Below are 97,598 nucleotides of genomic sequence, written 5' to 3'. Positions count from 1 at the left end.
TGGCCGGCGCGGGCGGCGCAAAAGCTGCCGCCCGCGCAAACCCTCAAGGGGCTGGGCCTGGCGCCTGCGTCGGGCGCCGGCCGCTGGCTGAGTATTTTCCTGATCGCGGCCGGCGCCCTGCTGGCGATGCTGCCGCCGGTGTTCGGCATTCCGCTGGCGGCTTATGTCTCGGTGGCGCTGCTGCTGGTCGGCGGCATCACCGCGCTGCCCTGGCTGATCACGCTGCTCTATGACCGGCTCAGCCCGTTGACCCGACACCGCCTGCTGCCGATGCTGGCGGTCGAGCGCGCGCGCCGGGTGCGCGAAAGCGCGGCCGTGGCCGTCAGCGGCGTGGTCGCGTCGCTCAGCCTGGCCGTAGCGCTGACGGTGATGGTGGCGAGTTTTCGCGGTTCGGTCACGAACTGGCTGGACACGCTGCTGCCAGCCGACCTGTACGTGCGCTCCACCCTGAGCGCCTCGGCCAGCGACACCGCCTATTTTTCTCCCGGGTTTGTCAATGCGCTCGGCAGCCTGCCCGGCGTGGCACGGGTCAGCACGCTGCGCACCGTGCCGCTACTGCTCGATGCTGCCAAGCCAGCGGTCACGCTGATTTCCCGGCCCATCGACAACCCTGCCACCGACCTGCCGCTGGTCGGCGCGGCGCTCGGGGTGCCTCCCGGTCAGATCGGCATTTACGTGAGCGAAGCGATGGTCGATCTTTACGGCGCCGCGCCCGGCACGGTGTTTACGCCACTTTCACAGGCTTTTAGTGCTTTTGCGCAATCAGGGCGTGCGCAACCAGCTATTAATTCCATAGCAAACCAGAAATTCTTCGTGGCTGGCGTGTGGCGCGACTATGCGCGCCAGTTTGGCGCCATCACCATAGCCCAGCGCGATTTCGAGCGCCTGAGCAGCGACGCGCGGGTCAACGACCTGGCGCTGTGGATCGACGGCAGCGTGCCTGACGCCGAGGTGCAGCAGTCGATTCGCAGCCTGGCCGACCGCCAGTCAGGCGGCAGCGGCGCCTTGCTGGAAATGGCCTCGGTCAGCCAGATCCGCGCCATTTCCCTGAAGATTTTCGACCGCAGCTTTGCCGTGACCTACTGGCTGCAGGGCGTGGCGATTGCCATTGGCCTGTTTGGCGTGGCGGCCAGCTTCAGCGCGCAGGTGCTGGCGCGGCGCAAGGAGTTCGGCCTGCTCGCGCACCTAGGGCTGACACGCCGGCAGATTTTGACCGTCGTGGCCGGTGAAGGCGCGGCCTGGACGGTGATTGGCGCGCTGGCCGGGCTGGCGCTCGGGCTGGCGGTGTCCACCGTGCTGGTGTTTGTCGTCAACCCGCAAAGCTTTCACTGGACCATGGACCTGCAGGTGCCGTGGGGACGCTTGGCGCTGCTGTGCGCCAGCGTGGTGCTGGCCGGCACGCTGACCGCCTGGCTGGCCGGACGCGCGGCCGCTGGCAGGGATGCGGTGCTGGCGGTGAAGGAAGACTGGTAGGCGGGTTGGCCAGCCCGGCGTGTGGGGAGCCGGGCCGCCAATTCTGAACGGTTGCAGGCGATCTGCCTGCCGCGCAAGCAGGCCGAAGGCTTAGATTCCCAGAAGTTTCTTGGCGTCGCCCAATGCCTTTTCAGACTCCGCATGCTTGCCCGCCTTGTGAAAGGCTTCACCGTCGGCGCGCAGCTTTTTGACTTTCTCCATATCAGCGGCCGCAACCGCTGGGCTGCTGGACAGCTTGGCGTCGATTTCCTTCATGTGGGTGGGGCAACTGTTGGCAAAGGCCAGTGACGAGGCGGCCATGGCCATGACGGCAATGATTTTTTTCATGAAAATCTCCGATAAATGTCAAAAAATATTGACAGGAAATACTACCAAATTGCGGCTGGGCGAGCGTGCTGCTGGCTGTTTTAACCCTCACAGCCCAGGCCATGCTTTTCGCCCTTCGGGCGTTGCGCAAGACGGCGAGGGCAGCTCATGCATTTTTCAGCCAGCCGGTTTCTGGATGCTGGAGTGCCGGCGGAACGCCAGCCATGAATATACGGCGATGTTGATGCCAGCCACGATGGCGGCCAGAATCCACTGGATTTCGCGCGTCAGGCTTGTCGGATAGATCAGGTCGAGCAGATAGTGTTCGACAAAGCTCCCGGCATAACCCGACTGGCCGGCGCCGAGGCGGAAGCTGTTTTCGACTGCCGTCAGCGGGCAGAGGCTTCCCGCCAGCTCCACATAAACAGCCCAGGCCACGGCAGGCAGATGAAGCAGCGGCAGCCAGCGCCACCTGAGGGCAAGCAACCCACCGAAGACGGCAAACACGATGAAGGCCAGATGAAGCAGCAGGACGGCGTCGGCGGCCAGGCGAAAGTGCATCGCGGTTCACCGACCAATTGGCGCCTGCTGTCAGGAAAAATCCGCCAGAAACCCGTGCTCAGAGCTTGGGAAAGCGGATGCGGCTGACCATCAGCGAGCCCGACAGCGCGAACAGCAGCACCAGCGGATGCAGCGTGAAGCCGCCAAACTTGACCTGGCCAAACCACAGTGCGTCCTGCAGCGCGCCTTGCCAAGCGGCCACCAGCATCACCATGACCAGCACCAGCGAGGTTGGAATGGGCGTTCCCTCGAAATACTTCACCTTGCCGCCGTCGCCGGTCAGCGACTCGGCGGTGACGTTGTAGCGTGCCAGCCGGGACACGCCGCAGGCGACGAAACCGGCCAGGATGATGCGGTCGTAGAGCCCCTGCATGCCGCAGCCGTAGGCGATCACCGCCGGGGCAACGCCGAAGGAAATGATGTCGGCCAGCGAGTCGAGTTCGCGCCCCATGGCCGAGGTTTTCTGCCGCCAGCGCGCAATCCGCCCGTCGAGCACATCGAAAATCAGCGCGGCCACGACCAGCCAGCAGGCAAAGTAAACATGCCGGACATCGTTCACCTGGAGGTAGGTCATCATGGAAAACAGGGCCCCGATGCCGCAGATGGCATTGGCCAGCGTGAACCAGTCGGCCAGGTGGAATTCCCGGATCATGGCGAAAGGCTTGTTTATTTTTGGCAGGTTCATGGAAGAAAGCGTACCTGAGTTTTCAAAAAATGAAATCGTCCATCAGGACGGATGCACTGATGAACAGGGTGTTTTCAGCGTCGCCGCCCTGCCCGGCGGACTGGCTCAATCAAAAATCAGCAGGCTGGCCCAGTAGGCAATCGCGGCCACGCAGGCCGATGCCGGAATGGTCAACACCCAGGCCCAGACGATGCTGCCGGCCACGCCCCAGCGCACGGCCGAGGCGCGGCGCGTCGAGCCGACGCCGACGATGGCGCCGGTGATGGTATGGGTCGTCGAGACCGGAATGCCCAGCACGGTGGCCAGGAACAGCGTGATGGCGCCGCCGGTTTCCGCGCAAAAGCCGCCCACCGGCTTGAGCTTGGTGATCTTCTGGCCCATGGTCTTGACGATGCGCCAGCCGCCGAACATGGTGCCGGCGGCAATCGCCGTGTAGCAGACCACAATCGTCCAGGTCGGCGGCATCGCGTCGGCGGCCGAGGTGTAGCCGGTGGCAATCAACAGCATCCAGATGATGCCGATGGTCTTTTGCGCATCGTTGCCGCCGTGGCCCAGGCTGTAGGCACCGGCCGACACCAGTTGCAGGCGGCGAAACCACCGGTCCACCTTGGACGGCGCGGAGCGCAGGAAGATCCAGGACACGGCCACCATCATCAGCGAGCCGAGCAGAAAGCCCAGCAGCGGCGAGATGAAGATGAACGCCACCGTCTTGACCAGGCCGCCCGAAATCAGCGCACCCGTACCGGCTTTGGCAATCACCGCGCCCACGATGCCGCCAATCAAGGCATGCGACGAACTGCTGGGAATGCCGTAATACCAGGTCACCAGGTTCCAGGTGATGGCGCCCATCAGCGCCCCGAAGACGACGTGGGTGTCCACAACGTCGATCTCCACAATTCCCTTTCCGACCGTGGCGGCCACGCTCAGATGGAAAACGAACAGCGCCAGCAGGTTGAAGAATGCGGCAAACACGACGGCATGGCCGGGCTTGAGAACGCCGGTGGACACCACCGTGGCGATGGAATTGGCGGCGTCGTGAAAGCCGTTCATGAAGTCAAAGGCGATGGCCATGAAGACAAGCAGGGCCACGACCCAGAGAGCGGTCTGTGCAGTTTGCATGAGAAGGTCGGTTTCAGTCGCCGGGAATCAGGAGTTTTCGAGGACGATGCCCTCGATCAGGTTGGCCGCGTCCTCGCACCGGTCGGTGATGGTTTCCAGCAGTTCGTACACCGCCTTGAGCTTGATGAGTTCGCGCACATCGGGCTCCTCGCGAAACAGCCGGCTCATGGCCGAGCGCATCACATGGTCGGCGTCGGATTCGAGCTTGTCGATCTCGGCGCAGGTCTTGAGCGCGGCTTCGGCCGTGGCGGCATCGCGCACCTTGCCGATCAGGCCAACGGCGTCCTTCAGGCGTTCGCAGCATTTGACGCTCAGGTCGGTCAGGCGCACGATGTCGTCCGTCATGTGGTGCACGTCGTACAGCGCCATGGTCTCGGCCGAATCCTGGATCAGGTCGGCCACGTCGTCGAGCGTGTTGATCAGCTGGTGGATCTGGTCCCGGTCGATCGGCGTGATGAAGGTCTTGTGCAGCACGCGGCTGACTTCATGGGTGATGCGGTCGGCGGCGCGCTCGGCTTCATCGACTTCGCGGTGGTGCAGGTTGCGTTTTTCCACATCGCTGTAATTGGCCACCATCTTGGAAAATGCATGGGCGGCTTCGACAATCCGGTTGGCATGCTGGTCGAACATCTCGAAAAAATTGCCTTCTCGCGGCAAAAACTTGCTGAACAGCATGGGAATCCTCAAAAAAATTTAGTCCGAAATATGACGGATTTGTGACTGCCGGGAGTTTAACCGCGATGACTTTGCCGTCCGTTTGACTGCCAGGCAAACATTTTTGTGATGGATAACCCTGAGGAATGAGCGCTCCCGAAGGACGCAAAAAACAGTCAGCGGCGGCCGTGGGGGCGCACCTCCTCAAGCAGGGGCCGCGGAATTGGCTTCGCCAGGCCGCAGGCGCAGCGGCCCCCTCGGGGGGCAGGAAGCCACACGCAGTGGGCGACCGTGGGGGCCTATCCTCTGAAGATGAAGTAAACCGCCCCCATCATGCACAGCGCCGCCCACAGGTAGTCGAGCTTGAGCGGCTCGTTCAGGTAGAACACGGCGAACGGCACGAACACGGCCAGCGTGATCACCTCCTGCATGATCTTGAGCTGGCCGACGCTGAACTGCGTGAAACCGATGCGGTTGCCCGGCACCTGCAGCAAATACTCGAACAGCGCAATGCCCCAGCTGATCAGCGCGGCGATGTACCAGGGCGACGCGGCCAGGTTCTTCAGGTGCCCGTACCAGGCAAAGGTCATGAACACGTTCGACAGCAGCAGCAGGCCGACCGTCTGGGCCAACACGGGAAGGGATTGCTGGAATTGAATCATCCGGCAAGCTGAAGCCGGTTCAGGCGGCTGGCCCGCTGGTGGCGCAGTCGGCGCAGACGCCGCGCACCGCGAAATCCATGCTCAGGCCCTGGTAGCCCAGCGCCTTCAGCGCGGCCAGCGCCGACTGGGCGGCGCGCTCCAGGTCGTCGGCGTTGCCCATCAGCGCGCCGTCCAGCGGGCTGTCGCGGTGGCAGCTCTGGCATTCGAAGTGCGGCATCGCATGCACGCTGGCCGGCATCGCCTGGTAGCGGCGCACCCGGCTGGCATCGACCCGGCACAGCAGCAGCCCGACCTGCGTCAGCCGGTCGATCAGCCGGTACAGCGTGACGCGGTCCAGTGCCGACGGACCTTCGCCGCTGAGCGCCATCTGCAGCTGCGCATGGGTAAAGCTGGTGTCGGGATGCGCCAGCAGCCAGCCCAGCACCAGGCGCGCCGCCGCCGTGCGCCGCAGGCCGTGGGCCGACAGCAGCGCGTCGATGGGGTCGAGCCTGGCGGATTCGGGAGACTGGAAAGAGGCCATGGATTGACGTTCACTCGCTTGTAATTCGCTTTTAATGCAATTCAGTTGCGTTACAATCTACCGCAATCTAGTTGCATTATTACCGCAACCTGCGGCTCGCCCGCCTTCATTTCTGGAAAGCCATGACTTCGCAAACAGTTTCCGCGCACCGCTCCACCCCTTCCCGCGCCGCCAGCGTGCTGGCCTGGCCGGCCTGGCTGCGGGTGCTGGCCGTGCTGCCCGCCGTGGCGCTGCTGTGGCTGGCGGTGGCTTGGGCGCAAGTGGAAGTCGCCCCGTGGTAGCGGCCGGCCCGGTGGTGTCGCTGCGCGACCTCACGGTCAGCTACCGCCGGCATCCGGCGCTGCACCACATCAGCGGCAGCTTCGCGCCGGGCTCGCTGACCGCCGTGGTCGGGCCCAATGGCTCGGGCAAAAGCACGCTGCTCAAAAGCATCGTCGGCCTGCTGCCGATTGAAGGCGGGCGCTCCGGCGGCGCGCTGACGGTGGCGCCCGCGCGCGAACGCATCGCCTACCTGCCGCAGGTGGCCGACATCGACCGCAGCTTTCCCATCGACGTTTACGACTGCGCGCTGCTGGGCTGCTGGGGTAGCGCCGGCGCGTGGGGCGCCGTCACCCGGCGCATGCTGGAGCGCGTCGATGCCGCGCTTCACGCCGTCGGGCTGGAGGGCTTCGAGCGCCGCTCCATCGGCAGCTTGTCCAGCGGGCAATTGCAGCGGGTCATGTTTGCCCGCATGCTGGTGCAGGACGCCGAGCTGATCCTGCTCGACGAGCCCTTCAACGCGATCGACGCCAAGACCACCGCCGCCCTGCTGGCGCTGGTGCGGCAGTGGCACCAGCAGCGGCGCACGGTGATTGCCGTGCTGCACGACGACCACCTGGTGCGCGAGTATTTCCCCAGCACGCTGCTGCTGGCGCGCGAACTGGTCGGCTGGGGCGCCACCGCCGACGTGCTGACCGAGCCGAACCTGCGACGCGCCCGCGCCATGGCCGAAGCCTGGGACGAAAACGCCGAGCTGTGCGGCACCGGCACGCTGGCCCTGCAGAAAGCCGTTGCATGATGGCCTTCGCCGCCTGGCTGTGGGACACGGCGTTTTCCCCGTTCGCCGAATTTGCCTTCATGCGCCGGGCGCTGGTCGCCACGCTGGCGCTGTCGCTCAGCGCCGCGCCGCTGGGCGTGTTTTTAACGCTGCGGCGCATGAGCCTGCTGGGCGACGCGCTCAGCCACGCGGTGCTGCCGGGCGTGGCGATCGGCTTCATGCTGGGCGGCCTCTCGCTGACCGCCATGGCCATGGGCGGCGTGGCGGCGGGCATGGCGGTGGCGGCTGTCGCCGGGCTGGTCACGCGCTTCACGGTGCTCAAGGAAGACGCCAGCCTGGCCGCGATTTACCTGGTGGCGCTGGCGCTGGGCGTGACACTGATCTCGGGCCACGGCACCCAGCTCGACCTGCTGCACATCCTGTTTGGCAGCGCACTGGGCGTGAACCGCGAGGGCCTCTTGATGGTGGCCGGCGTTTCCTCGGTCAGCGTGCTGCTGCTGGCCGCGATGTACCGGGGACTGGTGCTGGAAAGTTTTGATCCGGTGTTCCTGGGTGCGGCCGGGCGGCGCGGCTGGCTGTGGCAGCAGGGCTTTTTGATGCTAGTCGTCATCAACCTGGTCGCCGGTTTCCAGACGCTGGGCACCTTGATGGCCGTCGGGCTGATGATGCTGCCGGCCGTGTCGAGCCGGCTGTGGCACGACACGCTACCCGCGCAGCTGCTCAACGCCAGCGCGCAGGCGATGCTCGCCAGCGTGGCCGGGCTGCTGCTGTCTTACCACCTGGACACGCCGTCGGGCCCGACCATCATCGGCTGCGCCGGGGCGCTGTACTTTGCTTCACTGCTGGTCGCGCCGGGCGGCTGGCTGCCGCGCGTCTGGGCTACCCGCCACCGGGTGGCTTGAGAGCCTTCCTCTTTTCGTTTTATCCACTCCTCCTGAAGGTCAGCCATGCATCGTGTCATTCGCAAACTCCTGGCGGCCTGCATTGCCGGCGCCGCCCTGCTGCCCTGCGCCAGCTTCGCGGCCGAGCCCGTGCCGGTAGTGGCCAGCTTCAGCATCCTGGGCGACCTGGTGCGCGTGGTCGGCGGCGAGCGCGTCAGCGTCACCACGCTGGTCGGCCCCGACGAAGACGCCCATGTGTTCGAGCCCAAACCCACCGATGCCAAAGCCCTGGTGCAAAGCCGGCTGCTGGTCGTCAACGGGCTGGGCTTTGAGCCGTGGGCGCAAAAGCTGGCCAAATCGGCCAGCTACAAGGGCGAGACCGTGGTGGCCTCCATGGGCGTGAAGCCGCTCGTCATGGCAGAAGAAAAAGGCCACGAAGGCAAAGGCCATCAGCACGACGAGGCCGACCCCCACGCCTGGCAAAACCCCCTCAATGTCGTGCTGTACACGCGCAACATCGCCGCCGCGCTCGCCAAGGCCGATCCCGCAGGCGCTACCGCCTACCAGGCCAACGCCAGCGCCTACGTGAAGGAGTTGCAGACGCTCGATACCTGGGCCAAGGCGCAGTTCGCGGCCATTCCGGCGGACAAGCGCAAGGTCATCACCTCGCACGATGCGTTTAGCTACCTGGCCGCGCAGTACCAGATCAGGTTTCTGGCGCCCCAGGGCGTGTCCACCGACGCCGAACCGAGCGCCAAGGAAGTGGCCCAGCTGATACGCCAGATCCAGCGCGAAAAGATCCGGGCCGTGTTCGTCGAGAACATGAGCAACCCCAGGCTGCTGGCCCAGCTCGGCAAGGACGCGGGCGTGACCGTCGGGCCGGCGCTGTATGTCGATGCGCTGTCAGCCGCAGGCGGACCGGCGGACAGCTACCTCAGGCTGATGCGCCACAACGTCACGCAACTCGCAGCGGGCATGCGGGGCAACTGATACAAGCGACATGGACAGGCAGGCATCCGCCTTTTGTTTGCGCCACCTCAAGTCAGGCCGCGCCAGCCTGCCTAAAGTGGTGGCGTGCAGACAGCCGGAATTTCAGCCCGTCAAAACTTCCAGACGCCGCCAGGGTCCAAGCCCGGTGTCTGATCGAAAGGAGCGTTCACATGCCTACCCGCCTGAGAGACTTTGCGACGGCCATGGTGGCCGTCGCCGAAACCGAAACCACCGCGCTGGCAACGGCCCAGCTGATGCGCAAGCACCATGTGGGCGCGCTGGTCGTGGTCGATGCGCTGGAAAAAGCCAGGCCGGTGGGCATCGTCACCGACCGGGATCTGGTGCTGGCGCTGATGGCCGAAGGGCTGGACCCCGAGATCTTCACCGCCGGCGACATCATGTCGGTCGAACTGGTCACGGCCAGCCCCGAGATGGATGCCATGGACGCGGTGCAGCTGATGCGCAGCAACCGCCTGCGCCGCCTAGTCATCGTGGACGATGCCGGCCGGCTGACAGGCATCGTCACCATGGAAGACCTGCTCGAACTGCTGACACGCGAGCTGGCGGCACTGGCCGCCGGCGTGCTGGGCGCCAGGGACCGGGAATTCGAGCAGCGCGCCTGATTCAGACGCTTGCCTGTTTTTGAGTTTTTCCCAGGTTTTCGGCCAAGCTGCTTTTCTCATAAAACACTAGGCCCACCCGCTGGATATGTTCGGTTAAATCCGGGTTGTCAATTTGACTGAACAGGGAAATGTCAAAGGAATAAGGCAGCATCAAGTCATCGAGTTGCGACTCGATCTGCCCCAGATGCGCGTGGCTTAATGTGTCGCCAAACAGGCTCAGGTCAATATCCGAGCCTGGCCGGTGATTGCCCTTGGCGCGAGAACCATACAGCACCGCCTTTTCCAGCGCCGGGCACCGCGCCAGCACCGTGATGATCTTTTCCAGCGTGGCGGGGCTCAGGCCGCTCTGCGCGCTGAGCGAATCAAGCGCCATGTCGCAGGCTCTGCAGTTTTTTCTCCAGCGCCACGAACAGGGCATGAAACCGCTGGGTGATGTTTCCAACGATGGCCTTGGCGGTTTGAGGGTTGTAGGTATGGCTGGTCTTGTTGCGGTCCTGGATCATCACCATCCAGCCTTCGCCGTCTTCGAGCAAGCCGAGCTTGAAGGCTTCGCGCGTGGCGTCTTTCGAGCCAAAAATCCCGGTGTTTCCGCTGTTCTCCAAAAAATCCTTGAGGGTTTTCCACGCCAGTTCGTGGGTGTATTCAAAACACTGAATCAGACCCTGCTCTTCCAGTTCATTGAGGTCCGTGCGGGCGGCGAACCTGTTCAGTTGCGCCAGGGCTTTTTGGTAATTGGAAAAGCGCTGCTGCCAGCGGATGTCGAGTGGCGACTCTCCGGGAATCGGGTTCATGCCATTTCTCCTTCATTTCTTCTTCGTCAGCCACTTCAATTTTAATAGCAGCTTGCGCATATGCAGCTTGCGCAAAAGGCCTTTTTTGTTTGAAAAACCGGCTCAATCCCTGACCCGCGACGCAAACGTCTTGCGGAACTTCTCGACCTTCGGCCCGACGACAAAAGCGCAGTAGCCCTGGTTCGGGTTGTTCTCAAAATAGTCCTGGTGGTAGCTTTCCGCCGGCCAGTAATTCGCCAGCGGCAGCACTTCGGTGACGATGGGCTTGCCAAAGGTCTTGTCCTGGCTAGCTTCGCGGATGAAGTCGTCGGCCACCGTTTTCTGCTCGGGCGTCTCAAAATAGATGCCGCTGCGGTATTGCGTGCCGGCGTCGTTGCCCTGGCGGTTCAGGCTGGTCGGGTCGTGGATGACGAAGAAGATTTCAAGGATTTCGCGCAGCGTGATCTGCGCCGGGTCGTACGTCAGCTTCACGACCTCGTTGCAGCCGGTGCGGCCGGTGCAGACTTCCTCATAGCTGGGCCGGGCCGCCTGGCCGTTGCTGTAGCCTGATTCGACGTCAAGCACGCCGCGCACCTTGACGTAAACCGCCTCGGTACACCAGAAGCAGCCGCCGCCCAGGGTGATGGTTTGTGATTCGCTCATAAGAATGGTTTCCTTTTGCTGAACGGCCACTTTAGCCGCTTGGCTGCGCGCTTGCATCGCGCACGGCTTTCACGAAGGACGCCAGCGCGGGATTGTCGCGGGCGGTTTTCCACAGGCAATGCGTGTCGTAGGGCGTGGTGGTGCGGTCCAGCGGCACGAAAACCGTTCCCGCCATGGCCGAGCGGCTCAATGCCGCCGGCACCAAGGCAACGCCCATGCCCTGCGACACCAGCGACACCACGCTCAGCCAGTGGCGCAGTTCAAAACGAATCTCGGGGTGAAAGCCAGCATCAGTACAAATGCCGAGGATGCGCTCATGGTAGTCAGGCGACACCGCGCGCGACACCACGGCAAAGGGCTCGCCCTGCAGCGCCCTGAGCGACAGCGTGGCCTGCTGCGCCAGCCGGTGGCCCGCCGGGAGGCAGCCGACCAGCGCCTGGCTGAACACCAGGATCTGCGACAGCTCGGGCGGCACGCGGGTGGTGTGGACAAAGCCGATGTCGAGCCGGTCATGCGCCAGTTCGACCAGTTGCTCGCTCGAACTGAGTTCCTTCAGCATCAGCCGCAGCAGCGGATGCTGCGCCTGGAAACGCTCCAGGATGCCGGGCAGGCCGCTGTAGAGCATGGTGCCGGCAAAGCCGATCGCCAGGCTGCCGGCCATGCCCTGCCCCACGTCCCGCGCATGGCGGGCCGCCTGCGCCGCCTGGTCGAGCAGCGCCCGCGCGGCCGGCACAAAGGCCAGGCCGGCGGCGGTCAGCGCGACAGATTTGCTGCTGCGCGTGAACAGGCGCGCGCCGACCGACGCTTCGAGCTGCTGGATGTTGAGCGACAGCGGCGGCTGCGAAATGGACAGCCGGCGCGCAGCCCGGCCAAAGTGCAGTTCTTCGGCGAGAACCAGAAAGTAGCGCAGGTGTCGGAATTCCATGAATACAAATAATATATCGTTGCATTGCTAATTGATATTGGACAAGTATTCATGATGGCCTAACAATGCAGGCGCGTGACAGGCACGAACTCATTCCCTACACTTTGCCCACGCCCCATTCAAATCACTACTCACCCGCCCCACCGACCTTCAAGGACCGCACCATGAAAACCAAATTCAACTGGGAAGACCCGTTTTTTCTGTCCGAGCAGCTCACCGACGACGAGCGCGCGGTGCAGGAGGCGGCCAATGCCTTCTGCCAGGAAAAGCTCCAGCCGCGCGTGCTGATGGCCGCGCGCCATGAAAAATTCGACCGCGAGATCATGAACGAGGCGGGCGAAATGGGCTTTCTGGGCTCGACCATTGAAGGCTACGGCTGCGCCGGCCTGAACTACGTCAGCTACGGCCTGGTGGCGCGCGAAGTCGAGCGCGTGGACAGCGGCTACCGCAGCGCCATCAGCGTGCAGTCGTCCTTGGTCATGCACCCGATCAACGCCTATGGCAATGAAGCGCAAAAGCAGAAGTACCTGCCCAAGCTGGCGACCGGCGAATGGGTCGGCTGCTTCGGCCTGACCGAGCCGAACCACGGCTCCGACCCGGCCAGCATGCTGACGCGCGCCAAGCCGGTCGATGGCGGCTTCATCCTGAACGGCGCCAAGATGTGGATCACCAACAGCCCGATCGCCGACGTGTTCGTGGTCTGGGCCAAGCTTGAAGACGAAGACGGCAAGGTCGGCGGCCAGGAGGCAATCCATGGCTTCGTGCTCGAAAAAGGCATGAAGGGCCTGAGCGCGCCCAAGATCGAAGGCAAGATGAGCCTGCGCGCCAGCATCACCGGCGAGATCGTGATGGACGGTGTGTTCGTCCCGGCGGAAAACCTGCTGCCCAACGTGTCCGGCCTGAAAGGCCCGTTCGGCTGCCTGAACAAGGCGCGCTTCGGCATTGCCTGGGGCGCCCTGGGCGCGGCCGAAGACTGCTGGTTCCGCGCCCGCAACTACACGCTGGACCGCATCCAGTTCGGCCGTCCGCTGGCACAAACCCAGCTGATCCAGAAAAAGCTGGCCGACATGCAGACCGAAATCACGCTGGGCCTGCAAGCCTGCCTGCGTGTCGGCCGGCTGATGGACGAAGACCGTGCCGTGCCCGAGATGATCTCGCTGATCAAGCGCAATTCCTGCGGCAAGTCGCTCGACATTGCCCGCATGGCGCGCGACATGCACGGCGGCAACGGCATCCATGACGAATACCATGTGATCCGCCACATGATCAACCTGGAAACCGTCAACACCTATGAAGGCACGCACGACGTGCATGCCTTGATCCTGGGCCGTGCGCAGACCGGCCTGCAGGCTTTTTATTGATCATTTATGCCTTTTGCGCAGGTTCCGCCTGCATAAGTAGCTATTACTTTCATAGCTATCGATGGAACTGGGCTTTCTCAAGCCGCTGCTGACCAGCCTGGCGATGCCGCCGCTGGCGCCGCTGCTGCTGGCGCTGCTCGGCGTGCTGCTGGCCTGGCGCAGACAACGCGGCGGCCTGGCGCTGGCCGCGCTGTCGCTGGCAGCGCTGTGGCTGCTCAGCTGCCACGGCACGGCGGTGTGGCTGGCGCGCCATGCGCTGCCGCAGTTTGAGGCGGCCACGGCCGCGCAGCTCAAGACCGGCCAGATTCAGGCCATCGTCATTCTTGGCGGCAGCGTGCTGCCGGACGCACCCGAATACGGCGGCGCGCCCCAGCCTTCCGCTGTCACTGCGGCCCGGCTGCGCTACGGCATCTGGCTGGCGCGCCGCTCAAGCCTCCCAGTGGCCTTCAGCGGCGGCATCGGCTGGGCCGCCGACGGCCTGCAGGCGGTGTCGGAGGCCGAAGTGGCCGCGCGCGTGGCGCAGCAGGACTTTGGCTTTGCGCTGCGCTGGAGCGAAGCCGTATCGCGCGACACCTCAAGCAATGCGCGCCTGGTCGCGCCGGTGCTGATGCGCGAAGGCGTGCAGCGCATTGCGCTGGTCACCGATGCCTGGCACATGCCGCGCTCGGTGGCCGCTTTTGAGCGCGCCGGCTTTGTCGTGACGCCCGCGCCGATGGGCTTCACGCGGCCCGTCGAAAGCCGGCTGCTGCAATGGCTGCCTTCGGCGCAAGGGCTGCTGGCTTCGCGGCAGGTGCTGCGCGAATGCCTGGGGCTGGCGGTCGGGCAGTTCACGCCCATGTAAGGACGGGCTGCCGGTATCATCGACGCTGGCCATTCCGGCGCCGCTCCTCTTACTCCCCCTTCCCCATGAAAAAGCCACAGGGCTTCACGGTCCACGATGTTGCCCGGCTGGCCGGCGTGTCGGCCATGACCGTCTCGCGCACCCTGAACCAACCCGAAAAAGTTTCCCCGGACGTGCTGGCCCGGGTGCGCGAAGTCGTGGCCCGCACCGGCTACGTGCCCAACGCCATGGCGCGCGGCCTGCGTTCGTCCAAGGCCAAACTGGTGGCGACCGTGCTGCCCACGCTGGTCGGGCCGGTGTTCCAGGAAACCATCCGCGCGCTCAGCGAGGCGCTGGACGCGCAGGGCTACCAGTTGATGATCGGCCAGAGCGGCTACGACGCATCGCGCGAGGACGCGCTGCTGGACGCCATCATCCGCCGCCGGCCCGATGGCATCGTGCTGACCGGCATCATGCATTCGCCCGAAGGCCGGCGCCAGTTGCTGGCGTCCGGCATTCCGGTGGTCGAGACCTGGGACCTGACGCCCACGCCAATCGACATGCTGGTCGGCTTTTCGCATGAGCAGATCGGCCAGTCGGTCTGCCACTATCTGCACAGCCGGGGCTACCGGCACCCCGCCTTGATCAGCGCCGGCGACGAGCGGGCGCTGCGGCGCATCGAAGGCTTCCAGCGCATGGGCCGCACGCTTAGCCTGGACGAGGCGCCCACGCACTTCGTGCCCGCGCCGACCACCCTGGGATCGGGCCGCGCCGGGCTGGCGGCCATTCTGGAAGCGCATCCGCAGACCGACGCGGTGTTCTGCAGCTCCGACATGCTGGCCCTGGGCGTGCTGATCGAGGCACAAACCCGGGCTCTGGCCGTGCCAGGGCAACTGGGTGTGGTGGGCTTTGGCGACCTGGAACTGGCCGCCAGTCTGCAACCGGCCCTGACCACCGTGCGCATCGACGGCACGCGCATGGGCCGCACCGCCGCGCAGTACATCGTGGACCGGGCCGAGGGGCGAAGCGTCAGCCAGCCGATTGTCGATATCGGCTTCGAGATCATCGAGCGCGCCAGCGCCTGAGCGGTACCGGCTCAAGCGCTTGAGCCGTATCCGAAGCGGTCCAGCGACGCCCCTCACCTTTCTAAAATGTTATCGATACAGAGATTTTCCGCTTCGACTTGAACGCGGGAGATTGACAGCTAACTGCGCATCTTGGCGAAATTTCTCTTCAGTTTCTTAGATTACGCTGCAATTTCAGCTTTTAAATTACTGAAATTCCGGGTTTACCCCAGCTTGTCCTTATTTTTCAAGTGCTATTCTCTGCAGAAATGTTATCGATAACATTAACCTGAAAAAGCTGACAAGCGCTTCAGGATGCATCCGGGAAGCTGGCCTTTTTTAAACACAATCGACAGGAGACATACGTGAAAACTACCGTGCAAAAACAATTCCACGCCAGGCCGACCGCGCTGGCGGCCAGCGCGCTCATCGGTGCGCTGATGCTCACGGCATGCGGCGGTGGCGACGGGGATGGCGTTGCCATTGACACCGGCATCGACAACACCCTGGCCCAGCCGGTGATCAGCGCGCAGGTCAAGAGCGTTCTCACGGTCGAAGGCAAGCAGTTCAAGGACTCGAACGGCAATGGTCAGCTGGACAAGTACGAAGACTGGCGCCGCACCACTGACCAGCGTGTTGACGACCTGGTGGGCAAGATGACGCTTGAGGAAAAAGTCGGCCTGATGCTGATCAACACGCTGAACTCGGATGCGGGCGGCGCGGTTTCGCAAACGGCGTTCGACTACATCAATACTCAAAAAATGAGCCGCTTTGTGTTTCGCAACGTGGTGACGGCCACACCGACGGCAGGACAGGTCACGCCCGAGCAGGCGGCAAAGTTCACGAACGCCGTCCAGGCCATGACCGAGGGCACGCGCCTGGGCATTCCGGCGGTGTTCAAGTCCAACGCCCGCAACCATTATGAAAAAGACCCGCGCTTCGGCATCAGCGAGGCAGCCGGCGCGTTCACCGAGTTCCCGAAGGAAGCCGGACTGGCCTCGGCTTCGCTGGGCGCGGGCGACATGTCGCTGGTCAAGAACTTCGCCACGGTCATGGGCGACGAGTGGAAGTCGATTGGCCTGCGCGGCATGTACGGCTACATGGCCGACCTCTCGACCGAGCCGCGCTGGTATCGGGTGCATGAAACCTTCACCGAAGATGCCGACCTGAACGCCAGCATCATGAAGACGCTGGTGCAGACCCTGCAGGGCCCCACGGTCAGGGATGGCACTTCGGTGAACCCGAATTCTGCCGTCGCGCTGACCTTGAAGCACTTCCCTGGCGGCGGCCCGCAGGAAGGCGGCTTCGATCCGCACTACGCCCATGGCAAGAACCAGGTGTATCCGGGCGGCAATTTCGCCTACCACCTCAAGCCCTTCATGTCTGCGCTGGACGCCGGCGTGTCGGCGATCATGCCGTACTACGGCGTGCCGATCAACGTGACCTACGAAGGCGTCACCTACGACCAGACCGGCATGGCCTTCTCCAAGCAGGTGGTCACCGACCTGCTGCGCGGCAAGCTCGGCTTCAAGGGCTATGTGAATTCCGACACCGGCATCATCAACGACCGTGCCTGGGGTCTGGAAAAGAAAACCGTGGCGGAACGCGTCGCCGCAGCCCTCAATGGCGGCACGGAAACGCTGTCGGGCTTCAGCACCAACAAGACCATCATGGACCTGGTCACGGCCGGCCTGGTCACCGAAGCCCGGGTCACCGAAGCGGCAAAACGCCTGCTGAAAGAGCAATTCCAGCTCGGCCTGTTTGAAAACCCCTACGTCGATGCCAGCAAGGCCGGCGGCGTTATCGGCAGCGCGGCCAATCTTGCAGTCGGCATGGACATTCAGCGCAAGTCGATTGCCCTGCTGCAAAACCAGGACCAGGCGACTGGCGGCAAGACCCTGCCGCTCAAGGCCGGCGCCAAGGTCTACACCATGGGCCTGGCCAAGGCCGATGTGCAGAAATACGGCTATACCGTGACCGACGGCGAGGCCAACAAGAATGCCAGCGGCGCCACCGTGACGGACGTCAATGGCGACGTCGTGGGACGCCCGAGCGCCGCCGGCAGCGACTACGCCGTGATCCGGGTGGAAGTGTCCAACAACAAGCTGGTGCCGGGCACCACCACCAAGTACACCAGCACCTATAAAAGCGATGACCCGGCGACCGGCGGCCGCATCAACCCCGCCACCGGCAAGTCCTGGGGTTCAACCGACCGCTGCGTCGCCAAGGCGGACTACTCGGTCGAGGATTCCACCAAGGCCTGCCTGGACAACGGGCTGGGATTCGGTGGCTCCTTCCCGTGGGAGAACGGCATGCTGTCGTTCACCGAGATGGCGGCCGCGCAGTCGTGGCAGATTTCGCCATCGCTGGCCGACATCAAGAAGGTCATGCAGGAAGTGGGCGACCCGAAAAAAGTCGTGCTCAGCATCTATTTCCGCCAGCCCTATGTGCTTGACGATGCCAGCGGCCTGAAGAGCGCGGGCGCCATCGTGGCCGGCTTCGGCGTGAGCAACACCGCGCTGCTCGATGTGCTGAGCGGCAAGATCCTGGCAACGGGCGCAGCCTTCAAGCCGCAGGGCAAGCTGCCGTTCGCCCTGGCCAACAACTCGAAAGCCATCGTGGACAACCAGCCCGACGTGCCCGGCTATCCCGAAAAGGACACGCTGTACAAGTTCGGCTTCGGCCTGACGTATTGAGCAGATACTCCGTCTGTTAAGCCGAAACGGAAATAATCAGCCTTGATTGAACGTTAGCCGACCTGCCGCCCACTGGGTGGCAGGTCGGCTGCGGCGCTTTCCTGATGGCGCCTTTCCCAACCTTTGAAACACCCCCCCATGTCAACCCACTCCACCCCCTTGATCACCGAACTGCAGGTGATCCCTGTCGCCGGTCGCGACTCGATGCTGCTCAACCTGAGCGGCGCGCACGGGCCGTATTTCACGCGCAACATCCTGATCCTCACCGACAACGCCGGGCGCACCGGCGTGGGCGAGGTGCCGGGCGGCGAAAAGATCCGCCAGACGCTGGAAGACGCGCGCGCCCTGGTCGTCGGCCAGCCCATCGGCAGCTACCTGAGCCTGCTGCAGCAGATGCACCGGCAGTTTGCCGACCGTGACAGCGGCGGGCGCGGGCTGCAGACCTTTGATCTGCGCACCACGATTCACGCCGTGACGGCGGTGGAGTCGGCGCTGCTCGACCTGCTGGGCCAGCACCTGGGCGTGCCGGTGGCGGCCCTGCTCGGCGAAGGCCAGCAGCGCGAAGCGGTCGAGATGCTGGGCTACCTGTTCTTTGTCGGCGACCGCACAAAAACCGTTCTAGCCTACAACAGCGAACCCGATGCCGACAACACCTGGTCGCGCGTTCGCCACGAAACAGCCTTGACGCCCGAGGCCATCGTGCGCCAGGCCGAGGCCGCGCACGAGCGCTACGGCTTCAACGACTTCAAGCTCAAGGGCGGCGTGCTGCGCGGCGAGGAAGAAATCGAAGCGGTCACTGCGCTGCACGAGCGCTTTCCGAAGGCGCGCGTCACGCTCGACCCCAACGGCGGCTGGCTGCTGAAAGACGCGATTCGGCTGATGCGCGACATGAAGAATGTGGTGGCGTATGCCGAAGACCCGTGCGGCGCCGAAGACGGTTTCTCGGGCCGCGAGGTGATGGCCGAGTTCCGCCGCGCCACCGGGCTGCCCACGGCGACCAACATGATCGCCACCGACTGGCGCCAGCTGACGCATGCGCTGAGCCTGCAGTCGGTGGACATTCCGCTGGCCGACCCGCATTTCTGGACCATGGCCGGCTCGGTGCGCGTGGCGCAGACCTGCCGCGACTGGGGGCTGACCTGGGGGTCGCACTCGAACAACCATTTCGACGTGTCGCTGGCGATGTTCACCCACGTCGCCGCCGCCGCGCCGGGCCGCGTGACGGCAATTGACACGCACTGGATATGGCAGGACGGCCAGCGCCTGACCAAGGAACCGCTGCAGATCGTCGGCGGGCTCGTCGAAGTGCCCAAAAAGCCTGGCCTGGGCGTTGCGCTGGACATGGCCGAGGTGGAAAAAGCGCACCAGCTTTACAAGCAGCACGGCCTGGGTTCGCGCGACGATGCGGCTGCGATGCAGAGCCTGATTCCGAACTGGGCCTTCAACCCCAAACGGCCGGCCTTCGACCGATAGCCACGCACCTCCAGTGTGAAATAACGCCTGCCCTTCCGTCGCGGCGCGCAAAGCAGTTGACAGCTTTTTGCTACTGAATAAATAGCTGCTCGCGCATGTGGGATCTGCGGAAAATAGCTATTTAGGGGTAAGGAATTTTTAAAAGTACCGGTTTTAAATGGCTGTCATTGCGGGCTTGACCCGCAATCCATGGCCCCGAATTCATGGATGCCGGGTCAAGCCCGGCATGACATGGGTACATTGGAAATCTCCGCCTCCCTTAGGCTTAAAACGTAACTACTGACGCTGCCGGTTTGATCGCTGCGGTTTCTTTGTTCTTGGGCTTTGGGTTTGCTTCTTCTGTGGATTAAGGGGTGAGCGCCCAAAAACCCAAGTGAAGCAAGCAATAGAGAACGCAGTCCCGAACTTAGCCAAGCAAGGACAACACCAGGGACCTCGAAAGCCGTTGACCTGCAGCCAGGGAAGCAGGCACAAAAACGCCAGCCGGCACAAGACGAACGTGCGCCAAGCCAAACCGGCGCCTTTGTGGTTGACGGGGCAAAGGCTAAAAGCTATATTACTAACCAGTCAGTCAGTAATAAACCAAGCCTCTTTTGCCCACCGACACCCCACCCACCCCAAGCGCCAAACGCGAGCGCCGCAAGGAAGCCCGGCCCGGCGAGTTGCTTGATGCCGCGCTGGACCTGTTCGTTGAAAAAGGCTTTGCCGCCACCCGCGTGGAGGAAGTCGCCGCCCGCGCCGGCGTTTCCAAGGGCACGCTGTTTCTCTACTTTCCCAGCAAGGACGAACTGTTCAAGGCAGTGGTGCGCGAAAGCATTTCAGGGCGGCTGGTCGAATGGAACAGCGACTTTGAAGCGTTCCAGGGCAACAGCTGCGACATGCTCGGCTACTGCATGAACAGCTGGTGGGACCGGGTAGGCGCGACCAAGGCCTCGGGCCTGACCAAGCTGATGATGAGCGAGGCCGCCAACTTCCCGGACATTGCCGCCTTTTACCAGCAGGAAGTCGTCCAGCCTGGCCATTCGCTGATCCGCCGCATCCTGCAGCGCGGCATCGACCGTGGCGAATTCCGCCCCATGGACCTGGACTGTGCGGTCTACAGCGTGGTCGCGCCGATGGTCTTTATGATCCTGTCGCAGCATTCAATGGGCGTGTGCATGCCCAACCATCTCACGCTCGATCCCCGGAAATACATCGCGTCGCAACTGGGAATCCTTCTGGACGGCATGCGCCCCGCGCAGGCCCCGGCGCGCCATCCGCGTCAGGATGGCGCAGCGCGCGCCGTCTAAAATCAGCGCCTGCGCTGCATGCCCTGCACTTTTCAATACCACCGCTCCCACAACAGGTCCGCCATGAACTACGAACAAGCCCGCTTCAACATGATCGAGCAGCAAATCCGCCCCTGGGAAGTGCTCGACAGCCAGATCCTTTCCCTGCTCGCACTGGTCCGCCGGGAGGACTTCGTGCCGCCGGCCTGCAAGGCGCTGGCCTTCGTGGACATGGAAATCCCGCTGCCGCCGCAGCACAACCCCGGCCAGTGCATGCTGGAGCCCAAGGTCGAAGCCCGGCTGCTGCAGGACCTGGCCGTGCAAAAGCATGAAAAGGTGCTGGAAATCGGCACCGGCTCCGGTTACATGGCCGCGCTGCTCGCGCACCGCGCGCAGCAGGTCATCACCCTGGAGATCGAACCGGCGCTGGTGGACATGGCGCGCCGCAACCTGCAAAAAGCCGGCATCTACAACGCCGAAGTGCGCCTGGCCGACGGCGCGGCCAACCTGGCCGAAGCCGTGTCCGAGAACGGCGCGCTGCGCGGCCCGTTCGACGTGATCTTGCTGAGCGGTTCGGTGGCCGAAGTGCCGCCCGCGCTGCTTGAGCTGCTCAAGGTCGGCGGCCGTCTCAGCGCCATCGTCGGCTACGAGCCGATAATGCGCGCCACGCTCATCACCCGCGTCGGCAAGGAATCGTTTCGCACCATGCAGGCCTGGGACACGGTCGCGCCCCGGCTGCTCAACTTCCCCGAGCCGTCGAAATTCACGTTCTGACTGCCTGAACCCACCGCAAGGCCAGCCGAATGATTTCTCAACTCAATCCCTCCGACTTTGCCGCCTGGCGCGACCGTGTCGCAGCCGGCTTGGCGCCAACCGTCCTGCCAGTGGTACTCGATGTGCGCGAACCCTGGGAAGTGCAAACCGCATCGGTCCGGGAAGACGGCTTCAGCCTGCTGGCCCTGCCCATGCGCGAGGTGCCAAGCCGCCTGGCCGAACTGAAGGACATGCTCGGCACCGACCATCCGATTGCCTGCCTGTGCCACCACGGCATGCGCAGCCTGCAGGTGGCCAACTACCTGGCGCAAGGCGGTTTTGCCGAAGTCGTCAACCTGCAGGGCGGCATCGACGCCTGGACGCAACAGGTCGATCCGTCGGTTCCCCGCTATTAAGCGGCCGTGGTCCGCAGCGGTACACCCGCCCGGACTGCCTCGCGTGCGTTGGCCAGGCGCAGGCCGGTTTATTTTTGATTCATTCAACTTCAAGCAAGACTTTTATGAACCTGCTCCACAAACTGTCGGCCCCCCGCCTGTCGATGCTGCCCGCTTCGGTCGCATTCGCGCTGGCCAGCCTGGCGCCACTGGCGCAGGCGCAGACCCTGGTCGAGTTGTATGAATCAGCGCGCGCCTTCGACGCCACCTACCAGTCGGCCAAGCTGCAATACGACGCCAACCTGGCGCGCGCCGACCAGGCCCGGGCCGGCATATTGCCGACCGCCGGCCTGTCGGCGGGCGCCTCGCGCGTCAACGTGGACAGCACCACGTCCCCGGCGGGCGGCGGCACCAGCTTCAACACCCAGAACGCCACGCTGAGCGCCAGCCAGCCCCTGTACCGGCCGGGCAACTGGGCCAATTACGAGCAGGGTTTCCGGCAGGTCGATCTGGCCCGCGCCCAGCTGGAATCGGCATCGCAGGACCTGATCGTTCGCACCAGCCAGGCTTATTTTGACGTGCTGGCCGCGCAGGACACGCTGGCCTTCGTGCGGGCGCAAAAGGAAGCGGTGAACGAGCAACTCGCCTTTGCCAAGCGCAATTTCGAGGTCGGCACCTCGACCATCACCGACACCCGCGAAGCCCAGGCGCGCTTTGACCTGGTGGGCGCCCAGGAAATCGCCGCCGAAAACGACCTGCGCGTGCGCAAGATAGCGCTCGACCAGCTGGTCGGCATCACCGAATCGCAGCCCCGGCCGCTGGCGCTTCCCGTGAACCTTCCCGACGTGGTGCCGGCTGAAGTCAACACCTGGGTCAGCCAGTCCGAACAGGTCAACCCCGCGATTCGCCAGGCCCGCAGCAATGCCGAGATCGCCGACCTGGAAGTCAAAAAAGCCGAAGCCGGCCACAAGCCCACGCTGGACGCGACCGCCAGCTACAACGTCACCAAAAACCCGTCGAACACCGCGCAAGCCGGCATTTCCTCACGCGCCAACACCGGCAGCGTCGGCCTGCTGCTCAACGTGCCGCTGTTCGCCGGTTTCTCGACGCAAAACCGCATCCGCGAAACGCTGGCGCTGCGCGACAAGGCGCTGAGCGACCTGGAAGGCGCGCGCCGCAGCGTGTCGCAAAACGTGCGCACCGCATTCTTCGGCGTGCAGTCGGGCCAGGGCCAGGTGCGCGCGCTGGAGGCCGCCGAGCTGTCCAGCCAGAGCGCGCTGGACGCCAACCGCCTGGGCTACCAGGTCGGCGTGCGCATCAACATCGATGTGCTCAATGCGCAAAGCCAGCTGTTCCAGACCAAGCGCGACCTGGCGCAGGCGCGCTACAACGTGCTGCTTGGCGGGCTGCGGCTGCGCCAGGCCAGCGGAACGCTGACGCCCGAGGATTTGCAGCAGGTCAACGGGCTGCTGGCGCGCTGATTTGGTGACGGGCAGAGGTCCGCTCTGTACGCGTTTTCACACGGCTACTTGAGTTGAGACTTGAAGTAGTTGTAGGAATGGGCAACGGCGTCGCGGATTTTTTCCATCTCGGCGACCATGGCGTCCCATTTCTCTTCCCCGGAAGCCTTGAGTTCTTCTAACTTGCCTTTGGCCAGCCTGGATTGCTGGCGCAACTTGGCAATTTCTTCCTTGTACTTTGCGCGCGCGTCTTCCTTAGCTTCTTTCGCCTTGGCTTCCAGCTGGTCCATCTTGGCGTCAAGCTCGTCGAGCTGAAGTTTCATTTTTGCGATGTATTCTTCTCTTTTTGTCATGGTAATGTTCCTTGCCGGTTTTAAAAATGGCTCGTGGGCGGCTTGGACAATGGCCACCTTAGCCAGCGCAAGCGCAATGCCCTTGATGCTTGTCAAGACAGATGTAAATCGCGAGATTCCGGCAGGCGCCGGTTCGGCCACGCGCTCTGGGACGACGCCTGTGCGCCTGGCCATGCCGGACCACTGGGCAGGCTACAGATAGCTGCGCAACGCCTGCACGGTCCGCGCCGTCGCCCCCCGGTTGCGCGCCGCAAATGCCAGTCCGGCCGCCGCCGCTTGCGCCCGCGCGGCCGAATCTTGCAGCAGCGCCAGCCCGGCCTGCACCGCCTCGGCCATGTCCGCCACGCGCAGCGCCGCGCCCTCGGCCTCGGCCAGCGCCGCCGCTTCGGTGAAATTGAAGGTGTGCGGCCCCATCACCACCGGGCAGCCGCAGGCGGCGGCTTCGATCAGGTTTTGTCCGCCCAGCGGCGCAAAGCTGCCGCCCAGCAGCGCCGCGTCGCCCAGGCCGTAGTACAGCGCCATCTCGCCCAGCGAATCGCCGAGCCAGACATCTGCGTTCATCGCCTCCATGTTGTCGGCGGGGCTGCCGGTCCAGTGCGAGCGGCGAGACACGCGCAGGCCGTGCTGCGCGGCGAGCACGGCCACTTCGTCGAAACGCTGCGGGTGGCGCGGAACGATCAGGGCCTTGAAACCGGCGGCCGGCTTGATTGCTACTGAATTCATAGCTGCTTGCGCAGGCGAGGCGTGCGGAAAAGCCTTTATTTGCTTAAGAAACTGGTCTTCCTCGCCTTCCCGCGAGCTGGCGAACACCAGCACCGGCTGCGCCAGCGACTGGCGCCAGGCCTGCCCTTTTGCCAGCTGGGCGGCGTCCGGCGTCGCGTCGAACTTCAGGTTGCCGAACACGCCGGCGACCGGCGCGCCCAACTGGCGAAAGCGCCCGGCGTCGCGTTCGGTTTGCGCGTACACGGCCGACAGCGCGCCATAGGCCGGCAGCGACAAGGGCGCCAGGCCTTGCGCCTGCTTGAGCGACTTTTCCGACAGCCGGCCATTGACCAGTACCAGCGGCATGCGGCGCGCCTTGGCCTGGGCAACGAGATTGGGCCAGATTTCGGTTTCCATCAGCAGGCCCAGGCGCGGCTTGAAGTGGCTGAAGAAGCGCTTCACCGCTAGCGGGCTGTCCCACGGCTGCCAGACCTGAATGTCGCCGGGCCGGCCGATGGACTTGAGCAGCGCCCGCCCCTCTTCGCGGCCGGTGGCGGTGCCGTGCGTGAGCAGCAGCCGCAGCGCCGGATACTGCGCGCGCAGCGCCTTGAGCAGCATGGCGGCGGTGCGGGTTTCGCCCAGCGACACGGCATGCACCCAGACCAGTTCCGCTTGCGTTTCAGGCGGCTGGCTGTAGTGGCCGAAGCGTTCGCCCACGGCTTCGAGGTAGCCCGGTTCGTGCCGCCCGCGCCGCGCCAGCTTGCGCCGCAGCAGCGGCTGTCCGAGCGTCATGAGCGACGAATACAGCGCGCGCGCCCAGCCGCTCATTCGCCGTCAGCCCCGGACGCCGACCATTCCAGGGCGTCCGAAGTCTGCTCCGGTGCCTGCTGCACGGTTTCCAGGCAACCGAGCCAGGCGCACCAGACATCATCCACGCCGGGCGCGGGCGCGCCGTACACGCTGACCTGCCGACCGCTGGCCGCGTCGGGGCCGGTGCGCCAGGCGGTGTCGAAGTTGTAGAGCTGCACATGCGGCAGGTCGAGCGCCACGGCGATGTGGCTGACGCCGCTGTCCACGCCGATGACACCGGCGCACTGGGCCAGCTCGTGCGTCAGCGCATCGAGCGGCAGCAGCGGCCAGACGACGGCATGGCCGGGCGCGCTTTCATTCAGCGCGCTGGCAATCGACTGGCTTTTGCGCTTCTCGTTTTCATTGCCATGGGGCAGCACGACCTGGTAGCCGGCGGCATTCAGGCGATGGCCCAGTGCGGTCCAGTGCGCCAGCGGCCATTCCTTGTCGGCGCGCGACGTGCCATGCACGAAAGCCACCCTGTTTGCTATTTTTTCAGGAGCTGTTGGCGCCCGTGCTGTGTGCGCAAAATGCCTTTTCAGCCCAAAGTCCGGGCTTGGCGCGAGGGAATAGCCCAGCGCCCGGGCCGCCAGTTCGCGCGAGCGCTGCACGGCGTGGATGTGCGGATTGACGCGTATCGCTACGTCGGCCACCCAGCGCGTGGGCGCTTCGTAGCCCGAGCCGTCGGTCTGGTTGGCCAGCGCGTAACGCTTGCCGCCGGGCGCCAGCCGCGCCAGCCGCGCCACCACGGCCGATTTGGTCAGACCCTGCAGGTCGATGACCGCGTCGTAGTCGGTCTGGCGCAGGTCGGCCTTGAAGGCGTTCCACTGCTGGCGCGTGACGGCGGACAGCGGCGACTTGCGCCAGCGCCGGATTTCGCAGGGAATGACGCGCTGCAGCCCGGTGCTCAGCGCCAGGATGGGCGCAAACGATTTTTCGACCACCCAGTCAATCTGCGCGCCAGGCAAGGCCGCGAGGATGTCCTGCACCACCGGCAGGGCATGCACCACATCGCCTAGCGAGGACAACTTGACAAGGAGGATTTTCACGCGGGATGATTTACTGGCGCGGTACAGCCCATCACTGTCATTCCCGCGAAGGCGGGAATCCAGTGCGGCGCATGGGGATGGATTCCCGCCTTTGCGGGAATGACGGAAAGTGGCTCAATGCGCAGGCGCGGCAAACACCGCATCGGGTTTCACGCTGCGAAGCAGCACCAGCATGTCGGCCTGGATGCGGTCCAGCGCCGCCTGCGTCTGGCCTTCAAAGCGCAGCACCAGCACCGGCGTGGTGTTGGACGCGCGAATCAGGCCAAAGCCGTCGGGCCAGTCCACGCGCACGCCGTCGATGGTCGAGATTTTGGCCGGCGCGTCGAACAGAGCCCCTACGCTCCCCGCTTCGCGTGGTTCGCTGCCCCCCGAGGGGGCTGTGCTTGCTTGGGGCGGCCCGGCGCTGCGCACGGCCTCATTGGCCATGCCCACCATTTTTGCCACCAAGGTGTGCTGCTCGCCTTCGGCGCAGGGCACGTTGATCTCGGGCGTGCTGAAGCTGGTCGGCAGGCTGTTGAGCAGCACGCCGGCGTCTGGCGCCTTGCTGACGATTTCGAGCAGCCGGCAGCCGGCGTAGGTGCCGTCGTCGAAGCCGAACCAGCGCTCCTTGAAGAAGATGTGGCCGCTCATCTCGCCGCCCAGCGGGGAATCGACTTCCTTCATCTTGGCCTTGATCAGCGAATGGCCGGTCTTGTACATCAGCGGCACGCCGCCGGCGGCCTCGATGTCGGGCGCCAGGCGCTGCGAGCATTTCACGTCATAGACGACGGTGCCGCCGGGCACGCGGCTCAGCACGTCACGCGCGAACAGCATCATCTGGCGGTCGGGGTAGATGTTCTGACCGTCCTTGGTGACAATGCCCAGGCGGTCGCCGTCGCCGTCGAAGGCCAGGCCGAGCTCGGCGTCGCCGGACTGCAGCGCCTTGATCAGGTCCTGCAGGTTCTCGGGCTTGCTCGGGTCGGGATGGTGGTTGGGAAAGTTGCCGTCGACCTCGCTGAACAGTTCGGTCACCTCGCAGCCGATGGCGCGGAAGATATCGGGCGCCGTCGCGCCGGCAATGCCGTTGCCGCAATCGACGACGACCTTCATCGGCCGCGCCAGCTTGATGTCGGAGACGATGCGCGCCTGGTAGGCGTCGGTGACATCGACAGGGCGCACGCTGCCGCCGTCTTTCAGCGCCCAGGTTTCGCCTTCCATCATGGCGCGGATCGCCTGGATGTCGTCGCCGTAGATGGCGCGCCCGGCCATGACCATCTTGAAGCCGTTGTAGTCCTTGGGGTTGTGGCTGCCGGTGACCTGGATGCCGCTGTTGCACAGCGTGTTGGCGGCAAAGTACAGCATCGGCGTGGTGACCATGCCGACATCGATCACCTCGATGCCGACGGCGGTCAAGCCGCGCACCAGTGCCGCGCTGAGCGACGGGCCGCTGAGCCGGCCGTCGCGCCCGACCGCCACCGCCGTCTCGCCCTGCGCCAGCGCCAGGGTGCCAAAGGCCTTGCCGATGGCCTCGGCAACCGCTTCGGTCACCGTGCTGGGGACGACGCCCCGGATGTCATAGGCCTTGAAGATCGAAGCGGCTACTTGCATGGTGGGGCTCTTTTTAAAGTGGATGATGGCGCTACAGGCCGGAGTGCAGGAAAGAAAAAAACAATGCGTGGAAATTTTATACAGCGCCTCAAGCTGGCGCACTGGCGCCCTGGTACAGCGCCATGTACTGCGCGGCGGCCGCGTCCCATGAGAAATTTTGCGCCATGCCGCGCAGCATCATCTGGCGCCAGAGCGCCGGCTGTGCGTAGGCGCTGACCGCCTGAAGCAGCGCCTGCGCCAGGGCGGCGGGCGTGGCCGGGCCGAAACTGAAACCGGTGGCCGAGTCGTTCAGCACCGTGGCCCGCGTGGCGCCGACCACCGTGTCGGCCAGGCCGCCAACCTGCCGCACCACCGGCACCGTGCCATAGCGCAGCGCATACAGCTGGGTCAGGCCGCAGGGCTCGAAGCGCGACGGCACGAGCATGGCGTCGGCGCCGGCCATCATGCGGTGCGCCAGCGCCTCGTCATAGACCAGCCGCACCGCGACACGGCCCGGATGCATGGCCGCCGCCTGGGCAAAGGCGGCTTCGAGCGCCGGGTCGCCATTGCCCTGAACGGCCAGCTGGGGGCCGCCCGCCGCCGGAAAATCGAGCAGCGCGGGCAAGGCGCCCAGCAACAGGTGCAGGCCCTTTTGCGACGTCAGCCGGCTGACGACGGCGAACAGCGGCGCGCCGGCATCGACGTTCAAGCCGAGTTCGCGCTGCAGCGCCGCCTTGCACAGCGCCTTGCCGTCCAGCCGGCCGGCCGAATACGGCGCGGCGGTCAAGGTGTCGGTGGCCGGGTTCCAGACCTTGCCATCGACCCCGTTCAGGATGCCGGACACGTCCGCGCCCCGGGCGCGAATCACGCCGTCCAGGCCGCAGCCAAAGGCGTCGGTGGCGATTTCGTGCGCATAGGTCGGGCTGACCGTGGTGATGCGCCGGGCATATTTCAGGCCGGCTTTCATGAAGGACAGCTGGCCATGGAATTCGAGTCCGACCGGCACCATCAGGCGCGACGGCAGGCCGAGCAGGTGAAAGTCGCCTTCGTCGAACAGGCCCTGATAGGCCAGGTTGTGAATCGTGAAGACCGTGGCCGCGCGGGTGGCCGGATGGCAGGCGGCATAGGCGCACGCCATAGCGGCATGCCAGTCGTGGGCATGCAGCACATCGGGCGTCCAGCCGGGGTCAAGTTCGCCGGCGGCCAGGTGCGCGGCCACCCAGCCCAGCAGGCCAAAGCGCTGCAGGTTGTCCGGCCACTCGCTGCCGTCGGGCGCCAGGTAGGGGTTGCCCGGCCGCTGGTAAAGATAAGGCGCGTCGATGACATAGGCGGCGACGCCGTTGTGTGCCAGCCGGCCCAGGCGCAGGGTGACGCGGCCGGCGCCAAACATGGCGCCCAGTTCGCAGACCGGCTGCTGGCCGGACACGCCCGCCAGAATGGCCGGCAGGCCGGGCAGCACCAGCCGGACATCGGCGCCCTGTGCCATCAGGGCCTCGGGCAGTGCGCCGACCACATCGGCCAGGCCGCCGGTCTTGATGAGCGGAAACACCTCGGCGGCGGCATGCAGGACTTTCATGCGGCAATCTTCTCCAGCATGCTCCGGGTCACCAGCGTGATGCCGTTCGGGCTGCGATGAAAGCGCTGGCTGTCGAGTTCGGCGTCCTCGCCGATCACCATGCCGTCAGGGATGCTGCAGCCCCGGTCCACCACCACGCGGTTCAGGCTGGCGCCGCGCCCGACCTGAACGCCGGGCAGCAGCACGGCCCAGTTGACCTTGGCATGCGAATGCACGCGCACGCTGGAAAACAGCACCGAGCGGAACACATAGCCCGACACGATGCAGCCGCCCGATACGGTGGACTCGATCGCCATGCCGCGCCGGTCTTCCTGGTTGTGCACGAACTTGGCCGGCGGCAGCTGCGCCTGGTAGGTCCAGATCGGCCAGTGCTGGTCGTACAGGTTGAGTTCGGGGTCGGTCGCGGTCAGGTCGATGTTCGCCTCCCAGTAGGCGTCGATGGTTCCGACATCGCGCCAGTAGGGCTCGGCCACGTCGCTGGACGGCACACAACTGAGCGCGAACGGGTGCGCCGCGACTTCGCCGTTTTTCACCGCGCGCGGAATGATGTCCTTGCCGAAGTCGTGGCTCGAATCGGGGTCGTTAATGTCGCGCGCCAGTTCCTTGTAAAGGTATTCGGCGTTGAAGATGTAAATGCCCATGCTGGCCAGCGCCATGTCGGGGCGGCCCGGCATGGGCGGCGGGTCGGCGGGTTTTTCGAGGAATTCGGTCACCATGCTTTGCGCATCGACCGCCATCACGCCGAAGGCGGTGGCTTCCATGCGCGGCACGGCGATGCAGCCGACGGTGCAGTCGCGGCCCTTGGCCACGTGGTCGGCCAGCATCAGCGCGTAGTTCATCTTGTAGATGTGGTCGCCGGCCAGCACCACGATGTAGTCGGCGCCGTAGCTTTCCAGGATGTCGTAGTTCTGGTGTACCGCGTCGGCCGTTCCCCGGTACCAGCTTTCGTCGCCGCTGCGCTGCTGCGCGGGCAGCAGATCGACGAACTCGTTCATCTCGGTTTTCAGGAAGGCCCAGCCGCGCTGCAGGTGGCGCAGCAGGCTGTGCGACTTGTACTGTGTGATGACGCCGATGCGCCGTATGCCCGAATTGAGGCAGTTCGACAGCGCAAAGTCAACGATGCGGAACTTGCCGCCGAAATACACCGCCGGCTTGGCCCGGCTGTCGGTCAGGTTCATCAGGCGGCTGCCGCGTCCGCCGGCCAGTACCAGGGCAATCGCCCGTTTCGGCAAATCAAGGCTTTGCGCAAGTTCGTTCGGTTTCATTGTTTCCTGCCATGAGGGTGATGAAGGGCGCCACCATCTTAATACCGCAAACGGCGCCTTTGAGCAGATGCCACCGGTGGCGTTACCGCCGGTCGGTTCAAGGGCTGCCTGCGTCTTTTTTCGCATGCGAGAATCAGCAAAATATGGCAGATGGCCCGCTCCTTGCTGGTAGCCCTGACTGTCTGCTGCACCTCTAAGGATACCGCCGTGAACTCAAGCCCCCCCATCGCCAGGCATGCCCTGGCGGCGCAAATCGAAGCGCATTTGCTGTGTACCGTCGGCGTGGCCTCCGAGGACGCCACGCCCACCGACCTGATGCAGGCCGTCGCCCAGGTGGCGCGCGAGCAGCTGTCGCAGCGCTGGGTTGAAACCCAGGCGCTGCAACGCGCGGCCAAGGCGCGCCGGGTGGTCTACCTGTCGATGGAATTCCTGATGGGCCGCACGCTGTCGAACGCGCTGGCCGCGCTTAACCTGACCAGCGGCGCGGCGCAGGGCTTGATCCTGCATGCCCAGACCCTGGAAGACGTGGCTGACCGCGAGGCCGACGCCGCCCTGGGCAACGGCGGCCTGGGCCGGCTGGCGGCATGCTTTCTCGACTCGATGGCGACGCTCGGCCTGCCCTCGTTCGGCTACGGCATCCGCTATGAATACGGCATGTTCGCGCAGGAAATCCAGGATGGCTCGCAGGTCGAATACCCCGACCCGTGGCTGCAGGACGGCACGCCGTGGGAATTTCCGCGCGCCGGCATCAGCTACCCGGTGCGTTTTGGCGGCTGGGTCGAGCACCTGAACGGTACGCCCGTCTGGCGCCACGCAGGCGAAGTCGCCGCCAAGGCCTACGACATGGTGGTGCCCGGCCATGGCACGCCGCTGGTCAGCACGCTGCGCCTGTGGAAAGCCGTGGCGCCCGCGCACATCGACCTGAGCGCCTTCAACACCGGCGACTATGCCCGGGCGGCGACGGCCAAGAACGAGTTCGAGAACATCTCCTGGGTGCTCTACCCCAACGACAGCACGCCGGCCGGACGCGAGTTGCGACTGAAACAAGAGTATTTTTTTGTTGCCGCGTCGATACAGGATTTGGTGAAACGCCACCTGGACGAGCACCCGACCCTTGGCAACCTGGCCGAACAGGTCGCGATTCACCTGAACGACACCCATCCGGCCATCGGCGTGGCCGAGCTGATGCGTCTGCTGTGCGACGAACACCAGATGCCGTGGGCTGACGCCTGGGCGCTGTGCGGCAAGACCTTCTCGTACACCAACCACACCCTGATGCCCGAGGCGCTGGAAACCTGGCCGGTCGCCTTGATACAGCATGTGCTGCCGCGCCACCTGGAAATCATTTTCCGCATCAACAAGGAATTCCTGGAAATGGCCGCGCGCCACCGGCCGGGCGACAACGCATTTTTGGCGCGGCTGTCGCTGATCGACGAACACGGCGAGCGCCGCGTGCGCATGGCCCATCTGTCGGTGGTCGGCAGCCACAAGGTCAACGGCGTGTCGGCGCTGCATTCGGATTTGCTGGTGCAGACCATCTTTGCCGACTTCGCCGACCTGTGGCCCGAGCGCTTCACCAACATGACCAACGGCGTCACGCCCCGGCGCTGGCTGGCGCAGGCCAACCCGCAACTGGCCGGTCTGCTCGACGACACGCTGGGCCGGCGCTGGCGGCTGGACCTGGACCAGCTCAAGCGGCTGGACGAATACCGGGGCGACGCCGAGTTCCAGGGCCAGTTCATGGCGATCAAGCGCGCCAACAAGGCGCGGCTGGCGGCTTATATCGAAAAGACGACGGGCGTCACGGTCAGCCCCGACAGTCTGTTCGACGTGCAGGTCAAGCGCATCCATGAGTACAAGCGCCAATTGCTCAACCTGCTGCATGTGGTGACGCGCTACCAGGCGATATTGGCGAACCCCGGCGCCGACTGGGTGCCGCGCACCGTCATCTTTGCCGGCAAGGCGGCATCGAGCTACCACACGGCCAAGTCCATCATCCGGCTGATCCACGATGTCGGCAGCGTCATCAACCAGGACAAGCGCATCGGCGGCAAGCTCAAGCTGGTGTTCGTTCCCAACTACGGCGTGTCGGTGGCCGAGGTCATCATGCCGGGCGCCGACCTGTCCGAGCAGATTTCCACCGCCGGCACCGAAGCCTCGGGCACCGGCAACATGAAGCTGGCGCTCAACGGCGCGCTGACCATCGGCACCGACGACGGCGCCAACATCGAGATCCGGCAGAACGTGGGCGACGAGAACATCTTCATCTTCGGCCTGAAAACGCCCGAGGTGCATGCGCTGCGGCAAAGCGGCTACCAGCCGATGCGCTACTACGAGAGCCTGCCGGCACTCAAAAGCGTGCTGGACGCGATTGCCGGCGGCCAGTTCAGCCCGAAGGAGCCGGGGCTCTACCGCGCGCTGGTCGATTCGCTGCTGTGGGGCGGCGACCATTACCTGCTGCTGGCCGATTACGAGGCGTATGTGGCCACACAGTTGCGGGTCGATGCGTTGTACCGCCAGCCGGCGCAGTGGTGCGAGCGGGCCATTGCCAACGTGGCGGGCATGGGCGTGTTCTCGTCCGACCGGACGATAAGGGAATACGCCCGCCAGATCTGGAACATCGAACCCGCCGCGCACTGAGCGCGCTTTTCCCTGCGCGCATCCCTGCGTCATTCCCGCGAAGGCGGGAATGACGGTTTAACCACCCCAAGGACTATTCCATGCTGAACCCGCAAGAGATAGAACTGATTTGCAGCGCCCGCCACGGCGACCCGTTCTCGGTGCTGGGGCCGCATGCGGATGATGGCGGCGTGGCGATCCGCGCTTTTTTGCCGGGCGCCCGGCGGGTGGAGGTGCTCGACGCCGATTCGGGCCACCCCATCGGCACGCTGGAACCGCTGCATCCCGACGGATTTTTCGAAGGCCTGCTGGCGCAGCCGGCCCTGGGGGCCTACTGCCTGCAGGTGCAGTGGGACAACTACCAGACCGCCGTGCTTGAAGACCCCTACCGCTTCGGACCGGTGCTGGGCGACATGGATATCTGGCTGCTCGGCGAAGGCACGCATTTGCGGCCCTATGAAATCCTGGGCGCCAACCAGCGCAGCCTGGACGGCGTGGATGGCACCAGTTTTGCCGTATGGGCGCCCAATGCGGCCCGCGTCAGCGTGGTGGGCGATTTTAATTTCTGGGACGGCCGGCGCCACCCGATGCGCCTGCGGCGCGAGTGCGGCGTCTGGGAAATCTTTTTGCCCGGCGTGGAAATGGGCGCCCGGTACAAGTTTGAAATCCTGGCGGCCGACGGCCAGGTGCTGCCGGCCCGCGCCGACCCGTATGCGCGCCAAGCCGAACTGCGCCCCGCCACGGCCAGCATCGTGGCCGGCATGCCGGCGCGCCAGCCCGCGTCCAGCGCGCGCCAGCAGGCCAACGCGCTGGATGCGCCCCTGAGCATCTACGAAGTCCACCTCGGTTCCTGGCGGCGCATCGACGACCCGGCCAGCGGCCTGCAGCGCTGGCTGACCTGGGACGAGCTGGCCGCGCAGCTGGTGCCTTACGCCCTGGACATGGGCTTTACCCACCTGGAGCTGCTGCCGGTCAGCGAGCATCCGTTCGACGGCTCCTGGGGTTACCAGCCGGTTGGCCTGTACGCGCCGACCTCGCGTTTCGGCGATGCCGAGGGCTTGACGCGCTTTGTTGCAAGCTGCCATGCGGCGGGCCTCGGCGTGCTGCTCGACTGGGTGCCGGCGCACTTTCCGACCGATGCCCACGGGCTGGGCAATTTCGACGGCACGCCGCTGTACGAATACGCCGACCCGCGCGAAGGCTTCCACAACGACTGGAACACGCTGATCTACAACCTGGGCCGCACCGAGGTGCGCAACTTCCTGATCGGCAATGCGCTGTACTGGCTGGAGCGCTTCGGCGTCGACGGCCTGCGCGTCGATGCCGTGGCGTCGATGCTCTACCGCGACTACAGCCGCAAGCCCGGCGAATGGATTCCCAACCAGCACGGCGGACGCGAAAACCTGGAAACCATCGCCTTCCTGAAGCGCATGAACGAGGTGATCGGCATCGAGCGGCCGCAAGCCGTCACCATGGCAGAAGAGTCCACCTCGTTTCCGGCCGTGTCGCGCCCGACTTTTTCCGGTGGCCTGGGCTTTCACTACAAATGGAACATGGGCTGGATGCACGACACCCTGCAGTACATGGCGCGCGACCCGGTGCATCGCCAGCATCACCAGAACGAGATGACCTTTGGCATGGCCTATGCCTTCAGCGAGAACTTCGTGCTGCCGATCTCGCATGACGAAGTGGTGCATGGCAAGGGCTCGCTGCTGGGCAAGATGCCCGGCAACCCCTGGCAGCAGTTCGCCAACGTGCGCGCCTACCTGGGCTTCATGTTCGGCCACCCCGGCAAGAAGCTGCTGTTCATGGGCTGCGAGTTTGCGCAGATGCGTGAATGGAACCATGACCGCAGCCTGGACTGGCACCTGCTGGACGATGAACGGCATGTGGGCGTGCAGCAACTGGTACGCGACCTGAACCAGTTGTACCGGGCCACGCCGGCGCTCTATCAGCTCGACTTCGTTCCCGCCGGTTTTGAATGGATGGACCATCAGGATGCGGCGCATTCGGTGCTCGGCTTCGTGCGGCGCGGCCTGGATGCGCGGCGCTTCCTGCTGGTGGTCTGCAACTTCACCCCCACGGCGCAGACGGCCTACCGCATCGGCGTGCCGCAGCCCGGCGAATACCGCGAGCGGCTCAACACCGACTCGGCGCATTACGGCGGCAGCAACCTGGGAACGCCGCTGGGCGCCGCGACGGCAGAGCCGCTGCCCTGGCACGGCCAGCCGCACTCCATCGTGCTGACGTTGCCGCCGCTGGCGACGGTTTTTCTGGAATGGACAGCATGAACACGATTGACCAACTTTTGCCCGGCAAGCCCTGGCCGCTGGGCGCCCACTGGGACGGCCAGGGCGTGAATTTCGCTGTCTTTTCAGCCCATGCCTCGGCCATCGAGCTGTGCCTGTTCGACGAGGCCGGTACGCTGCAAACGCGCTGCGAACCCCTGCCCGGCCACACCGACGACATCTGGCACGGCTACCTGCCGAATGCCGCGCCGGGCCTGATCTACGGCCTGCGGGCGCAGGGCGACTGGCAACCCGAACACGGCCACTATTTCAATCCGAACAAGCTGCTGCTCGACCCCTATGCCCGCGAAGTGGTGGGCACTTTCGAATGGCGCGATAAAAACTTTCCCTATGTCCACCCCAGCGCGCCGGATACACCGCCCGAGCAGCCGCCCGCCATGGACAGCCGCGACAACGCGCAATGGGCGCTGAAAGCGCGGGTGGTGCAAGAGGACAGCTTCGACTGGTCAGGCGACCAGCCGCCCGGCGTGTCGTTGCCCGACACGGTGCTGTACGAGGCCCACGTCAAGGGCTTTTCCAGGCGCAACCCGGCGGTACCCGAAGCGCTGCGCGGCAGTTATGCCGGCCTGGCCGATCCGGCGTCGCTGGCGCACCTCAAGCGCCTGGGCATCACCAGCATCAGCCTGTTGCCGGTGCATTACGCGCTGGACGAAGAGCGGCTGGCCGGCATGGGCTTGAGCAATTACTGGGGCTACAACTCGCTGGCCTTCTTTGCGCCCAGCGTCCGGCTGGCGTCGCAGCAGGGCGGCGTCAACCCGCACGACGAATTTCGCAGCATGGTCAAGGCGCTGCATGCCGAGGGCCTGGAAGTCATTCTCGACGTGGTGTACAACCACACGGCCGAGGCCGACGGCGGCGGCCCGTCCATCAGCTTTCGCGGCCTGGACAACGCCAGCTACTACCGCCATCCGCCCGAGTCGCCCGCCGCCTTCGAGAACCACAGCGGCTGCGGCAACACGCTGGACATCCGCCAGCCCCGGGTGCTGCAACTGGTGATGGACAGCCTGCGCTACTGGGTCCAAAGCATGCATGTCGATGGTTTCCGCTTCGACCTGGCACCGGTGCTGGGCCGGGGCAGCGAAGGCTTCGAGCGCGATGGCGCGTTTTTCACCGCCGTGGCGCAGGATCCGGTGCTGTCGCGGGTCAAGATGATTGCCGAGCCGTGGGACATCGGCCCCGGCGGCTACCAGGTTGGCGGTTTTGCCAAAGGCTGGCTGGAGTGGAACGACCATTTCCGCGACGGCATGCGCAGCTTCTGGCTGCAGCCGGGCGAGCAGGCCACCTCGCTCGGCGACTTCGCCCGGCGCCTGTGCGGCTCGGCTGATCTGTACCAGGGCAGCGGTCGGGCACCAAGCACCTCGGTGAACTACCTGGTGTCGCACGACGGCTTCACCCTCCTTGATCTGGTCAGCCACAACGAGCGCCACAACGAGGCCAACGGCGAGGACAACCGCGACGGCCACGGCAACAACCTGAGCAACAACTGCGGCGCCGAAGGCCCGACCGACGACGAAAACATCAACGAACTGCGTGGCCGCATGCAGCGCGCCCTGCTGGCCACCACGCTGCTGGCCCAGGGCACGCCGATGCTGTGCGCCGGCGACGAACTCGGCCACAGCCAGCAAGGCAACAACAACCCCTATTGCCAGGACAACGAGATCACCTGGATCGACTGGGCGCAGGCCGACGACGACCTGATCGACTTCACCGCCTGGGTGCTGTCGCTGCGCCGCCAGCTGCTGCCGTTTGGCAACCACTGGTACAGCGGGCTGAGCGACACGCTTGGCCTGCACGACCTGCACTGGCGGCAGGCCAGCGGCGAACCGCTGGAGGACGACGACTGGGGCAATCCGGACCAGCGGCTGCTCGGCTGCCTGATCGGCCAGCCGGGCCGGGCCAAGGCGCCGCTGCTGCTGCTGGTGAACCCGGAGGTTGAAGCCCATGACGTGCTGCTGCCCGCCGGCGTCTGGCAGGCGGTGCTGGACACCAGCCATCCGCGCGGCCTGACGCGCTGGCAGGGACAGGGCGAGGCGCCCTTTGCGCTGGCCGCGCACAGCCTGGTGCTGCTGGTCGCCGCCGGCACCGAGCTGCGTTGCTAGAAAAAATCCCTTTGGACTTCCATCACAGCCTTCAGTGAATCCGCAGACTGACGATTGAATTTGCTACTGAATTCATAGCTGCTTGCGCAGACCCGACGTGCGCAAGCGACCTGTTTGATGCTTGAAAACCGCTTGCTGGCCACGGCGAGCGACGAATGTGCCGCCAGCATTTTTTAAGGGACCACCCCCATGACCTTTCCCCGCGCCAGCGGCGTGCTGCTGCACCCGACTTCCCTGCCCGGCCCGCACGGCTGCGGCGACCTCGGACCGGCCGCCTATCACTTCGTGGACTGGCTGGCCACGGCGAAACAACGGCTCTGGCAGATCCTGCCACTGGGCGGCATCGGCCCCGGCAACTCGCCCTACATGAGCAGTTCGGCGTTTGCCGGCAACCTGCTGCTGATCGACCTGGCCGAGTTGCAGCAGCGCGGCTGGCTGATTGATGCCGACCTGCTGCCGGACGCCGGCTTCAGCGATGCCCGCGTGTACTTCGGCGCCGTCGTGCCCTGGCGCATGGCGCGGCTGCAACAGGCCGCCGCCCGCTTTGCCCGCAGCATCAGCGCCGCCGACCAGGTGGACTACGCGGACTTCTGCCTGCACCACGCCGGCTGGCTGGAGGACTACGCGCTGTTCATGACGCTGGCTGAAATCCACGCTGGGCGCGACTGGTGCGACTGGCCCGCGCCGCTGGCCCGGCGCGACGCACAGGCCTTGCAGCAGGCGGGCAGCGCGCATGCCGAACGCATCGCCTTCTGGAAATTCGGCCAGTGGTGCTTTTACCGGCAATGGAAAAATCTGCGCGCTTACGCCAACGAGCGAGGCGTCAAGATCGTCGGCGACGCACCCATCTTCATCGCCTACCAGAGCGCCGAGGTTTGGGCGCGCCCCGAACTGTTCGAACTCGATGCCGATGGCCGGGCGACGGTCATCGCCGGCGTGCCGCCCGATTTCTTCAGCGCCACCGGCCAGCGATGGGGCAATCCGCTGTACCGCTGGAGCGCCCATGCGGCCGAAGGCCATGCCTGGTGGATCGAGCGCGTGCGGCGCATCTTCGAGCTGGTGGACATTGTTCGCATCGACCATTTCCGGGGCTTTGCCGGCTACTGGGAAATCCCGGCCAGCGAACCCAACGCCATCCGGGGGCGCTGGCTGCCCGGCCCCGGCGCGGCGCTGTTCCAGGCCATCGAAGCGGCGCTCGGCGAGCTGCCCATCATTGCCGAAGACCTGGGCGTCATCACGCCCGACGTGGACGCATTGCGCCATGAATTCAGCCTGCCCGGCATGCGCATCCTGCAGTTCGCCTTTGGTGAGGATGGCGACAACACCAACGCCTACCTGCCGCACAACTACGACAGCAACACCGTCGTCTACACCGGCACCCATGACAACAACACCACGCAAGGCTGGTGGGCCGAGGCCACGCCCGCGCTGCGCCAGCGGGTGCTCGACTACCTGGGCAGCAGCGACGGCCACGACATCCACTGGCAGCTGATCCGCGCCGCCTGCGCCAGCGTCGCCGACACGGCCATCCACCCGCTGCAGGACGTGCTCGGCCTGGGCGCCGAGCACCGCATGAACCTGCCCGGCCAGGGCGAAGGCCACTGGGAATGGCGCTTTGGCTGGGACCAGGTGCAGCCCGCGCATGCCGAACAGCTGGCGCGGTTTGGCGCGCTGTACCGGCGCGAATAACGCGGGTGCGACGCGGAACGGGCCGCGTTTGACAGGTCCGGAAACGGCCAGTAGCCATCCCGTGCGCGCCGTATCATTGGCGCATGACAACGAAAACCGCCCTGCTGGCCGACGACGACTGCTACCTCGCGCTGAAGGCGAAGGACGCGCGCTTTGACGGCCGTTTCTTCACCGGCGTGACGTCCACCGGCATCTATTGCCGGCCGGTGTGCAGCGTCAGGACGCCGCTGCGCAAGAACTGCCGTTTCTTCGGCCATGCGGCGCAGGCCGAAAGCGCCGGTTTCCGCCCCTGCCTGCGCTGCCGGCCCGAGATGGCGCCGCATTCGGTGGCCTGGTCGATCCAGGATGCCTCGTACATCCTGGCGCACCAGGCGGCACGGTTGCTCGATGAGCCCGACAGCTGGACTGATTGCGCACCCTCGGTTGAAAGGCTGGCTGCGCGACTCGGCATCAGCGACCGCCATGTGCGGCGCATTTTCGAGGCGCAGTTCGGCGTCACGCCGCTGCAATACCTGCAGACGCGCCGGCTGCTCATGGCCAAGCAATTGCTGACCGACACCGATATGCCGGTCACGCTAGTCGCCTTGACGAGCGGCTTTGCCAGCGTGCGCCGCTTCAATGCCGCGTTCGCCCAGCACTACCACCTGAACCCGACGCAACTGCGCCGCCAGGGCGCGCGGCCCGCAGGCGACGGCATCACGCTGCGGCTCGGCTACCGGCCGCCTTATGACGTGGCGGCGATGCTGGCGTTCATCGGCAAGCGAAGCATAAACGCTATCGAATTTGTAGCTTCTGATGCAGGCCAGTCGTGCGCAGGAAGGACATTTGGCATCGAATCCGGCGGTAAAACGCATGCCGGCTGGCTGCTGGCCCGGTTTGACGAGGCGCGCTGCCAGCTGGTGCTGCAGGTCAGCGACTCGCTGCTGGGCGTGCTGCCGCTGGTGATCCGCCGGGTACGCGCGATGTTCGACCTGGACGCTGACCCGGCGGCGATCAACAGCGTGCTGCACGCCAGCTTTCCGGGCGGCGATGGCTTGCGGGTGCCCGGCGGGCTCGATGGCTATGAGCTGGCCGTGCGGGCGGTGCTGGGCCAGCAGATAACGGTGGCAGCGGCGCGAACGCTGGCGCAGCGCATGGTGGACCGCTTCGGCGCGCCGATCCAAACCCCGTGGCCGCAACTGACCCGGCTATTTCCGGCGCCCGCCGTGCTGGCCGCCGCCAGTGGCGACGCGCTGGGCCAGCTTGGCATCGTGAAGCAGCGCCAGGCCGCCATTGTCGGCATCGCCCGGGCCGTCGCCGACAAGCGCCTGAAGTTGCACGCTAGCGCCGATGTCAACGCAACGATTGCCCAGCTGAAGGAACTGCCCGGCATCGGCGACTGGACAGCGCAGTACATCGCCATGCGCGCGCTGCGCTGGCCCGACGCATTTCCGTCGGGCGACGTGGCCTTGCAAAAGGCGCTGGGCGTGCAGGCGCTGAAAAATCCGGCCCGGCAGGCCGAACTGGCATCCACTGGCTGGAAACCCTGGCGCAGTTATGCCGTCATACGCGCCTGGAGCGGCCTGCTGGACACCGCGCCGGTCACGCCGCAACCCCTGGAAATGGCGAAATTGCTATTTAAATAATAGCTGCCTGCGCATGACCCGTATGCGCAAACCCCTTAAAACGCTTGAAAAAATCGACCATACCCCCGGATCACAGAGACTTCGACAATCCGGCGACACTTCAGGAGACCACCATGAAATTCACCACCTCCATCGTTCAAACCACCGTTCCCAGCCCGCTCGGCCCCATCGCCATCGCGGCCACCGACAAGGGGCTGGCCGGGCTATGGTTTACTGACAACCAGCGCTATCTGCCAAAAGAACTCACCGGTCCGGCAGCCTGGCCCGAAGACGCCGATCACCCGATACTGAAACAGGCCACCCAGCAACTCGGCGAGTATTTCGCCGGCCGGCGCAGCCGGTTCGAGCTGCCGCTGGACCTGAGTTGCGGCACGGCTTTCCAGCAATCGGTGTGGCAGGCGCTGCTGGCCATTCCCCAGGGCGAAGTCACCAGCTACGGCGAAGTCAGCCGGCGCATCGGCAAGCCGTCGGCGGTGCGCGCCGTGGGCGGCGCCATCGGGCGCAACCCCGTCAGCATCATCGTGCCCTGCCACCGGGTGACGGGCTCAAGCGGCGCGCTGACCGGCTACGCAGGCGGACTGGACCGCAAGACCGCCCTGCTCCGGCTCGAAGGCGCATTGGCCGAGAGCCTGCTTTGAGTGCCCGGCCTTCCGCGCTGGGCGCGCCCGCCGCCGCAGGTGTTGCAACGGCCAGTTCCAAAAGCTGGGTCACCGACTTCCTGCTGCTGGCCGCCATCTGGGGCTCGTCCTTCCTGTTCATGCGCATGGGCGCGGTCGAATTCGGCGCGCTGCCGACCGCCGCCGTTCGCGTGGCTATTGCGGCGCTGTTCCTGCTGCCGCTGGTGTGGCTTCGCGGCCTGCTGCCGGAACTGCGCAAGCACTGGCGGCGCACCTTCCTCGTCGGCCTGCTCAACTCGGGCATTCCGTTTGCCTTCATTGCCTTTGCGCTGCTGTCCATCAGCACCGGGCTGGCGTCGATCCTGAACGCCACGGTGCCGATGTTCGGCGCGCTGATCGCCTGGCTCTGGCTCAAGGACCGGCTGACCGCCTGGCGCATCGCGGGGCTGGCCATCGGCTTTGCCGGCGTCGCGCTGCTGGCTTGGGACCAGGCCAGCTTCAAGCCCACCGCCTCGGGCATGGCGCCGGGCTGGGCGGTGCTGGCCTGCCTGCTGGCCTGCATCTGCTATGGCATTTCGGCCAGCTACACCAAGCGCTACCTTTCCGGCCTGCCGCCGCTGGTCACGGCCGCCGGCAGCCAGCTTGGCGCCACGCTGGGCCTGGCCCTGCCCGCGCTGTGGCTGTGGCCGGCGCGCATGCCGGGCGCATCGGCCTGGCTGGCGCTGCTGGCCGTCGGTGTGGTCTGCACCGGCATCGCCTACATCGTGTTTTTCAGGCTGATTGAAAACGCCGGCCCGCAGCGCGCGCTGTCGGTGACCTTCGTGGTGCCGGTGTTCGCGGTGCTCTACGGCGTGCTATTTCTGGGCGAGTCGGTCACGCCGTGGATGGTCGGCTGCGCAGCGGTCATCGTCTGCGGAACCGCGCTGGCCACCGGCCTGCTCCAGCCCGGGCGCCAGCGCTAACGCCGCCCGGCGCTACTGCAGGGCGCCGGCCACCACGTTGATGCTGAGCGCCAGCACCAGCATGTTGAAGCCGAACGACAGCACGCTGTGGACCAGCGTGAGCCGGCGCATCTCGCGCGAGGTGACCTGCACATCGGACACCTGCGAGGTCATGCCGACCACATGGGCGTAGTACAAAAAATCGAAATAATCCGGGTCCAGCCCGCCTGGAAACTGCAGGCCCGGACCGCCGGGCTCGTTGCGCCGGGCTTCCTGGTAATAGCGGTGGGCATAGCGAAACGCAAAGATGGTCTGGATGAACAGCCAGGAGGCGATCAGCGCCACCACCGACAGGGCAATATGCATCGAGCGTTCGGTGCCCGAATAGTCCTTGCCCTGCTGCATCACGACGACGATGGCGGCCACGCAAGCCATGCTGGCCAGCAGCATGAGAAAAAACAGCACCACGCTGGGTTCGTCCTGCGCCTGCGCGCGCTCGCGGGTTCGCTGGGCATCGAAGCGCTCGCACAGCCACCAGGCCAGCGCCAGGTACACCGCCACGCCGACGCTCCAGCCCAGCAATCCGCGAAACTGCCAGACCAGCGGCAGCGGCAGCGCGGCGCTCGCCAGGCCGGCCAGCAGTCCATATATCAGCCGCTGCGGGCCGGAGGTTTCAGAAAGATGGTGACGCATGGCGCCATTGTGCGGCCCAGCCGGCGCGGTCAATAATCGGTATTCCCATTCGCCAGACCCAGGCCGCCCATGTCGTTCAAGAAATACCCCAGAAAAGTCCATATCGCCCGCCAGGGCGTTATTTATTCGCTGGTCTTGTGCGGTGTGATCCTGCTGCTGGGCGGCTTTGGCTTCTGGATGCTGGACCCGGGCGTACACACGATGGCCGAAGGCCTGTGGCTGGCGTTCACCACGGCGGCTACGGTGGGTTATGGCGACGTGGTGCCCAGCACGCATGCGTCGCGCGCGTTTGCCGTCATCGTGGTGCTGCTGGGCCTGGCTGTGCTGTCGCTGGCCACGGCGTCGCTGGCGGCGATTTTTGTCGAGAAAGATGTCGAGGAAGGCGAGGAGCGCCAGATGGAGCACGAACTGATGCGCGAAATCCGCCAGCTGCGCCAGGAGGTGCAGTCGCTGCGCCATGACATCCTGCGCGAAAAATCGAATCAAGCCTGACGCGCAAACCGACAAAACAACCCTTTTCCCCTGCCAGGCAGCCGCGCCTTGGCTGGCGCAAATGAATCGATTGAAAAATGGAAATTGCCACCGTCTCCGGTCACCTCGCGCCGCAATTGACGCCCAGGGGCCACCTGCTGGCCACACCGCAGGACGATGCGCCGCCACTGGCGCCGCACGTCAGCCAGGAACTGCACTCTGCTTTTGCGCTGGGCAGCGGACATGGCCTGCTGCTGCTGGGAACCAGGCACATTGGCCAGGCCCTGCCGCCGGCCTGGGCCTGGTGGCGCGCCGTGGCAACGCGCTATGCGACCGCCCTGTGTACCGTGCCCGAGAACGGCGAGATCGCGCTGGCCACGCCCGATGCCGCAGATTTCGAAACCCTGGTCGCCGACCTGCCGCCCATGACCGGCGCCGAGTACGTGACCCCCGAAAGGCTGGTCGCGTTGTGGAACGAGATGGATGGCGCGCTGCACCAGGAACTGGCAGCGGCTGGGGTTTCGCTGCAGGCCTTCCTCAAATCGCGCCACCCGGCCTGGAACCTGGTCGGCCGCGTGCATTTCAACCTGGCGGAAAACCGCAAGGACGAGGAAGCGCCATTCGCCTTCCTGGCGACCTACACCGCGCGCCTGTCGGCCCACGGCACCGCGCAGCACCAGCCGCTGTCGCAAGCGCTGGCGGAATTTTCGGATGGCCGGAGCCGGGCGCAGCTGCTGTCGCTGCTGCTGCCGGTGCAGCGCGCGGCGGAACACTGCGGCTGGCTGCAGGGCATGGTGGACGCCGGCGACATCTACCACCCGCTGCGCTGGACCCCGCCGCAGGCCTTGCGCTTCCTGTCCGACCTGCCGCAACTGGAGGCCGCCGGCATCATCGTGCGAACGCCGAAGGTCTGGAAAACGGGCAAGCCGCTGCGCCCGGTGGTCAAGGCCAGTGTCGGCACGCGCCCGCCGTCGCTGCTGGGCCAGGATGCGCTGCTGGACTTCAGCATGCAGGTCTGCCTGGACGGCGAGGACCTGAGCGACGCCGAAATCGAGGCACTGCTCCAGCGCGGCGATGGCCTGCAGTTCATTCGAGGGCGCTGGGTCGAGGTGGATCAAAAAGCCATCGGCCGCCTGCTGGAGCGCTTCAAGGCGATTGAGGCATTCGCCGAAAACGGCCTGCCCTTTGCCGAGGCCATGCGGCTGCTGGCCGGCGCTTCGCTCGACGAAGGCGGCGAGCCGCTGGACGCCGACTGGTCGGAACTGGCCGCCGGCCCATGGCTGGCCGAGACACTGGCCGGGCTGCGCAAGCCCGAGGGCCTGGCGCAAATCGATCCGGGGCCGGAACTCAAGGCCACCCTGCGGCCCTACCAGCAGGCCGGCGTGCGCTGGCTCTACCTGCTGACCCGGCTCGGTCTCGGCGCCTGCCTGGCCGACGACATGGGCCTGGGCAAGACGATCCAGGTGCTGTCGCTGCTGCTGGTGCTCAAGCGCGAAAGCCAGGCCGTCGCCCCTCAGTCCAGCCTGCTGGTGGCGCCGGCTTCGCTGCTGGCGAACTGGGCCGCCGAGGCCGAGCGCTTTGCGCCCGGACTGCGCCTGCTGATCGCCCATCCGTCGGCCATGCCAGCCGCCGAATTCCGCTCACTCGATGCGGCGCGGCTGGCCGGCGTCGATCTGGTCATCACCAGCTACGGCTCGCTGCTGCGCCAGCCGGTGCTGGCCGATTTTGACTGGCGACTGGCCGTCATCGACGAAGCGCAGGCCATCAAGAACCCCGGCGCCAAGCAGACCCGGCAGGTCAAGAAGCTGCACGCGCAGTCGCGCATCGCGCTGACCGGAACGCCGGTGGAAAACCGCCTGTCCGATTTGTGGTCGATCTTCGATTTCACCCACCCCGGCCTGCTGGGCTCGGACAAGGTGTTTGGAAAGTTCACGAAGCGGCTGGCCAAGGCCGGGCATTTCGGCCCGCTGCGCGCGCTGGTGCAGCCCTACATCCTGCGCCGCCTGAAGACCGACAAGCGGGTCATCAGCGACCTGCCCGACAAGACCGAGCTCAAGGCCTGGTGCCACCTGAGCCCCACCCAGGCGGCGCTCTACCAGCGCGCAGTGCAAGAGCTGGCCGATGCGCTGGAAGACGCCGAAGGCATTGGCCGCAAGGGCGTGGTGCTCTCCTTTTTGATGCGCTTCAAGCAGATCTGCAACCACCCGTCGCAATGGCTGGGCGACGGCGCCTGGAAAGCGCCCGACAGCGGCAAGTTCGCCCGCCTGCGCGAACTGGTCGAGGTGATCGCCGCCAAGCAGGAAAAGGTGCTGGTGTTCACCCAGTTCCGCGAAACCACCGAGCCGCTGGCGGCTTTCCTGGGCAGCATCTTCGGCCGCGAAGGCCTGGTGCTGCATGGCGGCACGCCGGTGGCCAAACGCCGCGAGCTGGTCAGGCGCTTCCAGGAGGATGAGCAGACGCCGTTTTTCGTGCTGTCGCTCAAGGCGGGCGGCGCCGGCCTGAACCTGACGGCGGCCTCGCATGTGATCCACTTTGACCGCTGGTGGAATCCGGCAGTGGAAAACCAGGCCACCGACCGCGCCTTTCGCATCGGCCAGCAGCGCAACGTGCTGGTGCACAAATTCATCTGCCGGGGAACGGTCGAAGACCGCATCGACCAGCTGATTGAATCGAAGCAGCAACTGGTCCAGGATGTGCTGGAGGGCGGCGCCGAACTGCTGCTGACCGAGATGAGCGACCGCGAACTGCTTGATCTGGTCAGGCTCGACATTCATGCCGCGCAGGAAAATTGACCATAAAAAGGAGTTCCACCATGGGTTATTTTGGAGGATGGCCACCTTATGTATCCGCCGCAGAGCGGCGCGAAAAAGCCGAAGAGGCTGCCGCCAAGGCCAAGAAATCCGGCGCCACCCTGACGTCCATCGCGCCTTTTCGCGGCGCCATCGCCAAGACTTTCTGGGGCAAGGCCTGGTGCGACAACCTGGAGCGCTACAGCGACTATGCCAGCCGGCTGCCGCGCGGCCGCACCTATGTGCGCAACGGTTCGGTGATTGATTTGCAGATCACGCCGGGCGAGGTGCGGGCGCAGGTGATGGGCTCCAGCCTGTACACCGTGACCGCCAGCGTGACGCAAGTGCCGGAAAAGCAATGGAAAACCATCTGCGCCGATTGCTCGGGGTCGATTGCTTCGCTGGTCGAGTTGCTGCAGGGCAAGCTGTCCAACGCCGTGATGGAACGCATCTGCAAACCGGGCAGCGGGCTTTTCCCGTCGCCGAAAGAAATTTCATTCGAGTGCAGCTGCCCGGACTGGGCCGGCATGTGCAAGCATGTCGCCGCCGTGCTCTACGGCATAGGCGCGCGGCTCGACCAGCAGCCGGACATTATTTTCAGCTTGCGCCGGGTCGATGCCAAGGATCTGGTCCAGCAGGCGCAGGCGGGCCTGCAGCCCTCCAGCAAGCGCGTGGCGCCCGCAAAGGTGCTCGACGACGCGCTGCTGGCCGATGTGTTCGGCCTTGAGATGGCTGACGTTCCCAAGCCAGTCACGAAAGCAAACGCAGCGCCCCAAAAAGCGCCCTTGGCGGCAAAAACAGCGGTTGCGAAAAAAGCGGCAACCCGAAAAGTCGCGGCAACTGAAACCAGGGTGAAGAAGCCTTCACCGGCAATGTCAAAAACCGCGTCAGTCGCGGTAAAGCGTCCCCGTGGGCGGCCGGCGAAGGAGAAAAAGCCGGTTTGATCCCTGCGCATCAGCCCATGAAAAAGCCGTTGCAGACAATCGTTTGCAACGGCTTTTTATGACTGGCGGAGCGGACGGGACTCGAACCCGCGACCCCCGGCGTGACAGGCCGGTATTCTAACCAACTGAACTACCACTCCTGGTAGCCTGGCGTTTGCTCTTGCGAGCCAAGTGCCTGACAGACTTGTGCTTTGTCCCTTCACCTTGCGGTGAGGAAATTTGGCGACCCTACGGGGATTCGAACCCCGGTACCTACCGTGAAAGGGTAGTGTCCTAGGCCTCTAGACGATGGGGTCTTAACCTGGTGACTTCCGGCGCAGGCTTTTAACGGCTTGCAACAAAACTTCAAAAAACTTTTTAAACCGCAAAGCGATCTAAGAGGAAAGCCCTTGTAACTCAATGAATTGCAAGGGCTTCAATCTGGCGGAGCGGACGGGACTCGAACCCGCGACCCCCGGCGTGACAGGCCGGTATTCTAACCAACTGAACTACCACTCCTGGTAGCCTGGCGTTTGCTCTTGCGAGCCAAGTGCCTGACAGACTTGTGCTTTGTCCCTTCACCTTGCGGTGAGGAAATTTGGCGACCCTACGGGGATTCGAACCCCGGTACCTACCGTGAAAGGGTAGTGTCCTAGGCCTCTAGACGATGGGGTCTTAACCTGGTGACTTCCGGCGCAGGCTTTTAACGGCTTGCAACAAAACTTCAAAAAACTTTTTAAACCGCAAAGCGATCTAAGAGGAAAGCCCTTGTAACTCAATGAATTGCAAGGGCTTCAATCTGGCGGAGCGGACGGGACTCGAACCCGCGACCCCCGGCGTGACAGGCCGGTATTCTAACCAACTGAACTACCACTCCTGGTAGAAAAGCGTTTGCTCTTGCGAGCCAAGTGCTTGACAAACTTGTGCTTGGTTTCTTCGCCTTGCAGCGAAGAAATTTGGCGACCCTACGGGGATTCGAACCCCGGTACCTACCGTGAAAGGGTAGTGTCCTAGGCCTCTAGACGATGGGGTCTTAACCTGGTGACTTCCGGCGCAAGCTTTTAAGGGCTTGCCACAAAACTTCAAAAACTTTTCCGACAGTTGGTGGAGGTAAACGGGATCGAACCGATGACCTCTTGCATGCCATGCAAGCGCTCTCCCAGCTGAGCTATACCCCCCAATTCCGCTAACGTCACCAATTTCTCAGTAACCTGTCGAGCCTCAAATTATATCGACAAAATTCAAGCTTTTAGAAACTTTCAAACTAAATTCAATTTGGCGATGACTTTTTCTCGCGCCATGAGTTCCACCACGGCATCGAGCGAAGGCGTCTGCGGCGTTCCCAGGAGCAGCACGCGCACGGGCATGGCCAGATGTGGCATCTTGAGGCCGCACTCGAGCAGCACCTGCTTGATCGCAGCGGCAATCGCCGGCCGGCTCCATTCGCAGCTTGACAGCGCCTGCGACAGCCTGGCCAGTGCAGGCCGAACCGCCTCGGTGACATGGGTGCTGATGTCCGCCGGGCTGGCTTCGCCGCCGTTGACCAGCAGCTTGAGCCAGCCGGCCAGTTCCACCAGCGTGCTGCAGCGGTCCTTGAACAGCGCGCAGCCGCGTGCCAGCCAGGCGGGATCGACATCGTTCACGCCCTGCTGCGCCAGGAAAGGCTGGACCAGCGCCGCCAGTTGGTCGTCGGCCATGGCCTTGAGGTGCTGGGCATTGACCCAGCGCAGCTTGGTCTCGTCGAACTGCGCGGCGCTCTTGCCGAGGTGATCGAGGTTGAACCACTGCAAGAACTGCTCGCGGCTGAAAATCTCGTCGTCGCCATGGCTCCAGCCCAGGCGCGCCAGGTAGTTCACCATCGCGTCCGGCAAATACCCTTCGGCAGCGTATTGCGTGACCGGCTTGGCGCCGTTGCGCTTGCTCATCTTCTCGCCCTGCTCGTTGAGCACCGTGGGCAGATGGGCATAGACCGGCACTTCGCGGCCCAGCGCGCGGAAGATGTTGATCTGGCGCGGCGTGTTGTTCACATGGTCGTCGCCGCGAATCACATGGGTGATCGCCATGTCCATGTCATCGACCACGACGCAGAAGTTGTAGGTCGGCGTGCCGTCCGGCCGGGCAATGACCAGGTCGTCAAGTTCGTCGTTGCTGATCTCGATGCGACCCTTGACCTTGTCGTCCCAGACCACCGCGCCACCCTGCGGATTTTTGAAGCGCAGCACCGGCTTGATGCCTTCGGGAATCGCAGGCAGCGCCTTGCCGGGCTCGGGCCGCCAGGTGCCGTCGTAGCGCGGCTTTTCCTTGGCGGCCATTTGCGCCTCGCGCAACGCATCGAGTTCGGCCACGCTCATGTAGCAGGGGTAAACATGGCCGGCGGCCACCATGTCGGCGAGCACGGCCTTGTAGCGGTCCATGCGCTGCATCTGGAAGAACGGGCCTTCGTCATGGTCCAGGCCCAGCCAGCGCATGCCTTCGATGATCACATCGACCGCCGCCTGGCTGGAGCGCTCCACATCCGTGTCCTCGATGCGCAGGATGAAATCGCCGCCAGTGGCGCGCGCAAAGGCCCATGGGTACAGCGCCGAGCGGATGTTGCCCAGGTGGATGAAGCCGGTGGGAGACGGCGCGAATCGGGTTCTTGTTTTTTGTGTCATGTCAGGCTGTCCAGACCGCGTGCGAGGTCGGCTTTCAAATCGTCGATGTATTCCAGGCCGGCCGCGAAGCGGATCAGGCCCTGGCTGATGCCCGCTGCCTGGCGCTGGGCCTCGGTGAGCCGGCCGTGGGAAGTGGTTCCGGGATGCGTGATGATGGACTTGGTGTCGCCCAGGTTGGTCGCAATGCTGACCACCTGCGTGCTGTTGATGACATGAAAGGCGTTGGCGCGCGCCGTTTCCGGGTCGCCGCCGCGCACGTCGAAGGACACCACGGCGCCACCCAGGCCGCCCTGCTGGCGCATCGCCAGCGCATGCTGCGGGTGCGACGGCAGGCCGGGGTAATACACACGGCTGACGGCCGGATGCGCCTCCAGCCACTGCGCCAGGCTCAGCGCCGTGGCGCTTTGCGCCTGCATGCGGATGCGCAGCGTTTCCATGCCCTTGAGCACGACCCAGGCGTTGAACGGCGCCAGCACCATGCCGGCGGTGCGAACGATGGGGCCGAACACATCGACGATCAGCTTCGACGGCCCGCAAATCGCGCCCGCCATGACGCGGCCCTGCCCGTCGAGGTATTTGGTGCCTGAATGGATGATCAGGTCGGCGCCCAGCGCGCTAGGGCGCTGCAGGGCGGGCGAGCAGAAACAGTTGTCAACGGCCAGCAGCGCGCCGCCCGCATGCGCCACGTCAGCCAGCGCCCGGATGTCGCAGACTTCGGTCAGCGGATTGGTCGGGGTTTCGGCGAACAGCAGGCGGGTAGTGGGCCGCATGGCCGCCTGCCACTGCCCGATGTCGGTTTGCGAGACAAAGCTGGTTTCGACGCCGAACTTGGCGAACTCCTTGCCGAACAGGTTCAGCGTCGAGCCGAACACCGACTGTGAACACACCACATGGTCGCCGGCCCGAAGCAGGCCCATGCCCATCATCAGGATGGCGCCCATGCCGCTGGACGCTGCAATGGCGGCTTCAGTGCCTTCGAGTGCGGCCAGACGCTGCTCGAAGGCGGCCACCGTCGGGTTCGACGTTCGGGCGTAGGTGAAACCTTCCTCGGTGCCGGCAAAGCGGCGCGCCGAGGTTTCGGCATCGGGCTGCACAAAACCGCTGGTCAGGTACAGCGCCTCGGAGTTCTCGCCAAACTGGCTGCGTTCAATGCCGGCGCGCACGGCCAGCGTGTCGGGGTGCAGGTTTGCGGGCAATGCCTGTCGGGTCATGTGTCAAGCCTCCTGCGGATTGGGCAGCGCCAGGCGCGAGACATCGACATCGCTGTCTTCGCCGATTTTCTCGGCGGTGTCGCCGCGCGACGAATTCATCGCGGCAATGGTGTCAAGCGTCACGTCGCCGGTGACATACACGCCGTCGAAGCAGGACGCGTCAAAGCCATCGAGTTCGGGGTTCAGCGAACGGATGGCGCGCTTCATGCCCTCGACATCCTGGTAGATCAGCGCATCGCAACCGATCACCTTGCGGATTTCCTCAATGCTGCGGTCATGCGCGACCAGCTCGTCCGGCGTCGGCATGTCGATGCCATACACGTTCGGAAAGCGTACCGGCGGCGCGGCGCTGGCCAGGTAGACCTTGCGCGCGCCGGCATCGCGCGCCATCTGCACGATTTCCCGGGAGGTGGTGCCGCGCACGATGGAATCATCGACCAGCAGCACGTTGCGGCCCTTGAACTCGCTGGCGATCACGTTGAGCTTCTGGCGCACCGACTTCTTGCGCACGCCCTGCCCCGGCATGATGAAGGTGCGGCCGACATAGCGGTTTTTCACAAAGCCTTCGCGGTAGGGAATGCCCAGCAGGTGCGCCAGTTGGGTAGCGCTGGGGCGGCTCGATTCGGGAATTGGGATGATCACGTCGATCTCGCTGGGCGGCACGGTGGAAACTACGCGCTTGGCCAGCGTTTCGCCCAGGTTCAGGCGCGCCTGGTAGACCGAAATGCCGTCCATGACCGAATCAGGACGCGCCAGATAGACAAACTCAAAAATGCAGGGCATGAGCTGCGGGTTGGCGGCGCACTGCTGGGCATGCACCTTGCCGTCCAGGTCCACATACACGGCTTCGCCGGGCGCGATGTCGCGCTCGAACTGAAAGCCCGTGCCTTCGAGCGCCACCGACTCGCTGGCGACCATCACGCTCGCGCCGCCTTCGTTCTGGCCATGGCCGATGCACAGCGGACGAATGCCGAACGGGTCGCGAAACGCCAGCAAGCCATGGCCGGCGATCAAGGCCACCACGGCATACGAGCCCTTGACGCGCTTGTGGACGCCGCGCACGGCGGCAAACACGTCGGCAGGCGTCAGCGGCAGGCCGCGCGTGGTTTTTTCCAGCTCGTGCGCCAGCACGTTGAGCAGCACTTCGGAGTCGCTGTCAGTGTTGATGTGGCGGTGGTCGGTGTTGAACAGCTCGGCCTTGAGTTCGGCCGCATTGGTCAGGTTGCCGTTGTGTGACAGCACCAGGCCAAACGGCGCATTGACATAGAAGGGCTGCGCTTCGTCCTCGCTGAAGGCATTGCCCGCCGTCGGGTAGCGCACCTGGCCGAGTCCTACATTGCCCGGCAGCGCACGCATGTTGCGCGTGCGGAACACGTCGCGCACCATGCCCTTGGCCTTGTGCATGTAGAACTTGCGCCCCTGCTGGGTGACGATGCCGGCGGCATCCTGGCCACGGTGCTGCAGCAGCAGCAGCCCGTCGTAAATCAGCTGGTTGACCGGGGCCTTGCTGACGATTCCAACTATTCCGCACATGGTGTGTTACTCATGGTGTGTTGATTTCTCAACGTAAAGACAAAACAACAAAAACAATCAACCCAGATACCTTGCAAAGGGCTCTGGCAGCATCGGCTTCAGGCTGGCAAGCGCAGACGTCAGCGTTTGCGCCCCGATGGACTCCTGCCACCAGTCGCTCGACTTGAGCGCCGTCATGTCCACGACCACCGTGGCGGCCAGCAGCAGGATCAGGCCGCGCAGCACGCCAAACGCCGCGCCCAGCGTGCGGTCCACAGGCCGCAAGCCGATGGCGTCCACCAGCCGTTTCAGCAAGGCGGCCAGCAAGCCGGCCGCGAACAGCGCGGCAATGAAAACCAGCACGAAAGCCGCCGCATAACGCACCGGCTCGGTGGCGGACTGCCAGGGAAGCAGCAGCGCCACCTGCGGCGCGAACCATTGCGCCGCATAAAACGAAGCCGCCCAGCCCAGCACCGACAACACTTCGTAGACCAGCCCGCGCCAGGCGCCCAGCAGCAGGGAAAAAAACAAGACCCCCGCCAAAATCCAGTCAAGCGGCATCACAACGCAGCCAGCAAGCTTAGAAACTCAGGATGGCAACCGGCAAATCAAGCGACCTGATCTTGTTCACCGCCCTTTCAGCCTCCGCCTTGTTGGCAAAGGGCCCGACGCGAACCCGGACGCGCTTGCCGTCCTTTGTGTCAGCCACCTGGGTGTAAGTGGTCAGGCCGGCTTTTTCCAGCTTGCGGCGTGTTTCCTCGGCCTTGGCGGCATCGGCAAAAGCCCCGACCTGCACCACCATGCGGCCTTTGGTTTCAGCAGCAGCGGCCTTGGTTTCTTCGGTGGCCGCAGGTTTGGCCGGCGCCGCCACCTTGGGTGCAGGCGTGGCGTTGAGCAGCGCAATCGCCCGTGCGCCGTCGTCGCTTGAAGGGGCCGGCTTGGCGGGAACTGGTTTGGGCTCGGGCTTGACAACCGGCCGGGCTTCGACTTTTTCGACGGGCCGGGGTTCAGTTTTAGCCTCGGGCTTGGGTTCGGGGCGTGGCTTGACCTCTGGCTTGACTTCGACCTTTGCCTCCTGCCGGGGTTCTGGCTTTACTTCTTTTTTAATAGCTGGAGAAGCAGGCTCGGCAAGCGGTGGCGCTGGTTTTGATGGATAAATCTCTTCGGTGGGCGACAAGCTGGCGGCCGCAGTCACCGTCTGCGCTGCAGGAGCCGGCGTTTTGGCCGGCGCTGGCGCAGTGGCCACCGCAGGCGCAGGCGCGGGAAGCACCAGCGGCCTGACGGCATTTTTCCCGGGAATTTCAATCGGAATATCGACGGCCACGGGGCGTGGCTGGGTTTCAAACAGGATAGGAAAGCCGACGACGCCGAGCAACACCAGCACCGAAGCGCCGATCAGGCGGTGCTTGGCGCGCTTGCGCAGCACTTCCACGCTTTGCGCCTGGGTGGCTGAACCGGCAGGAGGGGTTGGACTGGCGTCGCCCCGGCGGAACTTGAAAAACGGCATGGTGTGGTTGGAATCCGTTAAAGGCCAAATGGGGGTTGCAGACCGCTTGCCGTTCTGGCGCAGGCGATTGTCCGGTTAATTCGGCCTCAGGCCGAAAGGTGCGGCGCAAAAAGTCGCGGCACGCCGTTCTTGAGGATTCCGCCCACGGTGTAGAACGAGCCAAAAACAACGATTCTATCAGTGGGGTTTGCCGCCTTGACAACCGCTTGCAGTGCTGACTCGGGGCTTTTGTAAGCGCTGGCCGTGGCGTCAAGCCGGGTGTTGCCGGCCTGCCAGGCGTCGCGCAGCGCTTCGCCAGTGGCCGCCCGGGGCGTGGGCAGGTCGGTGAAATACCACTTGTCGATCAGCGGGCCGATGCGCGCCAGCATGGGGCCGACGTCCTTGTCGGCCATGGCGCCAAACACCGCATGCGTACACGGATAAAAACCCATGGCGTCGAGGTTTTCAGTCAGCGCGGCGACCGAATGCGGGTTGTGCGCCACGTCGAGCACCAGCGTCGGCTGGCCGGGAATGATCTGGAAGCGCCCGGGCAGCTCGACCAGCGACAGGCCGTTGCGCACCGACTGTGCGGTGACCGGCAGCCGGTCGCGCAGCGCCGTCAGCGCCGCCAGCACGCCCGAGGCATTGACCAGCTGGTTGGCGCCGCGCAATGCCGGATACGCCATGCCCGCATAACGGCGGCCGCGCCCGGCCCAGCTCCACTGCAGCTTGTCGCCGGAAAAATTGAAGTCAATGCCAAAGCGCCACAGGTCGGCACCCAGGACGCTGGCGTGGTCCAGCACGCTTTGCGGCGGCACCGGATCGCTGACGACGACCGGCCGGCCGGCGCGCATGATGCCGGCTTTCTCGAAGCCGATGGCTTCCCGGGTCTGCCCGAGCAACTCCATGTGGTCCAGGTCGATGCTGGTGATGACGGCGCAGTCAGCGTCAAGGATGTTGACCGCGTCGAGCCGGCCGCCCAGGCCGACTTCCAGAATCACGACGTCGAGCTTTGCATCGGCCAGCAGCTGCAGGATCGCCAGCGTCGAGAATTCAAAGTAGGTCAGCGATATTTCATCACCGTTTTGGCACCTTGCGCTTTCCACGCGGGCAAAGTTTGCTACCAGATCCGTAGCACTGACGATGTCGCCGCGCACCCGGCAGCGCTCCTCGAAATGCACCAGGTGCGGCGAGGTGTAAACGCCGGTCCGGTAGCCCGATTCCATCAAAATCGCTTCAAGCATGGCGCAGGTCGAGCCCTTGCCGTTGGTGCCGGCCACGGTGATGACCGGGCACGCAAACTTCAGGCCCATGCGTTCGGCGACGGCCCGGACGCGGTCCAGTCCCATGTCGATGCTTTTCGGGTGCAGGCGCTCGCAATGCGCCAGCCAGTCGTCCAAAGTGGTGAGATGTTCCATAGAGTCGTGCATTGTCGCGCAAGGCGGAAAACCCTGAACACCAGCGCTCATGGCGTTCAAGCGGGCAAAACGGCGCCATGGGCGGGTACAGCGCAGGCTCGGCAACAATGGTGCAAGCGGCCGAAGGAGCCAAGCCTTGTTCCAGCACTCGAAATGGCGGCTTGATGCTACAAAATCAATAGCTGACTACGCCCGTGCCTATTGCGTAAAAGCTATTTTTTCCTATAAATATTTCCAAGAATCAAGACATGATCAAACTCTACGGCATTCCCAATTGCGACACCGTCAGGAAAGCCCGGGCCTGGCTCACGGAACACGGGCAGGCCTACACCTTTCATGACTTCAAAAAGCAAGGCGTTTCGCCTGAACTGCTGGCGTCGTGGATGCAGGCGGCCGGCTGGGAAGCGCTGCTGAACCGCAAGGGCACGACCTGGCGCAAGCTGGAAGCTGGCGATCGAGCCGCCGTGGTGGACGCTGCCAGCGCCTGCGCGCTGATGCTGGCCAACGCGAGCGTCATCAAGCGCCCGGTCGTGGACTGGTGCGGGGACATCACGGTCGGCTTCGATGCCGCCGGCTGGGCCGGGCGGATTTGAGCCAGAACTCCCGCCCTTGCCGATCACCAGCTTTACAGAGCGCCGACCGAACTTTGTCTCTCCAAACCGGTCTGATTCACTAAAATCGGCAGCTGAGAAAAGGGGTTCGGACATGACACACACATTCGTTAAAACCATCGTGGCTTCGGCTGTCGCCGCAGCGGCGGCCATGGCGTCAGTGCCGGCATCGGCCATGGACATCCTGGCCCGGGTCATCTCCAGCACGCCGGTGGTGCAGCAGGTCGCCGTGCCGCGCCAGGTGTGCAGCCAGGAAGCCGTGATGACGCAGGCGCCGCCTTCGGGCGCGGGTGCGCTGATGGGCGCCATCGCCGGCGGCGCGGCCGGCAATGCCATTGGCAACGGCGGCGGCCGGGCTGTGGCGACCATGATCGGCCTGGTCGGCGGTGCCATGGTGGGCGACCGCATCGAAGGCCCCCGCAACCAGCTGCAAAACGTCCAGCAGTGCAGCACGCAGACGTTTTACGAAAACCGCGCCAGCCACTTCAACGTGGTGTATGAATACCAGGGCGCCCAGTACAGCGCGCAAATGCCCAGCGATCCGGGCCTGCATGTGCGCCTGCGGGTGACGCCGGTCGGTGCCATCGAACCCGCGCCGCAAGCGTTTGTGCCCCAGCCGCAAAGCTACTACCCGCCGGCACAGGTTCAGCCGCAGCCGGTTTACGTGCAGCCGGTGGCGGCGCCGGTTTACTACCCGGCCTACGCTCCAAGCCCCTACTACGCCCCGTATTACCCGCCCATCGGCCTGTCGCTCAACTTCGGCTACAGCCGGGGTTTTGGCGGCGGGCATCGCGGCCACTGGCGCTGAGTTTTCGTTGAAATAAAAAAAGGGACGTTTTTCAACGTCCCTTTTTTCTGTACCGACACGGCACTGCGCGGCGGCCGGGCTGCGGTTATTCAGGCGTCCGGATCAACGCACCTTTGAACAGGATCGGACCAGTGGCCGCCGTTCCGGGCGGCACGCCGCCCTTGGGCTCCAGGGTGATCGCCAGCGCGGGCGACTGGCGGATGTCGCTGCCGGCGGCGGTCAGCTGCACCACCGCGTCACCGCTCATCACGCCCAGCGACTTGGCCGGCGCGCCCGGCGGCAGCGCCCACAGTTCGAGCGACTTGTCGGGCTGCTCGCGGAAATCGCCCACGCGCTTGAGCATCAGCTTTTGCGTGTTCGGGTCGAAGGTCACCAGGATCGAGGCATTGGCCTTGTCATCGGCCAGCACGGCGACATACTCGATGGCAGGGGTGGCTGAAAGCCGGGCGCTGAGTTCCTGCACCTGGCCGTTCAGCTGATTCGTGTAATTCAAGCTGACCACTACGGCCAGCACGGTGGCGAGCGCGCCGGCTGCGGTGGCGCCGCGCCACAGGCCCAGGCTGGCCCACCAGCCGCCGCTGGCAGGCGCTGGCGCCGCCTGGCTGCGCGCGGACTGCATCGCCTGCGCCTGCTTTTCCGCATGGACGAGGTTTTCAATCCGCTTCCAGACCGCCGGGCTGGGTGCCACTTCGGGCTGCAACTCGGCCACCGACGCCAGCCGGCCTTGCCAGATCAGCGCGGCCGCACGCAAGGTCGCGTTGTCCCGGGCCAAGGCTTCAAAGCGGCGCCGCGCACCGCCGCGCAAGGTGCCCAGCGCATAGCTGGCGGCCAGCTGGTCCATCAGCGCAGGGTTTTTATAAATATTCATAATGAGGTTTCAAACGACGCAGCAAGCAAAGCGGCAAGACGAACGGTGCCAACCATTCCCCGTTCATGCCAGTTCCGGCCGCGGAACCGGCTTTGCCGGGCCGCAGGCGGGGCGACCCCCTCGGGGGGCAGCGCAGTGCGCGAAGCGACAAGCGTGGGGGCCACATTCATGCGAACCTCGCCATGCAGCCGCGCAGCTGCTCCAGCCCCCGGCGAATCCAGGTTTTCACCGTTCCCAGCGGCAGCCGGAGCTGCTCGGCCAGTTCGCTATGGCTCAGGTCGCGCAAGTAAGCCAGGCTGACCACTTCGCGCTGCTTGTTCTCCAGCTGGCTCAGGCACTGGTGCAGCGCCCAGGCCTGCTCGCTGGCTTGCGTGGTGTCCATCGGGTTGGGCGAGTCGCCAGCCACCGTGTCCGAGATCACCTCGTCGAGTTCCTGCATCCGGTCGGCCCGGTCGGACGCCCGGCGGCGCAAAAAGTCCAGGCCCCGGCTGCGCACCAGCAGCCCCATCCAGGCCATGGGCGGCGACAGCGTGGACTGGTACGTCCCGGCCACCTTCCAGATATTCAAATACGCCTCCTGCAGCACATCCTCGGCCCACTCGCGGTTGGTCACCACGCGCACCGCCACGCCGTAGAGCTTGGAAGAGGTCAGTTCGTAGAGCGTTTTGAGCGCCGATTCGTCGGCCAGCGCCACACGGTCAAGGAGTGCAATCAATTGGCTATCCGGGCTTTCTGGTTTCATGAACGTCATTGTCCACACTATTCATACGCCGCGAACAGCGCATTGGATTCATGCGGCGCCCGGCCAGGGTGCAGGCTGACCTAAAATCCGGGCCTGATCCGCCCGCCTGCCCTGCGCAGCGTTTACACCCGTACAAAACCCTCATGACCACCGAAAAAATCGACAACGTCAACATCACCACCCAAGCCAATGTGTACTTCGACGGCAAATGCGTGAGCCACGGCTTCACGCTGGCCGACGGCACCCAGAAATCGGTCGGCGTGGTTCTGCCGTCCACCCTCACTTTTGGCACGGCCGCGCCCGAAACCATGGAATGCGTGGGCGGCGCCTGCGAATACAAGCTGGCCGGCAGCGACGAGTGGGTGAAATCCTCCATGGGCGAATCCTTCAGCGTGCCCGGCAACTCCAAGTTCGACATCCGCGTCGAGCAGGCCTACCACTACATCTGCCACTACGCCTGAACCTAGACACCACGCAGCAACCAGGAACACCCCATGGCCACCATTCTCCAAAACCTCCCCATCGGCCAGAAAGTCGGCATCGCCTTTTCCGGCGGCTTAGATACCAGCGCCGCGCTGCACTGGATGAAGCTCAAGGGCGCGATTCCCTATGCCTACACCGCCAACCTGGGCCAGCCCGACGAGCCCGACTATGAAGACATCCCGCGCAAGGCGATGCAGTACGGCGCCGAGCAGGCCCGGCTGATCGACTGCCGCAGCCAGCTGGCCGCCGAAGGCCTGGCCGCGCTGCAGGCCGGCGCCTTTCACATCACGACCGCCGGCGTAACCTACTTCAACACCACGCCGCTGGGCCGCGCGGTGACCGGCACCATGCTGGTGGCGGCGATGAAGGAAGACGATGTCAACATCTGGGGCGACGGCTCGACCTACAAGGGCAACGACATCGAGCGCTTCTACCGCTACGGCCTGCTGACCAATCCGTCGCTCAAGATCTACAAGCCGTGGCTGGACCAGTTGTTCATCGACGAGCTGGGCGGCCGCGCCGAAATGTCGGCGTTCATGACCGAAGCGGGCTTTGGCTACAAGATGTCGGCCGAAAAAGCCTATTCGACCGATTCCAACATGCTGGGCGCGACGCACGAGGCCAAGGACCTGGAGCACCTCTCCAGCGGCATGAAGATCGTCAACCCCATCATGGGCGTGGCGTTCTGGAAGGACGAAGTCGAAGTCAAGCGCGAGGAAGTCAGCGTGCGCTTCGAGGAAGGCCGTCCGGTTGCCATCAACGGCGTCGAATATGCCGACCTGGTCGAACTGATTTTGGAAGCCAACCGCATCGGCGGGCGCCACGGCCTGGGCATGAGCGACCAGATCGAAAACCGCATCATCGAGGCCAAGAGCCGGGGCATCTACGAGGCGCCCGGCCTGGCTCTGCTGTTCATCGCCTACGAGCGGCTGGTGACCGGCATCCACAACGAGGACACGATCGAGCAGTACCGCGACAGCGGCCGCCGCCTGGGGCGCCTCTTGTACCAGGGCCGCTGGTTCGACTCGCAAGCCATCATGCTGCGCGAAACCGCCCAGCGCTGGGTGGCCAGCGCCATCACCGGCGAAGTCACCATCGAGCTTCGCCGGGGCAACGATTACTCGATCCTGAACACCGAGTCGGCCAACCTGACCTACCAGCCCGAGCGTCTGAGCATGGAAAAGGTCGAAGGCGCGTTCACGCCGCTGGACCGCATCGGCCAGCTGACGATGCGCAACCTGGACATCGTGGACACCCGCGCCAAGCTGGGCATTTATGCCAAGAGCGGCGTGCTGTCGCTGGGAACGGGTGGGGATTTGCTGAACCTGACGGGCAGCTAGGCAACGTAGCCACGCCTGGAGGGCGGCGACAGCGTTGTCCTTGAAAAGGCTTTTTCATTTCTCCGAATTTTCGCAATCCACGGTCACCGAGGGTTTGTCCGGTGTGGTGCATGTAATTTGCGCGACAGGAACGCTAGCAAGCGCAGATGTACTCTTCCGGCAGAAAAAAAAATGCCGCGATCGTGGCTACAACCGGAGACATCAATGAAACAGCATTTCGGGATTTTTCGACCTGCCCTGGCGGCCATTGGCCTGGCTTCGCTGGCAGCCTGCGGAGGCGGCGACAGCGGGCCCACGGCTGTCGCCGTGCCAGAAGAAACCAGGCTCCAGGACGCGCGCGTTTTCACACCCGTGGCAGAGTCGACGTTTGCCGCGCTGGGCGGCAGCACGGTTGACACCGACCGCTGGACCGGTGTGCTGGGCGGGGCCGCCTACCGCGTGGAAGTGCCCAAAACAGGCTGGAACGGCAAACTCGTCATGTGGGCGCACGGCTACCGCGGCACCGGCCCCAACCTGACGGTCGACACCCCCATCATGCGGCGCTACCTGCTCGACAACGGCTACGCCTGGGCCGCATCGAGCTATTCGAAAAACTACTACGACGTCCGGGTGGGTGTGGAAGACACCAACGCGCTGGCACTGAACTTTGTGCAGATCGCGGCCGCCAAAGGGCGCACGCTAGCCACACCGTCAAAGATTTTTATCACCGGTATTTCCATGGGCGGACACATCACGGCAGCCGCGATTGAGGCAGAAGCCCAGGTCAACGCCATCAACAAGGTCAAATACGCCGGCGCCGTGCCGATGTGCGGCGTGCTGGGCGACACCGAGCTGTTCAACTACTTTGGCGGCTACCAGGTGGCGGCGCAGCAACTGGCAGGGTTCCCGATTACCAGTTTCCCAACCACCGACTTCGATGCATTGACACCAGCCATCCAGTCGGCACTGTGGAGCACCTTCCCGACCCAAACCAACGCGCAGGGAGACAAGCTGAAAAATGCGGTCATGAACCTGAGCGGTGGCGACCGGCCCTTCTACAAAGAAGGCTGGGCCAACGCGGGCAACCAGGGCAACATCTTCGCCTCGCTGGGCGGTGATGGCACCATCAGGGGCATCCTGAAGGAGAACGTGCTGGACACCACCCAGCTCTTCTACAAGGTGGACGCCACGGCCACCACGAACACGGCGCTGGACACGTCTTTCAACGCCAGTGCCTTCAAGATTCGGCCTACCGCCGACGCCAACCGGCTGCGCCGTGATGGCCTGCGCTGGATACCCACCTCCCCCGGCAACATCAGCATCCCGGTGGTGTCCATCCACACGCTGGGCGATTTGTTTGTGCCGTTCAAGATGGAGCAGGTCTACTTTGACCGCACCAAGGCCAAGGGCACAGACCGCTTCCTGGTGCAGCGCGCTATCCGCGATGTGGGCCACTGCGCCTTCACTGCGGCTGAAGCCAGCACCGCGTTTGACGACATGGTCAAGTGGGAAGCGGGTGGCCCCAAACCTGCTGGCGACGACGTGAAAACCGCCGCCGCGCTGGCATCCCCCATCTATGGCTGCACCTTCACCAAAAACACACCAAGCGCAGACGACTACACACCCCCCGCCGTCCGCGCCGCTTTCCAGGCCAACTACCCGGCTTGCCCGGTGAACTGAGCAACTGGGAGCCGACCACAATCACAATTTTTGCGTTTCAGCCCCAGGAACTGTGCAGGCCCGGATCTTCCGGGCCTTTTTTTGCCCGATTGGGCGGCGTAAGAACGTATCTATGTTTTCAAACCACTACCGGCTCCGGCTCCAGCCGCAAGCCAAAGCGCTCATAGACACTCGTCTGAATCGCCTTGGCCAGCGTCATCACCTCGCCGCCGGTCACCGGGTTGGCGGCGCCGCCCCGGTTCACCAGCACCAGCGCCTGCTTGTCGTACACGCCGGCATTGCCAATCGACTTGCCCTTCCAGCCGCAGGCATCGATCAGCCAGCCGGCGGCGAGCTTGACCGAGCCGTCGGCCAGCTGGTAATGAACGATTTTCGGGTCGCGCTGGATGATGTCCTCGCACTGCTCGGGCGAGACGGTCGGGTTCTTGAAGAAGCTGCCAGCATTGCCGATGACCTTCGGGTCGGGCAGCTTGGCGCGGCGAATCTCGCAGATCCACTCATAAATCTGTAGCGCACTTGGCACATCCACATTGCGGGAAAGCCTCTTTTTCTCTATATCCGCATACCCCAGCACCGGTTTCCAGGCCTTGGGCAGAAAGAAGCGCACCCGGGTAATCAGCGCCCTGTCCTTCAGGCCCAAGGCTTGCGCGCCCGAGGCTTCGCCAGGCGTGCTGGCATGCTTGAACACCGAGTCGCGGTAGCCGAAGGCGCATTGTGCGGCATTGAGCGTGAAGGACTGGCCGGTCGTCAGGTCCACGGCGTCGAGCGAGTCGAAGCGGTCCTGCAATTCAACACCGTAGGCGCCGATGTTCTGCACCGGCGAGGCGCCGACCATGCCGGGAATCAGCGCCAGGTTTTCCAGGCCGGGAAAGCCGTTCTCCAGCGTCCAGGCGACCAGTTCGTGCCAGTTTTCGCCGGCGCCGGCCTCGACGATCCAGGCCTTGGCGGTTTCGCCCACCAGGCGCTTGCCCATGATCTCGACCTTGAGCACCAGCGGCTTGACGTCGCCGGTCAGCACGATGTTGCTGCCGCCGCCCAGGACGAATTTAGGTTGAGCCTGCAAAGCCGGGTCTTGCAGCAGCGCGGCAATATCGGCTTCGCTGCGGATGCGCGCCAGGGAAAGCGCCTTGGCATTGATGCCGAAGGTGTTGGAAGACTGGAGGGGGACGTTTTTCTCGACTAACATTCCCGGGATTGTCGCACCCCTGCGGCGCACCTTTTTTCAGGAAACCACCACCATGCCTTCATTCGACACTGTTCTGGAAACCGACCTGGTCAAGGTCAAAAACGCGGTGGAAAACACCGCCAAGGAAATCGGCACCCGGTTTGACTTCAAGGGCACGGCGGCCTCGGTCGAGCTGAAGGAAAAAGACAAGGAGATCATCCTGATCGGCGACGGCGATTTCCAGATCGAGCAGATCCACGACATTTTGCGCAACAAGCTGACCAAGTCGGGCGTCGATGTGCGCTTCCTGGACATCGGCAAGGTCGAGAAAATCGGCGGCGACAAGGTCAAGCAGGTCACCAAGGTGCGCGACGGCATCGAGACCGAAGAGGCCAAGAAAATCCAGCAGCTCATCAAGGGCAACAAGATGAAGGTGCAGGCCGCGATTCAGGAAGGCAAGGTTCGCTTGACCGGCGCCAAGCGCGACGACCTGCAGGCGGCCATGGCCTTGATTCGCGCCGAGATCAAGGATTTGCCGCTGAGTTTTGACAACTTCAGGGATTGAGCCCCCACGCTTGTCGCTTCGCGTACTGCGCTGCCCCCCGAGGGGGCCGCTGCGCCTGCGGCCCGGCGAAGCCGGTTCCGCGGCCCCGGCTGGTTGGAACTGCCCCCACGTTTCTCCCCTATTGAATTGCTTGCAGTGAACTTCTTTAGCCTTTTCACAACCCTGTTGCTGGTGATGCTGGCGTGGCTTCCGGCTGGCGCTCAGGCTGAAAGTGTCGCGCTGGCCGGCATGCTGGGCAGCAAGGCGCTGCTGGTGGTCAATGGATCGGCGCCAAAAACCGTTGCCGCCGGCGAGACGCATCAAGGCGTCAAGGTGATTTCCACTTCGGGCGACCAGGCGGTCATTGAGCAGTCGGGCAAGCGCCAGACACTGCGCGTCGGCGAAGCGCCTGTGAGCATGGGCGGCGCTAGCGGGCGCGCCAGCCGCATCGTGCTGACCGAAAGCAGCGGCGGCCACTTCATGACGCCCGGCCAGATCAATGGCCGCGCCGTGCAGTTCATGGTCGATACCGGCGCGACCGGCATCGCCATGAGCATGCACGATGCCGAACGGGCCGGCATCCACTACAAAAATGGGCAAGCCGTGCAGATCAGCACCGCCAACGGAACTATCCAGGGCTTTCGCCTCAAGCTCGACTCCGTGCGTGTTGGCGATGTCGAGGTGTACGCGGTTGATGCCGTGGTGACGCCGCAGCCCATGCCCTTCGTGCTGCTGGGCAACAGTTTTTTGTCGCGCTTTCAGATGAAGCGCGACAACAATTTGATGACGCTGGACAAGCGTTACTGACGCGGTTTTTTTCCGCCCTGCTTCGAAGCGCCGAGTTTGGACTCGGTCCCTTTGAGCAGCTTGCCGATGTTCTCGCGGTGGCGGTAGACCAGCAGCGCGGCAATCGCCACCAGCGCCAGCACGATGGTGTTGTCAACATTCCAGGCGGCGCGGTCGCCCAGCAGGTAGAAAAAGGGCGCGAACACGGCGGCGGCCATCGATGCCAGCGACACATAGCGCGAGAAAAACACCACGATGCCGAAGGTTGCCAGCGTGGCCAGGCCCAGCACCCCATTGATGCCCAGCAGCACGCCGGCCGCCGTGGCCACGCCCTTGCCACCCTTGAACTGGAAGAACACAGGGTACAAATGGCCGACGAAAGCCGCCAGCGCCACCGCCGCCACGGCACCGTCGCCCAGGCCGTAGTCGCGGCCGAACCAGCGCACCAGCACCACCGGCAGCCAGCCTTTCAAACCGTCGAGCAGCAGCGTGGCGATGGCCGCTGACTTGTTGCCCGAACGCAGCACGTTGGTCGCGCCAGGATTCTTGCTGCCGTAGCTGCGCGGGTCACTCAGGCCGGACAAGCGGCTGACGATGACCGCAAACGACAGCGAGCCGAGCAGATAGGCCAGCAGCGTGGCGCCGAGAAAGTAGGCGTAGTTCAAATTCCGGTCTCCTTGTTGTTATTCATTCGACCAATGCGCACTGCACCGGTTTGGCGCCGAGCAGCATGACGCACACCTGCGGGTCAAGGCGCACCAGGTAGCCACGCCGCCCGCCATTGATGGCGATTTCGGACAAGTCCAGGATGCGTTCCTCGATGTACACCGGCATGGTTTTGCGCGTGCCAAACGGCGAGGTGCCGCCGACCAGGTAGCCGCTGTGGCGGTTGGCGACCTCGGGCTTGCAGGGCTCGACCGACTTGGCACCGATCTGGCGCGCCAGGTTTTTCGTCGAGACCTTGCGGTTGCCGTGCATCAGCACCAGCAGCGGCCTGGCGTCCTGGTCCTGCATCACCAGCGTCTTGACGACGGTGAACGGATCAAAGCCCAGTACCTGCGCGCTGTGCTGCGCGCCGCCGTGCTCCAGGTACTCGTAGGAATGCCCGGTGAAAGCGATCTGGCGGACCTTGAGCAGTTGCGTGGCTGGCGTCTCGGACACGTGGTCTTTTTTAGCCATGGCAGCGTCCGGAAAAATTTGGCCCTACAGCGCCGGGTCCCGGCTTTCCCAGCGAATCTTGTCGATTTCTTCGAGCACTCCGGCGCTCAGCGTGGTGCCGTACGCGTCCAGGTCTTCGTCCAGCTGCGCCACCGAGGTCACGCCGATGATGGTGCTGGCGACCTGCCACTTGGTGTAGCAAAAAGCCAGCGCCAGCTGCGTGGGTGTCAAGCCGTGGCCCTGCGCCAGCTGGTTGTAGCGGCGGGCCGCCGCCAGCGCTTCAGGACGGCCCCAGCGCTGCTTGCGGACCGACTCGTACCGGGCGATGCGGCCGTCCTGCGGCGCGCCGGCGCCTTCAAGGCCGGACGCGTCGTACTTGCCGGTCAGCAGGCCGAAACCCAGCGGCGAATACGCCAGCAGCGACACGCCCAGGCGGTGCATGGTTTCGTCCAGGCCGTTTTCGACGGTGCGGTTGATCAGGCAATACGGGTTTTGCACCGTGGCCACGCGCGGCAGGCCGTGCTGCTCGGCCAGGCGGACGAACTCGTGTACGCCGTAGGGCGATTCATTCGACAGACCGATGTGGCGCACCTTGCCCTGGCTGACCAGCCGGCCCAGCGCTTCGAGCTGCTCGTGGATGGAGGTTGTGGTGCGTTCCTGCGACGGGTTGTAATACAGCGCGCCAAAGGCAGGCACATGGCGCTCGGGCCAGTGGATCTGGTAGAGGTCGATCACGTCGGTCTGCAGGCGCTTGAGGCTGGCGTTGCAGGACGCGGTGATGTCGTCGGCCGTCATGCCCGTGCCTTCGCGAATCCAGGGCATGCCGCGCGACGGTCCGGCTACCTTGGTCGCCAGCACCAGTTGCTGGCGCGCGCCCTTGTTTTTAGCCAGCCAGTTGCCGATGATGGTCTCGGTGGCGCCAAAGGTTTCGGCGCGCGCCGGCACTGAATACATTTCGGCCGTATCGAGGAAATTGATGCCGCGCGCCAGCGAGCGGTCCAGAATGGCGTGCGACGCGGCTTCATCGACCTGTTCGCCAAACGTCATGGTGCCCAGGCAGACCGGGGTCACGTGCAGGTCGCTTGCGCCGAGTTGAACTTTATTCATGGTGTGGAAGGGTTTGGAGTGAAGGGGTTGGCAAAAGTAAGCAGCCTTGCCGGCAATGACCGAAAGGCGCTAGTTTAAAGGCAGTAAAAATGGCCTCATCGCACTCCGATTTGGGCGTTTGTCTGACACTTTCATACAATTGCAACGTTTAGTATTCACTTACTGGCGCTCTAATGCGTCGTTCGAATTGAGCAATATTATTATTTTGAGGAGTCTCCCATGAGAAAAGCATTCACCACCACCGCCACCTGCGCAGCACTGGCACTGGCCGTTTTGTCGGGTTGCGCGAATATGAGCGAAACCCAGCGCGGCACGGCTCAGGGCGCGGGCATTGGCGCTGGCCTGGGCGCACTGCTGGGTGCAGCCACTGGCGGCTCCAAGGGCGCGGCGCAGGGCGCGGTGCTGGGCGGCGCGGTCGGCGCGGGCGGCGGCTACATCTGGTCCAAGAAAATGCAGGACCAGAAAGTTGCCATGGAACGCGCCACGGCCGGCACCGGCATTGGCGTCAGCCAGACCCAGGACAACCGCCTGAAGCTCGACATCCCGAGCGATGTGTCGTTCGACGTGGGCCGCTCGGCCATCAAGTCGAACTTTGCGCCGGTGCTGACGAATTTCGCGACCAGCCTGAACCAGAACCCGATCACCACCGTGTCCATCATCGGCCACACCGACAGCACCGGCTCCGACGCCATCAACAACCCGCTGTCGGTAGACCGCGCCAACGCCGCCCGCGACTACCTGGTCGGCCGTGGCGTGGCCGCGCAGCGCGTTGCCACTGACGGCCGTGGTTCGCGCGAACCGATTGCCGACAACGGCAGCGACCAGGGCCGCGCCAAGAACCGCCGCGTCGAAATCTACGTCGCCGAACCGGCTCCGCGTTAATTCCCGCCTGGCGGGTTGACCCAAAAAAGCGCCTTCGGGCGCTTTTTTCATGCTTTTTTGATCAAATTCGGCTTTTACGCTTTACAGGCCGGCTTTAGCAGCTATTAAATCAGGAGCATATAACAACAGGCCTCGGCACTGTTGCAGTCCTTGTCCACCTGCACGCAGAAGCTGAAGTGCAGTTCGGCATGGCGCTTGGCCCTGTCGCTGCCTTGACTGCGTTTGAACATCCGTCTCCTTATGATGTGCGTCCAATGTACAAAGAAACCCGACTTTTTCGCAGCGAGTTTGTCCCCATGCGCGGACTCGACCACCATGTGCTGACCTGGACCAGCGGGCAAGGTGCCGCATTGCCGCCGTTGGTTTTATTGCACGGCTGGATGGACGTGGCGGCGTCCTACCAGTTCATGGTCGATGCCTTCACCGACGCCTTTGCCGCCGGCCGCACCATCATCGCGCCCGACTGGCGCGGCTTCGGGCAGACCGGCTTGCTGCCTTCGGGCTGGCAGGCCGACAGCTACTGGTTTGCCGACTACCTGGCTGACCTGGACCATTTGCTCGACCATTACGCGCCCGGCCAGGCGGTGGACCTGGTGGGCCACAGCATGGGCGGCAACGTGGCCATGCTGTACGCTGGCGTGCGGCCGGCGCGTATTTGCCGGCTGGTCAACCTGGAAGGATTCGGCCTGCCGGCCAGCCGGCCCAGCCAGGCGGCCGGACGGCTGGCGCAATGGATGGACGGACTCAAAAGCGTGCAGCGCGGCGAGATGGCGCTGAAAAGCTATGACGATGTCGGCGGCGTCGCGCAGCGCCTGATCAAGACCAATCCCCGGCTGACGCCGGACAAGGCGCTCTGGCTGGCCAGCCACTGGGCGCGGCCCGATGCATCGGGCCAGTGGCGGATTCTGGGCAACCCGGCACACAAGGTCCCGAGCGCGCAGCTCTACCGGGTCGATGAAGTGCTGGAAATCTACCAGCGCATCATCGCGCCGGTGCTGGCGGTCGAAGCCTCCGGTGATTCGATGGCGCAGTGGTGGAAAGGCAAGTATTCGCTCGATGAATACCATGAGCGGCTCGGCCAGGTGCCCGATGCGCGGGTGGCCGTGGTCGAGGATGCCGGCCACATGCTGCACCACGACCAGCCCGAGGCGCTGGCCCGGCTGATCGAAGCTTTCCTGGCCTGAAGCACCCGCGCCGCCAGGCCCGGGCGCCGGGCTTTTTAGGGCAAACTTGACGCTTTTTGTACCCCGAAGCGCAAAGCCCCCTTTCATGAACGATTCGCAACCCGTCACCCAGGACAGCTTTCGCCGCATCCTGTCGCGCAACATCAGCTTTCCGCTGGGGCTGGGCGCCCTGAGCGCCGTTCTGTTCCTGGTGCTGATCGCCTACCTGCTGTCCATCCTGAACTGGGTGGAACACTCCGAGCGGGTCATTGGCAACGCCAACCAGGTGGCCCGGCTGAACTCGGAAATGGAATCAAGCATGCGCGGCTACCTGGTGACCGGCGAGGAACCCTTCCTGGAACCCTACGAGGTGGCCTTGTCCCGCTTTGACAGCGAAGTCGCGACCCTGTCCGCCATGGTCAGCGACAACCCGGTGCAGGTGGCCCGGCTCCAGCGGATCACCGGCCTGCAGCAGCAATGGAACGAGTTTGCCAAAGAGGCGATTACCCTGCGCCGCAACAATCTGGACTATGTTGCCCTGGCGCGCACAAGCCGTGGCAAGCGTCTGAAAGACGAGATCCGGCAGGAACTGGACAGTTTCATCGCCATGGAGCAGCGGCTGCTGCTGCAGCGCAATGAAGAGGCGCGCAGCACCACGTTCTGGAGCGTGCTGGCTTATCTGCTGTTCACGCTGGGGGTCAGCGGCCTGCTGGCGTTTCGGGGGCGGCGCGAACTGCTGGGCCTGTCGGTCAGCTACGACGAGGTGCTCAAGCAGCAGGCCGACCATGCCGCCCAGCTGCAGCAGCAGGCCTGGCTGCGCAGCGGCCAGACGCGGCTGGCCGAACAGATGCTTGGCCAACCGGACATGGCACGGCTGGGGCACAGCGCGCTGGAATTCCTGGCGCATTACCTGGAGGCCCCGGTGGCGGCGCTTTACAGCCGCGACAGCGATGGCCGGCTCAAACGCGTGGCAGCCCATGGCTTCACCCCGGGGAGCGAACAGGTCGAGCAGACCTTCTACGGCACCCAGGGGCTGGTGGGCCAGGCGGCGCTGGAAAACCGCATCGTCCGGCTCGACGACGTGCCGCCCGACTACCTGAAGGTAGCGTCGGGACTCGGGCAGGCCGCGCCGCGCCATGTGCTGGTGGTGCCGCTGCACCACGATGCGCAGGTGACGGGCGTGGTCGAAATGGCCTTTTTCCGGGGGCTGCAGCCGCGCGACATGGAGCTGACCGGGCTGGTGGCGCACACCATCGGCACCGCGCTGCATGGTGCGGTGTACCGCCAGCGCCTTCAGGATGCGCTGGGCGAAACGCAGCAGCTCAATGAAGAGCTGCAGGTCCAGCAGGAAGAACTGCGCACGGCCAACGAAGAACTGCAGGAGCAGTCAAACGTCTTGTCGCAGTCGCAGGCGACGCTGGAAAACCAGCAGGCCGAGCTGGAGCAGACCAACGAGCAGCTGGCCGAGCAGGCGATGTCGCTGGACCACAACAATGCAGCGCTGCGCCAGGCGCAGGCCGACCTGGAAGCTCGCGCCGAGGAACTGGCGCGCGCCAGCCGCTACAAGTCCGAGTTCCTGGCCAACATGTCGCACGAGTTGCGCACGCCGCTGAACAGTTCGCTGATCCTGGCCCGGCTGCTGTCCGAGAACCCGAAAGGCAACCTGACCGACGAGCAGGTGCGCTTTGCCCGGGCTATCCATTCGTCGGGCAACGACCTGCTGAACCTGATCAATGACATCCTGGACATTTCCAAGGTCGAAGCCGGCAAGCTCGAACTGGTGCCGGAACAGGTCACGCTGGCCGCCCTGGTCGATTCGCTCAAGACCAGCTTCGAGCCGCTCGCCCGGCAGAAAAATCTGGTTTTTGAAATACACATTGCGCCCGGCACGCCGGCGGCCCTGCTGACCGACCGCCAGCGGGTCGAGCAGATCTTGAAAAACCTGCTGTCGAATGCGCTCAAGTTCACCGAAACCGGCGCTGTCCGCCTGCAGGTGGTGCCCGAAGCCGCCGGCGGCATTGCGCTGGCAGTGCAGGACTCGGGCATTGGCATTGGCCAGGAGCAGCAGGACATCATTTTCGAGGCCTTCCGCCAGGCCGACGGCACCACCAGCCGGCGCTACGGCGGCACCGGGCTGGGGCTGTCGATCTCACGCGACCTGAGCATTTTGCTGGGCGGCTCGATTTCCGTGCACAGCATTCCCGGCCAGGGCAGCACCTTTACCCTGCACCTGCCTGCCGCCCTGCCCGCTCCGCTGGACAAGCCGGCAACCGCCGCCCTGCAGCACGCCGTTCAGCCTGCCCCGCAGGCGACGACTGCGCCAGTCCCGCCGGTTTCATCGCAGTCTGCGCTGCCCGCTTTTGCCGACGACCGCTTCATGAAGGGCAAGGGCCGGGTGGTGCTGGTGATCGAGGACGACGCTGTCTTCGCCCGCATCCTGTACGACCTGGCGCGGGAGCTTGGCTTCAACTGCCTGGTGGCGCACAGCGGCGAAGACGGTTTCCTGCTGGCCGGGCAGTTCAAGCCCGATGCGGTGCTGCTCGACATGGGGCTGCCTGACCGCTCGGGCCTGTCGGTGCTGCAGCGACTGAAGGAAACGCCCGCGACACGCCATATTCCGGTGCATGTGGTGTCCGGCCAGGACCACCGGGAAGCCGCCTTGCTGCTGGGCGCTGTGGGCTATGCCATCAAGCCGTCGAGCCGTGAACAGCTCAAGGAGGTGTTCACCACCCTGGAGCACAAGCTGACGCAAAAGCTCAAGCGCGTGCTGCTGGTGGAAGACGATGAACTGCAGCGTGAAAGCGTGATGCGGCTGATTGCCGACGACGAGGTGGACATCACCGCGGTGCAGACCGGCGCCGAAGCGCTGGCCCTGCTGGCCAGCACGATCTTCGACTGCATGATCGTGGACTTGAAGCTGCCCGACATGCAGGGCAATGAACTGCTCAGGCGCATGTCGGCGGGCGACATCTGCTCGTTTCCGCCGGTGATCGTGTACACCGGCCGCAGCCTGAGCCGCGCCGAAGAGGCCGACCTGCTGAAATACTCGCGCTCCATCATCATCAAGGGCGCGCATTCGCCCGAGCGCCTGCTCGATGAAGTCACGCTGTTCCTGCACAAGGTCGAGTCCAGCCTGTCGGCCGAACAGCAGCAACTCTTGAAAACCGCCCGCAGCCGCGACGAGGTGTTCGAGGGCCGAAAAATCCTGCTGGTCGATGACGATGTGCGCAACATTTTTTCGCTGACCAGCGCGCTGGAGCAAAAGGGCTTCGTGGTCGAAATCGGCCGCAACGGCTTCGAGGCGCTGGAGCGGCTGGGCGAGGTGCCAGACATCGAGCTGGTGCTCATGGACATCATGATGCCGGGCATGGACGGGCTTGAAGCAACGCGCCGCATCCGCCAGAATCCACGCTTGCAAAAACTCCCCATCATCGCGGTGACCGCCAAAGCCATGAAGGACGACCAGGAGCAATGCCTCGCGGCCGGCGCGAACGACTACCTGGCCAAGCCGATCGACCTGGACCGGTTGTTTTCCCTGCTCAGGGTGTGGATGCCCGTGGCCGGGCGGGCTTAAGCCATGCCCCAAAAAACCAGTCCCACAGGCCCGCCGGCGGCCGAACCCGGCAACGGCCTGCAGGCCAGCACGACCGACGCCGAACTGCAGCGCCTGATGGAGGCGATCTACCTCAAGTACAGCTACGATTTCCGGGACTATTCCGGCGCCTCGCAAAAACGCCGGGTGCTGTATGCGCTGACGCAACTCGCCTGCCCGAGCATTCCCGAGCTGCAGACCAGGTTGCTGCACGACCCCAGGGTGTTCCAGCAGGTGCTCCAGTACCTGACGATTCCGGTCAGCGAAATGTTTCGCGACCCGGCTTTTTTTCTGGCCCTGCGCCAGCAGGTGGTGCCGTACCTGCGGACCTATGCGTCCCTCAAGGTGTGGATTGCCGGCTGCAGCACCGGCGAAGAGGTGTATTCGCTGGCCATCCTGCTGCGCGAGGAAGGCTTGCTGGAGCGTTCGCTGATCTATGCCACCGACATCAATCCGGCTTCGCTGGACAAGGCACGGCAAGGCATCTTTGCGCTCAGCAGCATCCGCGGCTTTACCGCCAACTACCAGCAGTCCGGCGGCCAGCGGGCCTTTGCCGACTACTACACCGCCGCCTACGATGCGGCCATCTTCGACAAGTCGCTGCGGGACAACATCGTCTTTGCCGACCACAGCCTGGCCACGGACAGCGTGTTTTCGGAAACCCAGATGGTGCTGTGCCGCAACGTGCTGATCTATTTCACCAAGAAACTCCAGGACCGCGCCTTCGGGCTGTTTCACGAATCGCTGGGGCACCGCGGCTTCCTGTGCCTGGGCAGCAAGGAAAGCATAGACTTTTCCAGCTACGCCACCCGTTTCGAGCCGCTGGTGCGCGCCGAGCGGATCTTTCGCAAGCGGCCGGGGCTGGCGTGATGGACAAGCTGACCCAGGCGAAATTGCAGCGCGTCAAGGCGGTGGTGATCGGCGCTTCGGCCGGCGGCGTGGATGCGCTGATGGAACTCCTGACCGGACTGCCTGCCAGCTTTGGCCTGCCGCTGGTGGTGCTGCTGCACCTGTCTGAAAGCCACCACAGCCAGCTGGCGGAAATATTCCGGCGGCGCACGGCCATGCAGGTGCGGGAGGCGGCGGACAAGGAAACCTTGACGCCGGGAACGCTCTACTTTGCACCGCCGGGCTACCATTTGTTGGTCGAGACGGACCATTCGCTGTCCCTGAGCTGCGAGGCGCAGGTGCATTTTTCGCGTCCCTCGATTGATGTGCTGATGGAGTCGGCCGCCGACGCCTACGGCCTGAACCTTGCCGGAATCCTGCTGACCGGCGCCAACGCGGACGGCGCCCGGGGGCTGGATAAAATCGGCCGGCAAGGCGGCCTGACCGTGGTGCAGGACCCGGCCGAAGCCTGCATGGCCGTGATGCCTGAAGCGGCCATCCGCCTGCGCCAGCCCGACCTGATCCTTGATTTGAAAAGCATCCACAGCCTGCTGCTGGAACTGGGAAAGAATTCATGCTGAAAGACAACAACGTCAACGTCCTGATCGTTGACGACCTGCCCGACAACCTGCTGGCGCTCGAAGCCGTCATCCGCCTGGAAGGCCGGACGGTTTTTCAGGCGTCCAGCGGCGAGGAAGCGCTGGCCCTGCTGCTGACCCATGAATTCGCGCTGGCCATCCTGGATGTGCAGATGCCCGGCATGAACGGTTTCGAGCTGGCCGAGCTGATGCGCGGCACGGAAAAGACGCGCCACATCCCGATCGTCTTCGTGACGGCGGCCGGCAAGGAGTCGAACTTCGCGTTCAAGGGCTATGAAAGTGGCGCGGTGGACTTTTTGTACAAGCCGCTCGATGTGCAGGCGGTCCAGTCCAAGGTCAATGTGTTTGCCCTGCTGTACCGGCAGCGCCTGGAAACCCGGCGCCAGGTACTGGCGCTTGAACACAGCAGGAAGAAACAGGAAGCCCTGCTGGCGAACCTGCAGACCACGCAGATGGAACTGCAAAAGGCGCTGAAGCTGCGCGACGAGTTCATGTCGGTGGTGGCGCATGAACTGCGAACGCCGCTGAACACCCTCTTCATGGATGTGCAGATGCGAAAAATGCTGCTGGAGCGCGGCAAGGTGGCTGTTTTCGACGTTGCCTACCTGGAAAAAATGGTCGCGCGCGACCAGCGCCAGGTCCAGAGCATGGTGCGGCTGATCGACGACATGCTCGATGTCACGCGCATCCGCAGCAACCGGCTGTCGATCCGCCCCGGCCCGGTGGACCTGCCGGCCTTGCTGGCCCGCGTGGTGGGACACCTGAGCCACCAGGCGCAGGCCGCAGGCAGCACCATCACGCTGCATGCCGACCAGCCGTTGACCGGCTGCTGGGACGAATTCAGGATCGAGCAGGTGGTGACCAACCTGCTGACCAATGCGCTGCGCTACGGCAACGGCAGGCCGGTCGAGGTCAGCCTGGTCCTGCTGGCCGACAGCGTGGCCATCCACGTCCGCGACCAGGGCAAGGGAATACAAGCCCGGGACCAGCAGCGTATCTTCGACCCCTTCGAGCGGGCCGTGGGCCAGGGCGACAGCACGACCGGCCTGGGGCTGGGTCTGTACATCACCCGGCAGCTGGTCGAAGCGCACGGCGGAACCATCAGCGTGCAGAGCCGGGAAGCCGAAGGCGCACAGTTCAGCGTCACGCTGCCGCTGGCCGTGCCTGCCACGGCGTCACTCTGATCTGCCTGCAAGGCGGTGCCCGGCGGCCCTGCTGCGAGCATGAGAAAATGGCCGATTGAATTTCAGACAACGACAGGACTTTCCCCATGGACGCAGAACACATCAACATCATTTCCAACCAGATCGAGGACCTGAGCAACCGGGTCAATGAACTCAGGGGGTATCTTTGACTATCCTGCCAAAGCCCGAAAACTGAACGAAGTCAACGCCGCGCTCGAAGACCCGAAGGTCTGGGACAACCCCAAGCGCGCGCAGGAACTCGGCCGCGAGAAAAAATCGCTCGAAGACGTGGTGCTGATCCTGGACCGGCTGGAGCAGGAACTGGCAGACAACACCGAGTTGTTCGAGATGTCCAAGGACGACAACGACGAAGCCGGCATGCGCGCCATCGAGGGTGAAGCGGCCAAGGTTGTCACTGAAGTCGAAAAGATGGAATTTCGCCGGATGTTCAACAACCCGGCCGACCCGCTCAACGCTTTTCTGGACATCCAGGCCGGCGCCGGCGGCACCGAAGCCTGCGACTGGGCCAGCATGCTGCTGCGCCAGTACCTCAAGTATGCCGAGCGCAAGGGGTTCAAGACCACGATCGAGGACGAGTCCGCCGGCGACACCGCCGGCATCAAGGGCGCAACCATCAAGATCGAGGGCGAATACGCCTTTGGCCTGCTGCGCACCGAAACCGGCGTGCATCGGCTGGTGCGCAAGTCGCCGTTCGACTCGTCGGGCGGGCGCCACACCTCGTTTGCCTCGGTGTTCGTCTACCCCGAGATCGACGACTCGATTGAAATCGACATCAACCCGTCCGACGTGCGCACCGACACCTACCGCGCCAGCGGCGCCGGCGGCCAGCACATCAACAAGACCGATTCGGCGGTTCGCCTGACGCACATCCCGACCGGCATAGTCGTGCAGTGCCAGGAAGGCCGCTCGCAGCACGGCAACCGCGATGTCGCCTGGAAACGCCTGCGCTCGCGGCTGTACGACTTCGAGTTGCGCAAGCAGCAGGAAGCGCAGCAAAAGCTGGAGGACACCAAGACCGACGTGGGCTGGGGCCACCAGATCCGCAGCTATGTGCTGGACAACAGCCGCATCAAGGACTTGCGCACCAACTACGAAACCTCGGCCACGCAAAAAGTGCTGGACGGCGACCTGGATCCGTTTATTGAAGCGTCCCTGAAACAGGGCGTCTGATGGCGGCTTCGGCCGCCTGTTTTGAATTTCTGGATTTTTGAGGAACCCCCCATGCTGCCAATGCTTGACGGAACAGGACCCGGCGCCGCCGTGGTCATCAACCGCGCCGACTACACCGCCCCGGCCTACTGGATCGACACCGTTGATCTGTGCTTTGACCTGGACCCGGCGAAAACGCGCGTGCTCAACAAGATGACGCTGCGCCGCAACCCGGACGTGCCGGCGCAGCCGCTCCGGCTCGACGGCGAGGAACTCAACCTGGCGCGCGTGCAGGTCAACGGGCAGGGCACGTCGTTCAAGATGGAAGGCGGCCAGCTGGTGCTGTGCGACCTGCCCGATGCGTTCGAGCTGGAAATCTTCACCACCACCTGCCCGTCCAGGAACACCAAGCTGATGGGCCTGTACGTCAGCAACGACTCGTTCTTCACCCAGTGCGAAGCCGAAGGCTTCCGGCGCATCACCTATTTCCTCGACCGCCCGGACGTGATGGCCAGCTACACCGTCACGCTGCGCGCCGACAAGGCGAAATACCCGGTGCTGCTGTCCAACGGAAACCTGGTGGCGCACGGCCCGCTCGACGATGGTCCGAACGGCGCGCGGCATTTCGCCAAATGGGTCGATCCGCACCGCAAGCCGAGCTACCTGTTTGCGCTGGTGGCCGGCCAGCTGGTGGCGCGGGAGCAGCGCATCACCACGCGCGCCGGCAAGGAGCACCTGCTGCAGGTCTATGTACGGCCCGGCGACCTCGACAAGACCGAGCACGCCATGGTCTCGCTGATGCATTCGGTCGCCTGGGACGAGGCGCGCTTCGGCTTGCCGCTGGATCTTGAACGCTTCATGATTGTCGCCACCAGCGACTTCAACATGGGCGCGATGGAAAACAAGGGCCTGAACATCTTCAACACCAAGTACGTGCTGGCCAACCAGGCGACGGCCACCGACATTGATTTTTCGAACATCGAAAGCGTCGTCGGCCACGAGTATTTTCACAACTGGACCGGCAACCGCATCACCTGCCGCGACTGGTTCCAGCTCAGCCTGAAGGAAGGCCTGACGGTGTTTCGCGACCAGGAATTCAGCCAGGACCTGTGCGACCAGCCTTCAGCTAGAGCCGTCAAGCGCATCGAGGACGTTCGCGTGCTGCGCACCGCCCAGTTCCCCGAGGACGCCGGCCCGATGGCGCATCCGGTGCGGCCAGACAGCTACATCGAGATCAGCAATTTCTACACCGTCACGATCTACGAAAAAGGCGCCGAAGTCGTCCGCATGATGCAGACGCTGGTGGGCCGCCAGGGTTTTGCCAAGGGCATGACGCTCTACTTCGAACGCCACGACGGCCAGGCCGTGACCTGCGACGATTTTGCGCAGGCCATTGCCGATGCCAATCCGGCGTCGGATCTGGCGCGCCTGCTGCCGCAGTTCAAGCGCTGGTACAGCCAGGCCGGCACACCGCGACTGGAAGCGCAGGGCCTGTACGACGCGGCCGCCCGCAGCTACACCCTGACGCTGTCGCAAACCTGCTGGCCCACGCCGGGACAGCCGGTCAAGGAGCCGTTCGTGATTCCGGTCGGCCTTGGCCTGCTCGGCGTGGACGGCCAGGATGTGCCGCTGCAACTGGACGGCGAAACCGCTGCTGCCGCAGGAACGCGCACCGTCGTGCTGGCGCAGGCAAGCGAAAGCTTCACCTTTGTCAACCTCGACGCCGAACCGGTGCCGTCCATTCTTCGCGGCTTCACCGCGCCCGTCGTGCTGGAGTTCGACTACCGGGATTCCCAACTGCTGCATCTGCTGGCGCACGACAGCGACCCCTTCAACCGCTGGGAAGCCGGCCAGCGCCTGGCGGTCAACAGCGCTATTATCGCTATTAAAAAAATAGCTAGTGATGCAGTCGCAGCATGCGCAAACGTGCTAAATGATGCTTATTTAGACGCCATGCGCGAGATCCTGCGCCACCCGACGCTCGATTCCGCCTTCAAGGACCTGGTGCTGACGCTGCCATCCGAAACCTATCTGGCCGAGCAGCTCGACGTGGTCGATCCGCAGCACATCCACGCCGTGCGCGAAGCCATGCGCCAGCAGCTCGCCAGCGCGCTCCAGGCCGACTGGGAAGCGGTATACGAAGCGAATCACGACACCGGCGCCTACACGCCCGACCCGGTGTCCAGCGGCCGCCGCGCGCTGGCCGGCATGGCGCTGACACACCTCTGCCTGGCCGCGCGGGAAACTGGCGACACCGTGTGGCCGGGCAAGACGCTGCAGCGTTTCAAGGACGCCGGCAACATGACCGACCGCTTCAACGCCCTGGCCGCCCTGGTGTCCAGCAGCCATCCGCTGGCCGCGCAGGCGCTGGCCATGTTCCACGCCATGTTCAAGGACGAGGCGTTGGTCATCGACAAGTGGTTCAGCCTGCAGACCGGCGCGCCCGATCGCGGCGGCAACATCCTGCCGGCGACCAGGCAGCTCATGAAGCATGCCGACTTCAGCCTGAAAAACCCGAACCGCGCGCGCAGCGTCGTCAGCACCTTCTGCCAGGGCAACCCGGCGGGCTTTCACCGGCTTGACGGCGCCGGCTACGCCTTCTGGTGCGAACGCGTGGTCGAACTCGACGCCCTCAATCCGCAAGTCGCCGCCCGGCTGGCGCGCGCGCTGGACCGCTGGAGCAAGCTGGCCGAGCCCTACCGCAGCCAGGCGTACCAGGCGATTGCCCGCGTTGCCGCCCGCACCGACCTGAGCAAAGACACGCACGAAGTGGTCACGCGCGCCCTGGGCCATTGAGCCCGGCAGGCCCCCTATTCATTTACCGACTGGAGTTTTTCCTGATGTCCAAAAAGATTTCCCTCACTCGCTACCTGGTCGAGCAGCAGCGCCTTGAAGGCCACATTCCGCCCGAGCTGCGCCTGCTGATCGAAGTGGTGGCCAGAGCCTGTAAAGGCATCAGCCAGGCCGTCAACAAAGGCGCGCTGGGCGACGTGATGGGCACGGCCGGCAGCGAGAACGTGCAGGGTGAAATCCAGAAAAAGCTCGACATCATCGCCAATGAAGTGCTGATCGAGGCCAACGAATGGGGCGGCCACCTGGCGGCCATGGCGTCCGAGGAGATGGACAGCATTTACGTGGTGCCCAACCGTTATCCGCAAGGCGAGTACCTGCTGATGTTCGACCCCCTCGACGGCTCCAGCAACATTGATGTGAACGTCAGCATCGGCACCATCTTCAGCGTGCTGAAAAAAGCCGAAGGCAACCACGGCGTCGAGGAAAGCGATTTCCTGCAGGCCGGCAACCAGCAGGTGGCGGCCGGTTACTGCGTCTACGGTCCGCAGACCACCCTGGTGCTGACCGTGGGCGACGGCGTGGCCATGTTCACGCTCGACCGCGAACAGGGCTCGTTCCTGCTGACCGAGGAAAACGTGAAGATTCCGGACAACACGCAGGAATTTGCCATCAACATGAGCAACATGCGGCACTGGGACGAACCGGTCAAGCGCTACATCGACGAATGCCTGGAAGGCAAGGAAGGGCCGCGCGGCAAGGACTTCAACATGCGCTGGATTGCCTCCATGGTGGCGGACGTACACCGCATCCTGTGCCGGGGCGGCGTGTTTTTGTACCCGTGGGACAAGCGCGAGCCCGAAAAGGCCGGCAAGCTGCGCCTGATGTATGAAGCCAACCCGATGAGCTGGCTCATCGAACAAGCCGGCGGCGCCGCCACCAACGGCAAGCAGCGCATTCTCGACATTCAGCCGACCAAACTGCACGAGCGTGTCAGCGTGATGCTGGGCTCTAAAAATGAAGTCGAGCGGGTCACCGCCTATCACTCCGGGCTATAATCGAGAGCTTAAGCCGGTGTAGCTCAGTCGGTAGAGCAGCTCATTCGTAATGAGAAGGTCGGGTGTTCGATTCATCTCTCCGGCACCAAAACAGATAAAGGTTCATTGCTATGAAAATAGTAGTGAACCTTTTTTTTGTGGCCCAATATTCAAATATCAGCAAGTGCTCGATTAAGGGCATGTGATTACTGATCTACGAGACGGCATGAAGCTGAAAAATTCGAGCCACAAAAAAGCCCGCCAAGTGCGGGCTTTTGAGATGTGTAGCCCGCGCAATGTACGCTGGGGCTCTAAATGGGGACGGTAAAAGTGGGTTAACCGCCGAGGCCAGTAGCGCCAGTAGCAATGACAAACGTGATAGTGCCAAAAGGCGTTCCGCTCACCGTTACGACGCCAGATTCACTGATCGTCACGGTCACACCCAGACTAATGCTGGAAGCATTGCCCAATATCCACTTCACAAATGAATTGGATGAGCCAGTGGTCAAACCAGCAGTGGCCAGTTTCAGATCACAAGGTTTAACTTCGGTCGTTGCACCAACTTGCAGCTTTGTGAAAGTTGCTGGAAAGTTAGATTGAGTGATTTTAAAAATACACGAACCATAGGTCATCCCACCTTTTGCACCGAATCCTCCCGAACTGAGGCTGAAATCGGGGTTTGCACTGGAGCCGGAGAGTGCAATCGTTGTGGCTGATGTCGTTCCTAAAGCGGAAACGCCAGAGTCAAAGCTAAAGCTTTTATTCACCATCGCTTGCGCAGTGGAGGCGGTAACTGCTGCTGTGGTGTCAGCTGATGCAACAGTTTTAGAGGGTGTACTGTCGCCACCACATGCAGCCAGCAAAACGCCGCAGCCAAATAGCGATGCTGCCAAAGAGATTTTATTGAAATGCATACGTTACCTTTTGTTAAAAATACATAAATTTTGTACTAATCTGTTTAATACTTCTGGCGAATACTAACTTAATCTTGCAAATTTTTTTAGCTTTTACCAATTGATGAATGATGTTTTCATTCGATTTGGTCACGGGCGTAGAGAAAAAACGACTCTCGCATACGTTGAACCTGCTCCTTGATGTACTCCGGCGTGACGCGGCCCGCGTTTAGCAATTCCACTTCAGACTTGTAATTCAGGTTGACTGGGCGCACCGCATCGGGACGTACATAGTTACCCGGGTTGGCCGCATTGGTGATGAGTGTCCGAAGCGACTGCGCATAGCGTGGCGTTCCAGTCAGTTGCACCGGGCCGGACCCCATGCCCTGGCGCGGCGTCAAAGGCAGGCTAAGTTCCATGCCCACAAAGGTGCTGTTGCCCCCCTTGCGGGCAAACACTTGCACAGCCACATCGCCAAACCAGCGGGTCACGGTCACGCTTGGCCCCGTGGAACGGTCGGTGTACTGTTGGTAACTGCCCTCTACCCAGGTCTGGGTGTCGAATTTCCAGCGGTAGGACGCCGCATAAGCCTCTTCACGGCTGGGCAACGTATTGTCCTTGTTGCGCTGGTAGCTGCCTTTGAGGTGCAGGGTGTCCTCGTTCCATGGCAGAAACAGGATGGATTCGCCCTCTGTGCCGTAGGCTTGGTAGTTGTATTTACCCACGCCCACACTGGTAAAAAGGCGTGGACCCAGCCAGAACGACTGCTGCACTGCCAGCGTTTTTAGGCCGTTTCGGTGCAGTGAACTGGCAAACAAGCGACCGGGCTCCATGTCGCTGCTGTTGTTCAGGCGCTTCACCAAGTCGGCATAGACTTCTCCGCCGGGCCATATGGTGGCTGTACCGCGAACATTGGCAGCGAGCGAGTAATCAAAAGCGCCATATTCGGTGGCAAACGCATAATTGAGCAGCGGCTTGAGTTCCACGCGCAACAATGAGCGATGTTGCGCTGCCCCTGCATCGCCTGCGGCCCATTGCACGTTGGCGGCATCGTAACCTGCGAGTCGGCCAAAACCCATGGTGTCTTTGATGCGGCCAGCATCGCCGTCGCGCAGGAAATTGCGAAATGCAGCCACCTCGACCGAGGTTTCAAAGACCACCAAACCGGCCTTGCGCGAAATCACATTAACCCGGGCAATACCGGTAGGTGCATGCTCTGCTGCCAAGCCGAGAACGATGCCAAGCGCATCGGCCTCGTTGTGCAGGTAACGGTAATTTTCATACTCGACCACCCATTCATTGCCCAAGGTTCCGATTCGTACGCGGTCCAGACCGCTGGCGCGCAAGCTGCGCGACAAGCTATCCATTCGATCTTCGGCTGTGGCAGTCATGCCGTCGCCGGCCATCACTGAAATGGGCTTTAACGGCCTGTGCACAGCATCTGCCTTGGCCTTGCGAGTGCTGTCATCCGTGTCCAGTGGCAAGACCAGCGATACATTGAAACTTGTCGCATCGGCTTTGCGTCCGGCCATGTTGCTGACGCCAAACGAGCGCTGAAGGGTGGTGACGACCTGCCCGTCGCCCAGCCAGGGCAGCATTTCAGAGTAGTAACGCAAGCCGGCGTGGCGCTGCGTTCCGTCAGTTTCGGCCAATGCGGTAGCGCGGGTGCTGCCGAGTTTGAATTCGACGCCGCCAAATGCGCCGTCCAGTACCTTGGAGCCATTTTTGCGGGCCTTCGCTCTGGCATAGCCCAGTGACCAGCGCAAGGGACCATATTCATCGCTGGCCACCGCATACTTGGAACTGAAATTCACAGCACCACCGCTGACGTCAGTCGCACCTACAGCCAGTTTGGGCAGACCGGCCATGTCCAGGGGCAGCTGCCATTTGACATTGGCCGAAATATCGCGCGGTCCGTTAATGTCAGGCAGTCCTGGCAATGTCGCCTTTGGATTTTGGTAGTCGGCGAAACGCCCGAATACCTCAACCCGTGGGATCAATCCAAAGCCCAGACTGTAATTACGCCGGTAACTGAAATTGCCAATTAACGCAGGCTGGTAGTTACCCACGCTCAATGCCATGTCGCCTGAATCCAGCACGTAGGCTGATGGAATGTTCAGTCCTCCTGTGGCACCCAAGCTTGCCACGCCCAGGCCTTGGGCCTGCAGACCCGTGCTCTGGCATAAGGCTACCAGTCCCATGAAGGTAGCAAACACGGGAAATGGCAGGTTTCGGACCAACGGAGTTGATGTCATGAAATAATTTTTTTCAAAAATGGCAATTTAAAACAATAAATATGTTTCAAATTATATGCAGCGCGTAATACTTTTCTGAAATGAATCCCAGGCTGAAAGTTGTCTCGGGCAAATACTTGACAGCTAAAACAACAGGTTTTTCCAGGCGTGTCCCTGGTTCACGGCTGTTGTGTGCCGCGCGCAACACAGTGGCCACAGTCAAAATTGAAGGCTCAAATGCTGGTTTCTTCGTCAAAGGTTGACGCCACACCCGCTCGGTTGATTGAGAAAATTTTCAGCTTTCACAACGGGGGCGTCAAAACCTGACGGACAGACTTCATTCCGGGGGCGGCCAAACTGGGCGGCATGATAAAAGGCAGAGGCCTTGACCGTTCATTTGTGGTGCTGCTCTGCTATCGCGCTTAAACAGCTAAAGTCAGGCCTAGCCAAGTCAAAAAACTGGGCACGAATCCTGCGTTGTAGACATTTTTTATTCAGTTCCCGGCGATGCGGTTGCCCGTGTTGCACTCACCACCCTCCGAAAGGCACCCTCCAATGGCCATCCGTGTTGCGCTGCACCACAAAACCAGCTACCACTACGATCGCCTGGTCGCGCTGTCACCACATGAAGTTCGCCTACGTCCGGCGCCCCATGCGCGTACGCCGATTCTTTCGTATTCGCTGACCGTCACGCCAGTCAACCATTTCATCAACTGGCAGCAGGACCCGTACGGCAATTACATCGGCCGCTACGTGTTCCCTGAAAAATCGGACAAGCTTGAATTCACGGTTGACCTGGTGGCCGACATGACCGTCATCAACCCGTTTGATTTTTTCGTTGAAAAGTATGCCGAATTTTTCCCGTTCAGCTACCCGGTGCAACTCGCCGCCGAACTGAGCCCCTACCTGAAGACTGACAAGCCCGGGGAACTGCTCGTTGCCTGGGTGGCGGCGGCGCGGCGCGATTTGCTGAAGAAAAACCTGGCGACCAACGACTTTCTGGTGGCCGTCAATCAACGCCTGCAGGGCGACATTGCCTACCTGCTGCGGATGGAACCCGGCGTGCAGACACCTGAGGAAACGCTGCAGAAACGTTCGGGTTCCTGCCGGGACAGCGGCTGGCTGCTGGTACAAATCATGCGCGAGATGGGCCTGGCCGCGCGTTTCGTGTCGGGTTACCTGATCCAGCTGCGCGCCGACCAGGCTTCGCTTGATGGCCCGAGCGGCACCGAAGTCGACTTCACCGACCTGCATGCCTGGACCGAGGTGTATGTTCCCGGCGCCGGCTGGATCGGGCTGGACCCCACATCGGGCATGCTGGCCAGCGAAGGCCATATTCCGCTGGCCTGCACGGCCATGCCGTCGTCGGCGGCGCCAGTCACCGGTTTTACCGACAAGGCCGAAGTCACGTTCTTCCATGAAATGACGATCACGCGCATTCATGAAGACCCGCGCGTCACCAAGCCGTACAAGGAAGAGGACTGGCAGAAAATCAACCTGCTTGGCCAGCAGGTTGACGCCGACCTGAAGCGCCAGGACGTGCGCCTGACCCAGGGCGGCGAGCCGACCTTTGTGTCCATCGACGACATGGACGGGCCAGAATGGAACACCCTGGCGCACGGCGACAAGAAGCGTGAACTGGCCGGCCAGCTCATGCATCGCCTGAAAAATCACTTCGCGCCAGGCGGCATGCTGCATTACGGCCAGGGAAAATGGTATCCCGGCGAGCCCCTGCCGCGCTGGGCCCTGAACATTTTCTGGCGCATCGACGGCCAGCCGATGTGGCTCGATCCCACGCTGTTCTCGGACGAGGCCAAACCCGACGGCTATGGCAGCGAAGAGGCCGAGCGCTTCAGCGCCGAACTGGTCAAGGCGCTGGGCCTGCCGGCCTACAGCCAGATTCCGGCCTATGAAGATGTCCTGCAGCAAGCCCGGCTGGAGCAAGGCCTGCCGGTGAACCTGGACCCGCTGCAGGTTGACCTGAAAGCATCGGAGCAGCGGCGGCGCCTGGCGCGCCTGCTCGAAAGCGGACTGGGCCAGGTCGTCGGCTATGTCCTGCCGCTCAAGCCCCGGGACCTGGACCCGAGCATCGCCCTGGGAACCGCCTGGCGCACTTCCCCCTGGCCGCTCAAGCGCGAGCACCTTTACCTGACCGAGGGCGACTCGCCCATGGGGCTGCGCCTGCCGCTCAATGCGCTGCCCTGGGTGCTGCCAGAAGAAAAAGAGCCTGAATTCGACGTTGATCCTTTCGCACCGCAGGCGCCACTCGATGCCGGCCGAAAGGAAAAACGCGGCACGGCCAAGGTGAAAAAGCCTGTTCCTGCCGACGAGCAGCCCGAGCCACGCGAAGTCATCCACACTGCGCTGTGTGTGCAGGTGCGGGGTGGCCGGCTGCATGTCTTCATGCCTCCGGTCAAACGCATCGAAGACTATCTGGCGCTGGTCACGTCGGTCGAGAACACGGCGGCCAAGCTCAAGCTCAAGCTGTGGATCGAAGGCTATCCGCCGCCGCGCGACCCGCGCATCAAGCTGCTCAGCGTCACGCCCGATCCGGGCGTCATCGAGGTGAACATCCACCCGGCGGCCAGCTGGAACGAGCTGGTCTACAACATGACCACGCTGTACGAAGAGGCCCGCCTGACGCGCCTTGGCACTGAAAAGTTCATGGTGGACGGCCGCCATACCGGCACCGGCGGCGGCAACCACGCAACCCTCGGCGGCGCGACCGCCGAAGACAGCCCGATGCTGCGCCGGCCCGACCTGCTCAAAAGCCTGATCACCTACTGGCAGAACCATCCGGCGCTGTCTTACCTGTTTTCAGGCACGTTCATTGGCCCCACCAGCCAGGCGCCGCGCGTTGATGAAGCGCGGGACGACAATCTGTACGAGCTGGCGATTGCCTTCCAGCAGATGGACAAGGTGCTGCCCACGATGCAGCCGGGCGACAAGCCCTGGATGGTGGACCGCCTGCTGCGCAACCTGCTGGTCGATCTGACCGGAAACACCCACCGCTCGGAATTTTCCATCGACAAGCTCTATTCCCCCGACGGCCCGACCGGCCGCCTGGGTCTGGTTGAATTCCGCGCCTTCGAGATGCCGCCGCACGAGCGCATGAGCCTGCTGCAGATGCTGCTGCTGCGCGCGCTGGTGGCGCGCTTCTGGCGCCAGCCCTACCAGTCGAAACTGGTCCACTGGGGCACCGCACTGCATGACCGCTGGATGCTGCCGCATTTCGTGGCGCAGGACATCCGCGACGTGGTCAAGGACTTGCGCGCCTCGGGCTATGCCTTCGAAGAACACTGGTTCGACCCGTTCATCGAGTTCCGCTTTCCCCGTTTCGGCACCGTCGTCTATGAAGGCGTGGAGATGGAACTGCGCCAGGCCATCGAGCCGTGGAATGTGCTGGGCGAGGAAATGAGCGCCGGCGGCACGGCGCGCTATGTCGATTCGTCGGTCGAACGCATGCAGTTGCGGGTACGCGGGCTGACCGACGGGCGCCACGTGATTGCCTGCAACGGGCGCATGCTGCCGCTGCATCCGACCGGCGTTCCGGGCGAGTATGTGGCCGGCGTGCGTTTTCGCGCCTGGAGCCCGTGGTCTGCCCTGCACCCGACCATCGGGGTGCAGGCGCCGCTGACCTTCGATCTGGTGGACACCTGGAGCGGCCGCGCCATTGGCGGCTGCACCTACCATGTCGTGCATCCGGGCGGTCGCAGCGAAGAGCATTCACCGATCAATGCCAACGCGGCCGAGGCTCGCCGCTTTGCCCGCTTCTGGGCGCATGGGCATACCCCGGGACCGATGAACGTGTACAAGGAAGATTTGAATCCAGGCTTTCCCATGACGCTCGATTTGCGTTGGCAGCCTTATTGACGGTATCCTTGTAAGGTCCCCCAACGCGGATGCCTCGTTCTGAGTCATCCGCGTTTTTGCTGGAGCCAAACCACCCTGAACTTACATCACCAGAGCGCCAGGCGCATGGCAGCTTTTTGCTACTGAATTTATAGCTTCTTGCGCATACCAGACGTGCGCAAAAGGCTTATTTGATACCAAAAAATTTGCTGGCTGGTTAAAACGAATGCGCTTTAGAGAAATACCCGATCCGATGCTGAATCAACTACTTGCCGGTTACCCTGCTTCGCCCGACAGTTTTGATGAAATGCTGGATGGCTCGAACCAGCCGCGCGCGCATTGGCGCACCTTCCTGGACAGCATGGCGCACGAAGCGCCTGATGTCATGCGCAAGCGCACCGAATCGGTGCAGCGCCAGGTGCGCGAAAACGGCGTGACCTACAACGTCTACACCGACGACAAAGGCATGCAGCGCCCGTGGGACCTGAATGTCCTGCCCATGATCCTGCCGCACGACGAGTGGGCGGGCATCGAGGCAGCGGTGATCCAGCGCGCGACGCTGATGAACCGGCTCCTGATCGATGTCTACGGCGAGCAAAAAATGCTGGCCGAAAGGCTGTTGCCGCCCGCGCTGATTCATGGCCATGCCGGCTTCCTGCGTCCATGCCATGGCATGCGGCACAAGGACGGCGTCGCCCTGCACTTTTACGCCATTGACCTGGCACGGGCGCCCAACGGCCGCTGGTGGGCCGTGGCCGACCGGACGCAGGCGCCCTCGGGCGCCGGGTACGCGCTGGAAAACCGCTCGGTCATCTCGCGGACCTTTCCCGATCTGCTGCGCGACCTGAACGTCCAGCACCTGGCGGGCTTCTTCGACACCCTGCGCGACAGCCTGGCCACCTGGGGACGCCAGTGCGCGGCCAGCGGCAAGGGTGCCGTGCCGCTGCGCGAGAGTGAAGCGCCGCTGATTGTTCTGCTGACGCCCGGGCCGTACAACGAAACCTATTACGAGCAGGCCTACCTGGCGCGCTACCTGGGACTGCCGCTGGTCGAAGGCAGCGACCTGACGGTGCGCGACGGCATCGTCTGGCACAAGACCCTGTCCGGCATGCAGCGGGTGCATGTGATCATGCGGCGGGTCGATGATGACTACTGCGACCCGCTTGAATTGCGCACCGACTCGGCGCTGGGCGTGGCCGGCCTGACCGAGGCCGCCCGGCGCGGCAATGTGCTGATTGCCAACAGCCTGGGATCGAGCCTGCTGGAGTCGGGCGCGCTGCTGGGCTTCCTGCCGTCGCTGTGCAAGCGCCTTCTGGGCGAGGCGCTGCAGATGCCGTCCGTGGCCACCTGGTGGTGCGGCGAGGCGGCTGCGCTGGAAGTGGCGATTAACCGGCTCGACCAGCTCATCATCAAGCCAAGCTTTCCCCAGCTCCGGGAATTTCCCGTTTTTGGCAAGGACCTGACAGGCGAGGCGCGCACCGCCTTCATCAACAAGATGCGCGCCAATCCCAAGAACTACGTGGCGCAGGAACTGGTCCGGCTGTCCCAGGCGCCGGTGTTGAGTCCTGATGCTGGCGGCCTGAGCGCCCGCGCCATCGGCCTTCGGGTCTATGCGTGCGCCACGCCAAAAGGCTACGTCGTGATGCCGGGCGGACTGACCCGCGTGGCGACAGGCAGGGATTCGCGCATCATCACCATGCAGCGCGGCGGCGGCAGCAAGGACACCTGGATACAGTCCAGCAACCAGGTCGAGGTACACAGCCTGCTCAAACGCACCATCACCAGCCAGGACCTGATCCGCGACGACACCCATCTTTCCAGCCGCGTGGCCGAAAACCTTTTCTGGTTCGGCCGCAATGCCGAGCGTTGCGACAATACCGCCCGCCTGCTTCGGGTGACGCTGAATTTTCTGTTCAACGTCGGCCCCGCCAATCGCGGCGACGAATGGCCAACCGTGGTGGCGCTGTGCGACTGGTTTGGCCTGGTCGAACTCAAGGAAAGCACGAAAAGCCACAGCCAGACACAGGCCGGCAAGGCGGCGGCACTCCTGAGCGACGCGAAGATCGAGGCAGAACTGCTGCTGGCAGTGACTTCGCCCGACGTGCCGGGGCTGGCCAGGCAGCAGCAGCAGCTCTACCAGAGCGCCGGCCAGCTGCGCGAACGCTTTTCGGTTGACAACTGGCGCGCCTTCAACCAGATGGTGGAAAGCGTATCCGGCACCGATGCCCGGCTGTCCCAGTCGGAAGCGATGAGCATTCTTGACGACGCCACCACCGCCCTGATGACCATGTCCGGCTTTGCCCTCGACGGCATGACCCGCGACCTGGGCTGGCGTTTTCTGTCCCTGGGCCGGCGCCTGGAACGCCTGCAGTTCCAGGCGGTGACGCTGCAGCATGCGCTCGGCATGCAAGCCAGCGGCAGCCTGGACTGGCTGCTAGAGTTGTCCGACTGCATCATCACCTACCGCGCCCGCTATCGCGCGCAGCCCGAATGGCTGCCGGTGCTGGACCTGCTGCTGCTGGACGACAGCAATACGCGCTCGATCCGGTTCCAGCTGGAAGGCGTGTTGAAAAGCCTGGCAAAGATATCCCTGACCTACGGCCCGTGTGGCGAAGAGGAACTCGAACTGTTGAAGCAGGAACTGTTGTTGCTCAAGCCCGATACGGATCTGTATTGCGGCAATGCGCAGCTGATCGACCTGCTGTACCGCATCCAGGTCGCAAGTGCGCAGATGTCCGAACAGGTCAGCGTTCAATTCTTCAGCTACACCGGCACGCGCCAGACCAAGATACAGACAGCATGACCCATTTGCCCCTGAGCGCTGCCGTGCGCGCCCGCTACCACGTGGTTCACGAAACCGAAGTGACCTACCGCAGCCCGGTCACGCTGTCGCAGCAATACCTGCACATGACGCCCAGGTCCTTCGCCTGCCAGCAGATCGAGTCGCATGAGACATGGGTGACCCCGCTGGAAAACGATGGCGTTGACGGGACTGATTATTTTGGCAACAAGACCCGGCAGATCACGATCACCGCACCGCACCAGAGCCTGCTGGTGCATGCCGAATCGACGGTCGCGCTGATGCAGCGGCCCGATCTGGACGGCATCAAGGGAACGTCTTCATGGGAAAGCCTGCGCGACCGGCTGCAGCAAGGCATGGACGCCGCCATGTTTGACGCCTACCGCTACCTGTATGCCTCGCCGCATGTGAGCTGTGGCCTTGAACTCGAAGCATTTGCGCGCACCAGCTACACGCCGGGCCGGCCGCAGCTCGATGCCGCACTCGACCTGACCCAGCGGATTTTTGACGAGTTCGATTTCGACGACACCGCCACCGACATTTCCACGCCGCTCGAAGAGGTCCTGCGCGGCCGCCGGGGCGTGTGCCAGGATTTTGCCCAGCTGATGATCGGCTGCCTGCGCAGCCTGGGCCTGCCCGCACGCTATATGAGCGGCTACATCCTGACGCACCCGCCCGCCGGCCAGCAGCGCCTGATCGGCGCCGATGCGTCGCATGCCTGGGTGTCGGTTTTTTGCCCGGGCCTGGGCTGGGTGGATTTTGACCCGACCAACCGCTGCCTGGTGCAGCACGACCACATCACTCTGGGCTGGGGCCGCGACTTCAGCGATGTCACGCCCATGCGCGGCGTGGTGCTGGGCGGCGGCGAGCAGGACCTTGAGGTGCGCGTGACCGTCACGCCGCTGCCGCTCGATGGCGCAGCCCGGCCAAGCAGCACGGTACCTGCAGGTTGTCAGGGCTGAACCTTCAGGCAACGGCTTGCCGGCAGGCCCGTATTTTTCACTGCGGTTTTTTTCATTTCACACATCGAGTCCCACCATGAAGCAACTTTCAAACAGCGGCCAGCAGGCCGTCAACGACATCGCCCAGCGCCACGGATTCAGCCCCGGGGCGGTCACGAGCATGCTCGAATCCGTCATCAACGGCAACGGCAGCATGGCGCAGTTCAACCACCCCGAATTCAGCGGCTCCGGCCAGTGGATGAGCGGCGGCATGACCATGGTGTCCGACATGTTCAACGGCCAGCTCAAGGGCCGCGTCGATGCCCTGTGCTCCGAACTCTCAAGGCTGGTGGCCAATCAGCCCGGCCTGCTTCAACTAGGTGGCTTCCAGTCGCAAAACCAGGGCGGCCAGCAGCAGACCAGCCATTCTGGCGGCGGCTCGAACCAGGAAGCCCATGCACCCATCAATCCTTCGGCAAGCCTGTTTGTCGCGCCCGCCCCGGGCATCTCGTCCGACTGGTGGCCGTCCGACCTGCGCTGGCCCAACAGCACCGGCGCCCAGAATGGCGTGCGCTATGCGTACTTTGCGCAGGTGCGCCGCCTGGCCATCGAGTTGAATGGCAGCGTCACCGTCTACGACACGCAGGACCACCAGATCGGCGGCGTTTCGCAGCAGCAGTCCTACGGCGGCTCCGTCACCTTTACCAGCCAGTACGGCCTGGTGGATGTGAACCGGCTGCCGGTCATGTCGGTCAATGGCGTGCAGCAAAACAACAACGGCTTTGCCCCAACGCAGGCCGTCATTCCTGAATTCCTGCCCGAGCACCTGCCAGCCGTGTCCGTGCCGCAAACTCCCTTCCCGCTCCAGACTGAATCGCAGTCCCGCCCTGGCAAGCCCACAGCAGGCGATGCCGACATTTTCCTGATGATCGAAAAGCTCGCCGACCTGCGAAGCCGGGCCATCATCAGCGATGAGGACTTCAACGCCAAAAAAACCGAATTGCTGGCGCGCCTGTAGGCCGGGTAGGACGCATCCGACAGCCTTGGCTGTTCACCACTGATTGCACAGTCGAGTCAAAAAGAGGACGCTCTGCACTCATCAACAGCCGAGCCTTGACGTGTCCGCCATCTTCGACATCACCCACACCACCCATTACCGGTATGCCCAGCAGGTCATGCTGGGCGAGCACTGGGTGCAGTTCCGCCCACGCGACAGCCATGACCTGCGGGTACTGGCCACTGACCTGCGGGTCACGCCCACACCGGTGGACATCCGCATGTTCCAGGATGCCTATTCCAATTCCATCGCGAAGATCCAGCCGCAAAGCCCGGCGAATGAACTGGAGGTGGTGTGCATGTCGTCGGTCGAGCACACCGGCACCCGCGCGGTCAACTTTCCCATGAGTTCGCGTGCCCGGCAGTTTCCGCTGGCGTATGGAGACGAAGAACGGCTGGTGTTGCATCACTACCTGACGCCCTACTACGACGACCCCGGCGGCATTCTGCAGGACTGGGCCAACCAGTTCATCCGGCCCGACGAAATTACCGGCACCCGCGAACTGCTGGTGGAAATGACGCAATTCATCCGCAACGCCATGACCTACCATGTGCGCCTGAACCCCGGCGTGCAGACGCCATATGACACGCTGCGGCTGAAAAGTGGCGCCTGCCGGGACTTTGCGACCCTGATGATCGAGGCGGTGCGCCGGCTCGGCTATGCGGCACGTTTCGTTTCGGGCTACCTATACACGCCGTGGCTGGACACCGAAGACCAGCAGAGCCACGGCAACGGCTCCACGCATGCCTGGGTGCAGATTTACCTGCCCGACGCAGGCTGGATTCCGTTCGATCCGACCAACAACCTGATCGGCGGCACGGACCTCATCCCCGTCGGCGTGGCCCGCCATGCCAGCCTGGCCAAGCCGCTCAGCGGGTCCTGGGACGGCTCGCCGGGCGACTTCCTGGGCATGGATGTCACCGTCCAGGTGCGCAAGCGAAGTTGAATTAGATTCAACAGCCCGCAACGGCGGGCTTCGTCCTACACCACCACTTCCGGCCTGCCGATGCGTCGGCCCTGCCGGGGCTGGTTTAATTCATAAGCTTTCGAATCCGCTTGAGCCATGCCTCAAGACCTCCTATTGCCCCGCAGGAACTCCGATGAACGATACCTTGATGAACGACCCCAGCGTTGCCTTGTTGTTTCAAGACAACCTGGCCCCCGCCGCCACCGTGGCGCAGCCATTCAACACCAACCGGCTGCAAATTAATTCGACGCTGGACTATGTCGTCGATGGCCCGTCCGAGTTTGTATTTCTGATCCATGTCGCCAACGGCATGGGCCAGACGCTGGTACAGGAAAGCCTTCAGATCGAGCCGCCGACGCCTTTCAGAACCTATTGCGACGGACAGTCCGGCAACCGCTTCCTGCGCTTTCAGGCCCAGCAGGGCCCGCTGAAGGTGGTCTATCGGGCCCTGGTTGACCGCATGATCGAGCCCGCCGATGTCAATGCCCCTGAAGTGCCGGTGCACGAGTTACCGGACGATGTGCTGCATTACCTGACGCCGACCCGCTACTGCGAATCCGACTTGCTGGGGCCCAATGCCGCCGAACTGTTTGGCCAGTTGCCCCGGGGCTACTCGCGCGTGCAGGCGATTTGCGAATGGGTGCGCGGCAACATTGAATACCGTATCGGCTCGACCAACGCCACCACGACAGCGCGCGAAGTCTTCACGCAGCGGGCCGGTGTCTGCCGGGACTTTGCGCACCTGTCGTTGACCTTTTGCAGGGCGCTCAACATCCCGGCTCGGCTGGTCAGCGGTTACGCCACGTTTGATGAGCCGCCGCCGGACTTTCATGCCGTTTTTGAGGCCTACCTGGGCGGGCGCTGGGTGCTGTTTGATCCGACCGCGATGTCGCCGCTGGACCAGATCGTGCGTTTGGCGCATGGGCGCGACGCGAAGGATGTGGCCTTCGCCACCATTTTTGGCCCCGCGCACATGGTCTCGATGAGCCCCGATGTGGTGCTGGTGAACCGCAACGCGGCCCTTGCGGGATAAGCGATCACCTGCGGCTGCCGCTGCGCAAGGTTTCCAAAAAACTTATTTCGCTACGTATTTCATAGCTATAAACGCACGCCAGTCCTGCGCTAAAGGCATATTTAACCTTATATATAGCCTTCCGGATTGCCGCTTTGCCAGCGCCAGGAATCCAGGCACATGTCGGCCAGGTCGCGGCTGGCGCTCCAGCCCAGTAACTGGCGCGCCAGCGCGGGGTCGGCATAGCACTGCGCCACGTCGCCCGGCCGGCGCGGGGCAATCTGGTATTGCACTGGACGACCGCTGGCCTTTTCAAACGCCTTGACCACTTCGAGCACGCTGTTGCCCCGGCCGGTTCCCAGGTTGACGGTAAAGCTTTTTTTCGTTTCCAGCAGCGACTGGAGCGCGGCCACATGGCCTTCGGCCAGGTCCTGCACATGGATGTAGTCGCGCACGCCGGTGCCGTCCGGCGTCGGGTAGTCGTTGCCGTAGACGTTCAGGAAAGGCCGCTTGCCAATCGCCACCTGCGTCACGAAAGGCATCAGGTTGTTCGGAATGCCGCTCGGGTCTTCGCCGATCAGGCCGCTCGGGTGCGCGCCGACCGGGTTGAAATAGCGCAGCACGCCCAGCTGCCAGGACGGGTCGGACACCTGCACGGCAGACAGGATGTCCTCGATCACGAGCTTGGTATGGCCGTAGGGGTTGGTGTGGCTGCGCGGAAAACCTTCGGTGATGGGCACCGACGCCGGGTCGCCATACACCGTGGCGCTGCTCGAAAACACCAGCGTGCGGCAGCTTGAGGACTGCATCGCCTCCAGCAGGCTGACCGCGCCGCCAATGTTGTTGCGGTAGTACTTGAGCGGCTGGGCCACGCTTTCGCCGACCGCCTTGTCGCCGGCAAAATGCAGCACGGCGGCAATCTGGTGGCGCGCCAGCACGCTGCCCACCCACGGCGTGTCAAGCACGTCGCCTTTTTCACACGCCACGTTCTGGCCGGTGATCTGGCGCAGTCGCTCCAGCACGGCCGGATGGCTGTTGGAAAAATTGTCCAGGATCACCGGGGTGAAGCCCGCCTCGATCAGCGCGACGCAGGTATGGCTGCCGATATAGCCGGCACCGCCGGTCAGGAGTATGTTCATGGAGGGGTGGCCCATTGGATTGAAGGTGTCTGAAAGGTCTGAATCGCCGGGCTCGGCCCATCATGGCGGGCCGGAGTTCGTTCACACGGTTGAGTTTCGTGTGATTATGATCAAATCGCCCCTTTGCGCAATACCCATCTGCGCAAGCCGCTATGGATTCAGGAGTTCTTCACGTGGCGCGCCGGCCGGCGGACGGCAGCCCGGGCGGCCTTGCATCGAAATGAAATTACAGGTTGCGGGCGCCAAAGGTGTCGCAGGCCTTGACGCTGCCGTTCTTCAGGCCGGTGTCAAACCACCGCTGGCGCTGCGAACTGGTGCCATGGGTGAAGCTCTCAGGCACCACGGCGCCACGGCCCGAGCGCTGCAGTGCATCGTCGCCAATCTGGGCGGCTGCGTTCATGGCTTCCTCGACATCGCCCTGCTCCAGGATCTTCCGGGCGCTCTGGGCGTGGTTGGCCCAGACGCCGGCAAAGCAGTCGGCCTGCAGTTCCAGGCGAACGCTCAGCGCGTTGTACTCGACCTTGCTGACGCGGCCGCGCATCTGCTCCATTTTTTCGCTGATACCGAGCAGGTTCTGCACATGGTGGCCGACTTCATGCGCGATCACATAGGCCTGCGCAAAGTCGCCGGGTGCGCCGAGCTTGTTTTTCAGGGTTTCGTAAAACCCGAGGTCGATGTAGACCTTCTGGTCGCCGGGGCAGTAAAAAGGCCCCATGGCCGCCTGCCCCTGGCCGCAGGCGGTTTGCGTGGCGCCGCGAAACAGTACCAGCCGGGGTTCCTGGTAGGTGCCGCCGCCCTTGGCGAACACGTCTTTCCAGACGTCTTCGGTGTCAGCCAGCACGGTGGACACGAAGGCGGCCATGCGGTCGTCGGCCGGCGGCCGCTGCGCGGGCGCTTGCTGCTGCACTTGCGCGGTGGGCGCTCCCCCACCGCTGAACATGCTCAAAAGGGTCAGCGGGTTGATGCCGAATATCCAGCCGCCCACCAGCGCCACGACGATGGTGCCGATGCCGATGCTGCGTCCGCCCAGCAGGCCGCCACCGCCGCCAAAACCGCCGCCACCGTCACTGCGCCGGTCTTCGACATTGTCGGATTCTCGATTGCCTTCCCATTTCATGGTGCCTCCGGGTACAAAGTGGTCAACAGGCCGATGGTAATCAAGTCAAGGGGGCAGGTAGCGAACCCTGTGAAGTCAGTTCCGGCTGTTCGTCCACGGCCAGCCCTTGCCCTAATGGCTGACAAAAACTGCCTCGGTGAAGCGGTGCGCAGCCAGGCCAGGCGACCCGGTCGGCGCGCCCTGCCCGGCAAGCACGGCCGGCGGCTCCAGCTGGACGCCCGCCTGCACTTCAACCTCGGGAAATTGGGTGGAGTCCAGCGCAAGCCGTGCATTGACTTGCGCACTGCACTGCCTGCGCGCCGCCCCCGAATAGTTGGCGACACAACCGGACAAGGCGGTTTGCGCAGCCTGGTATTGCGTCTGGCGAAGATGCGCCTGTGCGACCTGGCCATTCACCACCTGCACGAGGGCGGCCAGAAGCAGCAGAAACAGCAGACCGGCGGCCATGACGTACCAGGCACGACCCGACGACATGCCCCACTTCTTCACACGATCAGAAATCATCACCCGGCTCCTTTTTCCCCTGGAGCGATGCTAAAGGTCGAGATTTGCGGCAAGCGCGGCAATTTGCGCATCCCTGCGTAGGAGAGAAGCGTTTTCCATTGCCTGCGACCTGGGTCAGCGAAGCAGACGGGTGCGGCTGCGCCATTTCGAAAAGCTGCCGCAGAGTTCGCCCACCGGCGTGAACAGCCTCGCTGCGTCATGCTGCCGGACCGCAGCTGGCAGCCAGGGCTTGCCAATGGCGCGCAGGTGCGGGTCGGGCAGCAGATGCACGGAACGGGCCGAGTGCAGGGCCTCGCCTATGGTTTGCGCGGGCGCGTACCAGCACAGCGGCGCCAGCTGCCGCATCCGCTGGGTGACGAAGTGCCAGCGCTGCGCTGTCCAAGGATGTGCATCGTGAAACTCGGCCAGGGCAATGCCCAGCGCCAGCACGCCTGAAGGCAGTTCGGCAGGCAGCGCGCCCAATGCCCACGGATGCACCAGCCAGACATCCCTGCCCTGCACCGCCTGCGCATCGACCGGCGAAAAGTCATCCGGCCGTGGCGGCTGGCTGAACCGTTCGGGCGGACTGGTGCCGGCGGCGTTACTGCGTCCAAAAACCGCCGGCTTGGCGCTGCGGGCAATGCGGTCCAGCGCCTCGTACGAGGTGTCGATGACGCTGCCCGGGCTGTGCCAGGCGGCCGGCGCGTAACGCTGCACGTTGTCGGCATTGAACACATAGGGCTTGCTGCTGCCGGTGCCGGCCACCCACTGCCAGCTCAGGTGGTTGCTGGCCAGGTCGCCGTCAAGCAGGTGCGAATACAGCCATTCGGCTCCGACATGCCAATGAAACTTGCGCAAATGCACCACATAGCTGGCCAGCCACATGCGCGCATGGTTGTGCAGGTAGCCGGTGGCGTACAACTCGCGCACCGCGCAGTCGATGGCGGGCACGC

85 protein-coding genes and 8 tRNA genes (1 of these 93 only partly in view) are annotated in these 97,598 nt (G+C 63.9%); 49 read left to right on the top strand and 44 right to left on the bottom strand.

From position 1 onward, the window contains the following. On the top strand, nucleotides 1-1,473 hold a 1,473-nt coding region (locus EC86_RS29770; RefSeq protein ID WP_232229747.1), incomplete at its 5' end, for an FtsX-like permease family protein. A gap of 90 nt (nucleotides 1,474-1,563) precedes the next feature. Here EC86_RS29770 and EC86_RS0101335 read toward each other — a convergent pair. The 3 genes from EC86_RS0101335 to pssA form a co-directional block, all read right to left on the bottom strand. After that, on the bottom strand, nucleotides 1,564-1,800 hold the full coding sequence (locus EC86_RS0101335; RefSeq protein ID WP_029523916.1) for a hypothetical protein: 237 nt from the start codon (nucleotides 1,798-1,800) through the stop codon (nucleotides 1,564-1,566). Between the two features lie 156 nt (nucleotides 1,801-1,956). Further along, entirely contained in the window at nucleotides 1,957-2,340 is a 384-nt protein-coding gene (locus EC86_RS0101330) for a DUF2784 domain-containing protein (protein WP_029523915.1), read from the bottom strand. 58 nt (nucleotides 2,341-2,398) lie between these two features. After that, nucleotides 2,399-2,992, bottom strand: coding sequence for a CDP-diacylglycerol--serine O-phosphatidyltransferase (pssA, locus tag EC86_RS0101325; protein WP_408633859.1), 594 nt, complete (start codon nucleotides 2,990-2,992; stop codon nucleotides 2,399-2,401). Between pssA and EC86_RS29765 the strand changes: the two genes are divergently transcribed. After that, nucleotides 2,991-3,161 carry a hypothetical protein gene (locus EC86_RS29765; protein WP_232229983.1) on the top strand — a complete coding sequence of 57 codons (171 nt, stop codon included), beginning with the start codon at nucleotides 2,991-2,993 and terminating at the stop codon, nucleotides 3,159-3,161. The genes pssA and EC86_RS29765 overlap by 2 nt on opposite strands. On the opposite strand, the gene EC86_RS0101315 is transcribed toward EC86_RS29765, so the two are convergent. The 4 genes from EC86_RS0101315 to EC86_RS0101300 all read right to left on the bottom strand — a co-directional run bounded on the left by EC86_RS0101315 (nucleotide 3,131) and on the right by EC86_RS0101300 (nucleotide 5,980). Then, nucleotides 3,131-4,144, bottom strand: coding sequence for an inorganic phosphate transporter (locus tag EC86_RS0101315; RefSeq protein ID WP_029523913.1), 1,014 nt, complete (start codon nucleotides 4,142-4,144; stop codon nucleotides 3,131-3,133). The two genes, EC86_RS29765 and EC86_RS0101315, sit on opposite strands and share 31 nt — an antisense overlap. Before the next feature lie 27 nt (nucleotides 4,145-4,171). Next, nucleotides 4,172-4,819 (bottom strand): DUF47 domain-containing protein, encoded by a 648-nt coding sequence (locus tag EC86_RS0101310; protein ID WP_029523912.1) that lies wholly within the window; start codon nucleotides 4,817-4,819, stop codon nucleotides 4,172-4,174. Nucleotides 4,820-5,097: 278 nt separating this feature from the next. Further along, nucleotides 5,098-5,457 (bottom strand): DMT family protein, encoded by a 360-nt coding sequence (locus EC86_RS0101305; RefSeq protein WP_036772529.1) that lies wholly within the window; start codon nucleotides 5,455-5,457, stop codon nucleotides 5,098-5,100. Between the two features lie 22 nt (nucleotides 5,458-5,479). After that, entirely contained in the window at nucleotides 5,480-5,980 is a 501-nt protein-coding gene (locus EC86_RS0101300) for a Fur family transcriptional regulator (protein WP_029523910.1), read from the bottom strand. Between the two features lie 122 nt (nucleotides 5,981-6,102). Here EC86_RS0101300 and EC86_RS29410 point away from each other — a divergent pair, with 122 nt between their 5' ends. The 5 genes from EC86_RS29410 to EC86_RS0101275 all read left to right on the top strand — a co-directional run bounded on the left by EC86_RS29410 (nucleotide 6,103) and on the right by EC86_RS0101275 (nucleotide 9,510). Beyond that, nucleotides 6,103-6,261: a hypothetical protein gene (locus tag EC86_RS29410; protein ID WP_198026736.1), complete on the top strand. Its 159-nt coding sequence runs from the start codon at nucleotides 6,103-6,105 to the stop codon at nucleotides 6,259-6,261. Next, the gene (locus tag EC86_RS0101290) at nucleotides 6,255-7,037 is read left to right on the top strand and encodes a metal ABC transporter ATP-binding protein (protein WP_051675661.1); all 783 of its coding nucleotides are present in this window, start codon (nucleotides 6,255-6,257) and stop codon (nucleotides 7,035-7,037) included. The genes EC86_RS29410 and EC86_RS0101290 overlap by 7 nt, the downstream gene beginning before the upstream one ends. Then, entirely contained in the window at nucleotides 7,037-7,918 is an 882-nt protein-coding gene (locus EC86_RS0101285) for a metal ABC transporter permease (RefSeq protein WP_029523907.1), read from the top strand. Before EC86_RS0101290 ends, EC86_RS0101285 begins: the two co-directional genes overlap by 1 nt. Before the next feature lie 45 nt (nucleotides 7,919-7,963). Beyond that, nucleotides 7,964-8,887 (top strand): metal ABC transporter substrate-binding protein, encoded by a 924-nt coding sequence (locus EC86_RS0101280; RefSeq protein WP_029523906.1) that lies wholly within the window; start codon nucleotides 7,964-7,966, stop codon nucleotides 8,885-8,887. 170 nt (nucleotides 8,888-9,057) lie between these two features. After that, the gene (locus tag EC86_RS0101275) at nucleotides 9,058-9,510 is read left to right on the top strand and encodes a CBS domain-containing protein (RefSeq protein ID WP_029523905.1); all 453 of its coding nucleotides are present in this window, start codon (nucleotides 9,058-9,060) and stop codon (nucleotides 9,508-9,510) included. A 1-nt stretch (nucleotide 9,511) separates the two neighbouring features. Here the strand turns inward: EC86_RS0101275 and EC86_RS0101270 are convergent, their stop codons facing one another. From EC86_RS0101270 to EC86_RS0101255, 4 genes are all read right to left on the bottom strand, one after another. Continuing rightward, a complete protein-coding gene (locus tag EC86_RS0101270; RefSeq protein ID WP_036771705.1) occupies nucleotides 9,512-9,883 on the bottom strand; it encodes a nucleotidyltransferase domain-containing protein in 372 nt (123 codons plus the stop codon). After that, a complete protein-coding gene (locus tag EC86_RS0101265; RefSeq protein WP_029523903.1) occupies nucleotides 9,873-10,301 on the bottom strand; it encodes a nucleotidyltransferase substrate binding protein in 429 nt (142 codons plus the stop codon). The genes EC86_RS0101270 and EC86_RS0101265 overlap by 11 nt, the downstream gene beginning before the upstream one ends. A 102-nt stretch (nucleotides 10,302-10,403) precedes the next feature. Next, nucleotides 10,404-10,943 (bottom strand): peptide-methionine (S)-S-oxide reductase MsrA, encoded by a 540-nt coding sequence (gene msrA, locus EC86_RS0101260; RefSeq protein ID WP_029523902.1) that lies wholly within the window; start codon nucleotides 10,941-10,943, stop codon nucleotides 10,404-10,406. Nucleotides 10,944-10,974: 31 nt separating this feature from the next. After that, nucleotides 10,975-11,868 (bottom strand): LysR family transcriptional regulator, encoded by an 894-nt coding sequence (locus EC86_RS0101255; protein ID WP_029523901.1) that lies wholly within the window; start codon nucleotides 11,866-11,868, stop codon nucleotides 10,975-10,977. A gap of 164 nt (nucleotides 11,869-12,032) precedes the next feature. On the opposite strand from EC86_RS0101255, the gene EC86_RS0101250 reads away from it, so the two are divergent. From EC86_RS0101250 to EC86_RS0101210, 9 genes are all read left to right on the top strand, one after another. Then, nucleotides 12,033-13,229 carry an acyl-CoA dehydrogenase gene (locus tag EC86_RS0101250; RefSeq protein ID WP_029523900.1) on the top strand — a complete coding sequence of 399 codons (1,197 nt, stop codon included), beginning with the start codon at nucleotides 12,033-12,035 and terminating at the stop codon, nucleotides 13,227-13,229. 61 nt (nucleotides 13,230-13,290) lie between these two features. Beyond that, nucleotides 13,291-14,070, top strand: a complete 780-nt coding sequence (locus tag EC86_RS0101245) for a YdcF family protein (RefSeq protein WP_029523899.1) — start codon at nucleotides 13,291-13,293, stop codon at nucleotides 14,068-14,070. A 65-nt stretch (nucleotides 14,071-14,135) separates the two neighbouring features. Beyond that, a complete protein-coding gene (locus tag EC86_RS0101240; RefSeq protein WP_029523898.1) occupies nucleotides 14,136-15,134 on the top strand; it encodes a LacI family DNA-binding transcriptional regulator in 999 nt (332 codons plus the stop codon). A 344-nt stretch (nucleotides 15,135-15,478) separates the two neighbouring features. Then, complete coding sequence (locus EC86_RS0101235; protein WP_232229745.1) at nucleotides 15,479-17,809, top strand: glycoside hydrolase family 3 protein; 2,331 nt, start codon at nucleotides 15,479-15,481, stop codon at nucleotides 17,807-17,809. 138 nt (nucleotides 17,810-17,947) lie between these two features. Continuing rightward, nucleotides 17,948-19,282, top strand: a complete 1,335-nt coding sequence (gene gudD / locus EC86_RS0101230) for a glucarate dehydratase (protein WP_029523896.1) — start codon at nucleotides 17,948-17,950, stop codon at nucleotides 19,280-19,282. 593 nt (nucleotides 19,283-19,875) lie between these two features. Next, a complete protein-coding gene (locus EC86_RS0101225) occupies nucleotides 19,876-20,571 on the top strand; it encodes a TetR/AcrR family transcriptional regulator (protein WP_029523895.1) in 696 nt (231 codons plus the stop codon). A gap of 63 nt (nucleotides 20,572-20,634) precedes the next feature. Further along, nucleotides 20,635-21,324: a protein-L-isoaspartate O-methyltransferase family protein gene (locus tag EC86_RS0101220; protein ID WP_029523894.1), complete on the top strand. Its 690-nt coding sequence runs from the start codon at nucleotides 20,635-20,637 to the stop codon at nucleotides 21,322-21,324. A 29-nt stretch (nucleotides 21,325-21,353) separates the two neighbouring features. Next, nucleotides 21,354-21,719, top strand: coding sequence for a rhodanese-like domain-containing protein (locus tag EC86_RS0101215; protein WP_029523893.1), 366 nt, complete (start codon nucleotides 21,354-21,356; stop codon nucleotides 21,717-21,719). 104 nt (nucleotides 21,720-21,823) lie between these two features. Beyond that, the gene (locus EC86_RS0101210) at nucleotides 21,824-23,179 is read left to right on the top strand and encodes a TolC family outer membrane protein (RefSeq protein ID WP_029523892.1); all 1,356 of its coding nucleotides are present in this window, start codon (nucleotides 21,824-21,826) and stop codon (nucleotides 23,177-23,179) included. Nucleotides 23,180-23,223: 44 nt separating this feature from the next. Here the strand turns inward: EC86_RS0101210 and EC86_RS0101205 are convergent, their stop codons facing one another. The 6 genes from EC86_RS0101205 to glgC all read right to left on the bottom strand — a co-directional run bounded on the left by EC86_RS0101205 (nucleotide 23,224) and on the right by glgC (nucleotide 30,518). Continuing rightward, complete coding sequence (locus EC86_RS0101205; RefSeq protein WP_051675660.1) at nucleotides 23,224-23,607, bottom strand: sll1863 family stress response protein; 384 nt, start codon at nucleotides 23,605-23,607, stop codon at nucleotides 23,224-23,226. A gap of 96 nt (nucleotides 23,608-23,703) precedes the next feature. Next, a complete protein-coding gene (locus EC86_RS0101200) occupies nucleotides 23,704-25,041 on the bottom strand; it encodes a 3-deoxy-D-manno-octulosonic acid transferase (protein WP_029523890.1) in 1,338 nt (445 codons plus the stop codon). Further along, nucleotides 25,038-26,111, bottom strand: coding sequence for a lipopolysaccharide heptosyltransferase I (waaC, locus tag EC86_RS25780; protein ID WP_051675659.1), 1,074 nt, complete (start codon nucleotides 26,109-26,111; stop codon nucleotides 25,038-25,040). The genes EC86_RS0101200 and waaC overlap by 4 nt, the downstream gene beginning before the upstream one ends. Nucleotides 26,112-26,225: 114 nt before the next feature. Then, the gene (locus tag EC86_RS0101190) at nucleotides 26,226-27,698 is read right to left on the bottom strand and encodes a phosphomannomutase/phosphoglucomutase (RefSeq protein WP_029523888.1); all 1,473 of its coding nucleotides are present in this window, start codon (nucleotides 27,696-27,698) and stop codon (nucleotides 26,226-26,228) included. Nucleotides 27,699-27,786: 88 nt separating this feature from the next. Next, the gene (glgA, locus tag EC86_RS0101185; RefSeq protein ID WP_029523887.1) at nucleotides 27,787-29,253 is read right to left on the bottom strand and encodes a glycogen synthase GlgA; all 1,467 of its coding nucleotides are present in this window, start codon (nucleotides 29,251-29,253) and stop codon (nucleotides 27,787-27,789) included. Further along, the gene (gene glgC, locus EC86_RS0101180; protein ID WP_029523886.1) at nucleotides 29,250-30,518 is read right to left on the bottom strand and encodes a glucose-1-phosphate adenylyltransferase; all 1,269 of its coding nucleotides are present in this window, start codon (nucleotides 30,516-30,518) and stop codon (nucleotides 29,250-29,252) included. The genes glgA and glgC overlap by 4 nt, the downstream gene beginning before the upstream one ends. Before the next feature lie 150 nt (nucleotides 30,519-30,668). Here glgC and EC86_RS0101175 point away from each other — a divergent pair, with 150 nt between their 5' ends. From EC86_RS0101175 to EC86_RS0101140, 7 genes are all read left to right on the top strand, one after another. Then, complete coding sequence (locus EC86_RS0101175; RefSeq protein ID WP_408633858.1) at nucleotides 30,669-33,158, top strand: glycogen/starch/alpha-glucan phosphorylase; 2,490 nt, start codon at nucleotides 30,669-30,671, stop codon at nucleotides 33,156-33,158. Between the two features lie 80 nt (nucleotides 33,159-33,238). Then, nucleotides 33,239-35,428 carry a 1,4-alpha-glucan branching protein GlgB gene (gene glgB, locus EC86_RS0101170; RefSeq protein ID WP_029523884.1) on the top strand — a complete coding sequence of 730 codons (2,190 nt, stop codon included), beginning with the start codon at nucleotides 33,239-33,241 and terminating at the stop codon, nucleotides 35,426-35,428. Beyond that, nucleotides 35,425-37,545 (top strand): glycogen debranching protein GlgX, encoded by a 2,121-nt coding sequence (glgX, locus tag EC86_RS0101165; RefSeq protein WP_029523883.1) that lies wholly within the window; start codon nucleotides 35,425-35,427, stop codon nucleotides 37,543-37,545. Before glgB ends, glgX begins: the two co-directional genes overlap by 4 nt. A 189-nt stretch (nucleotides 37,546-37,734) precedes the next feature. Further along, nucleotides 37,735-39,234 carry a 4-alpha-glucanotransferase gene (malQ, locus tag EC86_RS0101155; protein ID WP_029523882.1) on the top strand — a complete coding sequence of 500 codons (1,500 nt, stop codon included), beginning with the start codon at nucleotides 37,735-37,737 and terminating at the stop codon, nucleotides 39,232-39,234. Nucleotides 39,235-39,317: 83 nt separating this feature from the next. Then, entirely contained in the window at nucleotides 39,318-40,859 is a 1,542-nt protein-coding gene (locus EC86_RS0101150) for a DNA-3-methyladenine glycosylase 2 family protein (RefSeq protein WP_029523881.1), read from the top strand. A 113-nt stretch (nucleotides 40,860-40,972) separates the two neighbouring features. Beyond that, nucleotides 40,973-41,497: a methylated-DNA--[protein]-cysteine S-methyltransferase gene (locus EC86_RS0101145; protein WP_029523880.1), complete on the top strand. Its 525-nt coding sequence runs from the start codon at nucleotides 40,973-40,975 to the stop codon at nucleotides 41,495-41,497. A 17-nt stretch (nucleotides 41,498-41,514) separates the two neighbouring features. Further along, nucleotides 41,515-42,438 (top strand): DMT family transporter, encoded by a 924-nt coding sequence (locus EC86_RS0101140; RefSeq protein ID WP_029523879.1) that lies wholly within the window; start codon nucleotides 41,515-41,517, stop codon nucleotides 42,436-42,438. Nucleotides 42,439-42,450: 12 nt separating this feature from the next. Here the strand turns inward: EC86_RS0101140 and EC86_RS0101135 are convergent, their stop codons facing one another. After that, a complete protein-coding gene (locus EC86_RS0101135; protein WP_029523878.1) occupies nucleotides 42,451-43,110 on the bottom strand; it encodes a DUF1345 domain-containing protein in 660 nt (219 codons plus the stop codon). Nucleotides 43,111-43,179: 69 nt separating this feature from the next. Between EC86_RS0101135 and EC86_RS0101130 the strand changes: the two genes are divergently transcribed. From EC86_RS0101130 to EC86_RS0101120, 3 genes are all read left to right on the top strand, one after another. Further along, nucleotides 43,180-43,602 (top strand): potassium channel family protein, encoded by a 423-nt coding sequence (locus EC86_RS0101130; protein ID WP_029523877.1) that lies wholly within the window; start codon nucleotides 43,180-43,182, stop codon nucleotides 43,600-43,602. A gap of 77 nt (nucleotides 43,603-43,679) precedes the next feature. Beyond that, nucleotides 43,680-46,373, top strand: coding sequence for a DEAD/DEAH box helicase (locus EC86_RS0101125; RefSeq protein ID WP_029523876.1), 2,694 nt, complete (start codon nucleotides 43,680-43,682; stop codon nucleotides 46,371-46,373). Between the two features lie 20 nt (nucleotides 46,374-46,393). Next, complete coding sequence (locus EC86_RS0101120; protein WP_036771694.1) at nucleotides 46,394-47,314, top strand: SWIM zinc finger family protein; 921 nt, start codon at nucleotides 46,394-46,396, stop codon at nucleotides 47,312-47,314. Nucleotides 47,315-47,377: 63 nt separating this feature from the next. Here EC86_RS0101120 and EC86_RS0101115 read toward each other — a convergent pair. The 13 genes from EC86_RS0101115 to folC form a co-directional block, all read right to left on the bottom strand. After that, nucleotides 47,378-47,454, bottom strand: a tRNA-Asp gene (locus EC86_RS0101115). 80 nt (nucleotides 47,455-47,534) lie between these two features. Beyond that, nucleotides 47,535-47,610: transfer RNA gene (locus tag EC86_RS0101110), tRNA-Glu, on the bottom strand. A 125-nt stretch (nucleotides 47,611-47,735) separates the two neighbouring features. Next, nucleotides 47,736-47,812 (bottom strand) — tRNA-Asp (locus EC86_RS0101105). An 80-nt stretch (nucleotides 47,813-47,892) separates the two neighbouring features. Then, nucleotides 47,893-47,968, bottom strand: a tRNA-Glu gene (locus tag EC86_RS0101100). Between the two features lie 125 nt (nucleotides 47,969-48,093). Next, nucleotides 48,094-48,170: transfer RNA gene (locus EC86_RS0101095), tRNA-Asp, on the bottom strand. Nucleotides 48,171-48,250: 80 nt separating this feature from the next. Further along, nucleotides 48,251-48,326 (bottom strand) — tRNA-Glu (locus EC86_RS0101090). Nucleotides 48,327-48,395: 69 nt separating this feature from the next. Continuing rightward, a tRNA-Ala gene (locus EC86_RS0101085) sits at nucleotides 48,396-48,471 on the bottom strand. Between the two features lie 81 nt (nucleotides 48,472-48,552). After that, complete coding sequence (gltX, locus tag EC86_RS0101080) at nucleotides 48,553-49,947, bottom strand: glutamate--tRNA ligase (RefSeq protein WP_029523874.1); 1,395 nt, start codon at nucleotides 49,945-49,947, stop codon at nucleotides 48,553-48,555. Beyond that, complete coding sequence (locus tag EC86_RS0101075) at nucleotides 49,944-51,158, bottom strand: O-succinylhomoserine sulfhydrylase (protein ID WP_029523873.1); 1,215 nt, start codon at nucleotides 51,156-51,158, stop codon at nucleotides 49,944-49,946. Before EC86_RS0101075 ends, gltX begins: the two co-directional genes overlap by 4 nt. A gap of 3 nt (nucleotides 51,159-51,161) precedes the next feature. Then, complete coding sequence (purF, locus tag EC86_RS0101070; protein WP_029523872.1) at nucleotides 51,162-52,691, bottom strand: amidophosphoribosyltransferase; 1,530 nt, start codon at nucleotides 52,689-52,691, stop codon at nucleotides 51,162-51,164. 57 nt (nucleotides 52,692-52,748) lie between these two features. After that, the gene (locus EC86_RS0101065; RefSeq protein ID WP_084181087.1) at nucleotides 52,749-53,234 is read right to left on the bottom strand and encodes a CvpA family protein; all 486 of its coding nucleotides are present in this window, start codon (nucleotides 53,232-53,234) and stop codon (nucleotides 52,749-52,751) included. Between the two features lie 16 nt (nucleotides 53,235-53,250). After that, a complete protein-coding gene (locus tag EC86_RS0101060; RefSeq protein ID WP_029523870.1) occupies nucleotides 53,251-54,177 on the bottom strand; it encodes an SPOR domain-containing protein in 927 nt (308 codons plus the stop codon). 86 nt (nucleotides 54,178-54,263) lie between these two features. After that, nucleotides 54,264-55,574, bottom strand: coding sequence for a bifunctional tetrahydrofolate synthase/dihydrofolate synthase (folC, locus tag EC86_RS0101055; protein WP_408633856.1), 1,311 nt, complete (start codon nucleotides 55,572-55,574; stop codon nucleotides 54,264-54,266). Between the two features lie 248 nt (nucleotides 55,575-55,822). Here folC and EC86_RS0101050 point away from each other — a divergent pair, with 248 nt between their 5' ends. Together EC86_RS0101050 and EC86_RS0101045 are read left to right on the top strand one after the other, a co-directional pair. After that, nucleotides 55,823-56,167, top strand: coding sequence for an ArsC family reductase (locus EC86_RS0101050; RefSeq protein WP_029523868.1), 345 nt, complete (start codon nucleotides 55,823-55,825; stop codon nucleotides 56,165-56,167). 112 nt (nucleotides 56,168-56,279) lie between these two features. Next, a complete protein-coding gene (locus EC86_RS0101045; RefSeq protein ID WP_029523867.1) occupies nucleotides 56,280-56,993 on the top strand; it encodes a glycine zipper 2TM domain-containing protein in 714 nt (237 codons plus the stop codon). Between the two features lie 85 nt (nucleotides 56,994-57,078). Here EC86_RS0101045 and EC86_RS0101040 read toward each other — a convergent pair whose 3' ends face one another. Together EC86_RS0101040 and EC86_RS0101035 are read right to left on the bottom strand one after the other, a co-directional pair. Further along, complete coding sequence (locus EC86_RS0101040) at nucleotides 57,079-57,861, bottom strand: anti-sigma factor (RefSeq protein ID WP_029523866.1); 783 nt, start codon at nucleotides 57,859-57,861, stop codon at nucleotides 57,079-57,081. Nucleotides 57,862-58,027: 166 nt separating this feature from the next. Next, complete coding sequence (locus EC86_RS0101035) at nucleotides 58,028-58,603, bottom strand: sigma-70 family RNA polymerase sigma factor (RefSeq protein WP_029523865.1); 576 nt, start codon at nucleotides 58,601-58,603, stop codon at nucleotides 58,028-58,030. Between the two features lie 143 nt (nucleotides 58,604-58,746). Here EC86_RS0101035 and ppnP point away from each other — a divergent pair, with 143 nt between their 5' ends. The 3 genes from ppnP to EC86_RS0101020 all read left to right on the top strand — a co-directional run bounded on the left by ppnP (nucleotide 58,747) and on the right by EC86_RS0101020 (nucleotide 62,085). Beyond that, nucleotides 58,747-59,064 (top strand): pyrimidine/purine nucleoside phosphorylase, encoded by a 318-nt coding sequence (gene ppnP, locus EC86_RS0101030; RefSeq protein ID WP_029523864.1) that lies wholly within the window; start codon nucleotides 58,747-58,749, stop codon nucleotides 59,062-59,064. A gap of 33 nt (nucleotides 59,065-59,097) precedes the next feature. Further along, complete coding sequence (argG, locus tag EC86_RS0101025) at nucleotides 59,098-60,426, top strand: argininosuccinate synthase (RefSeq protein WP_029523863.1); 1,329 nt, start codon at nucleotides 59,098-59,100, stop codon at nucleotides 60,424-60,426. Nucleotides 60,427-60,630: 204 nt separating this feature from the next. Further along, the gene (locus EC86_RS0101020) at nucleotides 60,631-62,085 is read left to right on the top strand and encodes a hypothetical protein (RefSeq protein ID WP_051675658.1); all 1,455 of its coding nucleotides are present in this window, start codon (nucleotides 60,631-60,633) and stop codon (nucleotides 62,083-62,085) included. 118 nt (nucleotides 62,086-62,203) lie between these two features. Here EC86_RS0101020 and murB read toward each other — a convergent pair whose 3' ends face one another. Then, entirely contained in the window at nucleotides 62,204-63,271 is a 1,068-nt protein-coding gene (gene murB / locus EC86_RS0101015) for a UDP-N-acetylmuramate dehydrogenase (RefSeq protein ID WP_029523861.1), read from the bottom strand. Nucleotides 63,272-63,323: 52 nt separating this feature from the next. On the opposite strand from murB, the gene EC86_RS0101010 reads away from it, so the two are divergent. Beyond that, a complete protein-coding gene (locus tag EC86_RS0101010; protein ID WP_029523860.1) occupies nucleotides 63,324-63,815 on the top strand; it encodes a YajQ family cyclic di-GMP-binding protein in 492 nt (163 codons plus the stop codon). A 174-nt stretch (nucleotides 63,816-63,989) separates the two neighbouring features. Next, on the top strand, nucleotides 63,990-64,601 hold the full coding sequence (locus tag EC86_RS0101005; protein ID WP_029523859.1) for a retropepsin-like aspartic protease family protein: 612 nt from the start codon (nucleotides 63,990-63,992) through the stop codon (nucleotides 64,599-64,601). Here the strand turns inward: EC86_RS0101005 and plsY are convergent. From plsY to EC86_RS0100990, 3 genes are read right to left on the bottom strand one after another with little or no spacing between them, the layout of a single operon-like run. Continuing rightward, complete coding sequence (plsY, locus tag EC86_RS0101000; RefSeq protein ID WP_029523858.1) at nucleotides 64,595-65,245, bottom strand: glycerol-3-phosphate 1-O-acyltransferase PlsY; 651 nt, start codon at nucleotides 65,243-65,245, stop codon at nucleotides 64,595-64,597. The two genes, EC86_RS0101005 and plsY, sit on opposite strands and share 7 nt — an antisense overlap. 22 nt (nucleotides 65,246-65,267) lie before the next feature. Then, complete coding sequence (locus EC86_RS0100995) at nucleotides 65,268-65,759, bottom strand: aminoacyl-tRNA deacylase (protein WP_029523857.1); 492 nt, start codon at nucleotides 65,757-65,759, stop codon at nucleotides 65,268-65,270. 24 nt (nucleotides 65,760-65,783) lie between these two features. Then, complete coding sequence (locus tag EC86_RS0100990) at nucleotides 65,784-66,845, bottom strand: aldo/keto reductase (protein WP_029523856.1); 1,062 nt, start codon at nucleotides 66,843-66,845, stop codon at nucleotides 65,784-65,786. Between the two features lie 219 nt (nucleotides 66,846-67,064). On the opposite strand from EC86_RS0100990, the gene EC86_RS0100985 reads away from it, so the two are divergent. Further along, the gene (locus EC86_RS0100985) at nucleotides 67,065-67,727 is read left to right on the top strand and encodes a YiaD family glycine zipper/OmpA-like lipoprotein (protein ID WP_029523855.1); all 663 of its coding nucleotides are present in this window, start codon (nucleotides 67,065-67,067) and stop codon (nucleotides 67,725-67,727) included. A gap of 104 nt (nucleotides 67,728-67,831) precedes the next feature. Here EC86_RS0100985 and EC86_RS30325 read toward each other — a convergent pair whose 3' ends face one another. Next, nucleotides 67,832-67,957, bottom strand: a complete 126-nt coding sequence (locus EC86_RS30325) for a hypothetical protein (RefSeq protein WP_269635676.1) — start codon at nucleotides 67,955-67,957, stop codon at nucleotides 67,832-67,834. 24 nt (nucleotides 67,958-67,981) lie between these two features. On the opposite strand from EC86_RS30325, the gene EC86_RS0100970 reads away from it, so the two are divergent. The 9 genes from EC86_RS0100970 to EC86_RS0100930 all read left to right on the top strand — a co-directional run bounded on the left by EC86_RS0100970 (nucleotide 67,982) and on the right by EC86_RS0100930 (nucleotide 80,259). Continuing rightward, nucleotides 67,982-68,911, top strand: a complete 930-nt coding sequence (locus EC86_RS0100970; protein ID WP_029523854.1) for an alpha/beta fold hydrolase — start codon at nucleotides 67,982-67,984, stop codon at nucleotides 68,909-68,911. Nucleotides 68,912-68,996: 85 nt separating this feature from the next. Further along, on the top strand, nucleotides 68,997-72,464 hold the full coding sequence (locus EC86_RS0100965; RefSeq protein WP_029523853.1) for a response regulator: 3,468 nt from the start codon (nucleotides 68,997-68,999) through the stop codon (nucleotides 72,462-72,464). A 3-nt stretch (nucleotides 72,465-72,467) separates the two neighbouring features. Beyond that, the gene (locus tag EC86_RS0100960) at nucleotides 72,468-73,352 is read left to right on the top strand and encodes a CheR family methyltransferase (RefSeq protein ID WP_084181085.1); all 885 of its coding nucleotides are present in this window, start codon (nucleotides 72,468-72,470) and stop codon (nucleotides 73,350-73,352) included. Continuing rightward, a complete protein-coding gene (locus tag EC86_RS0100955) occupies nucleotides 73,352-73,951 on the top strand; it encodes a chemotaxis protein CheB (RefSeq protein ID WP_029523851.1) in 600 nt (199 codons plus the stop codon). The genes EC86_RS0100960 and EC86_RS0100955 overlap by 1 nt, the downstream gene beginning before the upstream one ends. Further along, a complete protein-coding gene (locus EC86_RS0100950) occupies nucleotides 73,945-75,153 on the top strand; it encodes a hybrid sensor histidine kinase/response regulator (protein ID WP_029523850.1) in 1,209 nt (402 codons plus the stop codon). The genes EC86_RS0100955 and EC86_RS0100950 overlap by 7 nt, the downstream gene beginning before the upstream one ends. Nucleotides 75,154-75,239: 86 nt before the next feature. Then, nucleotides 75,240-76,344, top strand: a protein-coding gene (gene prfB / locus EC86_RS0100945) for a peptide chain release factor 2 (RefSeq protein ID WP_156955160.1) whose coding sequence is annotated in 2 segments (ribosomal slippage) — nucleotides 75,240-75,320 and nucleotides 75,322-76,344 — 1,104 coding nt in all. Because the reading frame shifts where the segments join, the coding sequence is not laid out codon by codon here. Between the two features lie 51 nt (nucleotides 76,345-76,395). Then, nucleotides 76,396-79,119, top strand: coding sequence for an aminopeptidase N (gene pepN / locus EC86_RS0100940; protein WP_051675657.1), 2,724 nt, complete (start codon nucleotides 76,396-76,398; stop codon nucleotides 79,117-79,119). A 44-nt stretch (nucleotides 79,120-79,163) separates the two neighbouring features. Next, nucleotides 79,164-80,171 (top strand): class 1 fructose-bisphosphatase, encoded by a 1,008-nt coding sequence (locus tag EC86_RS0100935; RefSeq protein WP_029523847.1) that lies wholly within the window; start codon nucleotides 79,164-79,166, stop codon nucleotides 80,169-80,171. A gap of 12 nt (nucleotides 80,172-80,183) precedes the next feature. Next, nucleotides 80,184-80,259: transfer RNA gene (locus tag EC86_RS0100930), tRNA-Thr, on the top strand. Between the two features lie 226 nt (nucleotides 80,260-80,485). On the opposite strand, the gene EC86_RS28440 is transcribed toward EC86_RS0100930, so the two are convergent. Together EC86_RS28440 and EC86_RS0100925 are read right to left on the bottom strand one after the other, a co-directional pair. Further along, on the bottom strand, nucleotides 80,486-81,064 hold the full coding sequence (locus EC86_RS28440; protein WP_156955159.1) for a hypothetical protein: 579 nt from the start codon (nucleotides 81,062-81,064) through the stop codon (nucleotides 80,486-80,488). Nucleotides 81,065-81,180: 116 nt separating this feature from the next. Further along, nucleotides 81,181-83,259 (bottom strand): YjbH domain-containing protein, encoded by a 2,079-nt coding sequence (locus EC86_RS0100925; RefSeq protein ID WP_198026735.1) that lies wholly within the window; start codon nucleotides 83,257-83,259, stop codon nucleotides 81,181-81,183. 573 nt (nucleotides 83,260-83,832) lie between these two features. Here EC86_RS0100925 and EC86_RS0100920 point away from each other — a divergent pair. The 6 genes from EC86_RS0100920 (at nucleotide 83,833) to EC86_RS0100895 (ending at nucleotide 93,927) form a co-directional block, all read left to right on the top strand. Next, the gene (locus tag EC86_RS0100920; RefSeq protein WP_029523845.1) at nucleotides 83,833-87,150 is read left to right on the top strand and encodes a transglutaminase family protein; all 3,318 of its coding nucleotides are present in this window, start codon (nucleotides 83,833-83,835) and stop codon (nucleotides 87,148-87,150) included. 232 nt (nucleotides 87,151-87,382) lie between these two features. After that, on the top strand, nucleotides 87,383-89,932 hold the full coding sequence (locus EC86_RS0100915) for a circularly permuted type 2 ATP-grasp protein (protein ID WP_029523844.1): 2,550 nt from the start codon (nucleotides 87,383-87,385) through the stop codon (nucleotides 89,930-89,932). After that, nucleotides 89,929-90,891 (top strand): transglutaminase family protein, encoded by a 963-nt coding sequence (locus tag EC86_RS0100910; RefSeq protein ID WP_029523843.1) that lies wholly within the window; start codon nucleotides 89,929-89,931, stop codon nucleotides 90,889-90,891. Before EC86_RS0100915 ends, EC86_RS0100910 begins: the two co-directional genes overlap by 4 nt. A 76-nt stretch (nucleotides 90,892-90,967) precedes the next feature. Next, nucleotides 90,968-91,888 (top strand): SHOCT domain-containing protein, encoded by a 921-nt coding sequence (locus EC86_RS0100905; RefSeq protein ID WP_029523842.1) that lies wholly within the window; start codon nucleotides 90,968-90,970, stop codon nucleotides 91,886-91,888. Nucleotides 91,889-91,988: 100 nt separating this feature from the next. Beyond that, the gene (locus EC86_RS0100900; protein WP_029523841.1) at nucleotides 91,989-92,873 is read left to right on the top strand and encodes a transglutaminase family protein; all 885 of its coding nucleotides are present in this window, start codon (nucleotides 91,989-91,991) and stop codon (nucleotides 92,871-92,873) included. Nucleotides 92,874-93,027: 154 nt separating this feature from the next. After that, nucleotides 93,028-93,927, top strand: coding sequence for a transglutaminase-like domain-containing protein (locus EC86_RS0100895; protein WP_051675656.1), 900 nt, complete (start codon nucleotides 93,028-93,030; stop codon nucleotides 93,925-93,927). A gap of 107 nt (nucleotides 93,928-94,034) precedes the next feature. On the opposite strand, the gene galE is transcribed toward EC86_RS0100895, so the two are convergent. The 4 genes from galE to EC86_RS0100875 form a co-directional block, all read right to left on the bottom strand. Next, nucleotides 94,035-95,045, bottom strand: a complete 1,011-nt coding sequence (galE, locus tag EC86_RS0100890; RefSeq protein WP_029523839.1) for a UDP-glucose 4-epimerase GalE — start codon at nucleotides 95,043-95,045, stop codon at nucleotides 94,035-94,037. Between the two features lie 226 nt (nucleotides 95,046-95,271). Beyond that, on the bottom strand, nucleotides 95,272-96,162 hold the full coding sequence (gene ypfJ, locus EC86_RS0100885) for a KPN_02809 family neutral zinc metallopeptidase (protein WP_029523838.1): 891 nt from the start codon (nucleotides 96,160-96,162) through the stop codon (nucleotides 95,272-95,274). A gap of 111 nt (nucleotides 96,163-96,273) precedes the next feature. Beyond that, nucleotides 96,274-96,666 (bottom strand): hypothetical protein, encoded by a 393-nt coding sequence (locus tag EC86_RS0100880; RefSeq protein WP_029523837.1) that lies wholly within the window; start codon nucleotides 96,664-96,666, stop codon nucleotides 96,274-96,276. Between the two features lie 114 nt (nucleotides 96,667-96,780). Continuing rightward, nucleotides 96,781-97,598: the 3' portion of an FAD-binding domain-containing protein gene (locus tag EC86_RS0100875; protein WP_029523836.1), read on the bottom strand. The gene runs 352 nt beyond the window's last position; only the last 818 of its 1,170 coding nucleotides appear in the window; the start codon falls outside the window, past its right edge — the gene reads right to left on this strand; it ends in the stop codon at nucleotides 96,781-96,783.

The sequence above is a fragment of the Polaromonas glacialis genome (assembly GCF_000709345.1).
Classification (GTDB): domain Bacteria; phylum Pseudomonadota; class Gammaproteobacteria; order Burkholderiales; family Burkholderiaceae_C; genus Polaromonas; species Polaromonas glacialis.
Note: the sequence above shows the minus strand (reverse complement) of the source record. Positions and strands in the feature narration are given on the sequence as shown.

Coding starts and splice junctions, on each gene's coding strand:
- folC (WP_408633856.1), bottom strand. CDS start 55,574: ATGGAACATCTCACCACTTTGGACGACTGGCTGGCGCATTGCGAGCGC.
- EC86_RS0101270 (WP_036771705.1), bottom strand. CDS start 9,883: ATGGCGCTTGATTCGCTCAGCGCGCAGAGCGGCCTGAGCCCCGCCACG.
- EC86_RS0101135 (WP_029523878.1), bottom strand. CDS start 43,110: ATGCGTCACCATCTTTCTGAAACCTCCGGCCCGCAGCGGCTGATATAT.
- EC86_RS0101210 (WP_029523892.1), top strand. CDS start 21,824: ATGAACCTGCTCCACAAACTGTCGGCCCCCCGCCTGTCGATGCTGCCC.
- pepN (WP_051675657.1), top strand. CDS start 76,396: ATGCTGCCAATGCTTGACGGAACAGGACCCGGCGCCGCCGTGGTCATC.
- EC86_RS0101315 (WP_029523913.1), bottom strand. CDS start 4,144: ATGCAAACTGCACAGACCGCTCTCTGGGTCGTGGCCCTGCTTGTCTTC.
- EC86_RS0101150 (WP_029523881.1), top strand. CDS start 39,318: ATGACAACGAAAACCGCCCTGCTGGCCGACGACGACTGCTACCTCGCG.
- EC86_RS0101190 (WP_029523888.1), bottom strand. CDS start 27,698: ATGCAAGTAGCCGCTTCGATCTTCAAGGCCTATGACATCCGGGGCGTC.
- EC86_RS0100950 (WP_029523850.1), top strand. CDS start 73,945: ATGCTGAAAGACAACAACGTCAACGTCCTGATCGTTGACGACCTGCCC.
- EC86_RS29410 (WP_198026736.1), top strand. CDS start 6,103: ATGACTTCGCAAACAGTTTCCGCGCACCGCTCCACCCCTTCCCGCGCC.
- pssA (WP_408633859.1), bottom strand. CDS start 2,992: ATGATCCGGGAATTCCACCTGGCCGACTGGTTCACGCTGGCCAATGCC.
- EC86_RS0101130 (WP_029523877.1), top strand. CDS start 43,180: ATGTCGTTCAAGAAATACCCCAGAAAAGTCCATATCGCCCGCCAGGGC.
- EC86_RS0100960 (WP_084181085.1), top strand. CDS start 72,468: ATGCCCCAAAAAACCAGTCCCACAGGCCCGCCGGCGGCCGAACCCGGC.
- EC86_RS0101125 (WP_029523876.1), top strand. CDS start 43,680: ATGGAAATTGCCACCGTCTCCGGTCACCTCGCGCCGCAATTGACGCCC.
- EC86_RS0100990 (WP_029523856.1), bottom strand. CDS start 66,845: ATGAATAAAGTTCAACTCGGCGCAAGCGACCTGCACGTGACCCCGGTC.
- EC86_RS0100970 (WP_029523854.1), top strand. CDS start 67,982: ATGTACAAAGAAACCCGACTTTTTCGCAGCGAGTTTGTCCCCATGCGC.
- EC86_RS0100935 (WP_029523847.1), top strand. CDS start 79,164: ATGTCCAAAAAGATTTCCCTCACTCGCTACCTGGTCGAGCAGCAGCGC.
- EC86_RS0101265 (WP_029523903.1), bottom strand. CDS start 10,301: ATGAACCCGATTCCCGGAGAGTCGCCACTCGACATCCGCTGGCAGCAG.
- EC86_RS0101215 (WP_029523893.1), top strand. CDS start 21,354: ATGATTTCTCAACTCAATCCCTCCGACTTTGCCGCCTGGCGCGACCGT.
- EC86_RS0101035 (WP_029523865.1), bottom strand. CDS start 58,603: ATGAAACCAGAAAGCCCGGATAGCCAATTGATTGCACTCCTTGACCGT.
- EC86_RS0100965 (WP_029523853.1), top strand. CDS start 68,997: ATGAACGATTCGCAACCCGTCACCCAGGACAGCTTTCGCCGCATCCTG.
- EC86_RS0101075 (WP_029523873.1), bottom strand. CDS start 51,158: ATGACCCGACAGGCATTGCCCGCAAACCTGCACCCCGACACGCTGGCC.
- EC86_RS0100905 (WP_029523842.1), top strand. CDS start 90,968: ATGAAGCAACTTTCAAACAGCGGCCAGCAGGCCGTCAACGACATCGCC.
- ypfJ (WP_029523838.1), bottom strand. CDS start 96,162: ATGAAATGGGAAGGCAATCGAGAATCCGACAATGTCGAAGACCGGCGC.
- EC86_RS0100895 (WP_051675656.1), top strand. CDS start 93,028: ATGAACGATACCTTGATGAACGACCCCAGCGTTGCCTTGTTGTTTCAA.
- EC86_RS0100920 (WP_029523845.1), top strand. CDS start 83,833: ATGGCCATCCGTGTTGCGCTGCACCACAAAACCAGCTACCACTACGAT.
- EC86_RS0101335 (WP_029523916.1), bottom strand. CDS start 1,800: ATGAAAAAAATCATTGCCGTCATGGCCATGGCCGCCTCGTCACTGGCC.
- gltX (WP_029523874.1), bottom strand. CDS start 49,947: ATGACACAAAAAACAAGAACCCGATTCGCGCCGTCTCCCACCGGCTTC.
- glgB (WP_029523884.1), top strand. CDS start 33,239: ATGCTGAACCCGCAAGAGATAGAACTGATTTGCAGCGCCCGCCACGGC.
- argG (WP_029523863.1), top strand. CDS start 59,098: ATGGCCACCATTCTCCAAAACCTCCCCATCGGCCAGAAAGTCGGCATC.
- EC86_RS0101005 (WP_029523859.1), top strand. CDS start 63,990: ATGCTGGCGTGGCTTCCGGCTGGCGCTCAGGCTGAAAGTGTCGCGCTG.
- gudD (WP_029523896.1), top strand. CDS start 17,948: ATGTCAACCCACTCCACCCCCTTGATCACCGAACTGCAGGTGATCCCT.
- EC86_RS0101060 (WP_029523870.1), bottom strand. CDS start 54,177: ATGCCGTTTTTCAAGTTCCGCCGGGGCGACGCCAGTCCAACCCCTCCT.
- EC86_RS0100995 (WP_029523857.1), bottom strand. CDS start 65,759: ATGGCTAAAAAAGACCACGTGTCCGAGACGCCAGCCACGCAACTGCTC.
- EC86_RS0101200 (WP_029523890.1), bottom strand. CDS start 25,041: ATGAGCGGCTGGGCGCGCGCGCTGTATTCGTCGCTCATGACGCTCGGA.
- msrA (WP_029523902.1), bottom strand. CDS start 10,943: ATGAGCGAATCACAAACCATCACCCTGGGCGGCGGCTGCTTCTGGTGT.
- EC86_RS0101010 (WP_029523860.1), top strand. CDS start 63,324: ATGCCTTCATTCGACACTGTTCTGGAAACCGACCTGGTCAAGGTCAAA.
- EC86_RS0101250 (WP_029523900.1), top strand. CDS start 12,033: ATGAAAACCAAATTCAACTGGGAAGACCCGTTTTTTCTGTCCGAGCAG.
- glgC (WP_029523886.1), bottom strand. CDS start 30,518: ATGAAACCGAACGAACTTGCGCAAAGCCTTGATTTGCCGAAACGGGCG.
- purF (WP_029523872.1), bottom strand. CDS start 52,691: ATGTGCGGAATAGTTGGAATCGTCAGCAAGGCCCCGGTCAACCAGCTG.
- EC86_RS0101145 (WP_029523880.1), top strand. CDS start 40,973: ATGAAATTCACCACCTCCATCGTTCAAACCACCGTTCCCAGCCCGCTC.
- EC86_RS0101255 (WP_029523901.1), bottom strand. CDS start 11,868: ATGGAATTCCGACACCTGCGCTACTTTCTGGTTCTCGCCGAAGAACTG.
- EC86_RS30325 (WP_269635676.1), bottom strand. CDS start 67,957: ATGTTCAAACGCAGTCAAGGCAGCGACAGGGCCAAGCGCCATGCCGAA.
- EC86_RS0101330 (WP_029523915.1), bottom strand. CDS start 2,340: ATGCACTTTCGCCTGGCCGCCGACGCCGTCCTGCTGCTTCATCTGGCC.
- EC86_RS0101120 (WP_036771694.1), top strand. CDS start 46,394: ATGGGTTATTTTGGAGGATGGCCACCTTATGTATCCGCCGCAGAGCGG.
- murB (WP_029523861.1), bottom strand. CDS start 63,271: ATGTTAGTCGAGAAAAACGTCCCCCTCCAGTCTTCCAACACCTTCGGC.
- EC86_RS0101050 (WP_029523868.1), top strand. CDS start 55,823: ATGATCAAACTCTACGGCATTCCCAATTGCGACACCGTCAGGAAAGCC.
- EC86_RS0101300 (WP_029523910.1), bottom strand. CDS start 5,980: ATGGCCTCTTTCCAGTCTCCCGAATCCGCCAGGCTCGACCCCATCGAC.
- EC86_RS0100915 (WP_029523844.1), top strand. CDS start 87,383: ATGCTGAATCAACTACTTGCCGGTTACCCTGCTTCGCCCGACAGTTTT.
- EC86_RS0101240 (WP_029523898.1), top strand. CDS start 14,136: ATGAAAAAGCCACAGGGCTTCACGGTCCACGATGTTGCCCGGCTGGCC.
- malQ (WP_029523882.1), top strand. CDS start 37,735: ATGACCTTTCCCCGCGCCAGCGGCGTGCTGCTGCACCCGACTTCCCTG.
- ppnP (WP_029523864.1), top strand. CDS start 58,747: ATGACCACCGAAAAAATCGACAACGTCAACATCACCACCCAAGCCAAT.
- EC86_RS0101045 (WP_029523867.1), top strand. CDS start 56,280: ATGACACACACATTCGTTAAAACCATCGTGGCTTCGGCTGTCGCCGCA.
- glgX (WP_029523883.1), top strand. CDS start 35,425: ATGAACACGATTGACCAACTTTTGCCCGGCAAGCCCTGGCCGCTGGGC.
- EC86_RS0101285 (WP_029523907.1), top strand. CDS start 7,037: ATGGCCTTCGCCGCCTGGCTGTGGGACACGGCGTTTTCCCCGTTCGCC.
- EC86_RS0101175 (WP_408633858.1), top strand. CDS start 30,669: ATGGCCCGCTCCTTGCTGGTAGCCCTGACTGTCTGCTGCACCTCTAAG.
- EC86_RS28440 (WP_156955159.1), bottom strand. CDS start 81,064: ATGCATTTCAATAAAATCTCTTTGGCAGCATCGCTATTTGGCTGCGGC.
- EC86_RS0100910 (WP_029523843.1), top strand. CDS start 89,929: ATGACCCATTTGCCCCTGAGCGCTGCCGTGCGCGCCCGCTACCACGTG.
- EC86_RS0101310 (WP_029523912.1), bottom strand. CDS start 4,819: ATGCTGTTCAGCAAGTTTTTGCCGCGAGAAGGCAATTTTTTCGAGATG.
- EC86_RS0100985 (WP_029523855.1), top strand. CDS start 67,065: ATGAGAAAAGCATTCACCACCACCGCCACCTGCGCAGCACTGGCACTG.
- galE (WP_029523839.1), bottom strand. CDS start 95,045: ATGAACATACTCCTGACCGGCGGTGCCGGCTATATCGGCAGCCATACC.
- EC86_RS0101245 (WP_029523899.1), top strand. CDS start 13,291: ATGGAACTGGGCTTTCTCAAGCCGCTGCTGACCAGCCTGGCGATGCCG.
- EC86_RS29765 (WP_232229983.1), top strand. CDS start 2,991: ATGGCGAAAGGCTTGTTTATTTTTGGCAGGTTCATGGAAGAAAGCGTA.
- EC86_RS0100880 (WP_029523837.1), bottom strand. CDS start 96,666: ATGATTTCTGATCGTGTGAAGAAGTGGGGCATGTCGTCGGGTCGTGCC.
- EC86_RS0101220 (WP_029523894.1), top strand. CDS start 20,635: ATGAACTACGAACAAGCCCGCTTCAACATGATCGAGCAGCAAATCCGC.
- EC86_RS0101020 (WP_051675658.1), top strand. CDS start 60,631: ATGAAACAGCATTTCGGGATTTTTCGACCTGCCCTGGCGGCCATTGGC.
- glgA (WP_029523887.1), bottom strand. CDS start 29,253: ATGAAAGTCCTGCATGCCGCCGCCGAGGTGTTTCCGCTCATCAAGACC.
- EC86_RS0101275 (WP_029523905.1), top strand. CDS start 9,058: ATGCCTACCCGCCTGAGAGACTTTGCGACGGCCATGGTGGCCGTCGCC.
- EC86_RS0101280 (WP_029523906.1), top strand. CDS start 7,964: ATGCATCGTGTCATTCGCAAACTCCTGGCGGCCTGCATTGCCGGCGCC.
- EC86_RS0101040 (WP_029523866.1), bottom strand. CDS start 57,861: ATGAATATTTATAAAAACCCTGCGCTGATGGACCAGCTGGCCGCCAGC.
- EC86_RS0100955 (WP_029523851.1), top strand. CDS start 73,352: ATGGACAAGCTGACCCAGGCGAAATTGCAGCGCGTCAAGGCGGTGGTG.